The 113,912-nt window shown below is 62.5% G+C and carries 104 protein-coding genes, 2 tRNA genes and 1 pseudogene (2 of these 107 running past the window's edge); 65 read left to right on the top strand and 42 right to left on the bottom strand.

Translation table 11 applies throughout. From position 1 onward, the window contains the following. From hutI to NKH83_RS18010, 8 genes are all read left to right on the top strand, one after another. Positions 1-1,103, top strand: partial view of an imidazolonepropionase gene (gene hutI, locus NKH83_RS18045; protein WP_352479966.1) — the 3' portion only. It extends 133 nt beyond the left edge of the window; 1,103 of the gene's 1,236 nt are visible here — the last part of the coding sequence; its start codon lies beyond the left edge, outside the window; its stop codon occupies positions 1,101-1,103. Next, a complete protein-coding gene (gene hutH / locus NKH83_RS18040; RefSeq protein WP_352479967.1) occupies positions 1,100-2,635 on the top strand; it encodes a histidine ammonia-lyase in 1,536 nt (511 codons plus the stop codon). Before hutI ends, hutH begins: the two co-directional genes overlap by 4 nt. 421 nt (positions 2,636-3,056) lie before the next feature. Beyond that, on the top strand, positions 3,057-3,875 hold the full coding sequence (hutG, locus tag NKH83_RS18035; protein ID WP_352480594.1) for an N-formylglutamate deformylase: 819 nt from the start codon (positions 3,057-3,059) through the stop codon (positions 3,873-3,875). A 32-nt stretch (positions 3,876-3,907) separates the two neighbouring features. Further along, on the top strand, positions 3,908-5,578 hold the full coding sequence (gene hutU / locus NKH83_RS18030; protein ID WP_352480595.1) for a urocanate hydratase: 1,671 nt from the start codon (positions 3,908-3,910) through the stop codon (positions 5,576-5,578). A gap of 8 nt (positions 5,579-5,586) precedes the next feature. Continuing rightward, a complete protein-coding gene (locus NKH83_RS18025) occupies positions 5,587-6,174 on the top strand; it encodes a HutD/Ves family protein (protein WP_352480596.1) in 588 nt (195 codons plus the stop codon). Positions 6,175-6,441: 267 nt separating this feature from the next. After that, a complete protein-coding gene (locus tag NKH83_RS18020; protein WP_352480597.1) occupies positions 6,442-15,012 on the top strand; it encodes a glycoside hydrolase family 94 protein in 8,571 nt (2,856 codons plus the stop codon). A 364-nt stretch (positions 15,013-15,376) separates the two neighbouring features. Further along, complete coding sequence (locus NKH83_RS18015; RefSeq protein ID WP_254817502.1) at positions 15,377-17,146, top strand: glucan ABC transporter ATP-binding protein/ permease; 1,770 nt, start codon at positions 15,377-15,379, stop codon at positions 17,144-17,146. 260 nt (positions 17,147-17,406) lie between these two features. After that, the gene (locus NKH83_RS18010) at positions 17,407-18,162 is read left to right on the top strand and encodes a heme ABC transporter permease (protein ID WP_352480598.1); all 756 of its coding nucleotides are present in this window, start codon (positions 17,407-17,409) and stop codon (positions 18,160-18,162) included. A 13-nt stretch (positions 18,163-18,175) separates the two neighbouring features. Here NKH83_RS18010 and NKH83_RS18005 read toward each other — a convergent pair whose 3' ends face one another. Further along, positions 18,176-19,234, bottom strand: a complete 1,059-nt coding sequence (locus NKH83_RS18005) for a D-TA family PLP-dependent enzyme (protein ID WP_352806168.1) — start codon at positions 19,232-19,234, stop codon at positions 18,176-18,178. Positions 19,235-19,375: 141 nt separating this feature from the next. Between NKH83_RS18005 and NKH83_RS18000 the strand changes: the two genes are divergently transcribed. Further along, positions 19,376-20,062 (top strand): D-lyxose/D-mannose family sugar isomerase, encoded by a 687-nt coding sequence (locus NKH83_RS18000; protein WP_352480600.1) that lies wholly within the window; start codon positions 19,376-19,378, stop codon positions 20,060-20,062. A 410-nt stretch (positions 20,063-20,472) separates the two neighbouring features. Here the strand turns inward: NKH83_RS18000 and NKH83_RS17995 are convergent, their stop codons facing one another. From NKH83_RS17995 to NKH83_RS17970, 6 genes are read right to left on the bottom strand one after another with little or no spacing between them, the layout of a single operon-like run. Next, the gene (locus tag NKH83_RS17995) at positions 20,473-21,339 is read right to left on the bottom strand and encodes an RDD family protein (RefSeq protein WP_352480601.1); all 867 of its coding nucleotides are present in this window, start codon (positions 21,337-21,339) and stop codon (positions 20,473-20,475) included. Beyond that, positions 21,326-22,357, bottom strand: coding sequence for a stage II sporulation protein M (locus tag NKH83_RS17990; protein ID WP_352806164.1), 1,032 nt, complete (start codon positions 22,355-22,357; stop codon positions 21,326-21,328). The genes NKH83_RS17995 and NKH83_RS17990 overlap by 14 nt, the downstream gene beginning before the upstream one ends. After that, on the bottom strand, positions 22,354-23,661 hold the full coding sequence (locus NKH83_RS17985; RefSeq protein ID WP_352806161.1) for a DUF58 domain-containing protein: 1,308 nt from the start codon (positions 23,659-23,661) through the stop codon (positions 22,354-22,356). The genes NKH83_RS17990 and NKH83_RS17985 overlap by 4 nt, the downstream gene beginning before the upstream one ends. Then, on the bottom strand, positions 23,658-24,614 hold the full coding sequence (locus NKH83_RS17980) for an AAA family ATPase (RefSeq protein ID WP_352806158.1): 957 nt from the start codon (positions 24,612-24,614) through the stop codon (positions 23,658-23,660). Before NKH83_RS17980 ends, NKH83_RS17985 begins: the two co-directional genes overlap by 4 nt. Continuing rightward, positions 24,601-25,800 (bottom strand): DUF4350 domain-containing protein, encoded by a 1,200-nt coding sequence (locus NKH83_RS17975; RefSeq protein ID WP_352806155.1) that lies wholly within the window; start codon positions 25,798-25,800, stop codon positions 24,601-24,603. The genes NKH83_RS17980 and NKH83_RS17975 overlap by 14 nt, the downstream gene beginning before the upstream one ends. Further along, positions 25,797-26,423 carry a DUF4129 domain-containing protein gene (locus NKH83_RS17970; RefSeq protein WP_352458749.1) on the bottom strand — a complete coding sequence of 209 codons (627 nt, stop codon included), beginning with the start codon at positions 26,421-26,423 and terminating at the stop codon, positions 25,797-25,799. The genes NKH83_RS17975 and NKH83_RS17970 overlap by 4 nt, the downstream gene beginning before the upstream one ends. Positions 26,424-26,513: 90 nt before the next feature. Between NKH83_RS17970 and NKH83_RS17965 the strand changes: the two genes are divergently transcribed. After that, positions 26,514-27,356, top strand: a complete 843-nt coding sequence (locus NKH83_RS17965) for a hypothetical protein (protein ID WP_352806152.1) — start codon at positions 26,514-26,516, stop codon at positions 27,354-27,356. A 63-nt stretch (positions 27,357-27,419) separates the two neighbouring features. Here the strand turns inward: NKH83_RS17965 and NKH83_RS17960 are convergent, their stop codons facing one another. Next, complete coding sequence (locus NKH83_RS17960) at positions 27,420-28,166, bottom strand: N-formylglutamate amidohydrolase (RefSeq protein WP_352806150.1); 747 nt, start codon at positions 28,164-28,166, stop codon at positions 27,420-27,422. A 149-nt stretch (positions 28,167-28,315) separates the two neighbouring features. Here NKH83_RS17960 and NKH83_RS17955 point away from each other — a divergent pair, with 149 nt between their 5' ends. The 6 genes from NKH83_RS17955 to NKH83_RS17930 all read left to right on the top strand — a co-directional run bounded on the left by NKH83_RS17955 (position 28,316) and on the right by NKH83_RS17930 (position 34,181). Beyond that, positions 28,316-29,038 (top strand): LuxR family transcriptional regulator, encoded by a 723-nt coding sequence (locus tag NKH83_RS17955; protein WP_352806147.1) that lies wholly within the window; start codon positions 28,316-28,318, stop codon positions 29,036-29,038. 83 nt (positions 29,039-29,121) lie between these two features. Next, positions 29,122-29,778 (top strand): acyl-homoserine-lactone synthase, encoded by a 657-nt coding sequence (locus tag NKH83_RS17950; protein ID WP_352806144.1) that lies wholly within the window; start codon positions 29,122-29,124, stop codon positions 29,776-29,778. An 84-nt stretch (positions 29,779-29,862) separates the two neighbouring features. Next, the gene (locus NKH83_RS17945; protein ID WP_352806141.1) at positions 29,863-30,291 is read left to right on the top strand and encodes a hypothetical protein; all 429 of its coding nucleotides are present in this window, start codon (positions 29,863-29,865) and stop codon (positions 30,289-30,291) included. Between the two features lie 322 nt (positions 30,292-30,613). Continuing rightward, the gene (locus NKH83_RS17940) at positions 30,614-31,123 is read left to right on the top strand and encodes a hypothetical protein (RefSeq protein WP_352806138.1); all 510 of its coding nucleotides are present in this window, start codon (positions 30,614-30,616) and stop codon (positions 31,121-31,123) included. A gap of 329 nt (positions 31,124-31,452) precedes the next feature. Next, positions 31,453-32,811: a hypothetical protein gene (locus NKH83_RS17935; RefSeq protein ID WP_352806135.1), complete on the top strand. Its 1,359-nt coding sequence runs from the start codon at positions 31,453-31,455 to the stop codon at positions 32,809-32,811. A 938-nt stretch (positions 32,812-33,749) separates the two neighbouring features. After that, positions 33,750-34,181 carry a YybH family protein gene (locus NKH83_RS17930; RefSeq protein WP_352806133.1) on the top strand — a complete coding sequence of 144 codons (432 nt, stop codon included), beginning with the start codon at positions 33,750-33,752 and terminating at the stop codon, positions 34,179-34,181. 475 nt (positions 34,182-34,656) lie between these two features. Here the strand turns inward: NKH83_RS17930 and NKH83_RS17925 are convergent. Next, positions 34,657-34,730, bottom strand: a tRNA-Gln gene (locus tag NKH83_RS17925). A 111-nt stretch (positions 34,731-34,841) separates the two neighbouring features. Next, positions 34,842-35,774 (bottom strand): lysylphosphatidylglycerol synthase domain-containing protein, encoded by a 933-nt coding sequence (locus NKH83_RS17920; RefSeq protein ID WP_352806197.1) that lies wholly within the window; start codon positions 35,772-35,774, stop codon positions 34,842-34,844. Between the two features lie 327 nt (positions 35,775-36,101). Here NKH83_RS17920 and NKH83_RS17915 point away from each other — a divergent pair, with 327 nt between their 5' ends. Together NKH83_RS17915 and NKH83_RS17910 are read left to right on the top strand one after the other, a co-directional pair. Then, entirely contained in the window at positions 36,102-37,532 is a 1,431-nt protein-coding gene (locus NKH83_RS17915) for a Ppx/GppA phosphatase family protein (RefSeq protein WP_352806130.1), read from the top strand. A 58-nt stretch (positions 37,533-37,590) separates the two neighbouring features. Then, the gene (locus tag NKH83_RS17910) at positions 37,591-38,301 is read left to right on the top strand and encodes an RlmE family RNA methyltransferase (RefSeq protein WP_254817516.1); all 711 of its coding nucleotides are present in this window, start codon (positions 37,591-37,593) and stop codon (positions 38,299-38,301) included. A 216-nt stretch (positions 38,302-38,517) separates the two neighbouring features. On the opposite strand, the gene NKH83_RS17905 is transcribed toward NKH83_RS17910, so the two are convergent. After that, the gene (locus tag NKH83_RS17905) at positions 38,518-39,939 is read right to left on the bottom strand and encodes an MFS transporter (RefSeq protein WP_352806126.1); all 1,422 of its coding nucleotides are present in this window, start codon (positions 39,937-39,939) and stop codon (positions 38,518-38,520) included. Between the two features lie 292 nt (positions 39,940-40,231). Between NKH83_RS17905 and guaB the strand changes: the two genes are divergently transcribed. Next, entirely contained in the window at positions 40,232-41,734 is a 1,503-nt protein-coding gene (gene guaB / locus NKH83_RS17900; protein ID WP_352458563.1) for an IMP dehydrogenase, read from the top strand. 31 nt (positions 41,735-41,765) lie between these two features. Further along, positions 41,766-42,305, top strand: coding sequence for a hypothetical protein (locus NKH83_RS17895; protein WP_352477129.1), 540 nt, complete (start codon positions 41,766-41,768; stop codon positions 42,303-42,305). Between the two features lie 6 nt (positions 42,306-42,311). Here the strand turns inward: NKH83_RS17895 and rnd are convergent, their stop codons facing one another. Further along, complete coding sequence (rnd, locus tag NKH83_RS17890) at positions 42,312-43,463, bottom strand: ribonuclease D (RefSeq protein WP_352477130.1); 1,152 nt, start codon at positions 43,461-43,463, stop codon at positions 42,312-42,314. 73 nt (positions 43,464-43,536) lie between these two features. After that, positions 43,537-44,784: an MFS transporter gene (locus tag NKH83_RS17885; RefSeq protein ID WP_352477131.1), complete on the bottom strand. Its 1,248-nt coding sequence runs from the start codon at positions 44,782-44,784 to the stop codon at positions 43,537-43,539. Positions 44,785-45,039: 255 nt separating this feature from the next. On the opposite strand from NKH83_RS17885, the gene NKH83_RS17880 reads away from it, so the two are divergent. The 4 genes from NKH83_RS17880 to aspS all read left to right on the top strand — a co-directional run bounded on the left by NKH83_RS17880 (position 45,040) and on the right by aspS (position 50,098). Continuing rightward, a complete protein-coding gene (locus NKH83_RS17880) occupies positions 45,040-46,308 on the top strand; it encodes an ABC transporter substrate-binding protein (protein WP_352477132.1) in 1,269 nt (422 codons plus the stop codon). A 68-nt stretch (positions 46,309-46,376) separates the two neighbouring features. Beyond that, complete coding sequence (locus NKH83_RS17875; protein WP_254817726.1) at positions 46,377-47,249, top strand: carbohydrate ABC transporter permease; 873 nt, start codon at positions 46,377-46,379, stop codon at positions 47,247-47,249. 19 nt (positions 47,250-47,268) lie between these two features. Next, positions 47,269-48,093, top strand: coding sequence for a carbohydrate ABC transporter permease (locus NKH83_RS17870; protein ID WP_352477134.1), 825 nt, complete (start codon positions 47,269-47,271; stop codon positions 48,091-48,093). Positions 48,094-48,307: 214 nt separating this feature from the next. Next, positions 48,308-50,098 (top strand): aspartate--tRNA ligase, encoded by a 1,791-nt coding sequence (gene aspS / locus NKH83_RS17865; RefSeq protein ID WP_352477502.1) that lies wholly within the window; start codon positions 48,308-48,310, stop codon positions 50,096-50,098. A 76-nt stretch (positions 50,099-50,174) separates the two neighbouring features. Here aspS and NKH83_RS17860 read toward each other — a convergent pair whose 3' ends face one another. Beyond that, positions 50,175-51,368, bottom strand: a complete 1,194-nt coding sequence (locus NKH83_RS17860; protein ID WP_352477136.1) for an aq_1923 C-terminal domain — start codon at positions 51,366-51,368, stop codon at positions 50,175-50,177. 369 nt (positions 51,369-51,737) lie between these two features. Here NKH83_RS17860 and parC point away from each other — a divergent pair, with 369 nt between their 5' ends. Further along, positions 51,738-53,990, top strand: coding sequence for a DNA topoisomerase IV subunit A (gene parC, locus NKH83_RS17855; protein ID WP_352477137.1), 2,253 nt, complete (start codon positions 51,738-51,740; stop codon positions 53,988-53,990). Between the two features lie 251 nt (positions 53,991-54,241). Continuing rightward, entirely contained in the window at positions 54,242-55,462 is a 1,221-nt protein-coding gene (locus NKH83_RS17850; protein ID WP_254817528.1) for an AI-2E family transporter, read from the top strand. Here NKH83_RS17850 and NKH83_RS17845 read toward each other — a convergent pair. The 3 genes from NKH83_RS17845 to NKH83_RS17835 form a co-directional block, all read right to left on the bottom strand. Next, positions 55,450-56,346, bottom strand: a complete 897-nt coding sequence (locus NKH83_RS17845; protein ID WP_352806119.1) for a DMT family transporter — start codon at positions 56,344-56,346, stop codon at positions 55,450-55,452. The two genes, NKH83_RS17850 and NKH83_RS17845, sit on opposite strands and share 13 nt — an antisense overlap. 121 nt (positions 56,347-56,467) lie before the next feature. Continuing rightward, positions 56,468-57,232, bottom strand: coding sequence for an arginyltransferase (locus NKH83_RS17840; RefSeq protein ID WP_023717252.1), 765 nt, complete (start codon positions 57,230-57,232; stop codon positions 56,468-56,470). Between the two features lie 125 nt (positions 57,233-57,357). Further along, on the bottom strand, positions 57,358-57,828 hold the full coding sequence (locus NKH83_RS17835; protein WP_254817529.1) for an RDD family protein: 471 nt from the start codon (positions 57,826-57,828) through the stop codon (positions 57,358-57,360). A 211-nt stretch (positions 57,829-58,039) separates the two neighbouring features. Here NKH83_RS17835 and sthA point away from each other — a divergent pair, with 211 nt between their 5' ends. Continuing rightward, on the top strand, positions 58,040-59,428 hold the full coding sequence (sthA, locus tag NKH83_RS17830; protein WP_352477139.1) for a Si-specific NAD(P)(+) transhydrogenase: 1,389 nt from the start codon (positions 58,040-58,042) through the stop codon (positions 59,426-59,428). A 9-nt stretch (positions 59,429-59,437) separates the two neighbouring features. Here the strand turns inward: sthA and NKH83_RS17825 are convergent, their stop codons facing one another. Beyond that, positions 59,438-60,112 (bottom strand): alpha/beta hydrolase, encoded by a 675-nt coding sequence (locus NKH83_RS17825; RefSeq protein WP_352477140.1) that lies wholly within the window; start codon positions 60,110-60,112, stop codon positions 59,438-59,440. 217 nt (positions 60,113-60,329) lie between these two features. Here NKH83_RS17825 and NKH83_RS17820 point away from each other — a divergent pair, with 217 nt between their 5' ends. Then, on the top strand, positions 60,330-61,505 hold the full coding sequence (locus tag NKH83_RS17820) for an OpgC family protein (RefSeq protein WP_352477141.1): 1,176 nt from the start codon (positions 60,330-60,332) through the stop codon (positions 61,503-61,505). Between the two features lie 23 nt (positions 61,506-61,528). Here the strand turns inward: NKH83_RS17820 and NKH83_RS17815 are convergent, their stop codons facing one another. Further along, positions 61,529-62,611, bottom strand: a complete 1,083-nt coding sequence (locus tag NKH83_RS17815; protein ID WP_352477142.1) for a LacI family DNA-binding transcriptional regulator — start codon at positions 62,609-62,611, stop codon at positions 61,529-61,531. 163 nt (positions 62,612-62,774) lie between these two features. Here NKH83_RS17815 and NKH83_RS17810 point away from each other — a divergent pair, with 163 nt between their 5' ends. Next, on the top strand, positions 62,775-62,918 hold the full coding sequence (locus tag NKH83_RS17810; RefSeq protein ID WP_352477143.1) for a hypothetical protein: 144 nt from the start codon (positions 62,775-62,777) through the stop codon (positions 62,916-62,918). A gap of 62 nt (positions 62,919-62,980) precedes the next feature. After that, on the top strand, positions 62,981-63,124 hold the full coding sequence (locus tag NKH83_RS17805) for a hypothetical protein (RefSeq protein WP_352477145.1): 144 nt from the start codon (positions 62,981-62,983) through the stop codon (positions 63,122-63,124). Positions 63,125-63,193: 69 nt separating this feature from the next. Here the strand turns inward: NKH83_RS17805 and NKH83_RS17800 are convergent, their stop codons facing one another. After that, positions 63,194-63,565 carry a DUF423 domain-containing protein gene (locus NKH83_RS17800; RefSeq protein WP_352477146.1) on the bottom strand — a complete coding sequence of 124 codons (372 nt, stop codon included), beginning with the start codon at positions 63,563-63,565 and terminating at the stop codon, positions 63,194-63,196. A 53-nt stretch (positions 63,566-63,618) separates the two neighbouring features. Then, positions 63,619-64,878: a multidrug efflux MFS transporter gene (locus NKH83_RS17795; RefSeq protein WP_352477147.1), complete on the bottom strand. Its 1,260-nt coding sequence runs from the start codon at positions 64,876-64,878 to the stop codon at positions 63,619-63,621. 181 nt (positions 64,879-65,059) lie between these two features. On the opposite strand from NKH83_RS17795, the gene NKH83_RS17790 reads away from it, so the two are divergent. Both NKH83_RS17790 and NKH83_RS17785 read left to right on the top strand, forming a co-directional pair. Next, a complete protein-coding gene (locus NKH83_RS17790; RefSeq protein ID WP_352477149.1) occupies positions 65,060-65,722 on the top strand; it encodes a GntR family transcriptional regulator in 663 nt (220 codons plus the stop codon). 96 nt (positions 65,723-65,818) lie between these two features. Beyond that, entirely contained in the window at positions 65,819-66,076 is a 258-nt protein-coding gene (locus NKH83_RS17785; protein ID WP_023674477.1) for a DUF982 domain-containing protein, read from the top strand. A 51-nt stretch (positions 66,077-66,127) separates the two neighbouring features. Here NKH83_RS17785 and NKH83_RS17780 read toward each other — a convergent pair whose 3' ends face one another. Then, a complete protein-coding gene (locus NKH83_RS17780) occupies positions 66,128-66,286 on the bottom strand; it encodes a hypothetical protein (protein WP_352477150.1) in 159 nt (52 codons plus the stop codon). Between the two features lie 110 nt (positions 66,287-66,396). After that, positions 66,397-67,440: an aldo/keto reductase gene (locus tag NKH83_RS17775; protein WP_352477152.1), complete on the bottom strand. Its 1,044-nt coding sequence runs from the start codon at positions 67,438-67,440 to the stop codon at positions 66,397-66,399. Positions 67,441-67,720: 280 nt separating this feature from the next. Here NKH83_RS17775 and NKH83_RS17770 point away from each other — a divergent pair, with 280 nt between their 5' ends. Then, a complete protein-coding gene (locus NKH83_RS17770) occupies positions 67,721-68,194 on the top strand; it encodes a polyphosphate kinase 2 family protein (protein WP_352477153.1) in 474 nt (157 codons plus the stop codon). Positions 68,195-68,239: 45 nt separating this feature from the next. Here NKH83_RS17770 and NKH83_RS17765 read toward each other — a convergent pair whose 3' ends face one another. The 3 genes from NKH83_RS17765 to NKH83_RS17755 all read right to left on the bottom strand — a co-directional run bounded on the left by NKH83_RS17765 (position 68,240) and on the right by NKH83_RS17755 (position 71,346). Then, the gene (locus NKH83_RS17765; RefSeq protein ID WP_352477155.1) at positions 68,240-68,887 is read right to left on the bottom strand and encodes a dihydrofolate reductase family protein; all 648 of its coding nucleotides are present in this window, start codon (positions 68,885-68,887) and stop codon (positions 68,240-68,242) included. A gap of 515 nt (positions 68,888-69,402) precedes the next feature. Beyond that, positions 69,403-70,434: a porphobilinogen synthase gene (gene hemB, locus NKH83_RS17760; RefSeq protein WP_352477156.1), complete on the bottom strand. Its 1,032-nt coding sequence runs from the start codon at positions 70,432-70,434 to the stop codon at positions 69,403-69,405. An 87-nt stretch (positions 70,435-70,521) separates the two neighbouring features. Further along, positions 70,522-71,346, bottom strand: coding sequence for a DUF8605 domain-containing protein (locus NKH83_RS17755; RefSeq protein ID WP_352477157.1), 825 nt, complete (start codon positions 71,344-71,346; stop codon positions 70,522-70,524). A gap of 144 nt (positions 71,347-71,490) precedes the next feature. Here NKH83_RS17755 and NKH83_RS17750 point away from each other — a divergent pair, with 144 nt between their 5' ends. The 4 genes from NKH83_RS17750 to NKH83_RS17735 all read left to right on the top strand — a co-directional run bounded on the left by NKH83_RS17750 (position 71,491) and on the right by NKH83_RS17735 (position 75,277). After that, positions 71,491-72,534, top strand: coding sequence for an enoyl-CoA hydratase/isomerase family protein (locus tag NKH83_RS17750; RefSeq protein WP_352477158.1), 1,044 nt, complete (start codon positions 71,491-71,493; stop codon positions 72,532-72,534). Further along, entirely contained in the window at positions 72,531-72,953 is a 423-nt protein-coding gene (locus NKH83_RS17745) for a DUF6163 family protein (protein WP_254817546.1), read from the top strand. The genes NKH83_RS17750 and NKH83_RS17745 overlap by 4 nt, the downstream gene beginning before the upstream one ends. A gap of 202 nt (positions 72,954-73,155) precedes the next feature. Then, complete coding sequence (gene ldtR, locus NKH83_RS17740; protein WP_352477159.1) at positions 73,156-73,671, top strand: transcriptional regulator LdtR; 516 nt, start codon at positions 73,156-73,158, stop codon at positions 73,669-73,671. A gap of 352 nt (positions 73,672-74,023) precedes the next feature. Further along, entirely contained in the window at positions 74,024-75,277 is a 1,254-nt protein-coding gene (locus NKH83_RS17735; RefSeq protein WP_352477160.1) for a L,D-transpeptidase family protein, read from the top strand. Positions 75,278-75,287: 10 nt separating this feature from the next. On the opposite strand, the gene NKH83_RS17730 is transcribed toward NKH83_RS17735, so the two are convergent. Then, positions 75,288-75,572, bottom strand: coding sequence for a hypothetical protein (locus NKH83_RS17730; RefSeq protein ID WP_352477161.1), 285 nt, complete (start codon positions 75,570-75,572; stop codon positions 75,288-75,290). Between the two features lie 143 nt (positions 75,573-75,715). Between NKH83_RS17730 and glyA the strand changes: the two genes are divergently transcribed. From glyA to NKH83_RS17670, 12 genes are all read left to right on the top strand, one after another. Further along, the gene (glyA, locus tag NKH83_RS17725; protein ID WP_352806103.1) at positions 75,716-77,029 is read left to right on the top strand and encodes a serine hydroxymethyltransferase; all 1,314 of its coding nucleotides are present in this window, start codon (positions 75,716-75,718) and stop codon (positions 77,027-77,029) included. Positions 77,030-77,097: 68 nt separating this feature from the next. Continuing rightward, on the top strand, positions 77,098-77,676 hold the full coding sequence (locus NKH83_RS17720; RefSeq protein ID WP_352649969.1) for a hypothetical protein: 579 nt from the start codon (positions 77,098-77,100) through the stop codon (positions 77,674-77,676). Positions 77,677-77,829: 153 nt separating this feature from the next. Next, positions 77,830-78,339 carry a transcriptional regulator NrdR gene (gene nrdR, locus NKH83_RS17715; RefSeq protein ID WP_023674492.1) on the top strand — a complete coding sequence of 170 codons (510 nt, stop codon included), beginning with the start codon at positions 77,830-77,832 and terminating at the stop codon, positions 78,337-78,339. 2 nt (positions 78,340-78,341) lie between these two features. Continuing rightward, positions 78,342-79,472 carry a bifunctional diaminohydroxyphosphoribosylaminopyrimidine deaminase/5-amino-6-(5-phosphoribosylamino)uracil reductase RibD gene (ribD, locus tag NKH83_RS17710; protein WP_352806100.1) on the top strand — a complete coding sequence of 377 codons (1,131 nt, stop codon included), beginning with the start codon at positions 78,342-78,344 and terminating at the stop codon, positions 79,470-79,472. A gap of 30 nt (positions 79,473-79,502) precedes the next feature. Further along, positions 79,503-80,120, top strand: coding sequence for a riboflavin synthase (locus NKH83_RS17705; RefSeq protein WP_352806097.1), 618 nt, complete (start codon positions 79,503-79,505; stop codon positions 80,118-80,120). A gap of 130 nt (positions 80,121-80,250) precedes the next feature. Beyond that, a complete protein-coding gene (gene ribH / locus NKH83_RS17700; protein ID WP_352806095.1) occupies positions 80,251-80,745 on the top strand; it encodes a 6,7-dimethyl-8-ribityllumazine synthase in 495 nt (164 codons plus the stop codon). Further along, entirely contained in the window at positions 80,742-81,242 is a 501-nt protein-coding gene (nusB, locus tag NKH83_RS17695; protein WP_352806092.1) for a transcription antitermination factor NusB, read from the top strand. Before ribH ends, nusB begins: the two co-directional genes overlap by 4 nt. Then, the gene (locus NKH83_RS17690) at positions 81,239-82,456 is read left to right on the top strand and encodes an MFS transporter (protein WP_352477166.1); all 1,218 of its coding nucleotides are present in this window, start codon (positions 81,239-81,241) and stop codon (positions 82,454-82,456) included. The genes nusB and NKH83_RS17690 overlap by 4 nt, the downstream gene beginning before the upstream one ends. 159 nt (positions 82,457-82,615) lie before the next feature. After that, complete coding sequence (gene osmF, locus NKH83_RS17685; RefSeq protein WP_352477167.1) at positions 82,616-83,527, top strand: glycine betaine ABC transporter substrate-binding protein OsmF; 912 nt, start codon at positions 82,616-82,618, stop codon at positions 83,525-83,527. 42 nt (positions 83,528-83,569) lie between these two features. Then, positions 83,570-84,745 (top strand): ABC transporter permease, encoded by a 1,176-nt coding sequence (locus NKH83_RS17680; RefSeq protein ID WP_254817557.1) that lies wholly within the window; start codon positions 83,570-83,572, stop codon positions 84,743-84,745. After that, a complete protein-coding gene (locus NKH83_RS17675; RefSeq protein ID WP_352806087.1) occupies positions 84,742-85,680 on the top strand; it encodes an ABC transporter ATP-binding protein in 939 nt (312 codons plus the stop codon). The genes NKH83_RS17680 and NKH83_RS17675 overlap by 4 nt, the downstream gene beginning before the upstream one ends. Next, positions 85,677-86,441, top strand: coding sequence for an ABC transporter permease (locus NKH83_RS17670; RefSeq protein ID WP_352806084.1), 765 nt, complete (start codon positions 85,677-85,679; stop codon positions 86,439-86,441). The genes NKH83_RS17675 and NKH83_RS17670 overlap by 4 nt, the downstream gene beginning before the upstream one ends. A 26-nt stretch (positions 86,442-86,467) precedes the next feature. On the opposite strand, the gene NKH83_RS17665 is transcribed toward NKH83_RS17670, so the two are convergent. Further along, positions 86,468-86,701 carry a hypothetical protein gene (locus tag NKH83_RS17665; RefSeq protein ID WP_254817560.1) on the bottom strand — a complete coding sequence of 78 codons (234 nt, stop codon included), beginning with the start codon at positions 86,699-86,701 and terminating at the stop codon, positions 86,468-86,470. A 79-nt stretch (positions 86,702-86,780) separates the two neighbouring features. On the opposite strand from NKH83_RS17665, the gene NKH83_RS17660 reads away from it, so the two are divergent. Next, complete coding sequence (locus NKH83_RS17660) at positions 86,781-87,281, top strand: DUF2165 family protein (protein ID WP_352806081.1); 501 nt, start codon at positions 86,781-86,783, stop codon at positions 87,279-87,281. A 252-nt stretch (positions 87,282-87,533) separates the two neighbouring features. After that, positions 87,534-89,675, top strand: a complete 2,142-nt coding sequence (locus NKH83_RS17655; protein WP_352806078.1) for a sodium-translocating pyrophosphatase — start codon at positions 87,534-87,536, stop codon at positions 89,673-89,675. A 128-nt stretch (positions 89,676-89,803) separates the two neighbouring features. On the opposite strand, the gene NKH83_RS17650 is transcribed toward NKH83_RS17655, so the two are convergent. Next, positions 89,804-90,337 carry an outer membrane protein assembly factor BamE gene (locus NKH83_RS17650; protein WP_352477172.1) on the bottom strand — a complete coding sequence of 178 codons (534 nt, stop codon included), beginning with the start codon at positions 90,335-90,337 and terminating at the stop codon, positions 89,804-89,806. A gap of 114 nt (positions 90,338-90,451) precedes the next feature. Between NKH83_RS17650 and NKH83_RS17645 the strand changes: the two genes are divergently transcribed. The 7 genes from NKH83_RS17645 to NKH83_RS17615 all read left to right on the top strand — a co-directional run bounded on the left by NKH83_RS17645 (position 90,452) and on the right by NKH83_RS17615 (position 95,382). Next, entirely contained in the window at positions 90,452-90,991 is a 540-nt protein-coding gene (locus NKH83_RS17645) for a ubiquinol-cytochrome C chaperone family protein (RefSeq protein WP_352477173.1), read from the top strand. Between the two features lie 41 nt (positions 90,992-91,032). Continuing rightward, positions 91,033-91,581: a YceD family protein gene (locus NKH83_RS17640; protein WP_352806074.1), complete on the top strand. Its 549-nt coding sequence runs from the start codon at positions 91,033-91,035 to the stop codon at positions 91,579-91,581. 123 nt (positions 91,582-91,704) lie between these two features. Further along, entirely contained in the window at positions 91,705-92,775 is a 1,071-nt protein-coding gene (gene plsX / locus NKH83_RS17635) for a phosphate acyltransferase PlsX (RefSeq protein WP_352477175.1), read from the top strand. 9 nt (positions 92,776-92,784) lie between these two features. Next, on the top strand, positions 92,785-93,756 hold the full coding sequence (locus NKH83_RS17630) for a beta-ketoacyl-ACP synthase III (RefSeq protein WP_352477176.1): 972 nt from the start codon (positions 92,785-92,787) through the stop codon (positions 93,754-93,756). 104 nt (positions 93,757-93,860) lie between these two features. Next, entirely contained in the window at positions 93,861-94,184 is a 324-nt protein-coding gene (locus NKH83_RS17625) for an integration host factor subunit alpha (protein ID WP_023717292.1), read from the top strand. Positions 94,185-94,426: 242 nt separating this feature from the next. Next, entirely contained in the window at positions 94,427-94,969 is a 543-nt protein-coding gene (locus NKH83_RS17620) for a MerR family transcriptional regulator (RefSeq protein ID WP_023674511.1), read from the top strand. Positions 94,970-95,040: 71 nt separating this feature from the next. Continuing rightward, entirely contained in the window at positions 95,041-95,382 is a 342-nt protein-coding gene (locus NKH83_RS17615; RefSeq protein WP_352477177.1) for a hypothetical protein, read from the top strand. Positions 95,383-95,510: 128 nt separating this feature from the next. Here NKH83_RS17615 and NKH83_RS17610 read toward each other — a convergent pair whose 3' ends face one another. After that, positions 95,511-95,705, bottom strand: a complete 195-nt coding sequence (locus tag NKH83_RS17610; protein ID WP_352806069.1) for a hypothetical protein — start codon at positions 95,703-95,705, stop codon at positions 95,511-95,513. 317 nt (positions 95,706-96,022) lie between these two features. Here NKH83_RS17610 and NKH83_RS17605 point away from each other — a divergent pair, with 317 nt between their 5' ends. Together NKH83_RS17605 and NKH83_RS17600 are read left to right on the top strand one after the other, a co-directional pair. After that, positions 96,023-96,301 carry a helix-turn-helix domain-containing protein gene (locus tag NKH83_RS17605; protein ID WP_254817571.1) on the top strand — a complete coding sequence of 93 codons (279 nt, stop codon included), beginning with the start codon at positions 96,023-96,025 and terminating at the stop codon, positions 96,299-96,301. Between the two features lie 119 nt (positions 96,302-96,420). Continuing rightward, positions 96,421-96,880: pseudogene (locus NKH83_RS17600) on the top strand (YbaK/EbsC family protein). A gap of 38 nt (positions 96,881-96,918) precedes the next feature. On the opposite strand, the gene NKH83_RS17595 reads toward NKH83_RS17600, so the two are convergent. Together NKH83_RS17595 and NKH83_RS17590 are read right to left on the bottom strand one after the other, a co-directional pair. Continuing rightward, on the bottom strand, positions 96,919-97,110 hold the full coding sequence (locus NKH83_RS17595) for a hypothetical protein (RefSeq protein WP_352477180.1): 192 nt from the start codon (positions 97,108-97,110) through the stop codon (positions 96,919-96,921). Between the two features lie 121 nt (positions 97,111-97,231). Continuing rightward, positions 97,232-97,426 carry a hypothetical protein gene (locus tag NKH83_RS17590; RefSeq protein WP_254817574.1) on the bottom strand — a complete coding sequence of 65 codons (195 nt, stop codon included), beginning with the start codon at positions 97,424-97,426 and terminating at the stop codon, positions 97,232-97,234. 824 nt (positions 97,427-98,250) lie between these two features. Here NKH83_RS17590 and NKH83_RS17585 point away from each other — a divergent pair. Continuing rightward, positions 98,251-98,748: a hypothetical protein gene (locus tag NKH83_RS17585; RefSeq protein WP_352477182.1), complete on the top strand. Its 498-nt coding sequence runs from the start codon at positions 98,251-98,253 to the stop codon at positions 98,746-98,748. Between the two features lie 386 nt (positions 98,749-99,134). Here NKH83_RS17585 and NKH83_RS17580 read toward each other — a convergent pair. The 5 genes from NKH83_RS17580 to NKH83_RS17560 form a co-directional block, all read right to left on the bottom strand. Beyond that, positions 99,135-99,211: transfer RNA gene (locus NKH83_RS17580), tRNA-Pro, on the bottom strand. 36 nt (positions 99,212-99,247) lie between these two features. Next, entirely contained in the window at positions 99,248-100,537 is a 1,290-nt protein-coding gene (locus tag NKH83_RS17575; protein ID WP_352806062.1) for an O-antigen ligase family protein, read from the bottom strand. Next, positions 100,534-102,069, bottom strand: a complete 1,536-nt coding sequence (locus tag NKH83_RS17570) for an undecaprenyl-phosphate glucose phosphotransferase (RefSeq protein ID WP_352477292.1) — start codon at positions 102,067-102,069, stop codon at positions 100,534-100,536. The genes NKH83_RS17575 and NKH83_RS17570 overlap by 4 nt, the downstream gene beginning before the upstream one ends. Positions 102,070-102,184: 115 nt before the next feature. Then, positions 102,185-103,309, bottom strand: a complete 1,125-nt coding sequence (locus NKH83_RS17565) for a glycosyltransferase family 4 protein (protein WP_352650001.1) — start codon at positions 103,307-103,309, stop codon at positions 102,185-102,187. A gap of 12 nt (positions 103,310-103,321) precedes the next feature. After that, the gene (locus NKH83_RS17560) at positions 103,322-103,885 is read right to left on the bottom strand and encodes a polysaccharide biosynthesis/export family protein (RefSeq protein WP_254817578.1); all 564 of its coding nucleotides are present in this window, start codon (positions 103,883-103,885) and stop codon (positions 103,322-103,324) included. A 255-nt stretch (positions 103,886-104,140) separates the two neighbouring features. On the opposite strand from NKH83_RS17560, the gene NKH83_RS17555 reads away from it, so the two are divergent. Beyond that, on the top strand, positions 104,141-106,390 hold the full coding sequence (locus NKH83_RS17555; RefSeq protein WP_352806058.1) for a GumC family protein: 2,250 nt from the start codon (positions 104,141-104,143) through the stop codon (positions 106,388-106,390). Positions 106,391-106,411: 21 nt separating this feature from the next. Here NKH83_RS17555 and NKH83_RS17550 read toward each other — a convergent pair whose 3' ends face one another. Continuing rightward, the gene (locus NKH83_RS17550; protein WP_352650006.1) at positions 106,412-107,641 is read right to left on the bottom strand and encodes a GNAT family N-acetyltransferase; all 1,230 of its coding nucleotides are present in this window, start codon (positions 107,639-107,641) and stop codon (positions 106,412-106,414) included. 89 nt (positions 107,642-107,730) lie between these two features. Here NKH83_RS17550 and NKH83_RS17545 point away from each other — a divergent pair, with 89 nt between their 5' ends. After that, complete coding sequence (locus NKH83_RS17545; RefSeq protein ID WP_352806054.1) at positions 107,731-108,789, top strand: polysaccharide deacetylase family protein; 1,059 nt, start codon at positions 107,731-107,733, stop codon at positions 108,787-108,789. Here NKH83_RS17545 and NKH83_RS17540 read toward each other — a convergent pair. Next, positions 108,786-109,013 carry a DUF2842 domain-containing protein gene (locus NKH83_RS17540; RefSeq protein WP_352806051.1) on the bottom strand — a complete coding sequence of 76 codons (228 nt, stop codon included), beginning with the start codon at positions 109,011-109,013 and terminating at the stop codon, positions 108,786-108,788. The two genes, NKH83_RS17545 and NKH83_RS17540, sit on opposite strands and share 4 nt — an antisense overlap. A gap of 151 nt (positions 109,014-109,164) precedes the next feature. On the opposite strand from NKH83_RS17540, the gene NKH83_RS17535 reads away from it, so the two are divergent. Beyond that, a complete protein-coding gene (locus NKH83_RS17535) occupies positions 109,165-110,259 on the top strand; it encodes a COX15/CtaA family protein (RefSeq protein ID WP_352806048.1) in 1,095 nt (364 codons plus the stop codon). Here the strand turns inward: NKH83_RS17535 and NKH83_RS17530 are convergent. Genes NKH83_RS17530 through speB form a run of 3 tightly spaced genes read right to left on the bottom strand, consistent with a single transcriptional unit; the run spans position 110,249 to position 113,052 of the window. Continuing rightward, positions 110,249-111,088, bottom strand: coding sequence for an aminoglycoside phosphotransferase family protein (locus tag NKH83_RS17530; protein WP_352806045.1), 840 nt, complete (start codon positions 111,086-111,088; stop codon positions 110,249-110,251). The genes NKH83_RS17535 and NKH83_RS17530 overlap by 11 nt on opposite strands. Then, the gene (gene argC, locus NKH83_RS17525) at positions 111,089-112,015 is read right to left on the bottom strand and encodes an N-acetyl-gamma-glutamyl-phosphate reductase (protein ID WP_352806043.1); all 927 of its coding nucleotides are present in this window, start codon (positions 112,013-112,015) and stop codon (positions 111,089-111,091) included. Positions 112,016-112,044: 29 nt separating this feature from the next. Further along, on the bottom strand, positions 112,045-113,052 hold the full coding sequence (gene speB / locus NKH83_RS17520; RefSeq protein ID WP_352806040.1) for an agmatinase: 1,008 nt from the start codon (positions 113,050-113,052) through the stop codon (positions 112,045-112,047). 305 nt (positions 113,053-113,357) lie between these two features. Here speB and NKH83_RS17515 point away from each other — a divergent pair, with 305 nt between their 5' ends. Next, on the top strand, positions 113,358-113,912 hold the 5' portion of the coding sequence (locus NKH83_RS17515) for a glycerophosphodiester phosphodiesterase family protein (RefSeq protein WP_352806037.1). 504 nt of this gene lie beyond the right edge of the window; the window shows 555 of its 1,059 coding nt (coding positions 1-555); the start codon lies at positions 113,358-113,360; its stop codon lies beyond the right edge, outside the window.

Here is a 113,912-nt window from a genome sequence, read left to right as displayed (position 1 = left end):
TCGTTTATGCCGGGTCGGAAGCCGACATGCCGGCAGCACTCCGCGAGGGCGCCGAGGCGACCGACTGCGAAGGCCGCTGGATTACGCCCGGCCTGATCGACTGCCACACTCATCTGGTCCACGCCGGCAACCGTGCCAATGAATTCGAGATGCGGTTGGCCGGCGCCACCTATGAAGAGGTTGCCAAGGCCGGCGGCGGCATCGTTTCCTCGGTCAAGGCACTGCGCGCGGCCAGCGAGGACGAGCTGGTCGCCCAGTCGCTGCCGCGCCTCGATGCGCTGATCGCCGAAGGTGTCACCACCGTCGAGATCAAATCCGGCTACGGTCTCGACCTCGAAAACGAGAGGAAGTCGCTGCGCGCCGCGCGACGGCTGGGCGGTGAGCGGCCGGTGACGGTCAGGACCACTTTCCTCGGCGCCCATGCGCTGCCGCCCGAAGCAAAAGGCGACAAGGATGCCTTCATCGATCTTGTCGCCAACGAGATTTTGCCGGCCATCGCTGCCGAGGGCCTGGCCGATGCCGTCGACGGTTTTTGCGAAGGCATTGCATTTTGGCCGGAGCAGATCGCCCGCGTGTTCGATGCCGCGAAGGCGGCGGGCCTGCCGGTCAAGCTCCATGCGGACCAGCTGTCCAATCTGCACGGCGCGGAACTTGCTGCGCGCTATGGTGCGCTGTCGGCCGACCACCTCGAATACACCGACGAGGCCGGTGCGGCGGCGATGGCGAAGGCAGGATCCGTGGCGACCATCCTGCCCGGCGCCTACTATTTCATCCGCGAGACCAAGAAGCCGCCAATCGCCCTGTTTCGCCAGCATGGCGTCAGGATGGCCGTTGCCACCGATAACAATCCCGGCACGTCGCCGCTGACCTCGCTGCTGCTGACGATGAACATGGCGGCGACGTTGTTCGGCCTGACGGTCGATGAATGCCTTGCCGGCGTCACGCGCGAGGCTGCCCGCGCGCTCGGGCTGCTTGGACAGACCGGTACGCTGGAGGCCGGAAAATCCGCCGATCTGGCGATCTGGGACGTCGAACGCCCGGCCGAACTCGTCTACCGCATGGGCTTCAACCCGCTGCATGCCCGCATCTGGAGGGGACAATGACCGAACTCAAGCTAAGGCCAGGCAATGCCACGCTGACCGATTGGCGCGCCATCTATCGCGGCGCCGCACTGAGGCTCGACGATGCCTGCCGGCCGAAGATCAAGGCCAGCGCCGAGGCTGTCGCCAGGATCGTTGCCAAAGGCGAGCCGGTCTATGGCATCAACACCGGCTTCGGCAAGCTGGCCAGTGTTCGCATCCCCGCCGCCGACCTGGAAACGCTGCAGCGAAACATCGTATTGTCGCATGCCGCCGGCGTCGGCGAGCCGATGCCCGTCGCAATTTGCCGGCTGATGATGGCGCTGAAGCTGGCCAGCCTGGCACAGGGCGCCTCCGGCGTGCGGCCGCGGACCATCGAACTGCTCGAGGCGATGCTGGCCAACGACGTGATCCCCGTGGTGCCGGCGCAAGGCTCAGTTGGCGCTTCCGGCGACCTTGCGCCGCTGTCGCACATGACCGCGGTGATGATCGGTGTCGGCGAGTGCTTTACCCCGCATGGCCGCTTTCCCGCCAAGGTCGCCTTCGTTTCGCACGGCCTGGAGCCGGTGATACTGGGCGCCAAGGAAGGCCTGGCGCTGCTCAACGGCACCCAGTTCTCGACCGCGTATGCGCTTGCCGCTTTGTTCGAAGCGGAGGTGCTCTACCAGTCGGCACTGGTCGCCGGCGCGCTGTCGACCGATGCCGCCAAAGGCTCCGACGCTCCGTTCGATCCACGCATCCATCTGCTCCGGAAACATCGCGGCCAGATCGAGACGGCCGAGGCGTTGCGCAATTTGATGGCCGGCAGCGCCATCCGTGAATCGCACCGCGTCGGCGACGAGCGCGTGCAGGATCCGTATTGCCTGCGCTGCCAGCCGCAGGTGATGGGCGCTGCACTCGACGTGCTCCGCAAGGCTGCGGACACGCTCGCCACCGAGGCCAACGGCGTCACCGACAATCCGCTGATCTTTGCCGAGGACGACTCCGCGCTTTCGGGTGGCAATTTCCACGCCGAGCCGGTGGCCTTCGCCGCCGACATGATCGCGCTCGCCGTCTGCGAAATCGGCTCGCTGTCGGAGCGGCGCATCGCCATGCTGGTCGACCCGGCGCTGTCGGGCATGCCGGCCTTTCTCACGCCCAAGCCGGGTTTGAATTCCGGTTTCATGATCCCTCAGGTCACGGCCGCGGCACTGGTTTCTGAAAACAAGCAAAAAGCCTATCCGGCCAGCGTCGATTCGATCCCGACCTCGGCCAACCAGGAAGACCATGTCTCGATGGCGGCGCATGGGGCGCGCCGGCTCATCGGCATGGTCGAGAATGCGACGGCCGTCATCGGCATCGAATTGCTGGCCGCCGCACAGGGCTGCGATTTCCATGCGCCTCTGGCCTCGAGCGCGGCACTGGAGGCGGTGCGCCGGCTGGTCAGGGCAGAGGTGCCGCATCTCGACAACGACCGGCACTTCCACCCGGACATGGAGAAGGCCATCGCCATGGTACGCAGCGGCGCGGCGGTGGAAGCGGCAAGCGCGGTGAAACTGCCGGGGATTGCGTCATGAGACTGTTATCGCCGCGTTACGCCGCGATGGGTCGTGTTCCGTCGCGCCCCCCTCTGTCCTGCCGGACATCTCCCCCTCCAGGGGGGAGATTGGCAGCTTCGGGGACTGCGCCCTTTCTGCATCCTACGAGATTGGCGAAAGTAGAGATGATAGCCAATCTCCCCCCTGGAGGGGGAGATGTCCGGCAGGACAGAGGGGGGCGCTGTCCCGCCAACCTCAGCCCGGCAACACCGAAACTTTCAAAGTCAGAAACAAAAAACCCGCCTCAAGGGCGGGTCGTCGGGCTGAATCAGCACCATAGCCAAATTATTAGCATAGCTGCCGGCACAAAGCAAGAACAAAATACGTCGCAACCAGCAAAAAGCGAGATCGGTGTTCAAAGACGGTCGCAGAGTTGCGTTCTGTCACGCGGAGACTTCCGATGACCTCGCCCTCCTGGCTCACCGTCACCCAAGGCACGGCACCCTTGCTGGTTTCGATCCCGCATACCGGCATCGATCTCGCCGGCCTCGACAGCCGGCTAATCTCGCCCTGGCTCGGCCGCCGTGACGCCGACTGGTGGATCGACAAGCTTTATGACTTCGCAGAAGACCTCGGCGCGGCCGTTGTGCATACGGCGATTTCGCGCACCGTCATCGACGTCAACCGCGATCCGTCCGGCGCCTCGCTCTATCCCGGCCAGACGACGACTGGGCTCTGTCCGACCGAGACATTTGACGGCGATCCACTCTACCGCAAAGGTGAAGAGCCGGGACCGTCGGAGATCGACGAGCGCCGCGAGAAGTTCTTCGTGCCTTATCATGCCGCGCTGCAGGCCGAGATCGACAGGCTGCACGCTTTGCATGGGAAGATCGTCGTCTATGACTGCCATTCGATCCGTTCGGTGCTGCCGCGCCTATTCGAAGGCAAATTACCGGTCTTCAATCTCGGCACCAACGACGGCAAGAGCGCCGATCCGACGCTGCAGGAGAAAGTCAGGCAGATTCTGGGCGAAACCGGCGAGAGCTTCGTCGTCAATGGCCGCTTCAAGGGCGGCTGGATCACGCGCCATTTCGGCCAGCCGCAAAACGGCGTCCACGCGCTGCAGATGGAGCTGTCCAACCGCGGCTATCTGCGCGAGCCCGAAGGCAAGGGCATGCCCGGCAATTGGCCGGTGCCTTACGATGCCGAATTCGCGGCGCCAATCCGCGTCACGCTGAGAAAGATCCTGGAAACCGCGATCGCCTGGGCCGAGCGCTGACGCGCGGCGCGCTTCATTCGAAAGGGACAATCATGACCGATCCTCGCCACAACATCCGTGAAGTGCGCAGCCCGCGCGGCAGCGAGCTCAACGCCCGCACCTGGCTGACGGAAGCGCCGTTGCGCATGCTGATGAACAATCTCGATCCCGATGTTGCCGAGAACCCCAATGAACTGGTCGTTTATGGCGGCATCGGCCGGGCGGCGCGCACCTGGAACGATTTCGACCGCATCGTTGCCTCGCTGAAGACGCTTGGCGACGACGAGACGCTTTTGGTGCAATCCGGTAAGCCGGTCGGCGTGTTCCGCACCCATCCCGATGCACCGCGCGTGCTGATCGCCAATTCCAACCTGGTGCCGCACTGGGCGACATGGGAGAAATTCAACGAGCTCGATAGAAAGGGCCTGATGATGTACGGCCAGATGACGGCCGGCTCGTGGATCTACATCGGCACGCAAGGCATCGTGCAGGGCACCTATGAGACCTTCGTCGAGGCCGGCCGCCAGCACTATGGCGGCAATCTCAGGGGCAAGTGGATACTGACCGGCGGCCTTGGCGGCATGGGCGGTGCCCAGCCGCTCGCCGCGGTCATGGCCGGCGCCTGCTGCCTGGCCGTCGAATGCGATCCCGACCGCATCGATTTCCGGCTGCGCACCCGCTACGTCGACGAACGCGCCGACACGCTCGACGAGGCTCTGGAAAAGATCGAGCGCTGGACCAAAGCCGGTGAGGCGAAATCGGTCGGCCTCGTCGGCAACACCGCCGACATCCTGCCGGAACTGGTGCGGCGCGGCGTGCGCCCCGACATCGTCACCGACCAGACCTCGGCGCATGACCCGCTCAACGGCTATCTGCCCAAGGGCTGGTCGCTGGCCGAGTGGCGCGAGAAGCGCAGCAGCGACCCGAAGGCCGTCGAAAGAGCTGCCCGCGCGTCGATGCGCGAGCACGTCGAGGCGATGGTGGCGTTCTGGAACGCCGGCGTGCCGACGCTCGATTACGGCAACAACATCCGCCAGGTGGCGAAGGAGGAGGGCTTCGAGAATGCTTTTGCCTTCCCAGGTTTCGTGCCGGCCTATATCCGTCCGCTGTTTTGCCGCGGCATCGGCCCGTTCCGCTGGGCGGCACTTTCCGGCGACCCCGCGGATATCTACAAGACCGACGCCAAAGTGCGCGAACTCACGCCCGGCAACACCCATCTGCACAATTGGCTCGACATGGCGCGCGAGCGCATCGCCTTCCAGGGCCTGCCGGCGCGCATTTGCTGGGTTGGGCTCGGCGATCGCCATCGGCTCGGCCTCGCCTTCAACGAGATGGTCGCCAGGGGCGAACTGAAGGCACCGGTGGTCATCGGCCGCGATCACCTCGATTCCGGCTCGGTCGCCTCGCCGAACCGCGAGACGGAGGCAATGAAGGACGGCTCGGATGCCGTCTCCGACTGGCCGCTGCTCAACGCCCTGCTCAACACCGCGTCCGGCGCCACCTGGGTGTCGCTGCACCATGGCGGCGGCGTCGGCATGGGCTTTTCGCAGCATGCCGGCATGGTCATCGTCGCCGATGGCACGCGCGAGGCGGCGAAGCGCCTGGAGCGGGTTCTGTGGAACGACCCGGCGACCGGCGTCATGCGCCACGCCGATGCCGGCTATGACATCGCGATCGAGTGCGCCAGGGAGAACCAGCTCAACCTGCCCGGCATTTTGGACTGAGCCGCGCCTTGCGCATCCTTCGGGCAGCCGAATACCGGTCGATGCCGTGGAAGAACGGCGGCGGGGTCACGACGGAGATTGTCGTGTCGCCGCCAGGTGCCGGGCTCGACGATTTCGACTGGCGCGTCTCGATGGCCCGCGTCGAGGGCAGCGGCCCGTTCTCCGGCTTCGCCGGCGTCGACCGGACCTTGGCCTTGCTGGAAGGCGAGGGCATGGTCCTCGATATCGCCGGCCGGCCGCCGGTCGAAATCACCAAGGCTTCCGACCCGCTTGCCTTTCCGGCCGACGTGCCGACGCAAGCTACGCTGATCGCCGGCCCGATCATCGACCTCAACGTCATGACCCGCCGCGCCCGGGCGACCCACACGGTAAGGCGCCTGCTGATTTCGGCTCCGACGGAGATCCAGGCCGAGGCCGATGAAACACTTATTCTGTGCGTCGACGGCGAACTCAGCGTGGCCGGCGCGGCGCCCATGCAATTGGGGCCGCTCGATGCGCTGTTGCTCGGGGCGCAAGCGCCGGAACTGCGCCTGGATGCGGTCCGGCCGGCGATGCTGTTCGTGATCCGCATCGACCGCACTGCCGGCAACGATTAACGTCTGTTTCCAAACATGATCGTGACGCCGGCCAAATATCGCGTAAGCTGGTCGCTGCATCACGAAAAAGCCTGAATCTTCCGCCGATCAGAAGCCGAAACGATGCTCATAGTGCTCGCCTGGAAGTTGTCGAGAGACGGCATCTTGTCGTGGTGCGGAAACAAACTTTCGGCCAAGTGTTGCGATGCAACCAATTGCATTTGGACCGGTTTTAGGGACATTGCCGTGGCGGTGACGCCGCACTGCGTCCCCAACACGGAACCTTAGATGAATATCCAGACCAATCTCGCACAGATCGAAAAGACGAGCGCCAGCTTCCCGGCTGTCACCGACGAGCCGATACGCTCCCATTTCCTGCCGGAAGATCGGCTGCGCGCTTTGGGCGCAGCCCTTGCCAATGGCGATGCCAAGGACTTGTTCGGTCTGACGCCTTTCGATTTTCAGGCGCGCATTCGTGACAGCGCCAGGAAGATTCTCGATGTCTACCGTTCCACCAACGCTGCCCAGGCGAGGGGCGAAACGATCACGCCCGCGGCGCAGTGGCTGCTCGACAACAACTACCTAGTCGAGGAGACCATTTTTCAGGTCAAGCGCGACCTGCCGCGCCGCTTCTATCGCCAGTTGCCGACGCTGAAACTGTCGGATGGATCCAGCGTGCCGCGCGCACTGGCGGTCGCGTGGACCTATGTCGCGCATTCCGACAGTTCCGTCTCGTCGGCCATGTTCAAGGCGATCGTCGAAGGCTTCCAGTCCGTCGAGCCGCTGAAGATCGGCGAATTATGGGCGCTGCCGTCGCTGCTGCGCTTCGTCCTGATCGAGAACCTTCGCCGCATCGCGGTCCGCGTCAATCGCACGCGGGAACTGCGCCAGATCGCCAACGAGGTCGCCGACCGTGTGCTGGCGACGGACGACAGCGCCGACCGGCAGGCGATACTTTCCCACTACAGCGCCCATGCGCAGGACACCACCTTCGCCACCCAATTGCTCTACCGGCTGCGTGACGGCTCGCAAAATGCCGGCAGGGCGCTGGAATGGCTGGAGGGCGAGCTGGAAAGGACCGGCTCCGACGCCGAGGAGATCATCCTCAGCGAGCACCACACGCTGTCCAGCGGCAACGTGACCACCGGCAACATCATCCGCGGCCTGCGCCTGATCAACGACGTCGACTGGACGGTGTGGTTCGAGGGCGTCAGCCGCATCGACACCTTGCTGCGCGAACGCACCGATTTCGCCGCCCTCGATTTCTTTTCGCGCGACCAATACCGGACTGCGATCGAGGAGCTGGCGCGCCGTTCCGATCTCTCCGAATTTCGCGTTGCCGAAAGGGCGATCGAGCTCGCCGGCCATGCTGCCGATGCACCGGGCTCCGAAAGCGGTCCGATCGCTCACACCGACGTCGGCTTCTTTCTGGTCGGCCCGCGCCGGCAGGAGCTCGAGCGGTCGATCGGCTACCGGCCGACCATCGGCAAGACGCTGAACCGGACGTTCCGCAAGACCGGATGGCTGGGCATCGTCGTGCCGGTGTTTTTGCTGACGGTCCTGCTTCTGGTCGTTTCCGGCAATGCGCTTGCCAATCTCGGCCTATCGGTGCCGTCGATCGTCCTGATGCTGGCCCTGTTCGCGGTGCCGGCCAGCGAAGGCGCGCTCGCATTCTTCAATACCGTCGTCTCGCTGTTTTTGAAACCGACACGTCTCGTCGGCTATGATTTCAGGCACGGTGTGCCGCCCGAGGCGCGCACGCTGGTGGTGGTGCCGTCGCTGATCGGCTCGCGCGACGATGTCGAGGAGAACATCCGCAACATCGAGGTGCATCACCTCGCCAACACGGCAGGTGAGGTCTATTTCGCGCTGCTTTCCGACTGGCCGGACTCGAAGACCGAGATCGATACGGCGGATGTCGAAATCCTCGAATTCGCCCGCGCCGAAATCGCCAGGCTGAACGCCCGCTATCCCTCGGAAGGCGCGCCGCGCTTTTATCTGCTGCATCGGCGCCGGCTCTACAACGCATCGCAAGGCGTCTGGATGGGCTGGGAGCGCAAGCGCGGCAAGCTGCACGAATTGAACCTTCTGCTGCGCGGCGACAGCGACACCACCTTCTTGCCGTTGGAAGTGCCATTGCCGGAGAGCGTCGTCCACGTGATGACCCTGGACGCCGACACCCGCACCACCCGCGACGCCGTCGCTGCGCTGGCCGGCAAGCTTTGCCACCCGCTCAACCGTCCGCATTTCGATGTCGCACGGCGCGAGGTTACTGCAGGTTATTCCATCCTGCAGCCGCGCATCACCGCGTCGCTGACCAGCGGCGACGAGGCATCGTTCTTTCAGCGTGTCTTTTCCGCCAATCGCGGGCTCGATCCATACGTCTTTGCGGTGTCGGACCTCTACCAGGACATCTTCGGCGACGGTTCCTTCACGGGCAAGGGTCTTTACCACGTCGACGCCTTCGAGGCGGCGCTGAAGGGCCGCATCGAGGAAAACACTATCCTCAGCCATGATCTGCTCGAGGGCGCACTGGCGCGATCGGCTTTGGTCACCGACGTCGAACTGGTCGAGGACTATCCGACCCGCTATTCGGTCGATGCGTCGCGCCACCATCGCTGGGCACGCGGCGACTGGCAGCTTCTGGGCTTCATCCTTGGCCCGCGCTCAAACGTGCCGGCGCTGTCGCGCTGGAAGATGGTGGACAATCTGCGCCGCTCGGTGACGCCGATCTTCTGGGTGATGGCCGCGATCGCCGGCTGGACGCTGCTGCCCTTCACGCAGGCCGCGCAATGGCAGGCGCTGCTGATCCTCACGCTGTTCATGGCGCCCACTTTCGATATCGTCAACGCCATCCTGCCGAAGAGCGGCGATCAGACGCCACGCGGCCATTTCTCGGCGCTGGCACGCGATGTTGCCTTCGGTACCGCCCTGGTGGCGCTGAAGATTGTCCTGATGGCACACCTAGCCTGGATGATGGGCGACGCAATCATCCGCACGCTCTACCGCCTGTTCGTCAGCCGCCAGAACCTGCTCGAATGGCGCACCGCCTCGCAGGCACACAAGGGCAGCGACAACGATCTCGGCTCCTACTACAGCATCATGTACGGCGCCGTGATCATCGGCGTCGTCGGCCTCGCCGTCCCGGTGCTGGCCGATTCCACCGGCGCCTTCGTCGCCTTCTTCTTCGCCTTGTTCTGGATCGGCTCGCCCGCCATCGCCTGCTGGATCAGCCGTTCGGCCGAAACCGAGGACCGCCTGCGCATATCGGCCGCCGACATCCACGCGCTGCGCACCGTGGCGCGGCGTACATGGCACTATTTCGAGACCTTCGTGACGGCCGAGCATCATCATCTGCCGCCGGATAATTTCCAGGAAAGCCCGGCCCCCGTGGTGGCGCCCCGCACCTCGCCGACCAACATCGGCGTCTACCTGCTGTCGGTGATTTCGGCACGCGACTTCGGCTGGATCAGCCTCTCCGACGCCGTCAACCGCATCGACGCGACCATGTCGACCATCGAGAGCATGCCGCGCGATCGCGGTCATCTCTTCAACTGGTACGACACCACGACCCTGAAGCCGCTCTACCCGCTGTACATTTCGGCGGTCGACAGCGGCAATCTCGCCGGCCATCTGGTGGCCGTGGCCGCAGCCTGCGCCGAATGGGCCGAAGCGCCGTCGGTGCATGTGCAGGGCGACTTCGAAGGCATCCTCGATACTGTCACCATCCTCGACGAAAGCCTTGAGGAACTGCCCGACGACCGGCGTCAATTGCGGCCCTTGCGCCAGCGGCTCGCCGATCGTCTCGACGGCATGCGGCGGGCGGTAGAATTGATCAAGGCGCAGCCGGAGATGGCGTCGATCCGTACCATCAACCTGGCCGTCCTGGCCGGCGAGATACGCAAGCTCGCGACAGCCATCCACACCGAGGCCGCGTCGACCCAGAGCGACACCATCGCCGATTGGGCGGCCAGGCTCGAAGCCACCTGCGAGGCGCATGTGCACGACGCGCACAGCGACGAAAACGCCGTCGCGGCATTGCGGGCCAAGCTTCTGACGTTGCGCGAGCGCACGCGCCGTTTCGCCTTCGAGATGGATTTCTCGTTCCTGATGCGGCCCGAACGCAAGCTCCTGTCGATCGGTTACCGGGTCGAGGAGCATCAGCTCGACGAAAGCTGCTACGATCTTTTGGCCTCCGAGGCGCGGCTGACCAGCCTGTTCGCCATCGCCAAGGGCGATTTGCCGACCGAGCACTGGTTCCGGCTCGGCCGGCCGATCGTCGAGATCGGCTTCCAGGGCGCACTGATGTCCTGGTCCGGCTCGATGTTCGAATATCTGATGCCGCCCCTGGTGATGAAGGAACCGCAAGGCAGCATTCTCAACCAGACCAGCAAGCTCATCATCAAGCGCCAGATCCAGTATGGCCGTTCGAGGAACGTTCCCTGGGGGATTTCGGAAGCGGCCTACAACGCCCGCGACCGTGAACTGACCTATCAGTACACCAATTTCGGCGTGCCCGGACTCGGCCTGAAGCGCGGCCTTGGCCAAAATACGGTAATCGCGCCTTACGCGACCGTGCTGGCAGCGCAGTTCACGCCGCATGAATCCGTGCAGAACCTGGCCAGGCTGAGGCGGTTGGGCGCGCTGGGCCGGCACGGCTTTTACGACGCGGTGGATTTCACGCCGCAACGCGTCCCCGAGGGCACCGACCACGCCGTCGTGCTCAATTACATGGCCCACCACTCCGGCATGTCGATTGCCGCAGTTGCCGATGCGATCTTCGAAGGGCGCCTGCGCGATCGCTTCCACAGCGATCCGGTGATCGAGTCGGCCGAATTGCTGCTGCAGGAAAGGGCGCCGCGCGACATCCCGACTGCGACCGTCAGAACCGAGGCCGACGAGCGCTCGAAGGACGAGACCGAGCTGGAAAGCCCGGACACCCGCATCGTGCTCGATCCGCTGAGGGCGCTGCGCTCGACCAGTGTCATGTCCAATGGCCGCTACTCGGTCATGGTCACCGCCACCGGCTCCGGCTACAGCCGCTGGGGCGACCTTGCCGTCACGCGCTGGCAGCCGGATCCGACCGAGGACCGCCTTGGTTCCTATATTTTCCTGCGCGACGCCAGCAACGGCGACTGGTGGTCGGCCACCGCCGAGCCGAAGCGCGCCGCCGGCGAGCGGGCGCAGACGCTGTTTTCTGACGACAAGGCGAGCCTCGTCAAATCGGTTGGATCGCTGCGTTCAGAAGTCGAGTGCATCGTCATCTCGGAAGGCAATGGTGAGGGCCGACGGGTGACGCTCCACAATGATGGCCCCGCCGACCGGCATATCGAAGTAACCTCGTTTGCCGAACTGGTGCTGGGCTCCGAGCCCTCCGATAATGCCCATCCGGCTTTTTCGAAGATGTTCGTGGAAACCGAGATCGCGCCGAACAACGGCGCGATCTTCGCCACCAGGCGCAAGCGCGAAAAGGATGAACCCGACGTCACCATGGTGCACTTCGTCACCGACCCGTCTGGATCGGCGCGCGACGCCGAGGCGGAAACCGACAGGCGCGCCTTCATCGGCCGTGGCCGCACTATCACCGAGGCGGCTGCCTTTGATCCCGGCGCCAAGCTTGGCGGCCATTCCGGCTTCACCCTGGATCCGATCGCCTCGCTTCGCCGGCAGGTGCGCGTGCCGGCCAACAAGAAGATTTCGCTGACCTTCTGGACCGTCGTCGGTACCCATCGCGCCGAATTGGATGCCGCCATCGCCCGGCTCGACCATCCCGAAAGCTTCGCCCGCCAGGCGATGCTCGCCTGGACGCGCTCGCAGGTGCAGACCCGGCACCTTGGCCTCAGTCTGTCCGACGCCGCCAATGTGCAGAAGCTGGCGCGCTATCTGATCTATCCCGATCCGTTCCTGCGCCTTCCGGGCGAATCCATCGTCTCCGGGCTCGGCAGGCAGTCCAGCCTGTGGCCGACCAGCATATCCGGCGATTTTCCGATTTTCCTGGTCAGGATCGCCGATGTCGCCGATCTGGAGATCGTCGCCCAGGCGCTTCGCTTCCAGGAATACATGCGCGCCCGCGGCATGATGATCGATTTTGTCGTCGTCAACGAGCAGGCGTCATCCTACGTGCAGGACCTGCAGCGCGCGGTGGAGACGCTGTGCGAAAACAGCCGGTTGCGCGGCAAGGAACTCGGACCCCGCCAGCACATCTTCGCGGTGCGCCGCGATCTGATGGAGGAAACGACCTACAGGACCTTGCTCGCCGTCGCTCGGGTGGTGCTGCATACGCGCAACGGCACCATCTTCGACCAGATCGAGCGCGCCGAGGCCGCGGCACTGCAGGCGCGGGACGCCGCCCTCCAGCCGGCAGACCTTGCAGCGCTTCGCGAGCCGTCCTTGCCGGTGCCGACGTCGCAAGCATCTGCCGCCCACGCACTGATCGAGGGCCGCGTCGACGGCAGCGGGCTCGACCAATGGAACGGTTTCGGCGGCTTCGACGGCGACGGACGCCACTACGTCGTGCGTCTTGCCGGCCGGCGCACGACGCCGCAGCCGTGGATCAACGTCATCTCCAACCCATCGTTCGGATTCCACATTTCGGCTGAAGGTGCTGCCTTCACCTGGAGCCGCAATAGCCGCGACTATCAGTTGACGCCATGGTCGAACGATCCGGTCACCAACCGCCCGGGCGAGGGCATCTATATCTACGATCATGCCAGTGGCAGGGCGTTCTCGCCGATGGCTGCCGTGGTGCGTGACCCGACAATGACCTACGAAACCTGGCACGGGCAGGGTTTTTCGACGTTCCGCTCACAACGCGGGCCGCTGTCGATGGACCTGACCCATGTCGTCGATCCCGTCGATTCGGTGAAGATATCGCGGCTGCGCATCCAGAATTCGGGTTCGGTGCCGATGCGGCTGCGCGTCTACGCCTATGCGGAATGGGTTCTTGGCGGCCATCGCTCGCGCACCGCTGCAAGCATCGTTCCGTCGAGGGATGCCGCAACCGGCGCATTGCTGGCGCAAAATCCCTATGGACTCGATTTCGGCGAGCGAATCGCCTTTCTGGCCGCCGACGGTGCGGTGCATTCCGTCACCGCCGACCGCGGCGAATTCATCGGCAGGCAAGGCACGAGCGAGTTTCCGCATGCGGTGCTGAGCGGCGCCGACCTGTCGGGCCGCGTAGAGGCCGGCGACGATCCGTGCGCGGCCATTGCACGCGACATCGACATCGCTGCCGGTGGCGACGTCACGCTGCTCTGGCTGCTCGGCGACGCGGCCTCGCCCAACGAGGCCAGCGCGCTGGTGCAGACCCATCGCTCCAGGGATTTCGATCAGCGGCTGGCCGACAACGAGCGCACATGGCGCGGTTTTCTGGACACCATCCAGGTCGAGACGCCGGACAAGGCCCTCGACGCCATGGTCAATCACTGGCTGCCCTATCAGAGCCTGGCCTGCCGCATCCGTGCCCGCTCTGCGTTCTATCAGGCGAGCGGTGCCTTCGGCTTCCGCGATCAGTTGCAGGACACCCTGGCCTTGCTGGCGCATGACCCCAAGCTGGCGCGCGATCAGATCCTCAACGCGGCGCGGCGGCAATTTCCCGAAGGCGACGTGCAGCATTGGTGGCTGCCGCGCACCGAGGCCGGCGTCCGCACCATGATCTCTGACGACGTGGTCTGGCTGGCCCACGCTACCGCGCGCTACCTGCTGGTGACCGGTGACACCGCGATCCTGAAGGAGCAACTGCCCTTCATCGAAGGGCAGGCGCTGGGCGAAGGCGAGCACGATGCGTTCTTCATCCCGGAAATCTCGAAGAAGACAGCCTCGCTCTACGACCACTGCGCGCGGGCGCTCGATCTTGCTGTCAAGCGCAGCAGCCCGGCCGGGTTGCCGCTGATCCTCGGCGGCGACTGGAACGACGGCATGAACCGCGTCGGCGAGCACGGCAAGGGCGAGAGCGTATGGCTGGGCTGGTTCCTGCTGAAGACGCTGGGCGAATTTGCCGCTGTCGCCAAGGCGGAGCGCGATGCAAAGCGCGTGCAAGCCTGGACGAAGCACGCCGAGGTGCTGAAGCGGGCGCTGGAAAGCACTGCCTGGGATGGCGAGTGGTATCGGCGCGGCAGCTTCGACGACGGCACGCCGCTCGGCTCGCGCAAGTCGGACGAGTGCAAGATCGACTCGATCGCCCAGTCCTGGAGCGTGCTTTCGGGCGAGGGCGACCCGGCGCGGTCGACCACGGCAATGGGGCAGGCGATGAAAGCGCTCGTCGACGACGAGCTCAAGATCGTCAAACTGTTCACTCCGCCCTTCTCGAAGACGGAAAAGGACCCGGGCTACATCAAGAGCTATCCGCCGGGGGTCCGTGAAAACGGCGGCCAATACACGCACGCCGCGACATGGTTCGTTATTGCGCTCGCCGAGATGGGTCGCACCGACGATGCCTACCGCTGCCTTTCGATGCTAAATCCGGTCAACCATGCGCTCGATGAAGCCGCGGCAGAGCGCTACCGCGTGGAACCTTATGTCGTCGCGGCCGATGTTTATTCCGGGCAAGACAAGGGCGGCCGAGGCGGCTGGACCTGGTATACCGGGTCGGCGGGCTGGCTTTATCGCGCTGCGGTCGAGAGCATTCTCGGCATAGAGCGCCGCGGACAGCGCCTCCAGTTCACGCCGAGACTTCCCAGCCATTGGGACGGCTATTCGGCAACCCTGAAGATGCTGGGCGCCGAGATCAAGGTACGCGTCGTCCGCGACAAAAAGGCCCGGGCCATCTCACTTGAAGTGAATGGCACGAAGACCAAATCTTCGTCCTTCGAGCCAAAAGCCGGCGACAATGCCGAGGTGGTCGTTAGAATACCGACCTAGATTCAAGGACTTGGAGCGTCGCTCAGGGTTCCCCAGGGCACGCGCGGGCGCTCCAAGTGCCTCTACCGGTTATATTTGCGTTTGACCTTGCTGAATGCCTGCACACGACTTTAGACGTCGTGCCTTGGGTCTTGCTGATTAAAAATGTGGCAGTGCTTTCCAGTTGCCATGATTTTGCCGCAACGCTGACATTTCACCTTTTATCTCAAACTGTTAGACGATCACGGCAAATTTCGAAGCGTCGTCATCTTTTGTTCGCGGAATGGGAACGGAAGAGGTAGACGAGCATTGTTTTGCGACGCGTCAACCGATACGAGTCAAAAAATGACGCACTGCACCATAAATAATTGGCGGAGTAGCTGAAGTGTCACTTCTGCAAATCTACTGGCGAGCCCTTGGTTATCTCGCTGCCGACAGGAAACGCGTTGCGTTTATCTGCGGGGCGAATGTCGCGCTTGCCATTATCGCCATTCTCGAGCCGATTATGTTCGGCCGGGTGATCGATGCCATTTCGGACCGCGGCTCGGTATTCGCGACACTCGCAATGTGGGCCGGTCTCGGCGCGTTCAACATCATTGCCTTCGTGCTGGTGGCGCGCGGCGCCGACCGCTTTGCCCACCAGCGGCGCAGCGAGGTTCTCTGCCAGTCGTTCGAGCGCGTGATCACCATGCCGCTGGCCTGGCATCATCAGCGCGGCACCTCCAATTCTCTGCACACGCTCCTGCGCGCGGTAGAGACCCTGTTCAGCCTCTGGCTGGAATTCATGCGGCAGCATCTGTCCACCGCGGTTGCGTTGGTCCTGCTGGTGCCCACCGCGCTCAGCATGGATATCCGCATGTCGATGGTGCTGCTGGCGCTTGGCGCGCTCTATGTCGGCATCGGACGGCTGGTGATGCGGCGCACCAAGGAAGGCCAGGCGGCCGTGGAGCGGCACTACCACAAGGTGTTTGCGCATGTGACCGACTCGGTCAGCAACGTCGCCGTCCTGCAGAGCTACAACCGCATCGGCCATGAGACCGAGGCGCTGAAGCGCTACGTCAAGAACCTGCTCGACGCACAGAATCCGGTGCTCGACTGGTGGGCGATGGCCAACGCGCTGCACCGCCTGTCGTCGACGATTTCGATGATGGTGGTGCTCTTGATTGGCGCCTATCTGGTGACGCACGGCCAGTTGCGCATCGGCGACGTCATCGCCTTTACCGGCTTTGCCACGCTGCTGATTGCCCGGCTCGACCAGATGTCGGCGTTCGCCAACCAGATTTCCGAGGCGCGCGCCAAGCTCGAGGAATTCTATCATCTCGAGGACTCTGCATCCGACGCCGCCGAGCCCGATGGGCTGCGCGAGCTCGTCAACGTCACGGGGCACGTGCGTTTCGAGAATGTCTGCTTCGAGTTCGGCAACTCCGGGCAGGGCGTCGACGACGCGTCGTTCGAGGTCCAGGCCGGCCAGACCGTCGCCATCGTCGGCCCCACGGGCGCCGGCAAGACAACGCTCATCAACCTTCTGCAGCGCGTCTTTACCCCGTCCAGCGGCCGTATCCTGATCGACGGCATCGACACCCGCACGGTAACCCGCAAGTCGCTGCGCCATTCGATCGCCACCGTGTTCCAGGATGCCGGCCTGCTCAACCGCTCGATCGAGGACAACATCCGCGTCGGCCGTGCGGAGGCGACCTATGACGAGGTCCATGCCGCGGCCAATGCCGCCGCCGCGCAGGATTTCATCCTGTCGAAGAGCGAGGGCTACGACACGGTCGTCGGCGAACGCGGCGGACAGCTGTCCGGTGGCGAGCGCCAGCGCATCGCGATTGCCCGCGCCGTGCTGAAGGACGCGCCCATCCTGGTTCTCGACGAGGCGACCAGCGCGCTCGACGTCGAGACGGAAGACCGCGTCAAGGACGCCATCGACGAGTTGCGGCGCGGCCGCACCACCTTCATCATCGCCCACCGTCTGACCACCGTTCGCGACGCCGATCTGGTCGTGTTCATGGACAAGGGCCGGGTGGTCGAGATGGGCGGGTTCACCGAACTGTCGCTGCGCAACGGTCGCTTCGCCAGCCTGCTGCGCGCCGGCGGCCTGCTCAACGACGAGGAGGTTCGCCGCCTCAGCCGCCCGGTGAACGAAGCCGCCTGAGCAGCGCGGCTTGCCTTCTCCCCTTGCGGGAGAAGGTGGCCTCGCGAAGCGAGGTCGGATGAGGGGTGCTCCGGCTTGGCTCAAATCTTCATCCAAAATCCAGACTTCGGCGCACGGCGATCATTGGCGCCTCACTCCGTCCAGCACCCCTCGTCCGGCTCGACGCTACGCGCCGATCCGCCTTCTCACGCAAGGGGAGAAGAGAAGACGTACCGCCGCTGTGGTTGCCGCAACTCCGCCGGCGGTCTATGTAAGGCCGCATGAGCGACGCGACTTCACGCCCCTCCGGCTGGATGGATATTGCCAACCCGACGCGGTTCGTCGGGCTTGCCGACAAGGTCGTGCCGTGGCTGGCGAGCGTCGCCGCCGTCGTCCTCGCTGTCGGTCTCTATATGAGCTTCACGGCGCCTGAGGACTTCCAGCAGGGCATCACCGTTCGCATCATGTATATCCACGTGCCTTTCGCCTGGCTTGCCATGATGTGTTACACGCTGATGGCGGTCTCGGCACTGGGCACGCTGGTCTGGCGCCATCCGCTGGCCGACGTGGCGCTGAAATCGGCGGCACCCATCGGCGCCGTCTTCACCGCCCTTGCACTGATCACCGGTTCGATCTGGGGCAAGCCGATGTGGGGCACCTGGTGGGTGTGGGACGCGCGGCTGACCTCCGTCTTCATCCTGTTCCTGATGTATCTCGGCATCATCGCGCTGACCCGCGCGCTAGACGATGCCGGGCGCGCCGCCTGGGCAGCGGCCATCATAACCCTGGTAGGCTTCATCAACATCCCGATCATCAAATTTTCGGTCGACTGGTGGAACACGCTGCATCAGCCGGCGTCGGTGTTCCGGCTTGGTGGGCCGACGATAGATCCAAGCCTGTTGTGGCCCTTGCTGGTGATGGCACTCGGCTTCACCGTGCTTTTCTTCGCGCTGCACCTGACGGCGATGCGCACCGAGATCCGGCGCCGCCGGGTCATTTCGATGCGCCGCGTAGCCGCGAGGCAGGCCGAGCGTTAGCCAACCGACAGGTTCATTCCATCCGTCCTCGCGCCTTGACCGGGAGCGTCTCGATCACCATCTCGCCTTCGATCAGATGCACCTCGTCGAACAGGTTGGTGACGACGCAGCAATGGTCGGGCACGACGCGCACGCGCTCGCCGATGCGAAGCTCGGCGCCGCCTGACAGCGTGACGTTGCCGTGCTCTTCGCTGAGGCTGGTCACCCTTGCGCCTGAAATGCCCAGCAGCTCGCCGAAATCGGCGAGCCCCAGCGTATCGCTGGAGAGCGCCTTGCTGCCGGCGTCGAGGATGGCGCGTGTCGGCGTTGGGTGGCTGACCACCGTCGACAGCACCGTCAGTGCGCAATCGTCGAGGCTGCCGACGCCTTTGGCGACCTGGTAGCGGTCGAGATAGATGTAGGTGCCGGGCCGGTATTCGGTAACGACGCTATGCTCGCCGGAACGCCACATATCGGGTGTGCCGCCGCTGGAGATGCGCTCGCAAGCAAGGCCGGCTGCGGCAAGTGCTTGCTGCGCATCGGCGAGCCACGCCTCGGTTTCGGCGGCGCGGCCCGCCCCCGGGTAGGTCATCAGGCCGCCGAAGACGAGCCCCCGGACCTTGTCGATCTCGCTCGCCAGCGCGACTGCCTCGCCGGCCGACTGCACACCGCAGCGGCCCATGCCGGTGTCGCATTCGACCAGCACCGGCAGGCGGTGGCCGGGATCGGTAAAGGTGGCGGCAAGCCCCATCAGCGTGTCCATACTGTCCGTTGTCACCGACAGGGTTACGCGGCCGTGCAGCGCCTTGAGGCGTTCCAGCTTGGCCCGCCCGAGGATATTGTAGGGCAGAAAGATGTCGGTCAGTCCGGCATCGGCCATGATTTCGGCCTCGCCGATCTTCTGGCAGGTGATGCCGATGGCCCCGGCCGCGACCTGCTTTTTCGCCCAGTAGGGCAGCTTATGGGTCTTGATGTGCGGCCGGAGCTTCAGCCCGTGCCGGTCGGCATGGGCCTGCGCCCGCGCGATGTTGGCTTCCGCGCGGCGGGCATCGATCAGGATTGCCGGCGTATCGAGGTCGTCTATGCTGCGCATGGAATGTCACCTTTGGGAATTTGTCGGGACTTATGGCCCTGATCGTCGCCGATGTCATGAGGCCAGAATGCGGTTTACGTCGACACCGGATCGGTGTTCGGTTATGCGCTGTAGGCGCCGCCTGAAGAAGGGATCATGATCATGAAACGCTCCGCCATCAACGACATCATCCGCGACGCCGACGCCTTCATCCGTTCGTTCGGCTACATCATGCCGCCCTTCGCCTACTGGACCCCGGAAGAGATGAAGGCGCACCGGCAGGATTCGGCGGCCATCTTCTCGTCGCGGCTCGGCTGGGACATCACCGATTACGGCCAAGGCAAGTTCGACGAGCTCGGCCTATTCTTGTTCACTGTTCGCAACGGCCGCTACGAGGACATGAAGAAGGGCATGGGCATGCTCTATGCCGAAAAGATCATGATCTCGCGCAAGGATCAGCTGTCGCCGATGCACCGCCACAACATCAAGGCCGAGGACATCATCAATCGTGGTGGCGGCAAACTGGTGCTGGAGCTGTTCATGCATGATCGCGATGGCGGCATCGATCAGAAGGCCGAAGTATCGGTGCCTGTCGACGGAACCATGCACAGGCTGCCCGCGGGTGGGCTGCTGAAGCTCGACCCAGGCCAGAGCGTGACGCTGCTGCCGGGCGTCTGGCACGCCTTCTGGGCCGAGGGCAAGGACGTGCTGATCGGCGAGGTCTCTACCGTCAATGACGATCTCACCGACAACGTTTTTCGCGAGCCGATCGGCCGCTTCGCGGACATCGACGAGGACACAGCACCGCTGCACCTCTTGGTGTCCGATTACGAGAAGTGGGTGGGCTAGGGCAGGAGGTGGCGCTGGTCGGAAATGCCGAAACCGATAGCTAGGAGTCCCAATTCAGCTGCTGCAAAAATGTCCGAAAACCGATTGTGCTGTCACTGAATTCGCTCGTGCTATGCAGTGAACAAACGATATCCACCGTGGGCGGCGCTTCTATTCTCACTATTATTAAACGCACTCCGTCATCCAGGATCTCAACGCCCGTTTCTCGTTTCCAATTTCCGCCCACTTGCTGAAGTCTGGGGGGAGGAATCGTCGAATTGCTCTCGCATCGATTCGTCGTTTGGAAAGGGAGTGTCGGTGAGGCTGCTGAATTCTTCCCAGGACCCAGAGACCGCCGCCTGAATTGCGCGATCTATCCTGGATTCCTCAATCGCGCTAATTTTTGACCTGCATCTCGTCCCTCCTCCGGTCTAACGCTGATGCTTGTCGGCCCTGCGGTTGCCCAGCAGGAGCTTGCGTTCGAGATGCGCCCGCAACTCCCCATAATACGCCGTCAGGAATGCGCGTGCGTCATGGGCTTGTGGTGCCGCGCCGATCTTGCGTCCGATCGTTTCGGCCACCGTCCGCAGGGCGAAATAGTCGTCGCGGCGCAGCACCTCCTCCAGCTTGTGGAGTTCGGCAATCCCGTAGGCATCGAGCTGGGTGTGGCTGAACCGGAACGCGCCGGCCGCCGGATCCTGTCGTGCCGACAGGTCTTCAAGCAAGGCGCGCTTCGGCGCCTCGACCACCCAGGTCCCTGCCAACAGGTCGCCAATCCGCATGCGGTCTCGATTGAACAGCGGGAACAAGGCAAACAGCAGCGTCCACACTAGTCCGAAGATTGTCGTCAGTGCGTCTGCAAGGTCGGTCCCGCTGCGTCCGGCGATGATCGACAGCGGCAGGAACACCTCGATCTCGCGCATCAGGTTGCGGGCAATGACCTGGTCGATCGACAGGCCGTCGCCACTGCGCGACGCGACCCGGATGCCGACGATCCGCTTGCCGGGCGTAGACGCGCGCCGGCCTGCTTCGAAGGCGATGAAGTAGGCGTTGCGCAGAAAGAAGATCAGGATGATCCAGACGACGAAGAGCGGCTGAAATCCCTCGCTGCCAAGGCCTCCCACCCCGAACAGCGCGACGATCGTGATCACGATTGCAGCCACGGCGATGAACACGACGTCGAGAAGGAAGGCGGAGGCCCGCGTGCCGGCGTCGGCCAGCCTTATCCGGAGATCGACGCCTTCGGGCGTGATCAGCGGCCGTACGGCCGCGAAGACGGCGCGCCTACCGAGCGCCATGCCGCACCGCCCGGAACAGGTAGAAATAGCCGAGCCACAGCGCCAGCATGCCACCGCCAATGGCGTAGCGCGTGACGTCGCTGGTGATGGTCTGCCTGCCAATGCCCTCGAGCAGCCCGGCAAACAGCAGCATGACCGAGACCCCGACCATGGCGTTCGCGGCAATGCGTCCGGCACGAGCCGCTGCCGCCATGCGTGTCAATTCGCCGGGAAAGGCGATGCTGGTGCCGATGCGCATGCCGGCCGCGCCGGCCAAAGCGATCGCGAACAATTCGGTGGTGCCGTGGATGGCCAGCCAACCGCCGAGCTCCATGCCAAGTCCCTTGGACCAGTAGACTTGGAACAACGCCCCGATCATGCAGTCGTTGAACAGCATCAGCAGCACTGTCGGCACCGCGAAGGCGAAGCCAAGGGCGAAGGCCAGGATTGAGACCTGGACGTTGTGCGTGAACAGATAGGCGGCAAAGCCTGAGAGAAAGCCATTGTCGCCATCATAAAGCATGTTGCGCAGCAGTTCGGCCGACGTGTCGGGGCCGCGGCCTCCTGCCAGTCCGGGCGGGATGATCGCGTCGAACCAGCTCTTGTCGGATGCCACCAGCCAGGCGCCTGCACCAATGCCGATCACCATCAGCGCGACCGACGCCAATGTCTCGCGCCACAGGTCGCGAATGGCCTCGGGCCAGTCGTGCAGGAAGAAATCGGCCAGGCGCTGCCGCAGCCCGCGACGCGCGCCGTAGAGATAGAAATAACCGCGCAGCGACAGCGCTTCGAGATAGCCGACCAACGCATTGTCGAGCGAGGTTGCGCGCGCCACCGACAGGGAAGACAACGCGGATCTATAGAGCAGGGGCAGCGACAGCAGCTCCTCTTCGGAAAGCGTCCGCGGCGCACGCTTCTCGACACGCGCCAGCAGCGCCTCGAATGCCTTCCAGTCGGCCTCGCGCTCGCGGCGGAAGCTGGCCAGCGACTGGCGTACCGCGTCGCCACGTGCAGCATTGTCGACGACTGGCGCCGTCACAGCAAATCCTCCTGCTTGAACTGCAGATAGCGCTCGACCAGCGCGGGACCCAGCCGATTGTGCTCAGCTTCAATCACATGCGCCCCGAGCAGGCGCAGCCGGCCGATGACGACCTGCCTTTCGCGCAAAAGCCCTCCGGCGACGACCGCGCGGGCAACGTCCTCGCCGGAGCGTGGCGGCATATCGGCCAGGCCCTCCAGTTCGGTGTCCTTCATCAGCATGAACAGCACGAGATGCCGTTCGGTGAGCCGGCCCACGGTGCGCAGCATCAATTCCGCGCTGATCGGATCGACGAAATCGGTGAAGATGATGACGAGCGAGCGGCGGTCGAGCCGCGCCGCGAGCGTCGTCAGCGCCAGCGTGAAATTGGTCTCCTCGCTGGAATAGTCGATCTCCGCCGCTCGTTTCTGGATCATCGCAAAGTTGGCGGGGCCGCGCACCGCGCCGCTCGAAACGCGCGGCCTTGCATCGAAGCCGAACAGGCTGACCATATCGCCGCCCTTCAGCGCGATGAACGCCGACAGCAAGGCGGCCGTCACGGCCCGGTCCACCTTAGGCATACCGTCGACCGGCTCGCACATCAGGCGTCCGCTATCGATGGCCAGCACGATGTTGTTGTTCTCCTCGATGCGGAACTCGCGCGCCAACAGCTTGCCGTGGCGGGCGCTGCGCTTCCAGTCGATCATCCGCCGGCCCATGCCCGGCTGGTAATCCTTGAGCGCGTCGAACTCGCGGCCTTGACCGGCGCGGCGCTGCGCATGGCCTTCGGCAAGCGCCGCATGTTGCAGAAGCGTGATCGCTTCGCCGCGAGCGCTGCTGACGTCGGGCAGCACCGCAACCTTGCTTTCCACCGGCAGCACGACCTGGTTCCAGACCAGCCCAAACGGCCCGCGCCAGCGCACCCAGAGACGGTCGAAGCTGGCGACGCCGCGCCGCAGCGCCTGGAAGCGGAGGTTGAGCGACCCGCCTCTGGCGGTCGGCTGCAAGGCCCCGCCGCTGCCGCTCACCGGCGCCAGACGCGCATCGTGGCCGACGCGAGCCTCGGCGGCGCGCGGCCCCGAGTGACGAGCGGTGATTTGCACGCCGAATTCCCCACCGACACCGACCTGCTGCGGCGCATCGATGCTGGCATTCAGCGATGCCCGTCCGCGTCCCGCCGCGGCATCCACCGCCAGGAAGGCAAGCAGCAGGCAACTCCACAGCAATCCCAGATACCAGAAGGACGGCAATGCCAGCGCGACCAGGAAGGCCGGCACCGCGCCGGCAGCAGCTGCCCACACCGCTCGGCCGCTGGGATAGATCAACGTGGTGCTTCCGTCTGGTCGACCAGGTCGGAGACGATCTGCTCGACCAGGCGGCCGTCGATCTGGGCGGCAGGCGAAAGGATGACGCGATGGCGCAGTGCCGGCACCGCCAGCGCCTTGACGTCGTCGGGGATCACATAGGCGCGTCCGTCCAGCGCCGCCCGGGCACGCGCCGCCCGCGCCAGCATGGCGCCGGCGCGCGGGCTGGCTCCGACTTCCAGATCAGCATTTTCGCGCGTAGCCCGAACCAGCGCCGCTATGTAGCCGACGACATCGTCGACAAGGGTGACGGAGCCGACGACTTCAAGGGCCTCCTGCAGCGTCTCGCGGTCCGTCTGCGCCTTGATGCCGTATTGCGCGATGTCGTGCGAGGCGAAGCCGCCGCCGTGATGGACGATGATGGCCCGTTCTTCCTCGGGGCCGGGATAGCTGACGCGGTGCTTGAACAGAAAGCGGTCGAGCTGCGCCTCCGGCAGCGGATAGACGCCCTGGTGCTCGATCGGATTCTGGGTCGCGACGACCATGAAGTTGCGGCCGAGCGAATGCGTGGTGCCGTCGAACGTGACCGCATGTTCTTGCATCGCCTCGAGCAGTGCGGCCTGCGTCTTGGGCGGCGTGCGGTTGATTTCGTCGGCAAGCAGGAGATCGCAGAAGATCGGGCCGCGCGTCAGCGTGAACTGCCCGGTCTGGAAGTTGTAGATGTTCGACCCGACGATATCGCCGGGCATCAGGTCCGGCGTGAACTGGATCCGCCCGTAGGCGATCCCAAGCGCCTGGGCGAAGCAGCGCGCCGTCATGGTCTTGGCCGTGCCGGGAGGACCTTCGAGCAGGATATGCCCGCCCGCAAACAAGGCGGTCAGCATCAGGTCGACTGTATCGTGCTGCCCGGTAATCGCCTTGGCAACTTCTTCCCTGATCCGTGTCGCCAGGGCCTTCACATCATCGACGTTCACCGAGCCTCCTTGCCGTCCAGTCGTGCAGCCGTTCTGCTGCCTGTTGCATCTGCGCCAGGTTCTTCGCCTCGCCGGCGGCTTGCGAACGCGTCGTGAAGCCGCCAGCTTGTTCCTTATCGCGAGAGTCGAGCCAGCGGTCGAGCGCTTTGCCTTGCAGTCCGTGCGGTGCCCCGAGCAGCGCGCCGGCGCGCACCCGCATCAAGGCCGCATAGCGGCCTCCCAGCTCATCCAGCCGGCCGGCACGCCGCATGAGCATCGCCGTCGTATAGACCAACCCACCCGTGACGCAGGCGATACCGCGCAGGTGTAAAACCCGCCGGCCCCAACCGCCAAGGCCATGCAGGAACGCCAGCGCCGCCGCGATCAGGATCGTCAGTGTCAGCGCCAGGAACGGCGGCTCGACCAGAAGCTTGGCCAGATCATACTTCCGCCCCGCGCCGTGCAGCGTCAGATCGAACATCACCGGGCCGTCGTCGGGCTGGAGCAAGGCAATCAGCCCGAGCGCGGCTGCTGCCTTTTCGGGATCCTTGAGGGCGGCGTTGTTGATCAGGTCGGGGTCAGTCAGGATATAGAACGGCTTGTCGTCCAGTTCGGTAAGCACAGCCTTGTCATTGCCGGCTGCGATGAGAGGGTACTTGTCTGCCACCCACTGCAATTCTTCGGGTGCGGCAACCATGTTGCCTTCGATGTCGAGTTGCTTTGCCGTGCTCTGGCCGGCACCGATCTTCGCATCGGCGATGCGGCCAAGCCATTCGTTCACCACCGAACCGGGCAATCGCCCGAATTTCATGTTCCAGCCTTCATGCCCCTGCAGCGGCAGGATCTGCCATTTGGGCAGCACGAAGAGCGTGTTCTGGTCCTGGCGAAGATTGAGGATGCGGCCAAGCGCCTCCTGGTCGCTGTCGGGCGAGATGGTGACGATCAGCAGTATATCTCTGGCAAGATCATCTTCGGTCCGCGCCATCAAGGGCGCTTCACCGGTCAGCCGCAGCCATTCCACCAGACCGGCGTAGCCGACGCCGCTCTTCGACAGCGGCGTGGCGCCGCCATTGCCGGGTTGCCGGAAATCGGGAGCATAGGTGGACAGCAGGAAGAAACCGGCTGCCGCAAGCAGGCTGGCGAAAATCCCCCAAAACAGTGTCTTTCGATTGAACGGCTCCTGTGCCTCGACCGCCGGTGCGCTCACGTCCAGGCATCCCGGAAGGCGAAACGTTCATAGGCGCCGCGCGCTTGCCGCCAGCCTTCCGCGCCAACTGGCCGGCGCGCGAACAGCGCCGCCTCGACGATGCGGGCGATCTCGGTAAACGCATGGCGTGCCCTTCCCGGCAGGGAAGGGGCATTGGCGATGTCGCGCGCCGTGAGCGACGGGCGCAGGAAGTCCGGCAGCCGGCCGGCAATATCGGCGACGCTGCGCCGAAGCAAAAGGTGAACCGCCTCGTCATAGTCGCCGCGTGCGGCCAACGCATCGGCTTGCGACAACAGGATCTGCGCGGCGCCGGCGTCTGGGCGCCAGGCTTCTTCGTCTTCGACTTCGGGCCGCGCGCGCTGCCACGGCAGCCGCCAGGCGATGCCTTTCACCTCGAGGAAGACCAAAAGCAGGATGATTGCGACGCCCGATATCACCGCCCCCCAGAACAGATAGATCATGTAGGGGCCGAGCCACGACAAAAAATCCTGCAGCGGCTTCAGCCACTCGGGCGGCTTCGGCGGCACATAGGCCGGCAGGTCGAACTGGATCGACTCATCGGCGATCAACTGCTTGTGCAGATTGGTCAGCCGTTCGGCTTCCGCTGTGCCTGGCTGTGCCACCGCCACCCGCTCCCTGCAACCTGTGGTTCCCAGCCGACACTGACAATACAGCGGAACAATTGCAAGTGGGCTGGACGGCGACGGCTAATCTTGGCAGAATTACTTCCAGGGCGCCGTGATACTGTTACGGCGAAACACCGGGGGGAAATCATGGCTTCAACGACACTGGAACGGCCTGAGAAATTCGAGATCGGCAGGGTGTTCAACAACAGCTTCGCCGTAATCGGCCGCAACATCGGCTTGTGCGTTGGGCTCGCGCTGCTGTTTTCAGGCTTGCCGGCGATTATTCTTCGGCTGTGGAGCCAACCACAAATAGATGCGGTTCTGCAGGGCGACCCCGGCGCCGCGGCCGATCCGTCTATGATGTTTCAGAATTCATGGATTACGGTTATTACGGGATTGCTATCGTTCGTTTTCGCGCTGCTGCTACAATCGGCGCTGGTGCGGGCGACGATCGAGGACTTGAATGGCAAGCGGCCGACGTTTGGCGACTGCATTCAGATAGCCATCCGCAATTTGCTGCCGACCCTTGGTATTGGCCTGCTCGTCGGCCTGGGTGTAGGCCTGGCGTCGATAGCCTTGCTGGTTCCCGGCATCATCTTATGGCTCGGATGGTGCGTGGCGGTGCCGGTTCTGATCCAGGAGCGGCTTGGCGTGTTCGGTTCGATGTCGCGCAGCCGTGTCCTGACCAAGGGCAACCGCTGGCCGCTATTTGGCCTGTTCTTGATCCTGATGGTCATCGCGATGGTCATCCAGTGGGTGATGCTGGCAGTCATCGTCATGTTTGGCGGGATCATTGCAGATGTGGCGGCCGCCTTGGTGTCGACCGTACTGTCGATGGTGCTGTCGGTGGCCACTGCGGTCAGCTATGTCGAACTGCGTCAGGTCAAGGAAGGCACCAGCGTCGAAGAACTGTCGCAAATCTTCTCCTGAGGACGGTGGAGGCTTTTCACCGACGGCTCGGCTCTCGCGTTGCGCTCGAGCAGCCGAGCTTGGTCACAACGCCTTTGTCTGCTGCGCCGGCAACGCTGCGGCCAGGCGCTTCGCCCATTCCTCGATGCCGGTGGGGCTCGCCAGCAGGTCCTGCCTGATCTCGATGAGGACAGCCGGAATGCGGCGATCGTCGCCATGGACCGGTATGGCGTAGTCGCCGTCGCGCCTGATCACGTAGGGCTCGTTTGCCGCGGCGTTGAGCGCACCGCCGATGTTCAGGCCGGCAAGCACTGCCTGGCCGAACTCGATTGCCTGGTCGTAAAGCACGCCGGCGTGCCAGGGCCTGCCAACACCGAGGAAGACCGGGGTGAAGGAGTGGATCGTCGCGATCCGCGTCGCTCTGCCCTGCTTCGCCCGGTCGTCGAGATGGGCGGCCACGCGGTCATGAAACGGCGCGAACATGATTTCGGCACGCCGGCTTCGTTCCTCCGGATCGAGGCCGACATCGCCGGGGATGTCCTCCGATTGCACCGGGATGCTGCCGCTGGAACCAGGCGGCCGTCCTCGGTCAGGCTCTGGATGATGGTGTGGATCACCTTCGACGCCATTGGCCCGCGCCGCCGCCAGAAGGCGCTCCTGGTTGGGGATCGTCTGCGACGCCGTCTGCCGGTAGAAATAGTGATCGGGACCGCGCTCCGGATGCGCCGGATCGGCGCCGGGCTCGAGCCAGACCCGCTGCATGTCGACCAAGAGCAGCGCGGTTGCGCCGGCCCGGAACGGCTCGTTTTGTTTCGGCAGTGATGGCGTCATGCTTGGTCCTGTGTTGCTTATCACAATCCGGCTGATTTAGCTGATTTTGGTCCGCGCGTCCTGCGTGGCGGACACACTTATTGGGAGTATTCGAAGTCGCTAATTTGAGCTAAACTTTGTTTTCGGGCGTGGAGACGGGGGTCTCTGTCATGATCGATTCAGACGTGTTCGACTTTGTCGAACGCTGCAGGAACCATACAGCCACCGGGCCGCTGCTGAGCGACCTTCTTGATACCGTGAGGAATCTCGGCTTCGAACATCTTATCCTGAGCGGTGTGCCCCTCAGTGGCCAGAAACTTGCGCCGATGGTTGAACTGAATGGCTGGCCGGCGGGCTGGTTCGAACGCTATGTCGAGGCCGAGCATGCCGCGGTTGATGGTGTTTGCATCTACTCGGCAAAGACCCTGAAGCCGTTCCTTTGGTCCGAAGTCCCGGCAAAGTGGTCGGATACGGAAGGTTCACGACGCGTCGCCGGCGAGGCGACGGAGTTCGGCATCTGTAGCGGCTTCGCCGTGCCGATGCTCAGCATTCACCATTGGCAATCCGTGCTGTCGTTTGCGTCTTCCGCGAAGTCCTGCACCCTGTCGCCGCGCCATCAAGTGCAACTGGTGACCATGGCGGTCTATGCCGGCATGTCGATCCAGGCGTTGGCGAATGACGATGATGACGATGAAGGCGTGCTGACCGACCGCGAAAAAGAGGTGCTGCTCTGGGCCGCGGCCGGCAAGACCTCGTCGGAAACATCCCAAATCCTTGGTCTGAGCGAGCGCACCGTCAAATGGCACTCCACACGAGCCAGGGAAGCGTTTGGCGTCGCCACGACCACGCAGGCGGTCGTCGAGGCAGTGCGCCGGCGCCTGATCCACCCCTAAGCACGTCAACTGTCCTATCGGACAGGTGACGTACATTAGCGCGGCTGCAAATATCCCTGCGAGAACGATCGGGGGATCGCGCCATGATAACGGCCCACGTAGTCAACGCGCATAACAAGCATCTCTACGAAAACGAATTCGACGAATTTCTGCGCCGCCGGCACGATTTCTTCGTGCATCAAAAACGCTGGCGCCCTCCGAGCCCGGATGGTCGCGAACTGGATCAATTCGATACAGACGCGGCGACATACCTGCTGGGCATTGAAGACGATCGCGTAGTGACTTCGGCTCGATTGATCCCAACGAGCGAGCCGCACATGGTCTCGGAGGTTTTTTCTCACATGTGCGAAAAATCGGGCGTCCCAAGACGTCCTGATTGGGCCGAATGGACCCGCACATTCGTGGTTCCCGATAAGCGAACTGCCGGACTGAGGGGCACGCTGACGCAGCTGTGCTGCGCCGTGATGGAATACGCTCTAGACGAGGGCCTCAGCGCCGTCGGCGGCGTCCAGGAGACATATTTCATGCCGCACCACGGCGCACTCAAATGGCGCGCCGAGCCGATGGGCATGGCGAGGGAAGAAAACGGCGAGTGGTACATCGTCGCGTATATCGAAGTGAACGAGGCGGCGCTGGCGAGTGTACGGAAGATTCTGCGCACCGACAATTCTCTGCTGGTCAGGCGCGGAGCCCAGCCACCATTTCTCCGTTGGCCCGAGAAGCGCTTGGAGGTCGCCTGACGCCCGCCTGCCGGAGCTGCTCGGCCGGAGTAACGATTGTTGATGCAGTATCGGCGCAGCTAACACTTGATCGAGGAGGATGAGTTGATCCGATATGCGGTTGTAGCAACGATGTTCATGTTAGGCACTGGCTTTTCAGCGGATGCTGCAGTTTACGCGTGTAAATTCAATGATGGCGAGACAGAAGTTGGAAATTGCAAATTGGATTCCGCAGGTGTGAGTTCTTGCGACTATACTTATGCAGCGCAGACTCCCGCCTTGATCGCTACGTGCGAAGCGTGGAACTATGACGGTTCATATACCTCCATAAAATGCGCCTTCCATACTGCTGAGGCTCAAACAAAAGCGTTTCTTGCGCCGAGCAAGGCTGGTGTTCTAATTTTGGGGCCTGGCTTCATCGCCGCTGGCATTACGTTTGGCACTCCTGAAGCTCCTGACCCCCATGACATTTTGGTCTGGTTCAGCGAGGGGTCGGACGCAAAATCCTTCCAAGCATATTGCGAGAACACGTAGCGGAAGGGCGCCGGTCTCGGGAATCATTGTGTCGCAAACGCCGCGAAGCCGAGGGCGTTACGCGGCTTTAGAATTACCGAGGGAGAAGCCGGCAGAGCCTCGGACCTAGTCGAACGTCGCAGCCTTCTGCGGCGCTGGCACAGCGCCTCATTCATCGGCAACATAAGAGTGTCAACACCAAGAGAAGGGTTTCGCCGTTCCCCGCTAACAACAGCAGAATCACGTAATTGCATGGTGATTATATATATCAATAATATAAATAACTGTTGTGAACTACAAAAAATGAGAGTATATTCGTTATTGTTCAACGTGGGAGGATGAAATGGATAGAACTGGTAGAGACATAGCTGCGTACTCTGTCGCGATGTCGTTAATGTTGTTCGCATCGGTTGCGGTGGCTGCAGGAAAATTCACGAATACGGGCACACCAATCCCTCTAGAGAAGCTAATTGGTAAGAATGAATGGCTGAAGAAGCATGCAAAAGATGAGAGACAGTTCACGTATACGATAAGTGTCGACTGCGGTGATTACACTACGAAACGGATATATATCCTGCGAGGCGATCAAGGAAACTACATTGAGGATTTCTGCGGGAGTATTTTTAACGGCGCATTGACATACGTCAGCTCGGACCCGGTAGTGGTTCAGGGTGTGACAATTAACGGGCTGCGCTACAACTCGACTGATGAAGCCGGAGAGTGGAAATATTTCTTCGGGTCAGATGATCTAGGCGGTGGGCAATATTTCCTGACCTTCGATGGCGCGCACTATGTCCCAGGGGAAGATCCCGGGTTCGGTGGTGGAGAGGTTGCTGAACGTACTCAGCCATAGTTGCACTGAGCTGAGTTTGTGACGAGAAAGTCCTCGTCCCTTGACGTCAGACAGGTTCTGGTTATTGGGAGTGGTGGAGAGATTCTGTGGGTAAACGCGCGCGCGACGTACAAATTAGTGCACCACTAACCGAGGACTCACTCGTTCTTTCCGAGGAGGAGATAGAGGCGGCCATATCGTCGTTTTGTAAAATTACCGCTCTATCAGATAGGGCGCTTCGCATAATAAACTCACGAAGCGCTTTGGATTTACCTTTAGATTTACCTGCTGTCGAAAGTAGACGAGAAGAAATATTTAGATTAACAATCTATAGTGTCGATGAGCGGATAGTGTACACGCTGCTGTACGATCGGGTTGAGAACACCGTCACGGAAATATCTCGTACAGCCTTGCACCCGCTGCCGCTTAGTGAAGAGATCGAAATAGCCAAGAAAGTTCTGCTGGAGGATGCACAGGCCAAGGGAATTCGACTTCCGTCTCTCTTTCTACCGATTCCAGCCACGATGGAGCTGGATCCACTCAGTTCTAGTTCGCCGCGAACAGTTCTTATCGGGATCCGTGGCTTGTCTTGGGAGGACGCAAAGGTCGTTGGTGTCGATCCTTATGAACGGCGCATTTATCAAAACGCGATGATTGCGCCCAAAGGCTTTAGACATCGCTCAACCGGCTGCGGCGCGCCCACGCCCGCCAACCAGACACCTACAACAGGGAGATCGGGCACGCGCGTTCTCACCATTCGGCGGAACGGAGTGACAATCTGGCAGGCTCTCGTCGTTAGACCCGCTCAATCGTCGGCTACTAATGGATCAGGAATCGAACTTCGCAACGTCGAGTATCGGGGCGTCACCGTGCTCGATCGGGCTCATCTACCCATTCTAAACGTAAAGTACGACGGCGACGCGTGCGGACCCTACCGTGATTGGCAAAACTATGAAAGTCCATTCGAAGCGGTGGGAACTGACGTCTCGCCAGGATTTCGAGAGTGCACCTCAATGCCTCGCACCATTATGGAATCGGGCGACGATCAGGGATCTTTCGCTGGCGTCGCTATCTACGACGACGGAGCTGGCGTGCATTTGGTCAGCGAGCTGGAAGCTGGTTGGTATCGCTATATTACTCGTTGGTATCTCTCGGATTCTGGGACATTGTCAGCACGATTTGGTTTCGCTGCGGTTGGCAGCGCATGCGTCTGCAATCGCCATCATCATCATGCGTACTGGCGTTTCCAATTCAACATGGGCGGTGGGGGTACCAATTCGGTCTGGTCTGTGGAGAAGACTATAGCCGGAGAAACCTTGCAGCCAGTCAACTTCGAAACGCCATGGCTACGATCAACCATGCCTACACGTCGATTTCAGGTCGAATCGCCTGATAGGAATATCCGCTGCCGTCTGGAGCCCGGTCCAGGAGATATCAGCGCAACTGAGTTAGATGATTGGCCGTTTGGAAGAGGTGATGTATGGCTTCTCCGACACAAAAACGCAGAGCTCGACGACGGCATCGAAGCAGTTGGCCCGCCTTACGAAACAGGGGTGGGTAGTTTTGTCAACGGCGAGGCGCTGAGCGGTTATCCGCTGGCCCTCTGGTACGCTGGGCACTTTACCCATGATCTGTCAACGATGGCCGCCGCCGCGCATGACCATCTTGTTGGCGTCGATTTGAACTTCTCGGCGCCTAAATCCAGTTAGGCTGAGATAGCCCATAAGGGACTCAGAATAGCTTTTATGGGTGGCTGATCAGATTTGGAACGGAAGCATAGCCAACATTTGCGAGATAGGTGGCGCATTCTGAGAATGTGGTTGCCTATTGAATTGGCCGGTGGCCAAGGTTGACGCTTTGGCGCAGCTTTCGGCTCTTTCTCGATCGAGCCGACATTTGCCATGCCATCGCGTTGGCGCTTTTTGAATGAAGCGGCTTCCATTTGAGCGCCCATTCCCATGTCGTCAACATTAGGTGACCCATCTCGCCTCGGGTAGAGACATGCGGATCAAGGACTGTCACGAGGGCTCCTGGTAAGCTCGACAACTCCCTGGACTGCTGTCCAGAAAAATGGGCCAAGCTGTTAATTTCTTGCGGCATATGGCCAATTGGCTGGGAATTACGGAATTACGGTGACAGTGCACTATTTCTTTTCGCCGCCTGCCTCGTTTTCCGAATTTCACGGCTTTGCCGATTTGCCCGGCGATGCTCTTGGCCCACGGGTGCGTCGAAAACCGCGACATCGGCGACAATGCCCGGCGTTACGGCATAGAGAAGACACCCGAAGGGAATTACAGTAACAGTGCACTATTTTCGCCCCCCTACCTCGGTTTGCGGGTTTCACGGCTTTGCCGATTTGCCTGGCGATGCTCTCGGCCCCACGGGGTGTATCGAAAACCGCGGCACCGGCAACAGGGCAGTATTCGATGAGTCTTCGGACGTGAAAACACTTTGGCTCACCCGTAGGGTGCCGGGGGATGCGGCAGACCGGGAACGCCGGCAAGGTGCACCATGCGCCGGGGCGACATGGTAAAAGGTGCACTCACCGTAATTCTGATCTATACTCTGGACACCAGCCCGAACGCCTACGGCAAGGGCGGATCAAGCGCATGATAGTGTTCTCTTTTAGTCATGTGGCGATGCTAAGATGTTAGCCTCCGACCTGACGAAATTCATCGAGCAGGATCATCTGGCTCTGGATGCCTTCGTAAAGGGCGATCCTGAGCCCCTGAAAAACCTCTACTCGCGACGGGACGACGTCATTATTGCCAATCCCTTTGGCCCGCCGGCGAAGGGATGGAGAAAGGCCGCTGAGACGATGGAACGGGCCGCCACCAATTACCGGCACGGCCAGGCCATCGGCTTTGAGCGCATCTCGGAGTATGCGACAGCCGACTTGGGATACATCATCGAGGTCGAGCGGTTCCAGTCCAAGGTCGGTGGTGGCAACAAACTGGTGCCGATTGCGCTTCGAGTCACCACCATATTCCGGCGCGAGGAAGGCGCGTGGAGGATCGTCCTTCGTCATGCCGATCCGATAACCTCGGCACGCCCGCCGACGTCCATTCTCGGGGAGTAGAAGGGTTGCCGGAGAGGTTTTAGGAATTACGGTGACGGTGCACTAATTTCTTTTCGCCGCGTGCCTCGTTTTCCGAGTTCTCACGGCTTTTGCCGATTTGCCCGGCGATACTCTCGGCCCACGGGTGCATCGAAAACCGTAACATCGGCGACGCGGCAATGCTCGATGAGCAGTTCTTGCGGAACTTATAGTCTTCGGACGTGAAAACACTTTGGCTCGCCGGTACGGTGCTGGGGGGATGCGGCAGACCGGGAACGCCGGCAAGGTGCACCATGAGGCGGGGGCGATATGGTAAAAAGTGCACTGTCACGGTAATTCCGTCCGCTCAACTCTTGATGTGCACTACCTCGTGCGAGATCCGACGCTGGCGAAAAGCGCCAGCGCAAAGCTCGAGGGGAATAAAAATTCCCAACCAAGTGCCCAACTGACACTAGCGGGTCGGGTCTGAGCAGCCGGAAATGTGAGTGAAATCAACTGGCTGGGGAACCTGGATTCGAACCAGGACTAACGGAGTCAGAGTCCGTGGGTCTACCGTTAACCTATTCCCCAGCAGGCGCTTGTCGCGCAGGGTGGGCCGCCAGGCAGCCGCGCGGCCCTTGTAGCCGCCGCCGGAAAATAGTCAACCCTGTGTCGGCGTTCAATCGTCGTCTTCCGGCGCCCTCAATTCTCGCTGCGGCTGTATTGCGAGTGCTCGAAAAACAGCACCACGCCGAGCGCGATCAGCAGCGGGATGATCAGGTAGAACAGCCGGAACACCAGCAGCGCCGCCAGTACGCCGACCTGGTCCATATGTGACAAGCCCGCAAGGAACACCACCTCGAACACGCCGAGCCCGCCCGGCGCATGCGAGATCTGCGCGATCGAGAACGACACCAGGAAGACGCCGAGCACGACGAAATAGCCGGGATTGCCGACGGCGGGCAGGGCGAAGAAGATGATCGCCGCCGCCGCCAGCAGCTCGATCGGGCCGACCAGCAATTGCCGCGCCACGATCGGCAGCGCCGGGTAGTGCAGCTGAAAGCTGCCGATCCTCAGCGGCCTCAGATGCAGCCAGCTGCCGAAGACATAGGCCGCCACCACGAGCAGCATGGCAAGGCCGGCCGCCTGCGCCAGCCGGTGATGCGGCGTGCCGGAAAACCGGTCGATCACCTCAGGCTCGAGCAGCAGGACGATGCTTGAGACGAACAGTGTCGACAGCACGAAGGTGATCCAGCAGATCGCCACCAGAACGCCGACATCCTGCCCGGTCAGGCCCTTGGTGCCGTAGGCGCGGTAGCGGATCACCGCACCGGAAAACACTGAGCCGCCGATATTGTGCGACAGCGCGTAGGTGGTGAACGAGCAGAAGGTGACGAACAGCCACGACACTTTTTTGCCGATGTGCAGAAGCGCAATGTGGTCGTAGCCGGCGAGCGAGGCATAGGCGACAACCGAGCTCAGCGCCGCGAGCACCCAGCCGCGCGCCGGGATGGCGACGATGCCGTCCCAGACATCGTCGAGCGAGATGCCGCGCAATTCGTGCAGCAACAGCCACAGCGAGAACACCACCGCGGCGATCCCGATGACGGGCCAGAAATAGCGGCTCCAGTTCATTGCCTGATGATCATGCGTTGCAGCCCGTACCCGTTTTCCGGTTCGCAGCAGGAAAACCGCCCGCGGTCCCGAATGTTTCATTTCAGAAATGCCTCATTGAAGCCGGCTATTCAACCGGGAAGGCGCGCTGTGGCGCTGGCGTCTTTCCTTCTCCCACAACAGGGGAGAAGGGATCACCAACGTCGCCGCCCTTCATGCCGCCGGCAAAATTCGGCCCTTGCACTCTTGGTGATCCGGCCCGGCGCTGATAGTCTGGCCGCAACTTGAACATGTAAAAGCGCCTGCTGCGTCCGGTCTCCGGTTCGCGCGGCGCCGGAAGGAACGACAGTGGAAGACCACGAAGCCGGCGCTGGCGCGCCGGAAGTGGGCGTGTCCAGGGGTTCGTCGCCGCCATCCGGCGAGGCAAACCCAGCCGCCGGACGCTACGGCCGTCAGGTGCAGCCCCGGTCCGGCAATGGACAGGCTGGCGACACGTCCCACGATCACAAGGGTCAGAACGGCCCCCATCAGAACGGCAAACCCAAGAAGCGGCGCAAGCGGCGGCGCGGGCGCAAGGTTTTTGCACGCGACGAGGCTCGTCCGGTGATAACAGGCACTTCGGTGCCCGCCGCCGGCGGGGCCTCGGCCGCTCGCCAGCCCCAGCCGGCGGCTTCGATCGCGCCCCAGTCCTCGATCGCGCAATCGGCTTCAATCGCGCAATTGCCTCCAGCCTTGCCAAGGCCGGGGCAAGGTGCCCGCACGCCGCCACCGCTGCAGGAATTGCCGGTGTTTGCCGCGCTCGACCTCGGCACCAACAATTGCCGCCTGCTGGTCGCGGTGCCGACGCGCCATGGCCAGTTCCGCGTCATCGATGCCTTCTCGCGCATCGTCAGGCTGGGCGAGGGGCTCACCGCCAATGGCCGGCTTGGCGAGGCTGCAATGGACCGCGCGGTCGAGGCGCTGAAGATCTGCGGCGACAAATTGCGCAACCGCAAGGTCAGGAAGGCCCGGCTGATCGCCACCGAGGCCTGCCGCACCGCCGCCAACGGCGTCGAGTTCCTCGAACGCGTCGAGCGCGAGGCCGGCCTGAAGCTCGAAATCATCGACCGCCAGACCGAGGCGCGGCTGGCGGTGTCGGGCTGCGGCTCGCTGGTCGAGCGCGACACGCAAGGCGTCGTGCTGTTCGACATCGGCGGCGGCTCGTCCGAAATCGCGCTGATCGACCTTACCGGCCAGCGCTCGCCAAGGCTCGCCAACCATATCGTCTCGTGGACGTCGCTGCCGGTCGGCGTCGTCTCGCTGGCCGAGCGTTTTGGCGGCCGCACAGTGACGCGCGAGATCTTTGGCGCCATGGTCGACGATGTCGCAATGCGGCTGCGCGCCTTCGACGGGCGCGACCGGCTGAGCCACCTCCTGTCCAGCCCGAAATTCCATCTGCTCGGCACCTCGGGCACGGTGACGACGCTGGCCGGCGTCCACCTCGATCTCGAACGTTACGACCGCCGCCGCGTCGACGGGTTGTGGATGGATCGCGACAGCGTCGACCGCATGGTCGAAAAGCTGGTCGGCTGGGATTTCCAGCAGCGCGTCGCCAACCCTTGCATCGGCGCCGACCGCGCCGACCTGGTTCTGGCCGGCTGCGCCATATTGGAGGCGATCCGTGCCGTCTGGCCGTCCGAACGGCTGCGTGTCGCCGACCGCGGCCTGCGCGAGGGCATACTGAGCGAGTTGATGGCCGATGACGGCGTCTGGCGCAACAGCGGGCGGGGCAGAGCATGATCCCGAAAAGTGGCTGCCGGTTTTCGGACAAGATCATGCTCAAACAAGTAATCAAGCAATGACCAAAAAACCGGAAAGACCGAGCTCCGCCGGCATTCGCGTGCTGAAGACGAAGATCAAGAAGAAAAGCGGCTTGAAGGAATCGTCGCGCCGTTGGTTGCAGCGCCACATCAACGATCCCTATGTCCAGCGCTCGAAGGCCGACGGCTATCGCTCGCGCGCCGCCTACAAGCTGATCGAGATCGACGACAAGCACCATTTGCTCAAGCCCGGCATGAAGGTGATCGACCTTGGTGCGGCACCCGGCGGCTGGTGCCAGGTCGCCGCCGCACGTACCAAATCTACCGCGGAACACCCGAACGTCGTCGGCATCGATTACCTGGAGATGGACGCGGTGCCGGGCGCGCCGGTGCTGCTGATGGATTTCCTCGATCCGCAGGCGCCTGAGAAGCTGGCCGAGACGCTGGGCGGTCAGCCGGACATCGTGCTCTCCGACATGGCCGCACCCACCACCGGCCACAAGCGGACCGACCACATCCGCACCATGCATCTGTGCGAGGTGGCGGCCGATTTCGCGCTGTCGGTATTGAAGCCGGGCGGACATTTCCTTGCCAAGACGTTTCAGGGCGGCGCCGAGAACGAATTGCTGGCGAGACTCAAGCGGAATTTCCGCTCGGTCCATCACGTCAAGCCGCCGGCCTCACGCGACGAATCGGTGGAGCTCTATCTCTTGGCGAAAGATTTTAAAGGCGGAAACGGCACGGCGTGAAAATCGCTCTGTAGCGGTCCTTCGCGCCCCCCTCTGGCCTGCCGGCCATCTCCCCCACGAGGGGGGAGATTGGCAGCTTCGGCGCGCCGCCCAACCCCGCAACGCTGGAGATTGGCGAAAACCGACCTCACGTCCGATCTCCCCCCTCGTGGGGGAGATGGCCGGCAGGCCAGAGGGGGGCGCTGTCCCTCCGGCGTCCGTAAGCACGAGGAAAGGTCAAGTCCCCGGCGGGCTCACCGGCTCCAGTGTCTTCGGCGGTGTCAGCCGGCCATGTCCAGACACGGCATTGCCGGCGTCCGGCGCCAGCCGCATGAACGACAGCGAGGCCGCCGCCGACACCGCCGCCACGATGAAGAAGGCGGTGTGAAAGTCGGTCAGCGTCAACGGGCCGCCATGGATCGTGGTCGACACTTCCAGGATGCCGCCGGCCAGCGCCACACCGAGCGCGATCGCCAACTGCTGGAACACCGCCGTGATCGGCGTCGCCTTGCTGGTGTCGGCGGCCGAAATCTCGGCGTAGGCAAGCGCGTTGATGCCGGTAAAGAACATCGAGCGGATGAAGCCCCCGGCGAGCAGCATGGCGAGGATCAGCCCATAGGGCGTGTCGGGTGTGAACAGGCCGTTGACGGCGATGGACGCGGCAGCGATGAGCGAGCCTGAAATCAGCACACGGCGGAAGCCGGCGACCCTGAAGATCAGCGCGGTGACGAATTTCATGCCTATGGCGCCGATCGCCGAGACGAAGGTGATCATGCCGGACTGGAACGGCGTCAACCCGAAACCGATCTGGAACATCAGCGGCAAAAGAAACGGTACGGCACCAATGCCGATGCGGAACAGTCCGCCGCCGAGCACCGACGAGCGGAACACCCGATTGCGAAACAGCTCGAGCGCCAGCAGCGGATTCTTGGCGCGGCGCGCGTGCAGCAGATAGAGCACCGCCGACGCCAGACCGACGGCTACGGTGACAAAGCCGGCAGCGGGCGGCAGAGCCGGCAGGCTGACCACCGACAGGCCGAACACGATGCCCGATGCCGCCAACCCGCTCAGCACGAAACCGGTGAAATCGAGCGGCGGCGTCTGGGCGGCGTCGGTCTTTGGCAGGAAACGCGTGGCCAGCCAGATCCCGACCAGCCCGATCGGCACGTTGATCAGAAAAATCCAGTGCCAGGAAAAATAGGTCGTGATGAAGCCGCCTATCGGCGGGCCGACCAGCGGGCCGACCAGAGCCGGGACGGTCAGCCACGACATGGCGGCAACGAGTTCGCTTTTCGGCGTCGCGCGTACCAGCACCAGACGCCCAACCGGCGTCATCATGGCGCCGCCAATGCCTTGCAGGAAGCGTGAGACCACGAAAGCCGGCAGCGAATTGGAAATGGCGCACGCGACCGAACCGACGATGAACACGGCGATCGCGACACGGAAGACATTCTTGGCGCCGAAGCGGTCGGCCATCCAGCCGCTGATCGGAATGAAGATCGCCAGCGATACCAGATAGGCGGTCAGCGCCAGCTTGAGCGCGATCGGGCTGCTGTGGATGTCGATGGCGATCGCCGGCAACGATGTCGCAATGACGGTCGAATCCATGTTTTCCATGAAGAGAGCGACCGCCAGGATAAGCGGAATGGTGCGGTTCACGATGGATCCGGCCTTGAAATGTGCGTCGCGATTGCTTGCCGGCCTTGGGGCCAAACCGACAGGTAGGGCGGTTATCATGGCTTGGCCCGGATGTCGCATTAATTTGCTGTCACGTTTGTGCGACCGCAAGTCGTGCAGCACCTGCGGCAAATGCAGCTTTGCCACTACACAACCATCGGCTTTTCAACGGCGACGGGACGTGTTACGAGCCAGCGCCAATCCTGAAAGGGAAGAAGACGAGTCGGCGCTGTCCATCAGGGCGAGCGCCTTTCCTGCATTCCGAGGGCTGGCCATGGCAAAAATCATCGAGACGTCCACCGGCGCATTGGCGCTGACCTTTGACGACGTGCTGCTGCAGCCGGGTCATTCCGAGGTCATGCCCGGCGAGACCGACATCCGCACCCGCATCGCCGGCGACATCGACCTCAACGTGCCGATCCTGTCGGCCGCCATGGACACGGTTACCGAGGCGCGGCTAGCCATCGCCATGGCCCAGGCCGGCGGCATTGGCGTCATCCACCGCAATTTCTCGCCGGCCGAACAGGCCGAGCAGGTGCGGCAGGTGAAGAAGTTCGAGTCCGGCATGGTGGTCAACCCGGTCACCATCGGTCCGGAGGCGACGCTAGCCGATGCGCTGGGCCTGATGCGCACCTACAGCATCTCGGGCATTCCGGTGGTCGAGAACGGCGGCACCGGCGGCCACACGGTCGGCCGGCTCGTCGGCATCCTGACCAACCGCGACGTCCGCTTCGCGTCCGATCCGGCGCAAAAGGTCTATGAGCTGATGACCCGCGAGAACCTGATCACGGTCAAGGAGAACGTCGATCAGGACGAGGCCAAGCGGCTGCTCCATCAGCACCGCATCGAGAAGCTGGTTGTGGTCGATCGGGACGGCAATTGCGTCGGGCTGATCACGGTCAAGGACATCGAGAAGTCGCAGCTCAACCCGCACGCCACCAAGGATGCGCAGGGACGCTTGCGCGCCGCCGCCGCCACCAGTGTCGGCGATGACGGTTTCGAGCGGGCCGAGCGCCTCATCGACGCCGGCGTCGACCTTCTGGTGATCGACACCGCGCACGGTCATTCGCAGCGCGTTCTGGATGCCGTGACGCGGGCCAAGAAGCTGTCCAACTCGGTTCGCATCCTGGCCGGCAACGTCGCCACCGCGGAAGGCACCTTGGCGCTGATCGATGCCGGCGCCGACGCGGTCAAGGTCGGCATCGGACCAGGCTCCATCTGCACCACCCGCATCGTCGCCGGCGTCGGCGTGCCGCAGCTCTCGGCAATCATGTCGGCAGTCGAGACGGCGCAGAAATCGGGCGTTTCGGTTATTGCCGATGGCGGCATCAAATATTCGGGCGATCTCGCCAAGGCGCTGGCCGCCGGGGCCAGCGCGGCGATGATTGGCTCGCTGCTGGCCGGCACCGACGAGAGCCCCGGCGAGGTCTATCTGCATCAGGGCCGCTCCTTCAAAGCCTATCGCGGCATGGGTTCGGTCGGCGCGATGGCGCGCGGCTCCGCCGATCGTTACTTCCAGGCCGAGGTGCGCGACACGCTGAAACTGGTCCCGGAAGGCATCGAAGGGCAGGTGCCGTACAAAGGACCTGTGTCTGGCGTGCTGCACCAGCTTGCAGGCGGCCTGAAAGCCGCTATGGGTTATGTCGGTGGCCGCGACCTTGCCGATTTCCGCGAGCGCGCCACTTTTGTGCGGATATCCAATGCCGGACTTCGTGAAAGCCACGCCCATGACGTCACGATTACCCGCGAAAGCCCGAATTATCCTGGCGGAGCCTGACCGTCATGCGTCTTGGCGCAATCTGGCGGCAATGATCCTGCGGCTGTCGCGCCACGCGGCCGCACTCTGTGTCGCCACAGTGGCGGTTTTCATCATCATGACGGCGATGGAGTTCCTCTATTTTCGCCGATTGAGCGGCGGTCAGCCGTCGCTCGACATGCGCTATGCCGGTTTCACTCCGGATGAGGGCATGGCCTGGCTAACGGCTCTCGGCCGGCGCGGCAGCGAGATTATCCTCGTCTGGCATTACCTGACCTTCGACCTGCTGTTTCCGGCGCTGCTGTCGCTGACGATGGTCAGCCTGATCCTGGCCACGGGCCGGCGGCTGAAGAATTTCCATGCACTGCCTGCGCAAACGCAGGCGACATTCGCAGCTGTGCTGGTGCTGCCCTACACGCTTGCCGACTATGCCCAGAACATCGCCGTGGCTCGTCTTTTGTCCGATTTTCTGTCGGCCAATCCGGATTCGCTATCCTTCGCCTCGGCGCTGATCGTCACCAAATTCGCCCTGCTGGGGATACCAGTGACCGTCATTGCGGCTTTTCATCTTGCCGGTCAGAGACAGCGCTGATCGAGACTATACCTCGAACACCGCGATCTTGCGCTTGTCGAACCTGATGGCGAGTTCGCCGCGCACCAGCTTGAGCGCGGCCTCGCCGAAAACGGCACGCCGCCAGCCTTGCAATGCCGGCACGTCGGCTTCCTCGCCCTCGGCAGCGATGCGGTCGATGTCGTCACTGGAGGCGAGTACCTTCGAGGCGACGCCTTCCCTTTCGGCAACGATCCGCAGCAGCACCTTCAGCAACTCCGCCGCGGCGCTCGACCCCTCCGGCGGCTGGAAGCTCTTCGGCAGCTTCGGCATCTCTTCCCTGGGCAGGGCAAGGGCAGCGTTGACTGCGCCAAGCAATGCCGTCGCCGTCGAAGAGCGTTCCCAGCCCTTCGGCGTGGTACGCAGCTTGCTCAGCGCCGCAGCGTCGCGCGGCGCCTGTTGCGCCACTTCGTAGATCGCATCGTCCTTGAGCACCCGGCCGCGTGGCACGTCGCGCTCGCGCGCTTCGCGTTCGCGCCAGGCCGCCACCGCCTGCACGATCGCCAGTTCCTGCGGCTTGCGCAGCCGCATTTTGAGCCGCTTCCAGGCATCCTCGGGATGCGGATCGTAGGTCTCGCGCGAGGTCAGCACGTCCATCTCCTCGTTCAGCCAGTGGGCGCGGTTTTCCCGCACCAGCTCGGCGCTGAGATGCTTGTAGACCTCGATCAGGTGGGTGACGTCGGCGAGCGCGTAGTCGAGCTGCTTTTCTGACAGCGGACGGTGGCGCCAGTCGGTGAAGCGCGAGGACTTGTCGAGCCGCGCGCCGGTGATGCGCTGCACCAGCTGGTCGTAGGAAACGCTGTCGCCGAAGCCGCAGACCATTGCCGCGACCTGGGTGTCGAACACCGGATGCGGCACAAGATCGCCGAGATGCACAATGATTTCGATGTCCTGCCGCGCCGCATGGAAGACTTTGACGATCGCCTCGTTGGCCATCAGCCTGAAGAACGGTTTCAGGTCGATGTCGGGCGACAGCGGATCAATCAGCGCCGTCACCCCGGGCGCTGCCATCTGGATCAGGCACAGGATCGGCCAGAAGGTCGTTTCGCGAATGAATTCGGTATCGACGGTGACGAATTCCGCCTTTTCGAAAGCGGCAATAACGGTCTCGAGTTCTTTCTGAGTGGTGATGACGTGCATCAAATCGCTTTTGGCAAGGGATAGGGTCTCTTTCAATTTCAGCCGCGCGCGCTTTCGTCAAGCGCAAGCACCTCTATCCAGGTTTTGCGGGTTCATCGGGATCGCCATTCCGCTTCGCCAACCGGGCAAAAACCGTCGAAGTGCGCAACAGCGCCGTAAAACGGCTGCGATGGGTGGCCGGCACGGCGGAGCGCGCCTGCATCCGGTAAAGGATGACGGCCACGAAGATCGCATAGACGGTGGCGCTGAACACGAACAGCGCGCTCGGCCCGAAAAATTGCATCACCGTCGAGGCTGCGAACGGCCCGCCGATGGCGCCGAACGAGTAAAACAGCATCAAGGCAGCGTTGATCAGCACGAACTCGCCCTTGTCGGCGCGGTCGTTGGAATGCGCCGCCGACAGCGAATAGAGCGGCATGGCGAAGCAGCCGAAGATGAAGACGAGCAGGAAGTTGAGGAACGGGCTGCCGCCTGCCACGAATGCCAGGGCCAGTGCCGCCACCATCGCACAGCACGTCGTCATCAGCAGCACCGAGCGCCGGTCCCAGCGGTCGGAGAGGTAGCCGAGCGGGTATTGGATGATGGCGCCGCCGAAAATGCCGACGCTGACGAAGGTGACGACGTCGGCGACCGACATGCCGATCTGCTCGGCATAGACCGGCGACAGGGTGCGGAAGGCGCTGTTGGTGACGCCGACGGCGATACAGCCGAAGCAGCCGAGCGGCGAGATCCGCCAGACGCGCGCCAAATCGAGCTTGACCTCTTCCGGCGGCGTCGGATTGGAGCGGTCGCCGAGCGAAACCGGCACCAGCGAAACGGTGATCATGATCGACATGATGGCGAAGATGGCAAAGCCGCCGGCGCCAAAGATCGGGATCAGGAACTGGGCGCCCGTCACCGAGCCGATGTCGACCATCCGGTAGATGGCAAGCACCCGCGCCCGGTCGGTGTTGGTGACGCCGGAATTCAGCCAGGCTTCCATGATGGTGAACAGGCCGGCGAAGCAGAACCCGCCGGCAAAGCGCACGGCGCACCACATCACCGGATCGATGACCAGCACCAGAAGCAGCGTCCCCGCCGAGGCGATCGCCGCCAGTGCCGAAAAGGCGCGCACATGGCCGACCGACTTCATGATGCGCGTCACGGCAAGGCAGCCGAGCAGGAAGCCGGCGAAATAGAACGTGCCCATCAGGCCGATCGAGGAAGCGGGAAAACCTTCCTGCGCACCACGCAGCGCAATCAAGGTGCTCTGCAGGCCGTTGCCGCCGAGCAGGATGCCGGCGGCGATCAGGAGCGGGATCAGCGGGCGGATGGAAGACATGAAGGAAAGCCTGTCGTTGATCCCTTCTTGAACCATCGCCTTCGCCAATACCAGCGACAATTCCCGGCGGCGTTGGGGCCAGCCGGGGGCTGCCGCGTGGCGCCGGACCCTCCGTGTTGGAACCAAGGCGTATCTTTGTAGTTCAGTGCTGGTGGGCGAATAAGCGTCTTGTGAGTTGCCGGTGTGCGGAGGCGGTCGGGCATCGACGTCCGTTTTTGTTGCCCGGCCTGAAGCTCCAAAGAGAGGTCCGCCGTCATGAAATTTCATCCCGCATTTGCGGCATTTGCCATGGCCGCAGTTCTGGCGGCCGGGCCGGCGCGGGCTGTCGACCTCGTCATGGTATCCGGCGATACCGGCAACGGCCAGAGAATCCTTCGCGAGATCCTCGATCAATACGAGAAGAAGACCGGCAATAAGGTTAGCGTCGTTCCGCTGCCTCCCTCGGCGACGGACCAGTTTGGCCAATACCGGCTCTGGCTTGCCGCCGGAAGCAGCAACGTCGACGTCTATCAAACGGACATCATCTGGGCCCCCCAGCTTGCAAGGCAGTTCATCGACCTGACCGAAGCGACCAAGGATGTCGTTGGCGCCCATTTCCCATCGATCATCAAATCGCAGACCGTGGACCGCAAGCTGGTCGCCTTGCCGATATTCACCGACGCTCCGGCGCTCTACTACCGCAAGGATCTCCTCGACAAATACGGCGCCAGGGTCCCGGCCAGCTGGGCCGAGCTTGCCGACACCGCCAAGCTTGTCATGGACAAGGAGCGCGACGCCGGCAGCAAGGACATGTGGGGCTTCGTTTTCCAGGGCAACGCCTATGAGGGGCTGACCTGCGATGCACTCGAATGGGTGAAGTCGAACGGCGGCGGCCAGATTATCGAGCCGGATGGCACGATCTCCATCAACAATCCGCAAGCAGTTGCGGCGCTGGAAATGGCGAGGAGCTGGGTGGGAACCATCTCGCCGCCCGGCGTTCTGGCCTATCAGGAAGAAGAGTCGCGCGGAGTCTGGCAGACAGGCAACGCCGTCTTCATGCGCAACTGGCCCTATGCCTACGCGCTTGGCAACAGCGAAAGCTCCCCCATCAAAGGCAAGTTCGAGGTGACAACGCTGCCGCCGGGGTCGGGCGAGGGCGCCCGCCCGGCAGCAACGCTTGGCGGCTGGAATCTCGCGGTTTCCAAATATTCGAAGAACCCGGATGCAGCGATCGGGCTGGTCAAATGGATCGCCTCGCCTCAGATGCAGAAGTACCGCGCCTTGAAGGGGGCATATCTGCCGACCATCCAGGCACTCTATGACGATGCCGACATCGCCAGCGCCCAGCCGGTGATTCCGCGCTGGAAGGAAGTCGTCCTCAACGCGGTGCCGCGTCCCTCGGCCCAAGCCAAGAGCAGGTACAATGAGGCATCGAGCGAGTTCTGGACCGCCGTCCACAACACCATTTCCGGCGAGGGCACGGCCGCCGACAACCTTGCCGATCTGGAGTTCTCCTTGACCAGGCTCAAAGGCACCGCCTGGTGACCCCGCCGCGCTCAGGCTCGCTGCTGGCGCGTCAGCGTGCGCGCTCGGCATGGCTGCTGCTTGCCCCGATGCTCATCGTGCTCGCCGCCGTTGCCGGCTGGCCGTTGATGCGCACGATCTATTTCGGCTTCACCGATGCCTCGCTCGCCGACCTCGAAGCCCGCCGCTGGGTTGGCTTCGCCAACTATTTCTCCGTCGTGCAAATGCCGAGCGGCCGCGTCATCTACGACGGGCTGCTCGCCGATCCGGTCTGGTGGCGCGCTGTCTGGAACACCGTGCGCTTCGCGGTGATTTCGGTGACCTGCGAGACGGTGCTCGGCATGATCGTCGCGCTGGTGCTCAACGCCAGGTTTCGCGGCCGCGGCATCGTGCGCGCCGCGATTCTAATCCCTTGGGCCATCCCGACGATCGTCTCGGCGAAAATGTGGCAGTGGATGCTCAACGACCAGTTCGGCATCATCAACGACGTCCTGCTCAAGCTCGGCCTGATCAGCACAAAAATCGCCTGGACCGCAAGCGCCGACACGGCGATGGTCGCCGTCCTCGTTGTCGATATCTGGAAAGCGACCCCGTTCATGGCGCTTCTCATTCTCGCCGGCCTCCAGATGCTTCCACAAGAAATCTACGAGGTCGCCAAGCTCGACGGCGTCGGCGCGTGGAGAGTTTTCTGGAAGATCACCTTGCCGCTCATCCGACCGGCGTTGATGGTGGCCATGATCTTTCGCGGTCTCGATGCCCTGCGCATCTTCGATCTGATCTACGTGCTTACGCCAAACAACATACACACCAAGTCGATGTCGGTGTTTGCCCGCGAGAGCCTGTTTGAGTTCGACAAATTCGCTTCCGGTTCCGCCGCCTCGACGTTGCTCTTCCTTATCCTCGCCCTACTGACCATGCTCGTCCTTTGGCTCGGCCGGATAAGACTGGACAAGGACTATTGATCATGGGGGAGCACTGACCATGTGGATCGTCAAGCGCACGGCTTTCTACCTCCTCGTCGCCGTTATCATCGTCGTCGCGGTGTTCCCGTTTTACTACGCCATCATCACCAGCCTGAAATCGGGGACGGCGCTCTTCCAGGTCGACTATTGGCCGACGACGATTACCTTCAGCAACTACCGGACCGTATTCACCGAGGGGACCTTCTTGCGCAATCTCGTGAACTCGCTGTTCATCTCGAGCGCGGTTGTCTTCATTTCGCTGTTCCTCGGCGTCACCGCCGCCTATGCACTGGCGCGCATCCGCTTCAGAGGCCGTTCGGCACTGCTCCTCATCATCCTGTCCGTCTCGATGTTTCCGCAATTGGCGGTGCTTGCCGGGCTTTTCGAGCTAATCCGCATCTTCGGCCTCTACAATTCGCCGTTCGCGCTGATCTTGTCCTACATGATCTTCACCTTGCCGTTCACCGTCTGGGTGCTCACCGCCTTCGTTCGCGACCTGCCGATCGAACTGGAGGAAGCGGCGATCCTCGATGGCGCCACGCCCTGGATCATCATCAGCCGCGTCTTCCTGCCGCTGATGTGGCCGGCGCTGGCGACCACCGGGCTTCTCGCCTTCATCGGTGCTTGGAACGAGTTCCTGTTCGCCCTGACGTTTACCTCCAGCAACGAGCAGCGAACCGTGCCGGTGGCGATAGCGCTGCTCTCCGGCAGCTCGCAGTTCGAGATCCCGTGGGGCAACATCATGGCCGCATCGGTGATCGTCACCGTGCCGCTTGTCGTCCTCGTTCTCATCTTCCAGCGCAAGATCGTCTCCGGCCTCACGGCGGGCGGGGTGAAGGGATGAGTGCATAGTTGAACTGCCGGCACAGAGCAGCGAACTCAGATTGACGCCTCTGGCATAAATTGATGCCGGTGGGATAGGCGCGGGAAGAACGCGAACTCGACCCAGCCGCCGCTTGCCTTGACAAATGCACCCTCTCATGTGCTTTTCGCGCAAATTTTCAGGCTGGGCCATCATGCCTTGGCCGCAACCCAACATCCGGACCTTAAGAATGACAATGCATCGTTACCGCAGCCATACCTGTGCCCAATTGAGGAAGGCCGACGTCGGCTCGACCGTTCGCCTGTCGGGTTGGGTACATCGCGTGCGCGACCATGGCGGCCTGCTGTTCATCGATTTGCGCGACCATTACGGTCTGACCCAGATCGTCGCCGATCCGGATTCGCCTGCCTTCAAGATCGCCGAGACCTTGCGTGGCGAATGGGTCGTCCGCGTCGACGGCGAGGTCAAGGCGCGCCTCGCCGACACCGTGAACCCCAATTTGCCGACCGGCGAGATCGAGATTTTCGCGCGCGAGATCGAAGTGCTGTCGGCGGCCAGGGAATTGCCGCTGCCGGTGTTCGGCGAGCCGGACTATCCGGAGGACATCCGCCTCAAATACCGCTTCCTCGACCTGCGCCGCGACACGCTGCACAAGAACATCGTGGCGCGGACGAAAATCATCGCCGAGATGCGCAAGCTGATGGGCGAGGTCGGCTTCACCGAATTCTCGACGCCAATCCTGACCGCCTCATCGCCGGAAGGCGCGCGCGACTTCCTTGTGCCGTCGCGTATCCACCCCGGCACTTTCTATGCGCTGCCGCAGGCACCGCAGCAGTACAAACAGCTGATCATGGTGTCCGGCTTCGACCGCTACTTCCAGATTGCGCCGTGCTTCCGTGACGAGGACCCGCGCGCCGACCGTCTGCCGGGTGAATTCTACCAGCTCGACGTGGAGATGAGCTTCGTCGAGCAGGAGGATGTGTTTACCACCATGGAGCCGGTGATGCGGGGGGTGTTCGAGACCTTTGCCGCCGGCAAGCCGGTGACGGACAAGTTTCCGCGCATCGCCTATGATGTCGCCATGCGCAAATACGGCACCGACAAGCCGGACCTGCGCAACCCGATCGAGATGCAGGCCGTCTCGGATCATTTTCGCGAATCCGGCTTCAAGGTATTCGCCAACATCCTTGCCAACGATCCGAAGGCCGAGGTCTGGGCCATTCCGGCCAAGACCGGCGGGTCTCGCGCCTTTTGCGACCGCATGAACTCATGGGCGCAGGGCGAGGGCCAGCCCGGCCTCGGCTACATCTTCTGGCGCAAGGAGGGCGAGAAGCTCGAAGGGGCCGGGCCGCTGGCCAAGAACATCGGCGAGGAGCGCACCGAGGCGATCCGCCTGCAACTCGGCCTTGCCGATGGCGATGCCGCCTTCTTCGTCGCCGGCGATCCGAAGAAGTTCGTCTCCTTCGCGGGTGCGGCGCGCAGCCGCGCCGGCGAGGAGCTCAATCTTGTCGACCGTGATCGCTTCGAACTGTGCTGGATCGTCGACTTCCCGTTCTTCGAATGGAACGAGGAGGAGAAGAAGATCGACTTCGCGCACAATCCGTTCTCGATGCCGCAAGGTGGCATCGATGCGCTTAACGGCGAGGATCTGCTCGGAATCAAGGCGTTCCAGTACGACATGGTCTGCAATGGTTTCGAGATCGCCTCAGGCGGCATCCGCAACCATCTGCCCGAAACCATGGTCAAGGCGTTCGAGACGGTCGGGCTGGACCGCGAGACGGTCGAGGAGCGCTTCGGTGGCCTCTACCGCGCCTTCCAGTATGGCGCGCCGCCGCATGGCGGCATGGCGGCCGGCATCGACCGCGTCGTCATGCTTCTCGTCGGCGCCAGGAACCTGCGTGAAGTGACCATGTTCCCGATGAACCAGCAGGCCTACGACCTGTTGATGAACGCGCCGTCGGAGGCCAGCCCGCAGCAGCTTCGCGAATTGTCGCTGCGCGTCGTGGCGACGAAGAAAGAGGTTTAGGAAACGCTCCGAACCGATGCTGTTGATTCATAAAAAAGCCCGGCATCGCTGCCGGGCTTTTTGCTTTGGATCTCGGTCAGTCTTCGTTTGCCGTAACCGTCACGCCGAGCGTTTTCGGCAGGTCGAGCGGGTTGGACATGGCGCCCGCCATGATCAGCGCGAACGGCACCGCCGCCGGCGGCTCGGCCGAGACCTCGATGCTTTGCGGATCGTCGAGGAATTTGTTGACCGCGGCCGAAACCTGCGCCGTCAGTTCCGGATTGTTGAGCTGCGCCATGCCGAAGGGCACGATCGCCTTGGCCTGGTTGGCAATGTCCTTGCCGGACATGCCTTGCTGCTTGCCGGCATAATCGAGCACCTTTTTGGTCAGCGAATCATCATCGAAGCGGATCGAGGCGCTGTTGAACGAAAGCTGCTGCAGCAGCCCGAGCATGGCCATGCCTTGCGCCGAATTGTCGGCGCCTTCGGGCTGCGCCGCCATCTTCTTCTGCATCTCCTGCAGTGATTTGATGACGTCCAGCGTGTAGCCGCCGAGATCGAAGGTCATGCCGAGCGTGCCGGCATTGTCGACCGATATTTCGTATTTCGACAAGTCCATCCTGCCGTCGGTAGGCTGCCAGGTGCCTTCCATCTCAAGATTGCCCGATATGTTCTGGTAGCCGAGCGCGTTGATGACTTCCTTGGACTTCGGATCTTCGACCAGTGTCAGGTCGGCAGTGAATTTTTCCGTGGTGCCGGAAAACGCCAAGGCCTTGCCGTCGGCCGGCGGCGTGATTGCGATGGCAAGCCCGTCCATCGAGAAAGCGGTCTTGTCGGCCACCTTGACGGTCATGTTGTCGAGCTCGGCCGATTTGTAAATCATCAGCGAGCCCAGCGGGCCGCTTGCGCCTTCGGCCGGAACCGTCATGTCGTGGATGACGAAGGGGCTGAGATTGAGCGTGACGCCATCCTCGCTATGTTCGAACGGCGACGTCGACACGGTCGCGATTTGATAGCCACCATTGGCTTCGGTCACCCCTTCGAGCTTGACGTCGCCGATCTTGAGCGCCTCCTTTTCGGCCGCCGGTTTGACCGCCACGCCTTGCAGAACCATGCTGGAGGTGTCGCCGGTTACTCCGGTCCAGGAGAGGTCGACACCCTGGGCGGCGAGGGCAGCCTTCAGCCGGTCGGCGACCGCGGTATCCTGCGCGAATGCCGCATTCAGCGGCAGCGTCAGCAAAAAGGTCGAAAAAGCCAGTCTTTTAATAAGTGTCGAGTGCCTGATCGTCATCGAGAGCTCCCCTGAGAGTGTCCTGAAATTCTTTTCAAATCGTCGCGTCGTCACCATTCGGCGACGAACTGGACCGGAAAAAGGCGGGCCTCGGCACAATGATCGAAAATCGCGGCTAAAGGCAAACCCGATCCATCAGGCTTGCGATAGAAGCAGGATGTAACGGGTTGATGTTGGCCGGCGTCGCGACGCTCCCAATTCCCGTTGCATAATGGATGTCGCGCAAAGTGTGCAGCGGTATTGCGATGACGACATGCATCAAAACAAGGACCTAAAGCGTCGCATGAGGCCGGTCGAACGCGACGTGGTTTAGGAGGAGGCATACCGGTGCCTCTTGCCGCGAATCACCCGCTCGGCTAGTGCCACCCCATGGGAAAAAGGCTTTTGCCGCCCGAGAGTGGCGGCGGCGACAATATCGAGCCGGTCGATCTGAAGAAGGCGCTGGAAGAGCGCTATCTCGCCTACGCGCTGTCGACCATCATGCACCGGGCGCTGCCGGACGTGCGCGACGGATTGAAGCCGGTGCATCGTCGCATCATGCATGCCATGCGCTTGTTGCGGCTCAACCCCGACCAGGGTTTTGCCAAATGCGCCCGCATCGTCGGCGAGGTGATGGGCAAATTCCATCCGCATGGCGACCAGTCGATCTACGACGCGTTGGTGCGGTTGGCGCAGGATTTTTCGATGCGCTACCCGCTGGTCGACGGGCAGGGTAATTTTGGCAATATCGACGGCGATAACGCCGCCGCCATGCGCTACACCGAAGCGCGCATGACCGAAGTGTCGACGCTGCTTTTGGAAGGCATCACCGAGGACGCGGTCGATTTCCGCCCGACCTACAACGAGGAAGACGAGGAGCCGGCGGTGCTGCCCGGCGCCTTCCCGAACCTGCTCGCCAACGGCTCGTCCGGCATTGCCGTTGGCATGGCGACCTCGATCCCGCCACACAATGCGGCCGAGCTTTGCGACGCCGCGCTTCACCTGATCGATCATCCGGATGCGCCCGTCACCAAGCTGATGGACTTCGTCCAGGGGCCGGATTTCCCGACCGGCGGCATCATCGTCGACAGCCGAGCCTCGATCCTCGAAGCCTACGAAACGGGTCGCGGCGGCTTTCGCGTCAGGGCGAAATGGAGCCAGGAGGATCAGGGCAGGGGCACCTGGAACATTGTCGTCACCGAAATCCCCTATGGCGTCCAGAAGGCTAGGCTGATCGAGAAGATCGCCGAGCTCTTGATGGCACGCAAGCTGCCGCCGCTCGAGGATATCCGCGACGAGAGCGCCGAGGACATCCGCGTCGTGCTGGTACCGAAGAGCCGCTCGGTCGATCCCGGCATCATGATGGAATCGCTGTTCAAGCTGACCGAGTTCGAAAGCCGCTTTCCGCTCAATATGAACGTGTTGTCGCGCGGCAAGGTGCCGAACGTGCTGTCGCTGAAAGGTGTGCTCAAGGAATGGCTGGAGCACCGCCGCGACGTCTTGATCCGCCGCTCCAAGCACCGCCTCGGCGAGATCGAGCGGCGGCTGGAGATCCTCGCCGGCTATTTGATTGCCTACCTCAACATCGACGAGGTGATCAGGATCATCCGCGAGGAGGACGAGCCCAAGCAGGTGATGATGGCTCGCTGGTCACTCACCGACACCCAGGCTGAAGCCATCCTCAACATGCGGCTGAGGGCGCTGCGCAAGCTCGAGGAATTCGAAATCCGCGAGGAATTCAATGGCCTGACCGGCGAGAAGAAGCAGATCGAGGCACTGCTTGCGTCCGACGCCAAGCAGTGGGCGACGATCAAGTGGGAAGTCGCCAATGTTCGCCAGAAATACGGGCCCGAGACCGACATCGGCAAGCGCCGCACCGAGTTCGCCGACGCACCCGAGCATGACCTGACCGATATCGCCCACGCCATGATCGAGCGCGAGCCGGTCACTGTGGTCGTTTCGGAAAAGGGCTGGCTGAGGGCCATGAAAGGTCATCTGACCGACCATTCGGCCCTGACCTTCAAGGAAGGCGACAGCCTCAAGCTCGCCTTCCACGCCCAGACCACCGACAAGGTGCTGGTCTTCACCACCGGCGGCAAGTTCTACACGATCGGCGCCGACCGGCTGCCCGGCGGGCGCGGCCATGGTGAGCCGATCCGCATCATCGTCGACATGGACAACGACCAGGATATCGTCACCGCCTTCGTCCATGATCCCAAGCGCAAGCTGCTGCTGGTGTCGCATGACGGCAACGGTTTCATCGTGCCGGAAGAAGAAGTCGTCGCCAACACCCGCAAGGGCAAGCAGGTGATGAACGTCAAGGCGCCAGACGAAGCCCAGCGCTGCGTGAGCGTCGCGGGCGACCATCTCGCCATTGTCGGCGAGAACCGCAAGATGCTGGTGTTCCCGCTGGCCGAGATCCCGGAGATGGGGCGCGGCAAGGGCGTGCGCCTGCAGAAATACAAGGATGGCGGCGTCCTCGACCTCAAGACCTTCACGCTCGCAAGCGGCCTGTCCTGGCAGGATTCGGCAGACCGCACCTTCATCAAATCGCGTGACGAGCTTGCCGAATGGGTCGGCGCCCGCGCCTCGGCCGGCCGCATGGTGCCGAAGGGGTTCCCGCGCACGGGGAAATTTGGGTAGGCGCGCTTCTTCCTTCTCCCCTTGTGGGAGAAGATGGCCTCGCGAAGCGAGGTCGGATGAGGGGTGTTCCAGAAAACACCGACGCCTCACTTCGCTGGAACACCCCTCAACCGTCTCGGCGCTGCGCGCCAATCCACCTTCTCCCACAGGGGGAGAAGGAAGAGGCGCCACCCAAACATTTGGAATGTCGTCACGATTGCTGCACTATATCAGTGCATAAGCGACGCTATGGGCCAGGGAGAATTGGGCGCTTGAAGGAAGTCAGGATCCAGAAGCCGGAGCGGCAGCAGCGCCTGTTTGGCCTGTCGACGCCGCTCAGGGCCGCTGTCATTCCGCCGCTGTCGGCGGCGCGCTGGCTCCTGGTGCTGATCGTTGCCGCTGGCGTTTACTTCTTCCACGGCTTCCTGTTTCCGGTCCTTGCCGCCCTGGTGATCGCCTTCGCCAGCTGGCCACTCTATCGACGGCTGCTCGCCGGCGTCGGCGGCAACCGCACCATCGCGGCGACGCTTGCGATCTTGTTCATCCTGACCTTCCTGGTGGTGCCGATCGCGCTTGCCGGCACCTACGCCATCAATGAGGTGCGCGAATGGGTCAACTGGTCGATCGAGACCAACCGCTACGGTGCGCCGACGCCGCACTGGATCGCCACCATGCCCGTGGTGGGCGAATGGCTCAATGAACAATGGACGGTCAACGTTGGCCACCCTGGCGGTATCGGCGAACTGATCCAGCTGATCAGCGGCGCCAATATCGGCAGCATCTACCGCGGCGTGCTTGCCGCGGGCGGCAGCGCCTTCGGCCTTTTGCTGACGCTGCTGTTCATGATGATCGCGCTGTTCTTCGCCTATCGCGACGGCGAGCATTTCGCCGGACAGGTCGATCGCCTCGGCGAACGCATCCTGCCGGCCAGATGGGAACGGATCTCACGCGTGGTGCCGGCGACGATCTCCTCGACGGTGACCGGCATGACTGTTATCGCCATCGGCGAAGGGCTGGTGCTGGGCATCGCTTACTGGTTGGCCGGCGTGCCGTCGCCGGTGACGCTCGGCGCGCTGACCGGCATCATGGCGCTGATCCCCGGCGGCGCGCCCCTGTCCTTCACGCTGGTCTCGATCTATCTCGCTGCCAGCGGCTCGCCGATGGCGGGGCTGGCGCTGTTCATCTGGGGCGCGGTCGAACTCTTCATCGTCGACAAGACATTGCGCCCGAAGCTGGTCGGCGGGCCGATAAAGCTGCCGTTCCTGCCAACCTTTTTCGGCCTGATCGGCGGCGTCAAGACGATGGGTTTTCTCGGCCTGTTCATAGGCCCGGTGCTGATGGCCCTGCTGGTCGCAATCTGGCGCGAATGGCTGCGCGAAGTGGAACTGACCGATGAACTCGCTGCCGCCGAACCGGCGGAGCACGATGACGCGCCGCCGCAGATCGAAATTGTCGCCGAGCGCGCCGCCGCGAAAAAGAATCAGGCCGGGTGACTGACGGCGAACGTGGCGCGGCGTTTGCGCCCCTCGTGCAACTGCCAGAGCGAATGGCCGATCAAAGTCATGATTAGGATCGCGCCGCCGATCAGGCTGTTGCGCGACGGCGCTTCGGCGAAGATCATCCACACCCAGACCGGTGCCAGCACGGTTTCAAGCAGGTAGAACATCGCCACCTCCGGCCCGGAGATGTATTTCGGGCCGTTGGCGAGGCAGAAGAACGAGATCGGCATGATGACGGCACCGTTGAAAACGATCCACCATGGCGCGTTGACGTGAAAACCCACCTTGGAAACCATCAGGGCGGCGACGGCCAGCGGCAGGACCACTCCGATCAGCGCCGTGAAACCCATATCCTTGCCGCTTGCGCGCGAGATAGTAATGGCCGCTGCGATCATGAAAGCCGAGCATAGCGCCATCAGGTCGCCGAAGAGATGTCCGGTTCCAACGGAATCGCCGACAATGATCGTCACGCCGACGATCATCAGTGCCAGCGCTGCAAGCGTCAGGGGCCGTGGCCTCTCCTTCAGGAACAGCCATGACAAAAGGGCCGCGAACATGGTTGTGAAGGCCAGGATGAAAACGAGGTTGGCGGTCGAGGTGTTGTAGACGCCGGTGATGAAGGCGATCGAGCCGAGCCCGTAGAGGGCGGCAACGATGAGCCCTGACCAGCCCGGGATAAGCTGCGGCGCCTTTGCGCTCAGCGAGCGCCAGACGGCCCAGATGATGAGCGTGGCGACCAAGGTCGTACCGGTGCGCAACAGCAGGATCGTCCATGCCTCGCCATCGGCGAGCCGGATCAGCGGAATGTCGACCGTCAGCGTCAGCCCGCCGATGGCGGTGATCAGAAGGCCTCTCTGGTGGTCGTTGTGGGAAGACATGCGGCAATTCTCGCGTAGGCTTGGAGGCGCAAAATTGACCCGGCCGGTTTTCCAGCCGATCGGCCGGAAGCCCAGCGGCATCCTCCTCGAAACAATTAAGAGTGAATACCGAAAGCGAAGATCAGCGCGAAACCGCTTCGTGATTGTAGCGTTCCCAACCTTTCGGGCCGAGATGCTCCTGCGGCTGGAAGCGCATCTTATAATTCATCTTGCGCGAGCCGTTGACCCAGTAACCCAGGTAGACATGGGGCAGGCCCATCGCCCTGGCGCGGGCGATGTGGTCGAGGATCATGAAGGTGCCGAGCGAGCGGTCCTCGAAGTCCGGGTTGAAGTAGGAATAGACCATCGACAGGCCATCGGCCATCTTGTCGGTGAGCGCTACGGCGATCAGCTCGCCCTGGCCCTTGCCGGTGATGAAGCTGTCGGGTCCGCGGCGACGGTATTCGATGACCTTGGTGTCGACATGGGTATCCTCGACCATCATGGCGTAGTCGAGCACGGTCATGTCGGACATGCCGCCACGGCGGTGGCGGGCGTCGAGATAGCTGCGGAACAGCGAATATTGCTCGGTGGAGGGCTCGGCGTCGTGCATGGCGCCGACCAGATCCGAATTATGCTGTATGACGCGTTTCATGTTTCGGCTGGCGGTGAATTCCTGCGCCAGGATGCGCACCGACACACAGGCGCGGCAGGTCTCGCAAGCCGGCCTGTAAGCGATGTTCTGCGACCGCCTGAATCCACCCTGCGTCAACAGATCGTTCATCTCCGGGGCCTTGTCGCCGACCAGGTGTGTGAACACCTTGCGCTCGAACTGGCCCTCGAGATAGGGACATGGCGAGGGCGCGGTCAGAAAGAACTGCGGCGACTGGGTCGGGTGCTGCGTCATCGAGCCTTGGAAACACTCCTGCGAATCGCTCTACCTTTGGCGCGGACGCCGAAAAATTCAACAGGATTGTGAAAGCCTGGTTGATTGGACGTCTTCACATTTGTGCGCAAAGGCTGCGCCCGCGCTCAGCGGCCGCTGCGGCTGACGACGGTGCCGAGCAGCAGGTCGTGCAGCGTGCGCTTGCGATCGGAAAACAGGCTCACCAGCAGGACTAGCGGCGAAAGGATGACATTGCCCGCCCAAAACAGCACCGAATGCACGACGGCGGTCAGCCCGTCGATGGGGCCGCCGTCGAGTCGGTCGAGCCGGATGCCCATTATCTTCATGCCGGTGGTGGCCTGGTCTTTACTGCCGAGCGTGTTCCAGATGTAGAGGATGGCGACGGCCGGCACGAGAATGGAAAACAGCATCCAGCCAAGGCCGAGCGTCAACAGCCCGAACAGGAACACCAGGATCGCGAATGGAATGGTGAGCAGCGCCACGATGAAATAATCGATGACGAAGGCGAGAATGCGCCGCGTGCGCACGCCCTCATAGGCGCTGATATCTTCGAGCCTGTTGGTGATGATTTCGCCGTCGAGAACGCGAGCGTTCATGTCATTTCCTCGTAATCGAACCCGGGTTAATGCACGGGGCCGCTTGTTGATGAAATGGTGAAGGTTCGCGGCGGAATCAAGATCGAGCCGTCCACCATGTAGATGGTGACGGAGCACTTGGCGCCGTCTGTGACTTGTTGAATTTGTGGCGCGGATAGCGTTAGCTTGCTGCGGCGCAACAAAAAGCGCCAAGCCGAGGGGACGGGGCGACATGGACTATGACATGCTGGTCATCGGCAGCGGCCCATCCGGGCGCCGCGCCGCGGTGCAGTCGGCCAAGCTCGGCAAGTCGGTGCTGGTGGTCGACAGAGGCCGGCGCCTCGGCGGCGTGTCGGTGCATACCGGCACCATCCCGTCGAAGACGTTGCGCGAGACGGTGCTCAACCTCTCAGGCTGGCGCGAGCGCGGCTTTTACGGTCGCGGCTACCGGGTCAAGCAGGACATTTCGGTCGGCGATCTGGTCGAGCGCCTGCATAAGACGCTCGACCATGAGGTCGAGGTACTGCAGCACCAGTTCATGCGCAACACGGTCAAGAGCGCACGTGCCGCGGCAAAATTCCTCGGCCCCAACAAAGTCAGCCTGACCACCGACACCGGCGACTACAGCGAGGTTGGCTTCGCCCATGCGCTGATCGCGGTCGGCACCCGGCCGCACCGGCCGCGCGACGTGCCGTTCGACAAGACACGGATCTTCGACAGCGACGAGATGCTGGAGCTCGACCGCCTGCCACGCACGCTGACGGTGATCGGCGCCGGCGTCATCGGCGTCGAATATGCAACGATCTTTTCGGCGCTCGACGTGCCGGTGACGCTGGTCGAGCCGCGCAATACCATGTTGGATTTCGTCGACCGCGAGATCGTCGACGACTTCATCCATCAGATGCGCGACCGCGGCATGACCATCCGATTGGGCAGTGCCGTCAAGGAGATCGCCTCGAAACCCGACTATGCTGAGGTGAAGCTGACCGACGGCCGCACCATACGTTCCGAGATGGTGCTTTATGCTGCAGGGCGTACCGGCAATGTCGGCAGCCTGGGCTTGGAAGCGGTCGGCATTGAGGCCGATCCCAGGGGCCGCATCAAGGTCGATCCGCAGACGTTCCAGACAAGCGCGCCCAACATCTATGCCGCCGGCGACGTCATTGGTTTTCCGAGCCTGGCCTCGACTTCGATGGAGCAGGGCAGGGTGGCCGCCTGCCATGCCTTCGGCGTGCCCTTGCCGCCGCCGCCCGAAACCTTTCCCTACGGCATCTACGCCGTGCCGGAAATCTCCACCGTCGGCCAATCCGAGGAGCAGGTGCGCGAGAGTGGTGCCGCCTACGAGGTCGGCGTGGCGCGGTTTCGCGAGACATCGCGCGGCCACATCATGGGCGTCAACACCGGCTTTCTGAAGCTTCTGTTCTCGATCGAAACACGCCGTCTGCTCGGCGCCCATATTGTCGGCGAGGGCGCGACCGAGCTCATCCACATTGGCCAGGCGGTGATCAATCTCGGCGGCACCGTCGACTTCTTCGTCAACAACACCTTCAATTATCCGACGCTGGCCGAAGCCTACAAGATCGCCGGGCTAGACGCCTGGAACCGCATGGGGCGAGGGTAGCTTCTCGGCTCATCGATCTGACGTTGCAACGGCGGCTGCAGGATCCGCCAGCCATTGCCTGACTATCGCGGCGTCCGGATTGCCGATTTCATGGCCGGAGGCGACGGTGTGGGCCTCGACTTTGGCGCCATGCCGGCTGAGCAGTCCGACCAGCGCGAGTGCGAAGGGCCGGTAAGTCAGGTCGTCGGCGCCGGATAAGATTACCACCCGTGCGTTGCTGAGATCCGCCGGCGGCACCTCGTCCAGAACCGGCATCGGGCGCAGCAAAGCCGCTTGGACGATGAGCCGCGGATGAAGCAGCATCACGCTTGAAACCAGGTTGGCGCCGTTGGAGTAGCCGATAAAGGAGGCTCGGACGAGATCGAGGTCGTGGCGTTTCGCGGCCTTGGGGATGAAGTCAGCGAAAGCGTCCGCCTCTTTGCGGATGCTGTCCTGCTCGAATCGTATCGGCGAAATCCGCCTGAACCACCGGAAACCGTCTTCCTGGGCGATGCGGCCACGCACCGCCACCAAGGTAGCGTGCGGCGAGACTTGGCGCCCCAGCGGCACCAGAGTCGTCTCGTCGACACCCGATCCATGCAGCAGAAAGAGGCACTCTCCGGTTGGTGCTGCGGGCCTGTAAACGCGGTAAAAAAATGGCAGGTCGCGCCGCAAAAAGTCATCTTCCGGAGGTTTTTCGGACATAGTTGCATCCTTTTGTTTTCACGATGTTTTCATTCATTTGCCGGCTTCAAAACGGAATATTTTCAAGCTCCGCGAAAGTTGATTGAACCGGGCGCATTTCAGTCCGTTTCTTTGCCGATATAATCCCCGCGGGAGGGATTCGAAGCAGTGTGCGCCGGGTGGTCGCCCAGGTGGTTGCATACCGCGCATGAACAACCAGCTTTAAGGCCTTTTATCGATGACCATGCCAGTTTCGCCGGAACGCGATACGCGTATTGACGTGTTCCGGGCACTCGCCCTCCTGACCATATTCATCGACCACGTGCCGGGCACAGTTTTCGAAACCCTGACCTACAAGAATTTCGGGTTTTCGGATGCGGCCGAGGCCTTCGTGCTGATCTCCGGCATGTCCGTCGCTCTTGCCTACGGCACCAAATTCCAGCCGGGAAACCGGCTGGTCGCAACGCTGAAGATGTGGCGCCGCGCCGGCGTGCTCTATGTCACCCACATCGTCACGACGATGGTGGTCATGGCCATCTTCTGCGCAGCGGCGGTGTTTGCGAAACGGCCGGACCTTCTGACGCTGATCAACATCGAGCCGCTCGTCAGGAACCCGCCGCAAGTCCTGGTCGGTATCGTCACGCTCGGCCATCAGCTCGGTTACAACAACATACTGCCGGTCTATGCGGTGCTGCTGTTGATGGCGCCGGCCTTCCTGCTGTTCATCAGCTACAGGCCACTGGCCGCGCTTGCCGTGTCCGCAGCCCTTTGGCTGGTTGCCGGAATCTACCAGATCGCGCCGCCGAACTACCCGGAGCCCGGGTTCTGGTTCCTCAATCCGCTGTCATGGCAATTGCTGTTCAATATCGGCATGGCCAGCGTGTTGCATGTGCGGCGCGGCGGCACCATCCCGGTCAATCGGTGGCTGGTCGGCGCGGCGGCCGCCTATGTGCTGACGGCGCTCGTCTGGGTGCATAGCCCGCTGTGGGGGCATGTGTCATGGCTCGACCTGCCGGTGGTGCTGACCGGTTTCGACAAGACGTTCCTGTCGTTGCCGCGGCTGCTGCACATCCTGGCGATGAGCTATCTGGTCGTCGCCTTGCCTTTCGTCTCGAACCTGTTCCGCACCGGCCGCGACAATCCGCTCGCCATATTGGGCAAACGCTCGCTGCCGGTTTTCATTGCCGGCACGGTGATTGCCATGGCGGCGCAGGTGATGAAGCTGATCAACCCGGGCGGCATTGCCTATGACAGTCTGCTGCTCGCCGCCGGCATCGCCATGCAGTTCGCGCTCGCCTTTTATCTGGAGTGGCTGTCCGCAATCGGCTGGTCCGGCAAGGGCAAGCCGGTCCGCAACGAGGCGTTGCCTGTTCGTCCATCCTTTGGCATCGGTCCCATGGCGGCAAATAGATAAGATTTGGTGCCGATCTGCCCCAGTCAGCCTGTACTTAGCGGCGGTCCGGACGATTCCCTGACAACAAGTTCGACGTCGAGCGTTTCTCGCCGCACCGTGCCGTCGAAGTCGAGGATTCTTCGCGCTGCCCGGCGGCCTATCTCGGCGATCGGCTGGGCGATGGTGGTGAGCGGAGGCTCGCAAGTTGCGGCTTCAGGCACGCCGTCGAAGCCGACGACGGAAACATCGCGGGGAACCGCGATGCCCCGTGCGTTGAGCCATTCCAATGCCACCATTGCGATCCGGTCCGACATCGCCAGGATGGCGGTCGGCGGTTCCGCCGAGGCGAAGATGGTTTCAAGGCCAGCCCTTGTGCTCGCCTTATCGTTTTCGGTCTCGTAGACCAGCACCTTGTCGGTGTCGACACCAAACCGAGAAAGCTCTTCGAAATAGCCGAGGAGGCGATCACGGGTTCCGGTATAGGACGCCGTCCGGACCTGCTCGGGCGAGACAAGACCGGTGCTGTCGTCGGCGAAGGCCAGCGACAACACGGCGAAGCGGCGATGTCCAAGTTCCGCCAGATGGCGCGCCGCGAGCCGGCCGCCGGCAACATTGTCGATACTGATCGCGGAGACCGTATCGTCCTGCGAGCCGAGCTCGAGCGCGACGAAGGGGAGCTTTCGTTCGCGCGTCAGCTCAACGAGACGCGGACCGCCCTCGATGCAGAACAGGATGAAGCCGTCCACGAGGGCGCTCTGGATATTCCAGGCAAGTTTTTCCTCGTTGCCAGCCGACACGAGGGCTATCCCCGCGCCGGTGGCGTCGCAGGCTTCCGAGATGCCGGCCATCATCACGCGGGCAAACGGGTCGTCGAAGAAGTAAGACAGCGGCTCGGTTGTGGCGACGCCGATCGCATTGACCTTGCCGGCGCGCAGCAGGCGGCCCTTGGGATCCGGGCCGGCGTAGCCCAGGGCGTCGGCCGCCGCCTTGACCCGCTCGCGGACTTCCTCGCGCACGATTTCGGGACGGCTGAAGACATTGGACGCAGTGCCGTGCGATACGCCCGCGGCTTTGGCGATGTCCGCCAGCCGGATGGGTCTCCTGCCGCCTTCGGTGAGTGATGCCATTGTTTGTCTCCACGACTCCTGTCCAACAGTATCGCCGATTACCTAACATCTTCCTTGGATCGATTCAAATTTTTGCTTGACATTTATGGTGTGACGCGTATTCTTGAATCGATCCAAGAGCGGTTTTTATCCGCAGATTGGATCGATACAAGAGGAGAGCGCCATGCACCCCGTCAATTATCTGTTCGAGGACATTTACCGGAACGACTGGAGCATCCGCTCGGGCGCAGATGCCCGTAAGGGGCGCGACAGGACCGGTCCGTGGATTCGCGACCTGCGTTTCCTCGTAGGACGCAAGCGGAGCTGATCGGCGGCCTATTTTTGTCCCCGCGGATTGGATCGATTCAAAAAGCTAGAGGAGATTAAGCCATGCATCCGATCAAGCATCTGTTCGAAGACATCTATCGCAATTATTGGGGCATCTCGCCGGCCACCGAACGGCTGGAGCGACGGCGTATAGTCAAGACGCCCAAGCGCGACGGCCAAGTCCGGCCCGAACGTCCGCAAGACTGAGCTGGCAAGACGGAGCCGTGGATCGAGCGCGGCTGGCGAAAAGAGCAGCGGCCGCCATTGGTTGCCGCATCAATGGCGGCGCGGGCGTACCAGCGCCGAGGCGGCCATCACGAGCCAGCCGCCGATGAGCAACGTGCCGCCGATCGGCGCCGACATCGGGAACAGCCGCGAGCCAAGGAAGTCGCGGGCCAAAAGATCTCCCGAGAAAAGCAGAAGCCCGACGAGAAGGATGAGGCTTCCGGTTCGCAGGATTCTATTGCCACCGAGCAGCCCGACGGTAAGGAAGACCGGCGCATGCATGAGCAGGAAGGATGCGGCCGTACCGACGAAAGCGCCGCCGAGATGTGCCGCCGCCGCCGAAAGAGCCACGCCGGTTCCGCCGCATAGGCCGCCGGCAAAAATCAGAATGCGACTGCCCGCCGTCTGTTCAGCCATGCTCATTTCCACGCCTCCGCGATTCCTGGCGACCGCCTGAGATAGTGCGGCGAACCGTGTCAGGATTTGCCGGCTTCCGCCAGCATGGCGCGTTCGCGGCGCGACTGGACCAGCCAGTTATAGGCCGCTCCGCCCGCCATCAGCACCGATGTGCCGAGAAACACCGAGCGCATACCGAAATGGCCGCCGACGAAGCCGCCGAGCAACGGTCCGGCGACCTGCCCGACATATTGCGCCGAGATCGACAAGCCCAGCACATTGCCGCCGACGCCATCCGGCACATTGTGGCGGATGACGCTGGTGATGCAGGGCACGAGACCGCCAAGCGCCAGGCCCATCAAGAAACGCAGGCCGACGAGTTGCCAGCCCTGCGTAACGAAGGCCTGCGGGATCAGGAGCAGCGCCGAGACGGCGAGTGCGGCAACGATTACGTTCCAATGGCCGATACGGTCGGCGAGCTTGCCGAGCCGCGACGCCGACACGATGGCGCCGAGCGCCGCCGCGGACATGACGATGCCGGAGATCAGCGTGACCTGGCTCTGATCTTCGATGAGCTGTTGGACATAGACGGTGATGATCGGCTCGATCGACATGGTGGCAAAACTCAAGAGCATGCCGGTCGCCAGCATGGCGACGACGGGGCGCTTGTCGGGAATCTGCGACCAGCCGCCTCTCGCTTTTTCTTGTGACGCCGCCTTGACGGCAACCGGGCGAGGGGCCTCCTTGATCAGCAAGGTGGTTGCCAGAAACGCCAGGAAAATGACGCCGCCTGCGAGCAGGAAGGTGGCGCGGATTCCAATCAGCGGCGGCAGCGCGCCGCCGAGCAGCGGACCGACCAGAGCACCGGCGGTTATGCCGGCCGACAGCACGCCCAGCGCCCAGCCGGAGCGATCCTTCGGCGTCTGCATGGCAACCAGGATGGTCGAGCCCGAAGAATAGCCGCCGGCAAAGCCGATCAGCAGGCGCAGGAGCACCATTTGCCAGACGGTCTGCACCATGCCGGTCACCGACATGCACAGCGCCATGCCGAAACTGGCACGCACCAGCATCAGTTTGCGGCCGTAGCGGTCGCCTAGCCGCCCCCACAGCGGTGCGACCAGCGCGGCAGCAAGGAAGGTTGCGCCGTAGGCAATGCCCGACCACTGGGCGATCGCCGCGTGACCCTCTGCGCCCAACTGCTCGACGTAAAGCGGCAGGAAGGGCAACAGCAGCGTCATCGCTACAAGCGTGCTGAACGAGCCGGCAAAACACACGGCGAGATTGCGACGCCAGTGGACGTTGTGCGTGCCCTGCGTGGCGAGGGTGGCGTCTTGCGGCATGTCCTGTCCTGTCCGGCCGGCTTGGATGAAAACTTGTTGTGGATCCCATTTTGGTATACCAGATTGGTATCCGTCATGGACGCAAGGCTGGTCGCTGTCAATGCGGCCGCTGCAAAGTGATCGGCAACAAATGGCCGGTGAACAGAGAGCCAATGAAACGGCTCCGACAAACGGAACGCCAATGTCGCAGATGCAAAACGTCGAAAAGCAGCTTCGCGAGATGATCCTCGGGCTCGAGATCGGTCCGGGCGAGCGGCTGACGGAGCGCTGGGTCGAAAGCCGTTTCGGAGCCTCGCGCACGCCGGTCAGGGCGGCATTGCTGCGGCTCGAGACCGAAGGCCTGATCTGCCGCGACGGCCGCGGCTGGACGGTCTCGCCTATCAACCTCGCCGAACTCGAGCAGATCGCCGTCTATCGCGAGGCGGTCGAGGTCGCGGCACTCAGGCTGACTTGTGCCTTGCAGGATAGGAGTGCCGTCGAAATCATCGAGGCGATGCTCGATTCTTGCGACGACAAGACGCCGCGCGAGGAATGGCATCGCGTCGGCATGGATTTTCATATCGAGTTGGCGCGATTGTCCGGCAACGAGTTCCTGTTCAGAGCGGTTCGCGACTCGATGACACGCCTGTCGCGCGCCCGCTGGCTCGAGGTTCGCGACGAGGCAGCACTTGGCCGTGCCTGGGCCGAACACCATGCCATTCTGTCGGCGGTGCGGGCCGGCGATGCCGATAGCGCCGCCCGCCTGCTTTCAGCCCACATCAGTGGCAGCCGCGACCGGCTGGTGGCCTCGCTGCGCAACGACCGGCGCGGCCTGCGCGCCAGGGGATTTGCCGTCGTCGCTTGAGTGAGGATCGGCTGCCATTGATCACGAAAAGGGCAGATGAGCGAAGAATGCTACTTTCGGTCTCGCTTCGCAAATGCCGATGGCGTAAGAGCGGCGATGGAAAACAACCGATTTGACACACCCGTGACCGTCAAGGGTGCGGCGGGAAGCAATCAGCTCTTGCGTACGGCCCGCGAGGCTTCCGACTACCTCCTCAACAATTGGCCCGGCAAGCGCAGTCCCAAGCACCGCGAAGCGCTGCAGGCCTGTCATGATGCGCTGGCCGGCGACAAGCCGGCCATGAACGCAAGACGGGCCTTCATTGCCGCCGCTCGTGAAGTGAACGTCTTCGTCAGCGACAAGGCGCCCGCCTGAGGCATAGCGGGATTTGACCGAGGCCCGGACCGCCTGACAGGCCCGGCGTCATCACTTGGTCGTTTCGGTTTTGGTTTGGGACTCGCTCTCGCCCTCGGGCTTCGATCGCTCCTTGGCTGCGACCTTGGCAGCCTGCTTTTCCGCCTTCTTGGCAGCCTTCTGCCGGTCGCGTTCCTTGCGCTCCTGACCGTAGTTCGGTGCTCGTGCCATATCGTTTCCTTTCGTTGTGCTTGGCCTTTGCCTAGGAGCATTGGACCGCAAACACAACACCGCAAGCACGATCGGCTCCATATCTCGGCGCAGTCCTGAGAGCCCGGCTTTCAGGCGCCATCGCGGTCGAGGACGAGATCGGCCGGACCGAACCGGTCCTTTGCGGTGAACTGCTGGTGCCAGTAGGGGTAGAGCACGGGCGGCCTGCTGACCGCGTCGAGCCGTGTGCGCTCCTCATCGCCAAGCACCAGGCTTGCAGCGGCGATATTGTCTTTGAAATGCGCTTCGGTTCGTCCGCCGATCACCAACGAGCTGACGGCGGGCCGGCCGAGTAGCCAGGCAAGCGCCACTTGCGCCGCCGACACACCGTGGTTGTTGCCGATGTCGATCAGCGCGTCGACGATCCGCCACAGCCGGTCCTCGTCGCGGATCGGCGGTTCCGACCAGCCGCTGAGCTGGCGGGCGGTCGGCTGGTCACGGTGGTATTTGCCGGACAGCAACCCGCCGGCAAGCGGGCTCCAGACCAGCACGCCGAGCCCTTGGTCGACCGAGATCGGCAACAATTCATACTCGGCCTCGCGCGCTTCCAACGTGTAATGGATCTGCTGGGTGACGAAGCGCGGCTGGTGATGACGGTCACTGATCCCCAGCCCCTTCATCACTTGCCAGCCGGAATAATTGGAGCAGCCGACATAACGGACCTTGCCCTGCGTGACCAGAGTGTCGAGCGCGGCGATGGTTTCCTCAAGCGGTGTCAGGCCATCCCACTCGTGCAGGAAATAGATGTCGATGACATCGGTCCTGAGGCGCTTCAGGCTCCTCTCGCATTCGCGGATCAGATGGTAGCGCGACAAGCCTTCATCGTTGGGGCCTTTGCCGATCCGCATGCGCGCCTTGGAGGCGATCAGCACGTCGCCCTTGCGCTTGCCTCCGAGCGCCTCGCCGATGATCTCTTCCGACACGCCGTTCGAATAGACGTTGGCGGTGTCGATGACATTGACGCCGGCATCGATGCAAAGGTCGATCATCCGGCGCGCCTCGTCGAGGTCGGTCTTGCCGACCGCCGAAAACGCGCCGCCGCCGCCGAACGTCATGGTGCCCATGGTCAGCGTCGAAACCTTCAGCCCGGAACGGCCGAGAGTGCGGTATTCCATGTCGTATCCTCACGATTTATCGGGAAAGGGCGTTGCAAACGACAGCCCTCAATGAACCGGGCATTTGTAGGATAATTCGTTCCGCTTGTCGCCAGTTCCGCAGGGCAAGCTCGATCACATCTTTCCGATTGAACGCACAGCCAGCGCAGCAGTGGCTGCAATAAAAACCGTCATTGCCGGCCTATACTAACATCGGTTCAGCGCTTCGATTTCCGGCCGCCGGGCCGGGCGGCGGAGCGCCTGACAGCGGCCGGCAAGGACTGTAAGCGGAGCAGCGCAAATGACCGAGATAAAACAGAATTCCCCGGCCAGGGACTGGCTGGAAGCGGAACTCGCCGACACGCTCGACGAAGATTATGAGCTGGAAATCTCGGAGCCGGCGCTGTCGATGGAGATCGCCAAGATCTACAAGAATGCGCATCCGCCATCGATCGACCGCCTGCAGTATTTTCGCGATCTCATCACGCTGCAATCCGAATTGATCAAGCTGCAATCCTGGGTCGCCTATCACAAGAAGAAGCTCGTCGTGGTCTTCGAGGGCCGCGACTCGGCGGGCAAGGGTGGCGCCCCGTGGTTCATCGTCGAGGGCAACGACAAGAAACGGGCACGGCTGAACTGCATCGACCAACTCCTCAAGCAGATACCTTATGAGGAGGTGCCGCACGAAGAGATCATACTGCCGGAGCGCGTCTTCAATCCCGAATACGAGCACCAGGTACTGCCGCGCGAACTGTATGTGCCGGAGAAGTACTGACTAAAGCGGCGAGGAGGGCGCTGCTCTGTGGCGCCCTGCGACAAGCTAGGTACGCTCGATGATGACGTGCGTGGCTTTCGGCGTCGCGACCTGCTCGCTGCAGCGATAGCCGAGCTTGGGCATGTCGATGCCGGCAAAAAGGTTCTCGCCGGCGCCCAGCAGGACCGGTGAGATCGCCAGATGCAATTCGTCGATGAGCTTTTCCTGGAGATATTGCCGGATCGTTGCGACGCCGCCGCCGAGCCTTATGTCCTTGCCGTCAGCTGCTGCTTTCGCCTTTTGCAGCGCTGAATGGATGCCATCGGTCACGAAATAGAAGGTCGTGCCGCCCTCCATGACAATCGGATCACGCGGATGATGCGTGAGCACGAAGACCGGCACATGGTAGGGCGGGTTGTCACCCCACCAGCCTTTCCAGCTGTCATCCGGCCATTCGCCGCGGATTGGCCCAAACATGTTGCGGCCGAGGATCCATGCGCCGACGTTTTCGAAGCTGCGTGCGGCGAACGCCTCGTCAGTGTCCGTGGTCCCGCCATCCTTGCCGAGGACCATCTTGCGGAAAGTGCGGGTGCCGAACATCCATCCGTGCAGGGCTTCCCCGCCAACACCCAGCGGGTTCTTCAGGTCTTGGTCGGGACCGGCGCCGAAGCCGTCGATCGACAGGGTGAAAGCGCTGACGCGAAGTTTGGACATGAGAGCCTCCTCGATAACCAATTGTGACATGCAAGCAGTTATCGGGTTAGCTTAACTGATTGCATTTTGCAAGCGGTGTTTTTGGATCGCCGGCTAGCGATGAACGGCTGGGCCACAACCGCCAATCTCCCAACGCTGGCGATTGGCCATAATCAACCATCCCGTCGTCATCCTGGGGCGAAGCAAGGAGCGAAGCGACGCGGCGCAGACCCTAGGATCCATGCCGTGACATCGGCCGAAGAATACAGCGGCCCAGAACGACGAACCACGCGAATGGAGATCAAGAAGACCAATCTGGAATGGTCCGAACTTTTTCGGAGAACCGGATGGGTGCGTTCGTTTTCGATCCGCCGGAGCACTGCCGCCAGGTCACGGCATGGATCCTAGGGTCTCCGCGACGGAGCTTCGCTCCTGCTCCGCCCCAGGATGACGAGGGGGAAGGAGGATTCGGCCAATCCCGAAGGTTTACCACAGGCCCCATCCCATGCACCAAAGTCCCAAAACGATGCGATCACCTATCCCTTTAGCATCGCCGCTACTTCGGGCGCAAAGTAGGTGAGAATCCCGTCGCAGCCGGCGCGCTTGAACGCGAGCAGCGATTCCAGCATCGCCTTGTCGCCGTCGATCCAGCCATTGGCGGCGGCGGCCTTGATCATCGAATATTCGCCCGAGACCTGATAGGCGAAGGTCGGCATCTGCAATTCGTCCTTCAGCCGGCGGATGATGTCGAGATAGGGCAGGCCGGGCTTGACCATCAGCATGTCGGCGCCTTCGGCTAGATCCTGCTCGGCCTCGCGCACCGCTTCGTCGGAATTGGCGTGGTCGATATAATAGGTTTTCTTGTCGCCCTTGAGCAGGCCGGCGGTGCCGACCGCCTCGCGATAGGGGCCGTAAAAAGCGGATGCGAACTTGGTCGCATAGGACATGATCGCTACATCCTGAAACCCATTGGCGTCGAGCGCATCGCGGATGGCACCGATCCGGCCGTCCATCATGTCCGAGGGGGCAATGATGTCGGCCCCTGCCGCCGCCTGGATGACGGCCGCCGCCGTCACCTGCTCCACCGTTTCATCATTGACGATAATGCCCTCACGCAAGATGCCGTCATGGCCATGCGAGGTGAACGGGTCCAGCGCCGCGTCGGTGATGATGCCGATCTCCGGCACCGCCCGCTTAATGGCGCGGGTGGCGCGATTGATGATGTTTTCCGGATCGAGGATGTGGGAACCGGTCTGATCGCGCAGGCCGAGCTCCACATTGGGGAAAGTGGCGATCGCAGGAATGCCAAGCTTGGCCGCGCGCTCAGCCTCCTTGACGGCGAGGTCGAGCGACAGGCGGAACACGCCGGGCATGGCGGCGATCGGTTCGCGCACTTGTCTGCCGTCGACGACGAAGATCGGCCAGATCAGATCGTCGACCGAGAGCCGGTTCTCCTGGACAAGGCGGCGCGACCAATCGGCCTTGCGCATGCGCCGCAGCCGCCGGCTGCCGGTGATCTCGTCGACGCTGCGCGCGCCGGCAGGCTTTGCAGGTGTGAATTTGTTCATCGCCAAAACTCCGGACCGGGCGGCTTTTACCACGAGCCTTCGCTGCTGACCAATGCGACACGATTGTGCCAGCGGTCCTGTCGGGCGTTATTCTGGTTGACCATTGCCCGACAGAATCTGCGCAGCACCCCGCATGGCGACGCGGAATGCCTCGTCGAAGCTGACACCGCGCACTTGCCATTTATAAGCCTTGCCGTTCATGGCAAGCCGCCAATCGGCGATCCAGCCAAACTCCTTGTCGCTCCAGATCAGGCTGCCGGCGAGCGCCTGATCGGCACCGGCCTTTCGGGCAAGCTGGTCCAGCGTCGCCATATCGGCATGGCGCAGGGCCCGGTCGTCAAGCTTCGAGGCCGACAGCAGCGACGCTTCGGGAAACACAATCCGCATGACCAGCGGACCGGTGGCATTAACGAAGGATTCGCGCATCGCCGCCCCGCGCTGGTCGTCGGCAGTCAGCGCGAACTGCCTTGTGCCTTGCTCCGCCGCCAGAAAAATCGCCAGGCGTGGCCGCTCGGCAAGCCATGGCTTGCTGCCAAGCGCGGCAAGCACCGGATCGATGGCGTCGGGCTTGTACAGGCAGGTGAGATCATGCGGCCGGTCGTGAGTGCCTTGTTCGTCATGGACCGGAATGCCTTCAAGGCGGTCGTGGTAGCGGAATTCGGCAACGAAGCTGCCGGCCTTGTCGCGCAGCGCCGCCGTCTCAGGTTTTTTCGCCAGCCGCTGATCACCGGAGACACGGACCAGCACCGCATCCAAACATGTCTTGAAACCGATCTGGCGATTGACCTCGCCCTGGCCGGTGACGATGGTCTGCGATTGGTAGAGACTATCCACGGTTTCGGCCGATACGGGAGGAGTGTTCGCAGCGATCAGGCCGACCACCACAACAGCAAGGCGTGGCAACCAAGGCATGGTCCAACCTTCCGGTTCAAAGCGCCAGCATTAGCACCGGCTGCGGCCACGGGCCAGCAGGCGGGATTGGCGCTGCCATTGACGTGGCTATGCGCCACGCATTAGCACTTCACTCCCGGCGGGCGCGGGAGGGATTCTCTGGCGATGGATTTTGGCGGAGGCGACGAGATTCGCTTCGAAAGGTTGGGCAGGGCCGGCGTCGTCACGCTGACGCGGCCGCAGGCGCTCAATGCCGTAACCCACCGCATGGTCAAGGCGCTGGACAAGGCGCTGCGCAGTTGGGAACGCGACGATGGTGTCGACGTCGTCGTCGTCAAGGCCGAGGGCAGGGCATTTTCGGCGGGCGGCGACATCCTCCACATCTACGAAGCCGGCCGGGCTGGAAAACCGCCGGTCGAGTTCTTCGCCGACGAGTACCGGCTGAACGCCCGCATCGCCCGTTTCAAGAAACCCTATGTCGCCCTGATCGACGGCATCGTCATGGGCGGCGGCGTCGGCATCTCCTTCCATGGCTCGCAGCGGGTGCTGACCGAGAACGCGCAGTTTGCCATGCCAGAGGTCGGGATCGGCTTTTTCCCGGATGTCGGCGCCAGCCATCTGTTGCCGGATCTCGGCGGCAGCTTCGGCATGTATCTGGCGCTGACCGGCAACCGCATCCGCTATGGCGATGCGTTGTGGTCGGGCCTCGCCACCCATACGATCAAGGCGGAGGACCAGGCCGGCTTTCTCGACCGGCTGGCGGCAAGCGGCGACCCGGAATCGGTGCTGCGCGGCTGCTTCGTCCCGGCCAAACGCGAGACAGACAGGCCGACGCTGGACGCCATCGCCCGGCATTTCGCGCAGCCGTCACTGGCCGATATGGTCGCCAGCCTGGAGCGGGCAGCCATCGCCGACGAGTTCGCGGCAAAGACGCTGGCCACCATCCGCACACGTTCACCGACCAGCCTGCATGTCGCGTGGCGCCAGATCAGCGCCGGGCAGACGTTGTCGATGGAGGAGTGCATGAAAATGGAGTTCCGTATCCTCAACCGCATGCTTGCCGGGCACGACTTCTATGAAGGCATCCGCGCCGCCATCATCGATAAAGGCTCGACGCCGCAATGGCGGCCGGCAGGCATCGATGACGTCAGCGCCGCCGACGTCGATGCCTATTTCGCACCGCTCGGCGAACGGGAACTGAAGCTGTGAGCGAGGCCGCCTCGAGACGCGTGGTGCTGCAGCCCTCGACGATCGAGGTCATCTTCGCCTGGTTCCAGCGCGTTATCGCCGGCTATTGTCTGCTGTTCGGCATCTTGTACTGGATCCGGCTGATCGGCGTTTACCCCGGCCAGTTGTGGCGGTTCGATCTGATGCCGGTGCACTGGCAGGTGGCGGCGGTGGTGCTGGCGGTGTTTTTTCCATTCGCTGCTGCCGGCCTGTGGATGCTGGCGTCCTGGGGGCCGGTGATCTGGTTCATCTGCGCGGTGACCGAGTGCGTCATGTATGCTGGCTTCCCCGACTTGTTCGGCCGCCGGCCGCTGATCGTCGCCTCGCACCTTGCGGTGGCGCTGCTCTACATAGTGTTCCGCGTGGTGATCTGGATCCAGAAGCGGCAAGCCCGGCGATAGCAATTCCGGCCAGGATCGTTGGCTAAATCTTTAGGTTAATTATCCTTGCTCGGGTGACCGTCCGTTAAGCCTCTTTCGAAACCCCTTACCGGTAAGCTCTTGTTAGCCTTGGCGTTTAAGTCGAATTTTATGAGTATTCGATAGTGTCGCGATCAAGGTGAAGAACAAAAAATCACCGGGCGACAAACGAGAGGCAAAGACAATGATCAATTCGCGTCCGGCGGCGAAGACCGCCAACGTATCCGATGACCGCCGCGAGGCGATCCGTTCGCTGTACATGGAGTCGCTGCAGCTGGTCGAGCGGCTGCATCGCCGTCTGCTTGATGTGATCAAGGACGAATTCGACCGCAACGCCCGCTCCGACATTAACGCCATCCAGGCGCTGCTCCTGTTCAACATCGGCAACTCGGAGCTGACCGCCGGCGAACTGCGCTCGCGCGGCTATTATCTCGGCTCGAATGTCTCCTACAATCTGAAGAAGTTGGTCGATCTCGGCTTCATCAACCACCAGCGCTCGCGCATCGACCGTCGTTCAGTGCGGGTCTCGCTGACGCCGAAGGGCAATGAGGTGGCGGAAGTCGTCGCCGGCCTTTACGAACGCCATGTCGGCTCGATCGAGCAGGTCGGCGGCATCAACACGGAAGAGTTCAAGCAGATGAACCGCGCCCTGCAGCGGCTGGATCGGTTCTGGAACGATACCATCGCCTATCGGATGTAATCGCACCCGCCGCAGCAAGATCTGAAGCTGGACCACGGAAGCGCTGCCGCGGAGCAGACCAAAGACCGGTGCCGAAAAGCACCGGTCTTGCCGTTTCGTCAGGCCGGCCGATCCAAATTCGAGCAACAGCCACGTTGCCGCCATATTCGAATGGAACCGAAGATGCGGGTGATGCTGGGCCAAAGCCGTGCATTTGTCCTGTGCTCAAGTCTCTTCCATGGGTTTTTACACCCATGTGTTTTTACACCGAAGTGATGCGGGCCATGGTTGGCTAATTGTTAAGAAGCCAACTCTAGAGTGCGGGCGAGACCGCCCGGTGGGTTGAATTGTAGCAAGAATGTCTGGACCATCCATGAGAACCAGCCGCCGTTTCTTTCTTTCAGGAGCCTCCGCGCTCGCAGCCGCAATGGTCGCCGGCCGCGCCAGTGCACAGGATGTGATCGGGGATATCCTGAAATCCTCGGCGCGTGGCAATTGGGACGACCAATTCGATGCGCGTGCCAGCGAAGGCGGCAAGGTTGCCTCGACGCTGCCGATCTTCAGCCTGCAGACGGTGTCCTTCACCGAGCAGGCGATCATGCAGTATCAGAATATCGTCGCGCAAGGCGGCTGGGAGCAGGTTCCAGACACCAAGAAGCTGCAGCTTGGCGTCGAGGATCCCGATGTGGTGCCGCTGCGCAGGCGCTTGATGATATCGGGCGATCTGGCGCAGAGCGCCGGGCTCTCGGAAGCGTTCGATTCTTACGTCGACTCGGCGCTCAAGCGCTTCCAGTTGCGTCACGGCTTGCCGGCCGACGGAACCACCGGCAAATATACTTTCGCGGCAATGAACGTGTCGGCGCCGGTTCGGCTTGGTCAGCTGCAGACCAATCTGCAACGGCTGCGTGAGCGGGCCGGCACGCTTGGCAACCGCTATGTGCTGGTCGACATCCCGGCGGCGCAGATCGAGGCTGTCGAGAACGACCGCGTTGTGCTGCGCCACACCGCAATCGTCGGCAAGATCGATCGCCAGACGCCGATCGTCAATTCCAAGATCAACGAAATCATCGTCAATCCGTACTGGAACGCGCCGGTCTCGATCGTGCGCAAGGACATCATTCCGCTGATGCGGAAGGACCCCAACTATCTCAAGGATAGCCATATCCGCCTGTTCGCGCCGGACGGCAGCGAGGTCGACCCAATGACGGTCGACTGGTCGACCGACGATGCCGAAAAATATCGCTTCCGCCAGGATCCCGGTTCCGGCAACGCGATGGCCTCGGTCAAGATCAATTTCCCCAGCCCGGACGGCGTCTACATGCACGACACGCCGCAGCAGAGCCTGTTCGGCAAGCTGATGCGCTTCGATTCCTCTGGCTGCGTGCGCGTTCAGAACGTGCGCGACCTCGTCACCTGGATTCTGCGCGACACACCGGGCTGGGATCGCCAGCATTTCGAGGCGGCGATCAAGACCGGGGAGAACATGCCGGTGCAGGTTACCAATCCGGTGCCGGTTTATTTTCTCTACGTCTCGGCCTGGTCGACAGGGCCGGGCGTGGTCCAGTTCCGTGACGACATTTACGGCCTCGACGGAGCCAACGAGCTGCAGATCACATCCGCGCTCTAAACAGCTGAGTTCATTTGCAAAAGGCCGCCGGAAGGGCGGCCTTTTTCGTTGCCGGGTCTTTCGCGACAAGCTTCGCTGGGCCGATCGCCGGACGGCTGCCCTTCCTGTGGATCTGGATCGGCGACATCGCGACGCGCGTCTCGGCGCGATTACACAAGCGCAAGGCCGAGCCGTTCGGACTGCGCGTCCGGATCGCCGGCTCTGTTGCCGGCGTGCGCGGCGCCATCACGCCGGCCAGATCAACGACCATACGACGCAGGCGCTGTTCACCGAGATCACGCTCACCGAAGCCCACCGGCCCTTCAGCAGGGCAAGGAAATAGAGGCCGCCGGTCTCTCTGGCGCAATCCGGCCAGCAAATTTCGCGCAGCAAACGTGGCGGGCCGAAAGCAACTGTGTTAATGGCGCGACAGACCCGGAACCTTGAGGATTTCAGCCCATGGCAACAGCAGCGGCAGTGTCGAACAAATTCGAATCCTTCTTCGAAACCACGCTTGCCGATGCCGACCCCGAGATTTTCGGCGCCATCCGCAACGAACTCGGCCGCCAGCGCCACGAGATCGAGCTGATTGCCTCGGAAAATATCGTCTCGCGTGCCGTGCTCGAGGCACAGGGGTCGATCATGACCAACAAATATGCCGAGGGCTATCCGGGCAAGCGCTACTATGGCGGCTGCCAGTTTGTCGATGTCGCCGAGGAACTGGCCATCGAACGTGCGAAAAAGCTGTTCGGCTGCAACTTCGCCAACGTCCAGCCGAATTCCGGCAGCCAGATGAACCAGGCGGTGTTCCTGGCGCTGCTGCAGCCCGGCGACACCTTCATGGGTCTCGACCTCAATTCCGGCGGGCACCTGACGCATGGCTCGCCGGTCAATATGAGCGGCAAATGGTTCAAGGTCGTCTCCTATGGCGTGCGGCGGGACGATCATCTGCTCGATATGGACGCGATCGAGAAGACCGCCCATGAGACCAGGCCGAAGCTGATCCTGGCCGGCGGCACAGCCTATTCACGTGTCTGGGACTGGAAGCGTTTTCGCGAGATCGCCGATTCGGTCGGCGCCTATCTGATGGTCGATATGGCTCATATCGCCGGACTGATCGCCGGTGGCATGCATCCGTCGCCGCTGCCGCATGCCCATGTGGTCACCACCACGACGCACAAGTCGCTGCGCGGCCCGCGTGGCGGCATGATCCTGTGCAATGACGAGGACATTGCCAAGAAGATGAATTCGGCCGTCTTCCCCGGCCTGCAGGGCGGACCGCTGATGCATGTCATCGCCGCCAAGGCCGTGGCCCTGGGAGAGGCGCTGAAGCCAAGCTTCAAGGTCTATGCAGAGAGCGTTGTCGCCAATGCCAAGGCGCTAGCCTCCAGCCTGCAGGAAACCGGGCTCGACATCGTCTCCGGCGGCACTGACAACCATCTGATGTTGGTCGACCTGCGCCCCAAGAACGCCACCGGGAAGCGCGCCGAGGCTGCCCTTGGCCGCGCCAACATCACCTGCAACAAGAACGGCATCCCCTTCGACCCGGAAAAGCCTTTCGTCACCTCGGGCGTTCGGCTTGGCACGCCGGCTGGCACCACGCGCGGCTTCGGCCAGGCTGAGTTCCGCGAGATCGGCAAGCTGATCGCCGAGGTGCTGGATGGACTGAAAGTCGCCAATTCCGACGATGGCAATGCGGCCGTCGAGGCAGTTGTGAAGACCAAGGTGGCGGCATTGACGGATCGTTTTCCGCTTTACCCGTACCTTGGTTGACCACGCCGAGTGTCCTCCATGTGTGCGACAATCCCGGTGCGACAGCAAGGCACTTGCGAAGAAGCTCAATGATGCAAACTTTCCGTTTCGCCGGCTTTGGCGCCTTGCTGGCATCGGCCATTTTGCAGCTGTCCGACCTCGCCTTGGCGCAGACCGAGCCGACGCCGGCAGCGCCCAAGACAGAGACCTTCGGCAGGTGGTCCACCACGATGGACGAGGTCAACACCGGTGAGGATGTGCGCAAGACCTGCGCCGCCTCGACCGTCTTTTTCGACGCTAACGGGACCAGCGGCACCCTTACGCTGGCCATCTCGAATGGCGACGTACTGCCACCGGCAGGCTATCCGAGCCTCATCATCGCCGTGAGAAACAGTGACTTGCCCAAAGGTGACAACGTCCCGGCGGTGTTTCGCGACGTTAACGACAAGATCAAGGCTGGTTTTCATCCTATCGCCGACGGACAGTGGATGATGGACAACAAGCCCGAGACCACGCTTGCCATATTGCGTGCCATGCGCCGTACGAGCGCCCTCGATGTCAGCTTCGCCGACAAGCCGGTCGCGACCATATCGATGGACGGCTTCACCAAAGCCTATCGCTATCTCGGCACGTCCTGCGGCTTCCCGACCGGCGACGTCGCTCCCTGATTGGCGTATTGCCGTCCAACTGATTGCCACTCTCGCAATTTTCCTCGTCCCTCTCTATCTCTGAGGCGCGATCGGTCATCGGCCATACTTTGCCATCGTGGCAAAAACCTCTAAGCCTTTCGCTCCACGAGAATCGCGAACCGAAGGCCCTCCATGCGCTGTCCCTACTGTCAGTCCGAAGATACGCAGGTGAAGGATTCACGCCCCGCCGAAGACGGCGCGGCGATCCGCAGGCGGCGCGTCTGCCCCGATTGCGGCGGCCGTTTTACCACGTTCGAGCGGGTACAGCTGCGCGACCTTGTCGTCGTGAAGAAGTCTGGACGCAAGGTGCCGTTCGACCGCGACAAGCTGCTGCGCTCGGTCGAGATCGCGGTACGCAAGCGCAATGTCGATCCCGAGCGCATCGACCGGGCCGTGACCGGCATCGTGCGCCAGCTCGAAAGCTCGGGCGAGACCGAAGTGGCTTCTGGCGAAGTCGGCCGGCTGGTCATGGAGGCGCTTAAGTCGCTCGATGATGTCGCCTATGTGCGCTTTGCCTCCGTCTACCGCAATTTCCGCGAGGCCAAGGATTTCCACGACGTATTGGGCGAACTCAAAGGCGACGAGCTCAAAACCGACGAGCCCAGGGGCGAAGAGCTGAAGAGCGAAGAGGACGCCAGCTGAGCATGGCAGGGTCCGAACGCAGCACGGCTGAGCAAGAGCTCCTCGATCGCCGCTATATGGCGGCAGCCCTCAGGCTGTCGCGCAAGAATGCCGGCCGGACCTCGACCAATCCTTCCGTCGGCACGCTTATCGTACGGGATGACGGCAACGGGCCGATGATCGTCGGCAGCGGCGTCACCGCCGTCGGCGGCCGGCCGCATGCCGAGACCGAGGCTTTGGCAGAGGCCGGCGAACTGGCGCGCGGCGCCACCGCCTATGTAACGCTGGAGCCCTGCGCCCATCACGGCCGCACGCCGCCTTGCGCCAATGCGCTGGTCAGTGCCGGCGTGGCGCGTGTGGTCGGCGCTGCCAGCGATCCGGACCCGCGTGTTTCCGGCAAGGGCTATGCAATCTTGCGTGCCGCTGGGGTCGAGGTGGTGGAAAAAGTGCTGGCGGCCGATGCCGCGGAGCAGATGGCCGGCTATTTGATTCGATCTCTGAAAAAACGCCCGGAAGTGATCCTGAAGCTTGCGCTTTCAAGCGACAACAAGATCGGCGTGAGAGGCGAGGGACAGGTCTCCATCACCGGCGATATCGCCCGGCGCGAAGTCTATCTGATGCGCGCCGAAGCCGATGGCATATTGATCGGCATCGGCACGGCACTGGAGGACGATCCGGCGCTGACGGTTAGGCTTCCGGGACTGGAGAGCCGTTCGCCGGCGCGCATCGTGCTCGACCGTCAGATCAGGCTACCCGAGACTTCGAAACTGGTCGCCGGCGTCGACCGTGTGCCGCTCTATATCGCTGCCTGCGCCGAGGCCGATCCGCACCGGCGCGCCGCGCTTGAACGCGCCGGCGTTCGCTTTATCGGCACTGAGACGTATGAAGGCGATATTGCGCTGCCGGAACTGCTCGAGGATCTGGCGGCGCTCGGCATGGCCAGTCTCCTGGTCGAGGGCGGGGCGAGGGTGGCCAAGGCGTTCCTCGACGAACAACTGGTCGATCGTATCGTGCTGTTTCAGGGGCCGGACGCGATCGGCGAGGGCGGCATTGTATCGCCAATCGATGCCAACAATATCCCGCCGGGATTTCGCAAATTGCGCAACATGCGTTTCGGCGAAGACACATATGCGGAATGGATAAGAGACATCTAGGACCGAACTGATGTTCACGGGGCCAAACTAATGTTCACCGGAATCGTCACCGATGTCGGCACCGTCGCTGCCGTGAAGCCGCTCAGGGAAGGCGTCGGTTTGCGTATCGACACCGCCTACGATCCGCAGACCATTGCCATCGGCGCCTCGATTTCCTGTGGCGGCGTCTGCCTGACGGTAACGGGACTGCCGGAAGACGGCGCCAACGCACGGTGGTTCGAGGTCGAGGCCTGGGAAGAAGCACTCAGGCTGACGACCGCTATGGCCTGGAAATCCGGCACGAGGATCAATCTGGAGCGGGCGCTGAAGATCGGCGACGAACTCGGTGGCCACATTGTATCAGGCCATGTCGACGGCATGGCCGAGATCGTGGCCCGCCAGGAAGAGGGTGACGCCGTGCGCTTTACCCTGGAAGCACCGCGCGAGCTTGCCAAATTCATCGCCCCCAAGGGTTCCGTCGCACTCGACGGCACTTCACTCACCGTCAACAACGTCGAAGGCACCCGTTTCGACGTGCTGTTGATCCACCATTCGCTGACCGTCACCACCTGGGGCGAACGCCAGGTCGGCGACTGGGTCAATCTCGAGATCGACACCATGGCCCGCTACGCCGCGCGGCTGATGGAGGCGGCGAAGGAGGGGCTTTGAGGCGGTCGTCCATAAAGCCCATTCCCTGATGCGACCGCCACTGGGTTGGCCTTGAAAGTTCCTTCGGCAATCTTCCGCTTGCGATCAAACCGGCTTCGGCCTAAGTCACCGGCGATCCCCGGAGACATCTATGGCAGGCACATCCCAACACGGCAAAGCGTTCATCCGTCCGAAGAAGAAGGCACACCTTCTTGTCATCGAGGCGCGCTTTCACGACGACCTTGCCGACGCGCTGCTCGAAGGCGCGACCAGCGCGCTCGACGAAGCGGGCGCGACATACGATGTCGTCACCGTTCCTGGCTCGCTCGAAATCCCCGCCGTGATTTCCTTCGCGCTCGACGGTGCCTCCGAAGGCGGGACGAACTATGACGGTTTCGTCGCCCTCGGCACAGTCATCCGCGGCGACACCTATCATTTCGAGATCGTCGCCAATGAATCCAGCCGTGCCCTGATGGACCTGTCCGTGCAGGATTCGGTCTGTATCGGCAACGGCATCCTGACCACCGAAAACGACCAACAGGCATGGACACGGGCCAGGCGTTCGGAAGGCGACAAGGGCGGCTTTGCGGCGCGTGCGGCGCTGACCATGATCGCTCTAAAGGAACAGCTGGGAGAGCGAACGTGAGCGAACCCGCTTCGCCCGGCCAGCCTGCGGTTCGCCATGCCAACAAGCGCGGTGCAGCCCGTCTGGCCGCTGTACAGGCGCTCTACCAGATGGACGTCGCCGGCAGCGGCGTGTTTGAGATCACCGCCGAATACGAGACGTTCAGGCTCGGCAAGGAAGTCGACGGCGCGCTCTATCGCGAAGCCGATGCGCAATGGTTTCGCGCCATTCTTGCAGGCGTCGTCGAGCACCAGAAGACCATCGATCCGATCATCCGACAGGCACTGACCGAGGACTGGCCTCTGTCGAGGCTCGATTCCACATTGCGCGCCATATTGCGCGCCGGCGTCTACGAGCTCATGCAGCGCGAGGACGTGCCGGTGGCGGTCATCGTCTCCGAATATGTCGACATCGCCAAGGCATTTTACGAGGAAGACGAGCCGAAACTGGTCAATGCCGTGCTTGATCGCGTGTCGCGCCGGGTGCGTGGCGAGGGCCGCGGCAAGGACGCCTCATGACTGCCGTCGTCGCCGTTGAGGCGGGCAAGGAAGCGCGTCGCACCGCCTTCATCCTCGCAGCCTCGCAGGCGATCATCGGCTCGGCCGCCCCCATCGCCATTTCCATGGGCGGATTGGCCGGGCAGTATCTGCTCGACGCTGACAAGTCGCTGGCAACCGCGCCGATCACCGGCTTCAATGTCGGCGTGGCACTCGGTTCCCTGCCGGCCGCGGCGATCATCCGCCGGCTCGGCCAGCGCGACGGCTTCATGACCGGAACGGCGGTGACAGCGCTTGGCGGCCTGATCGCCACGCTGGCGCTGTTTCATCCCAGCTTCTGGCTGTTCGCTTTCGGCTTGGCCGTGATCGGGATCGGGGGCGCCTTCGTCCAGCAATTCCGCTTTGCCGCCGCCGACAATGCCCCGCCTGAATTCAAGGCGCGTGCCATCTCCTTCGTGCTGGCCGGCGGCATCGTCACCGCCATACTCGGGCCGCAGATCGTCATCTTCACCGGCGATCTGTTCTCGCCGGTGAAGTTTGCCGGCTCGTTTGCGTCCATCCTGGTCCTGGCGGCGGTCGGCGCCGCCATTCTCTCTTTGTTGCGTATCCCAGCCAAGGCAACCAAGAAGGTGGAAATTTCCGACAGCGACGCCAGGCCGCTCTCAGAAATCGTCACCAGGCCACGCTTCGTCGCGGCGTTGTTTTGCGCCATCGGCAGCTACGCACTGATGAGCTTCGTGATGACCGGCGCGCCGCTGGCCATGGTCGGCTGCGGCCTTTCGACCGACGACGCCACGCTCGGCATTTCCTGGCACGTCATGGCGATGTTCGCGCCGAGCTTCTTCACGGGGTCGCTGATCCATCGTTTTGGCGCGGAACGGATCGTGGCTATCGGCCTGGTACTGCTCATTGGCTGCGGCATAGTCGCGCTGTCGGGGTTGGCACTGTGGCAGTTCTGGACGACGCTGATCCTGCTCGGCCTTGGCTGGAATTTCAGCTTCATCGGTGCCACTGCCATGGTGGCCGACAGCTACCAGTCATCCGAAAAAGGCAAGGTCCAGGGGTTCCACGATTTCGTCCTGTTCGGCTCCGTCGCCTTCGCCTCGCTGATGTCGGGCGCAGTCTACAATGCCTGGGGCTGGGAGATGCTGAACTGGATGATTTTCCCGGTCGTCGCGCTGTGCTTCGTGGCACTGGGCGTGTTGAAGATGACGGGCTTGCGGGCGGCCAACTGACGTCACGCTGTCGGGACGTCGCGGCAGCGGATTCACTCACATCCGAACAAAATTATTGCGCCCATCCCCTCTCTTATGAAACCGTGTACCCCGACGGGGCATCGAAGCCATGCTCATATGCGGCAGCCGTATTCCGGTTCACAGCAAGGGATTTGTGAGATGTTTTCAATCAAGGTTCTGGCCGGCGCTGTACTAGCGCTCGGAATCACGTTTGCCTCGGCGAGTGCCCAGGTGGTGGTGTCGTCGAAGATCGACACCGAGGGCGGCGTGCTCGGCAATATCATCCAACTGGTGCTGAACGCCAATAATATCCAGACCACCGACCGGATCCAGCTCGGCGGCACGCCCGTGGTCCGCAAGGCGATTACAGCCGGCGAGATCGACATCTATCCGGAATACACCGGCAACGCCGCCTTCTTCTTCGAGAAGGCCGACGATCCGGTGTGGAAAGACGCCGCCAAGGCCTACGAGACTGCCAAGAAGCTCGACTACGACGCCAACAAGATCGTCTGGCTGTCACCGTCACCGGCCAACAACACCTGGGCGATCGCCCTGCGCAAGGAGGTCGCCGATACCAATAAGCTCGTCACCCTTTCCGACTTCGGCAAATATGTCTCGGGCGGCGGCAAGGTGGTGCTGGCGGCCTCCGCCGAGTTCGTCAATTCGGCGGCCGCGCTGCCCGCTTTCCAGAAGACCTATGGCTTCACGCTGAAGCCGGACCAGTTGATCACGCTGTCGGGCGGCGATACGGCGGCGACCATTGCCGCTGCGGCCAACCAGACCAACGGCGCCAACGCCGCCATGGTCTACGGCACCGACGGCGGCATCGCGCCCTCCGGCCTCGTCGTGCTTGAAGACGACAAGGGTGTGCAGCCGGTCTACCAGCCAGCGCCGATCATCCGGGAGGCGGTGCTGAAGGAGCATCCCGAAATCGAGACGCTGCTGAAGCCGGTCTTCGCCAAGCTCGATCTCGTTACGCTGCAGGAGTTGAATGGCCGCGTGCAGGTTGGCGGCGAGCCAGTCAAGGGCGTCGCTGAGGACTTTTTGAAAAAGAACGGCTTCCTGAAGTAAGGCGATTTCCGGCGCTCCGCTTCAGGTGCGCCGGATCGGCCGATGGGGGAGGGCGTGCGCATCCGGTTCGACAAGCTTGGCGTGGTCATCGCGGCGATATCGGCCTATGCGGCTTTCGCGGCGCCATTCGCCACCTTCCGCGCCAATCGCATCGTACCCGGCGAGGCGCGCTCGATCCTCGAATCTTTGCCCGCGGCGGTCGGTCCGCTATTGATGGCGATTGTTGTCGCAGCGGCGCTCATTGCGCTGCTGAAAACGCCGCTTGCTCTGCGCCTCGCCGCCAGTGTGGTTGCACTTGCGGCGCTGGCGCTGCTGATTGGCGTTGCCGGCAGCTTCCTGACGCCCGCCGGCAACACCTTCGCCCGTATCTCGCCGGCTTCGGGATTCTGGCTGCTTATCTTCGCCTTCACCCTTCTGCTCGCCGACGTGCTTACAAGGCTGAACCTGTCGCCGCAGGCACGGGTCGGCGTGCTTGTTGTCGCCGCAGCGGCAATCGGCCTGCTGCTCGTCTCGGGAAGCTGGAACAGCCTGTCGATCCTCAAGGAATATTTCAATCGCTCCGATAGTTTTTGGGCGGAAGGCTCCAAGCACGTGACGTTGGCGCTGGGTTCGCTGGCGGCTGCGGTGATTATCGGCCTGCCGCTCGGCATCCTCTGCCATCGCGTCGAGAAATTGCGGGCCGGCGTGCTCAACGTGCTGAACATCATCCAGACCATTCCTTCGATCGCGCTGTTCGGCCTCTTGATCGCGCCGCTCGGCTGGGTCGCTTCGCATGTGCCGGGTGCTGCCGCGCTCGGCATTCGCGGCATCGGCACAGCGCCGGCTTTCGTCGCCCTGTTCCTCTATTCGCTGCTGCCGGTGGTGGCTAATACCGTGGTCGGCCTTGCCGGTGTGCCGCGTGCCGCCAACGACGCAGCGCGCGGCATGGGCATGACCGACCGCCAGCGGCTGTTCGGTGTCGAGTTTCCGCTCGCCTTCCCGGTGATCCTCACCGGCATCCGCATCGTGCTGGTGCAGAATATCGGCCTCGCCACGATTGCCGCGTTGATCGGCGGCGGCGGCTTTGGCGTGTTCGTGTTCCAGGGCGTCGGTCAGACGGCGATGGACCTGGTGCTGCTCGGCGCCGTGCCGACGGTGGCGCTGGCCTTCGCCGCCGCGATCATCCTCGATGCAGTGATCGAAATGAGCGCCAGCAAGCGCAGGGTTGAAACGGCATGATCGAGATCGAAGGCATCACCAAGCGCTACGGCGAGACGACAGTCGTCAACGACGTGTCGATGGTAATCGAGCCGCGCAGCATCGCCGTCATCGTCGGCACCTCCGGCTCCGGCAAGACGACGCTGCTTCGCATGATCAACCGGCTGGTCGAGCCGACATCGGGCGTGATCAAGCTCGACGGCGTCAACAACCGCTCGGTGCCGGATTATGAGCTGCGCCGCAGCATAGGCTATGCCATCCAGGGCCACGGCCTGTTTCCGCATCGCACGGTGGCGCAGAACATCGCCACTGTGCCGGTATTGCTCGGCTGGGACGCCAACCGCATCAAGGCCCGCGTCGACGAGCTGATGACGCTATACCAGCTCGACCCGCAAGACTACGGGCCACGCTATCCGCACGAGCTTTCCGGCGGCCAGCAGCAGCGCGTCGGCGTCGCTCGGGCGCTTGCCGCGGAACCCAACGTGCTGTTGATGGATGAGCCGTTCGGGGCGCTCGATCCGATTATCCGCAACAAGGCGCAGGAGGATCTGCTGGCAATCCAGAAGCGCTTCGGCACCACCATCATCCTGGTCACCCATGACATGGAAGAGGCCGTTCACATGGGCGACAAGATCGCCGTGATGGACGGCGGCAAAGTGGTGCAATATGCCGAGCCGGCCGAAATACTGGCGAGACCGGCCAGCGCGTTTGTCGAAACCCTGGTAGGTGCCAGCGAAAAACCGTTCCGGCTGTTGTCGCTTGGCCGGGTCCGCGACGCGGTGGAAAACGGCACCGCCGAAGGCGAGGCGATCCCCGGTGACGCCAGCCAGCGCGACGCGCTCGCCGAACTCCTGTGGTCGGGCCGCCCTGCGCTGCCGGTGACAGATACCGACGGCAAGCCGCTTGGCCGCGTCACGGTGGACGGACTAGTTAAGCGCGCGGCGAGACCGGCATGAGAGAGGCTGGCTTAAAGGCTTGGCTTCCATCACTGCTCAGGCTTGCTCTGGTGGTGCTGCTTATCGCCTTCGTCACCAATCCCGGCTGGTTCGAACCGCTGCTGAAGCCGCTGACAGAGAACAACGCGCCGGTAATCTACAATCAGGGCAGCCTGTTGACGCTGACGCTGCTGCATCTGCGGACCGTGCTGATAGCGACGGTTGCCGCGACGATCGTTGCGGTCGCGCTCGCCATTCTGGTCACCAGGCCGGCCGGCGCCGAATTCCTGCCGCTGTCGCGCAGCCTGGTCAATATAGGCCAGACCTTTCCACCGGTAGCGGTGCTGGCGCTTGCCGTGCCGGCGGTCGGCTTCGGCGAAAAGCCGACGCTGATTGCGCTGTTTCTCTATGGCCTGCTGCCGATCTTCGAGAACGCGCTGACTGGCCTGACGACGCTGCCGGCCAACGTCGTCGAGGCGGCGCGTGGCGCCGGCATGACTGGCTGGCAAAGGCTGGTCAAGGTCGAGCTGCCGCTCAGCGCGCCGATCATTCTCGGCGGTATCCGGCTGTCGGTGGTGATCAGCCTTGCCACCGCGACCATCGGCTCGACAGTCGCGGCGAGGACATTGGGCGAGGTGATCATCGCCGGCCTGCTGTCGAACAACCTCGCCTTCATCCTGCAGGGCGGCCTGATCGTCGCCGCCCTTGCCGTACTGATCTACGACGGGCTGTCGGCGATCGAGCGCTACACAGCGCGGCGCATGGGACGCGAGGCGGAGTAAGCCTCTCCGAGCGAGCTTCGTTCCTTTCAGCGGCCGATCGAACGCGCGGGATGATCAAGCGTCAGTTCGAGCGCCATACCCGTCCCGCTGGCGATCCAGCGGCGGCGGATGACGGCGAAATCGTGCTGTGTACCGGCTCCAACCACAGAGACCAAGTCGCCCACAGCGCAATCACTATCAAGATCGAGGGCTTCGACAGTCTCGGCAATGTCTTGCTTGCCGGCATAATGTCTCGCAATGGCTGTGAGCACGATGATCACTGGGCCACCCGTTGCGCGATCTTCGGGACTCGGCGATTGATGAGTGCGATGCCCCGATCTTTCAGCAGGAGTTCTTGCCATGACCGCGCGTTTCTCCAAGATCGTCATGTGTTTGTGTCTGGCGGCTTTCGCCTTCCTCGTCGCCTTTGGCAACATCACCGATTACGGCTCAAACTTCGCCTTTGTCCAGCATGTGCTGAGCATGGACACAACCTTTCCCGGCAACGCACTGATGTACCGCTCGATCACCAACCCGGCCTTGTGGGCGGCAGGCTACTGGCTGATCATCCTTGGCGAGGCGCTGACCTGCCTGCTCTACCTGATCGCCGCCTGGCAACTCTGGCAGGCGCGCAACGCCAGCGGACAGGCATTCAACGATGCCAAGAAGTTCGCCATCATTGCCGCCACGATGGGCTTCCTCGTTTGGTATTTCGGCTTCATGGTCGTTGGCGGCGAGTGGTTTGCCATGTGGCAGTCTTCGACATGGAATGGTCAGGAGGCGGCGTTCAAATTCTACATGACCATGCTGGTGGTGCTGGTCTTCGTCGTCCAGCCGGACGGCGACCCGCGCAAAGCTTGACGGCCGTTCGCCGATTTCAATCGATCTAACCGGATGGCGGTGTCGACAGGCGCACTGCCGTCCAGCCTTTTGGGCGAAACCCGGGATCTTTTGGGCGAAAGCCGGACAAGAACCGAACAATATCTTGACGTTCCGAGCCCTGTTTCGCATAAGCCGCTGCGAAGGGACGGATTCCGGTTGCGGAAATTCGTCCCCTGTCTCAACGGCCCGGGGAGGGGTTCTTTTGGGCCACCAATCGAGGAAAATTCGGCAATGACCATAATTTCAGCTGTCATCGCCTGCGGTCTGCTTTCAGTCCTTTACGCCATCTGGGCGACACGTTCGGTTCTCGCGGCCGATCAGGGCAATGCACGCATGCAGGAAATTTCCGCGGCCATCCGCGAAGGCGCGCAGGCTTATCTGGCGCGCCAGTACACCACCATCGCCATCGTCGGTGTCGTGGTCCTGCTGCTCGCCTGGTGGCTGCTTTCGATTACCGCCGCCATCGGCTTCCTGATAGGCGCCGTTCTGTCGGGTGCCGCTGGCTTCATCGGCATGCACGTCTCGGTGCGGGCCAATGTGCGCACCGCGCAGGCGGCTTCCAACAGCCTCGCTGCCGGCCTCGAGATCGCCTTCAAGTCGGGCGCCATCACTGGCATGCTGGTTGCTGGCCTGGCCCTTCTCGGCGTCTCCATCTACTATCTGATCCTGACCCAGTTCATGGGTCTGCAGCCAAACGATCGCGTCGTCATCGACTCGCTTGTTTCGCTCGGCTTCGGCGCCTCGCTTATATCGATCTTCGCCCGTCTCGGCGGCGGCATCTTCACTAAAGGCGCCGACGTCGGCGGGGATCTCGTCGGCAAGGTTGAAGCCGGCATTCCCGAAGACGATCCACGCAATCCGGCCACCATTGCCGACAATGTCGGCGACAATGTCGGCGATTGCGCCGGCATGGCGGCCGACCTGTTCGAGACCTATGCAGTGACCGTGGTCGCCACCATGGTCCTGGCCGCCATCTTCTTCGGTGGCACCGCCGTTCTCGGCGCGGCCATGCTCTATCCGCTGGCCATCTGCGGTGCCTGCATCCTCACCTCGATCGTCGGCACCTTCTTCGTCAAGCTTGGTTCCAGCGGCTCGATCATGGGCGCGCTCTACAAGGGCCTGATCGTCACCGGGCTGCTGTCGATTGTCGGCCTTGCCGTAGCCACTTCGGCATGTATCGGCTGGGGGGAGATCGGCACCGTCGCCGGCATGGCTATTACCGGCACGAACCTGTTCGTCTGCGGTCTCGTCGGCCTTGCGGTGACCGGCCTCATCGTGGTGATCACCGAATATTATACCGGCACCAACAAGCGTCCGGTGAACTCCATCGCCCAGGCCTCGGTCACCGGTCACGGCACCAACGTCATCCAGGGCCTCGCGGTCTCGCTGGAAGCGACAGCGTTGCCGGCGATCGTCATCATCGGCGGCATCATCTCGACATACCAGCTTGCCGGCCTCTACGGTACGGCGATCGCGGTGACGACGATGCTCGGCCTCGCCGGCATGATCGTCGCGCTCGATGCCTTCGGCCCGGTTACCGACAATGCCGGCGGCATTGCCGAAATGGCCGGCCTGCCCAAGGAAGTGCGCCAGTCAACCGACGCGCTTGACGCTGTCGGCAACACCACCAAGGCGGTAACCAAGGGCTACGCCATCGGCTCGGCCGGCCTCGGCGCGCTGGTGCTGTTCGCGGCCTATTCTAACGACCTGAAGTTCTTTGCCGCCAATGGCGACAAATACCCGTACTTCCAGGGCATGGGCGACGTCTCCTTCGACCTTTCCAATCCTTACGTCGTCGCCGGCCTGATCTTCGGCGGCCTGATCCCGTATCTGTTCGGCGGCATCGCCATGACCGCCGTCGGCCGCGCCGCGGGCGCTATCGTCCAGGAGGTGCGCAAGCAGTTCCGCGAGGATCCGGGAATCATGGCCGGCACCTCGAAGCCGAACTATGCGCGCGCCGTCGACCTTCTGACCAAGGCAGCGATCCGGGAGATGATCGTTCCGTCATTGTTGCCGGTGCTGGCGCCGCTGGTCGTCTATTTCGGCGTCCTCCTGATCTCCGGTTCGAAGGCATCCGCCTTTGCCGCCCTCGGTGCCTCGCTGCTCGGTGTCATCGTCAACGGCCTTTTCGTTGCCATTTCGATGACCTCCGGCGGTGGTGCCTGGGACAACGCCAAGAAGTCGTTCGAAGATGGTTTTGTCGACAAGGACGGCGTCAAGCATATGAAGGGCTCCGAAGCGCACAAGGCTTCGGTGACCGGCGATACGGTCGGCGACCCCTACAAGGATACTGCCGGCCCGGCGGTCAACCCGGCGATCAAGATCACCAACATCGTCGCGCTGCTGTTGCTGGCCGTTCTCGCGCACGGCTAAGCTCGGTCGCTACGACCTTAAGACAAAAACCCGCGGGATCGCTCCCGCGGGTTTTTCATTGCCTGAGATGTGCCGCTTCCGGGGAGGGAAGTAAAAGGAAAGAAGGAGCCGACCTCCGCCGGAATGGATCAGGTGCCGCCGAGCGTGCTGCCGCCGCCGCCGCCGGGAATACCGGGCGCCAGCTTGCTGGCGCCATTTATGATCTGGCTGAGGAAGTTCTGGTCCTTGCCGCCGGTCGGCGTGGTGCGCGAGATGAAGTCGAACACTTTGCCGTCCTTCAACCCGTAATTGGCTATCTGCGTGACGCGCCCGTCATCGCCGAAATAGACTGCCAGTACATGCTGGTCGACCAGCCGCGGCTTGTCGAAGGCGACGTAGCGCTTGCGCGTCTGCGAAATGTAATAAAAGGCCTCGTTGTCGAAGGTCGCTTTCGTCGAGGGAGTGCCGAGCGCCAGCAGCACCTGTTCGCGGCTTGAGCCGACCGGCACCAGGTCGATCGCCTGCTGGTCGATGACGTAGCCTTGCGTCAGCGTCTCGCTCGGATTGAGATCGCCGATCATCTTGGATGAATTGCAGGCGGAAAGCGCCGCAGCGATCACCAGTAGCGAAACCGCACCGGCGGGCCTGGGCAGGAAAGTCGACTTGAATTTCAGCGCGCGCAACTACAACTCCATAAGCTGGCCGCAACTTGCGCTGGGCCGCAAAACCGGTAAACCAGCTTGCTTGCCGATGCAACAAGGCCACTTCAACAAACGGTCCCGGGAGACCACCCTCAAATGTTCCAGCGCCTCTTTGGCCGCGAACGACATGCCAACCGCGCCATCACCGAGGCGCTTTACGCACAAATCGTGGCGGCGGCGCGGCAAACGGTGTTTTATTCCGCCTGGAACGTGCCGGACACGCCGCTCGGCCGCTTCGAGATGCTGTCGTTGCACATGTTCCTGTTCCAGCACCGGTTGCGCGGCGAGGGTGGTGCGGCGGCAGAGGTTGCGCAGGTGCTGATCGACGAGTTCTTCATGGATGTCGAACATTCGTTGCGGGAATTGGGCATTGGCGACGTCGGCGTGCCGAAGCGCATGCGGAAACTGGCGAAGATGTTCTACGGCCGCACCGCCGCCTATGACGATGCACTGCAACGAAATGACCATGATGCACTTACCGGCGCCCTTGCCCGCAATGTCAGGCCCGATGCCGGCGCCTGGCCGCAAGCGTCGCAACTGGCACTCTATGCCGCCGATGCATCCAGGCAACTCACGGAACAGCCGACCGAATCGATCGTTTCCGGCACGGTGGTATTTCCCGTGGCCAACGCTTGAGCGGCGGCAGGCCGAATGAAGATGGCGAAGTGGAGGCGAACATGAAACGTCCTGATATCCACAGCCCAGTGTCATTCCGGGCAAATGTCGCTCGGCTGCCGCAAAAGGGGCTGCCGGTGGTGATCGATGCCGACGCCGGGCAGCGCGCCCTGCTGGCCGCCGAGCACGAACTGCTTTCGGTAGAAAACTATCGCGCCGAACTCCTGGTCGAGCCCTGGAAGCGCAACGGGGTGAAAGTCAGCGGCTATGTCGAGGCCGATGTAACGCAGGCCTGCATCGTCACCCTCGACCCGGTCAAGGCGCATATCGACGAGCCGGTCGAAGCGCTGTTCCTGCCGGAGCAATCCAAGCTCGGCCGGCAAGGTTTCGACGGCGGCGGTGAGATCCTACTCGACGCCGAAGGGCCGGACAGCCCGGAGACCTTTTCCGGCGACGCCATCGACGTCGGAGCGCTTGCCGAACAGTTCTTTGGCTTGGCGATCGATCCCTATCCGCGCAAGCCCGGTGTGTCGCTGGAGGCCGCCGGCGATGCCGAGCCTGTGGAGAATGAGTTCCAGCAAAAGCTCAGATCACTGTTGGGAAAATCCTGATAGCTGATCCAATTTGAGAAAAGTTGGTTGTGCGGCAGCCCAAAACCGTTATTTTCGCCGAACCTTCGCGAGCCCCGTACCTTGGCAAGCCCGCTGGCCAAGCAACCGTGAGATGAACACCGCGTGATCAGGATTTCCATCGATGCCATGGGCGGCGATCACGGGCCAAGCGTGGTCATCCCGGCGCTCATGACTGTCGCCACCCGCCGTCCGGACATACGCTTCGTCATTTATGGGCGCGAAGAAGTGGTACGGCCCGAACTCGCCAAATTCCCCAAGCTGGCGGACGTGAGCGAGTTCATCCACTGCGAGATCGCAGTCCGGATGGACGACAAGCCGAGCCAGGCGCTGCGCCATGGTCGCTGGAAATCATCGATGTGGAAGGCCGTCGAGGCGGTCAAGGCAGGCACTGCCGACGCCTGCATCTCAGCCGGCAATACCGGCGCGCTGATGGCAATGTCCAGGTTCTGCCTTCGCACCATGGCGACCATCGATCGCCCGGCAATCGCGGCGCTCTGGCCGACATTGCGCGGCGAAAGCGTGGTGCTGGACGTCGGCGCCACTATCGGCGCAGATGCGCATCAACTGGTTGATTTTGCCATTCTGGGCACCGGCATGGCGCGCTCGGTTTTCGGCATTGAACGGCCTAGCGTCGGCCTGCTCAATGTCGGCGTCGAGGAGATCAAGGGTCAGGAGGAGGTCAAGGAGGCGGGCCGCATGCTTCGCGAGGCCAACATGGCCTCGATGAACTACCATGGCTTTGTCGAGGGTGACGATATCGGCAAGGGCAGTGTCGACGTCGTCGTTACCGAAGGATTTGCCGGCAACATCGCGCTGAAGACGGCGGAAGGCACGGTCAGGCAGATCGCCGGGTATCTGCGCGCGGCGATGAACCGCACGCTGATGGCCAGGATCGGCTATATCTTCGCGAAGACCGCCTTCAATCGCCTGCGCGAGAAGATGGATGTCGGCCGCTCCAATGGCGGCGTCTTCCTCGGGTTGAACGGCATCGTGGTGAAAAGCCATGGCGGGGCTGATTCGGATGGCTTTGCGGCGGCGATCGAGCTTGGCTACGACATGGTACGCAACAATCTGCTTGACCGCATCGAAGCCGATCTCGACCTGTTCCATGCCCGCAATCCGAATGCCCAGACAATCCGGAAATCCGACGTCGTCATCGACGCAAAGGAATAGGAAAGAGCATTGATCAGATCAGTCGTGCGCGGCACGGGCGCCGCGCTGCCCCGCCGCATTATGAAGAATGCCGATTTCGAAGGCATGGTCGAGACGTCGGACGAGTGGATCGTCCAGCGCACCGGTATTCGCCAGCGCCACATCGCGGCCGATGACGAGACGACGGCCTCGCTGGGCGAGGCGGCGGCGCGCGCAGCCCTCGACAGCGCCGGCCTGATGGCGGACGACATCGACCTGATCGTGCTGGCGACCTCGACGCCCAACAACACCTTTCCCGCGACCGCGGTCGAGATCCAGAACCGCCTCGGCATGCACCACGGTTTTGCCTTCGACCTGCAGGCGGTTTGCTCCGGCTTCGTCTATGCAGTGACGACCGCCGACCTCTATATCCGCGGCGGCTTGGCCAGACGGGTGCTGGTGATCGGCTCGGAAACATTTTCGCGCATTCTCGACTGGAACGACCGCTCGACCTGCGTTTTGTTCGGCGACGGCGCCGGCGCGATGGTGCTGGAAGCAGGCACGGGAGCAGGCGGCATCGCCGACCGAGGCGTTCTGGCGGCCAGCCTGCGCTCCGACGGCATCCACAAGGACAAGCTTTTTGTCGACGGTGGGCCGTCGACCACCGGGACGGTCGGGCACCTCAGGATGGAAGGCCGCGAAGTGTTCAAGCATGCGGTCGGCATGATCACCGACGTTATCGAGGCGACGTTCGCACAGGCCGGCATCAGCGCCGCCGATCTCGACTGGTTCGTGCCGCATCAAGCCAATAAACGAATTATTGACGCTTCGGCCAAAAAGCTCGGGATAGAGGAGCGGAAGGTGGTCGTGACCGTCGATCTGCACGGTAATACCTCCGCTGCTTCGGTGCCGCTGGCACTGTCCGCGGCCGTCGCCGACGGTCGCATCAAAAAGGGTGACCTGGTACTGCTTGAGGCGATGGGCGGCGGCTTCACCTGGGGCGCCGTCCTGCTCCGCTGGTAAGTGCCGAACTATCGGGTTCGGGTCCTTGACCTTGACGGATCAATTACTTAGGTTCTGCCGTTGCTTGTATCGATTTATGTTTTTGAGCTGATGGGACGGTTCGTATGGGGGGAAAGACACTTACGCGCGCCGACCTCGCCGAAGCCGTTTACCGCAAGGTTGGGCTGTCGCGTACTGAATCGGCCGAGCTTGTCGAGGCGGTGCTGAATGAGATCTGCGAGGCGATCGTTCGCGGCGAGACGGTGAAGCTGTCGTCCTTCGCGACCTTCCACGTGCGCTCCAAAAACGAGCGCATCGGGCGCAATCCCAAGACCGGTGAGGAAGTACCGATCCTGCCGCGCCGGGTGATGACCTTCAAGTCGTCGAATGTGCTGAAGAACCGTATCCTGCGCTCCCATCAAAACAGCAAAGCCAAGGGCAGCAAGTAGACGCCCGATCCACTTTGCCGAGAATCATGCTCCAGGCTTCGGTTGAAAAACGAGCCCTGCTTTTGCGCCGGGCTTGAATATTGTTTCATAAACCGCTGAAATAAGATGCGATTCGGTAGGCCGGATCGTATTTGGGTGTGATCCGCTCCGGCGGGACGGAAAGCTGCTCTCTTTGTCAAGCGTGACGTCGCCCGAACCCGGTTCCCGCCTTCGCGATCATGCTCTAGCGTGAGGATTCGCCCATGGACAAGAGCCCTGATGCTTTCCGCACCATCAGCGAGGTCGCGGAGGATCTGGATTTGCCGCAGCACGTGCTGCGCTTCTGGGAGACGCGTTTCAACCAGATCAAGCCGATGAAGCGCGGCGGCGGCCGCCGCTACTACCGCCCGCAGGACGTCGAACTGATCAAGGGTATCCGCCATATGCTCTACGATCAGGGCTATACGATCAAGGGGGTGCAGAAGCTGTTGCGCGAGAACGGCAACCAGTTTCTGATCGCCGTCGGCAGTGGCGACATGGCGGCGGTCGAGGCGATCTCGCAGCGCCGACAGGCCGACACGGTACCGCTGACGCAAGCGGCGCAGCCGCGCGGCCCGGACGACGAAATGCTGGTCGGCCAGCCGAGGGTGAAACCCAGCCGTCGTTTTTTCGGCATAGGCAAGACCGACGAGGAAGGTCCGGTTCCGCCGGACACGTCAAAACTTTCCCGTGACAATCGCGCATTGCTACAGGAGGCGCTGTTCGACCTCCTGGAATGCAAGCGCCTGCTCGATCAGGTTCGCTAGAGCCCGCCGGGCTGACCGGAACGGTCTTCAGGGTCATGCGTTAGGCTTCCTTCTGCAGAAGGAAGCACGTCATGGCATCGCTTTCGAGCATCTCCGACACCGATCTGAACAAGCAGGTCGCGGCCCTGACCAGGGAACTGGCCACCTTGAAGAAAGCCGTGTTAAAGCGGGGCGGCGCTTTTTACGAAGACGGGCGCGATACCGCGTCGGATTATTATTCGGATATCACTGAGCGCCTCGGCGACGCCTTGCCGGCAATCAGAAGGCAAGGCCGGGCGATCGAGAAGACCGCCCGAGATCATCCGGCGACGGCGGCCGCTGTTGGGCTGGTTCTGGTCGGGCTCGTCGCCAGTCTGTTCCTCGGCGGCCGGCAGCAACAAGCACCGCGGGCGCGTTCAAGATCGGCACGTTGAGATAAGCAAATGGCGGCGGTCAGCGGACCGCCGCCATTTTTTCGCCGACACGGCAAACCCGGTAATGGAGCCGCCCTTGATCCCAGGACCAGAACGGCTGCTTGCGGGTTGTTCGCCCAAGGGTGTTTTCAGTACTTCTTCGCCACAACCTTCTTGTGATGGTCGCGATAGTGGTGGTGGACGCGGTGATGGTAGTGATGGCGGTGATGCTTCTTGACGGTGGCGTGCATCGTCGTTGCATTCGCGCTGCTTGCGCCGATGATCGGCATCGAGAGGGCAAGTGCGATTGCAAGTCCAAGGGCGGAGAGAAGAGGCTTGTTCATGACATCGTTTCCTTTTTGCGCAGGCGGAATTTAAGCGTCACCGATTCAGGTCGGTGACCCGATCGGTGCGGTTGGGACTATCGCCTTGGAGTTTTTCGGCAGTTTTTCCGGCCTGTAGAATTTTGTTTCCGAACTGTGTCTGCCGACGATCCGGCCGGATGTCGGCGCACCGGCATCCGCCATTGATTCCGGCGTCGGTTCACGATGCCGTGACGCTATCTTTGATGCTTGGCAAATCACCGGCGAGCGGGCATTCTCCGGATCGTCTCAGGCAACAACATGATTTGATCTAACTCTTTCATCCCACGGAGTTGCCAATGCCCCAAATAGCAAAACGCGAACCTTACTCCGACCTGGCGGCGAGCGCGGTTACGCCTGAACGCAGTGCCGTCCGCACTGCCCGGGAAGCCCGTGGATACAGCATCGAAGAGCTGTCCCTGGCGTGCGGGCTGGCAGCCTATGAGATTGCCGACATCGAAAGCGGCAAGGATGCCGATCCTTCGAAACGTCGGCGTATTGCCTCCGCGCTTCAACTTCCGGAAAGCGCTCTGTTTGACGAAGCCGTGTTGCCTGCCAAAAGGCGATCCGTGTCGTAGCGACGTGTCATGCTTTTATTCCACGAGCTCGCCATGGGTCGCCCTGGCGGGCCTCGTTTTTTCACCCGCGTAGTGGACTTGCCGGCCGCCACGGCGACGCCAGACGGAAATTGCCGGAGATGAGCCTCGAATCCGTTCGCGCCTTTTTCGCCGCACACGCGCCCGACATCGACGTTATCGTCACGGAAGCCAGCTCGGCGACAGTGCCTCTGGCCGCCGAAGCGCATGGCGTAGCGCCGGCGCAGATCGCCAAGACGATCTGCTTGCGCGTCGGCGACCAGACGATGCTGATCGTGGCCAGCGGGATCTCCAGGCTGGACAATCGCAAATTCAAGGACCGGGTTGGGTGGCAAGGCGCGAATGCTGGATGCCGAACAGGTGCTTGCCGCGACCGGTCATCCCGTCGGCGGGGTGTGCCCGTTCGGCCTACCGGCGCCGCTCCCGGTCTACTGCGACATCTCGCTGCGCGCCTTTGACGAGGTCGTCCCGGCGGCAGGCGCGACGAATGCCGCCGTACGGCTCAGCCCGCAACGCCTGGCCGAACTCGTCGACGCCGAGTGGGTGGATGTGTGCCAGTAGCCGTTTATCCGGGTCGTGGGATCCGCTGAGCGTTACCGCTACTCGGTCTTCTGTGGCTCTTCTTTCTTGATCGTCTGAGCGTCCGTGACAGTCGACATATCGGCCTTCTCGACGCTCGCTGTCGTCTGCGTGTCGACCGATGCCTGGACCTTTGAATGCGCGGGGCAATCCGCAGAGGCAACTGATATGGACATGGTCAGTGCCGCGGCTATTGCGAGGAATGTCTTCATGATCATTCTCCTCGTTCGTTCGATGGGCAAAGTTAGCCCGTCTGGCACCAACGGCCAAATCACATTTGTTCACACGCTGGCCCAGTAATTCAAATGGCTGCGCGGATAGCCGCTTGCCGTATCAAAGCCCACTGGCTCCGGCCGGAGGATTTTTGGCGTTAAAGATCTCGCCGCTCAGAGCCAGTCTCAGGTCTTCGGCGCTGAGCTGACCACTTTCGAACAAATCCATCACCCTGCGGCCGAGCACTTCTCTGCCTGGATCGCCGTCAGCGAGGCCTAGTTCACGGCATCGGGCATCAAGTGCCTTGGTCAACATGGTCAGCTCGGCAGGACAGGCAACCCCTTGAAGCGACATTGCATCTCTCCCCTAAGGGCGAAAGCGCGTGGCATCTTCGTAGCGTCCGCTCGCCCTTACAACTGCGGACGACGGCAATTCAAATAAAGCCAACCTTTTTCGAACTCAACATTCAAACGTACCAAAACGCCGCGCGCTCCAATGCCAGGATCCTGCTACAATACGGCATGGCCGTCCGAATAGCGGTTATCCTCGCGCTTCTCTTCGCCTTCGCCTACGGTTTCGCAAAACTCGCGGAACATTATGGCAGAGTTGGCCACAGGCCCTCTCCGTGTGAAGAATTGCCCTATCCTGATTGTCCTGATCAAAAAGCTCTTCCCCGGGAAGAAACTGAGCTTTGAGCGCGCCTGTTCAGGCCAGGCCAGCCATCGGGATTGAATTAGTTCTTTCCAACCGACGGTTGGTGGACGCATTGCAGCTGATGGGCCTAGGGTTCACTACGATCCGCGCGCACCGGGCATGCCCAAACCCCCGAGTCACCCCTGCCTGATGCAAGGCGCCTGATCGAGTCCCGCCGTTCTGGCATGTGCGGCGGGACCTTTTCTTATTGAAGCTGGAATACGGCTCACGATAAAGGTTGGCGTACGCAGCAAACGTCGCCTAGCCACTGTCGCGCGGTTTCTCGGGAAAGATGATCGGTAGCTGATGACGGGTGAGCGCCGCGACCTGAGCACAGTAGCGAGAACCGTCCTTATCGTTGCTGAGCCCGTCCCGGCTGAATGCAGCGCCCTTCTATCGACTCGGACAACTACCTGTGCTTGTATTCTCTCGCCTTCGGGAGGGGCATGGAAATGGGCAGGGGGAGAATGGTCGCGGCTTTGGCCGCTGCGCTGGCGATCGCCGGCTGTCAGACATCCGCAAACTCGCATTGGGAACAGATCGGCTACGGTCCGACCTACGAGTATGCAAATGCACAATGCTCGATCATGTCCTCATCAACCCAGCAAGGCATGGTTGCTTGGGGAACGCCCAGCTATGTGGCGGGCGCCCAACTCGGCAACGCCTTGGGTAATGCGATCCGCCAGGCGGAGTTCATGAAGAACTGCATGGTCATGCAGGGATGGAAGCAGGTTCCGAACGCTAAGGTGGCGGCGGCGAAGATCACGCCTGCAACTGCGGCCACCACCAACTACAATAGGCCAAGGTCAAATCCCGCAATGTCTGCAATCATGCTGGACTGGGGATCTGCAAACAACCGCTGCTTGGCTGGCGATACCACCTCGTGCAGTCGGCGAACAATACTGGAAAAGGAACTCGCCAAGATGGGCGTGTCGCCAACATAGGCAGCCTCAGAGGACGCTGCTTCTTGATGTCCAGCTATCCGAATACCGCTTCACAATTCGCGTCGTAATACCCGCCGCCGTCACGCTGGTCAGTTGCGCGAAGCCGCCGACGGAAGGATCTGCACGCTGAGCATCGACGAGGCACGATATCTCGGCCAATGGATCGGGGCTCCAGCTGCCGCTCGCATATCCACTTCAACCGGGAGAGTTCGCCCGGTAGATCATCGAAGGTGGCCGCCTTGTGCAGAGCATTAGCATCATCAGCCCCGGAACCACCTGTAGCGACCATGGCGTCGAGATGAGGTATTGGGATGACCTTCGGCACGGTCCCAAAGGCCAGACCGGCACGAAGTTGGACTTTGGGGGTAAGTCCTTGTTTTTATTGATGGTCGGAGTGGCCGGATTCGAACCGACGACCCCTTGACCCCCAGTCAAGTGCGCTACCGGGCTGCGCTACACTCCGGACCGGTCGCGATGTATCGTGATAGACCGGCTCCGGTCAACCGAATTCGGTTGCTGTCCTGCCTGAAGCAACGGCAACGGGCATTGCCGGTCGCTGCGCCGCCCGCAGCTGCCACTGGTGGCGGTATTCGAGCGCGATGGCACCCCAGATCAAGCCAAGCAGCAGGTAGACATGGCGCCAGTGGTCGATGTCGATGAAGGTGCCGAGCCCGATATTGCCGATGAAGGCGACGTAGGCGCATAGAAGATAAGGCTGCCACGGCCGGTCGCGCAGCAGAATGCGGAAGCCGGCGGCGATCGTCCAGCACGTCAGCGTCAGGAACGACACGAAGCCGAGCCAGCCGTAATCCATCAGCATCTTCAGCCAGATGTCGTGCGTGTCCTCGCCGAACATCTTGCCGAAGACGAGCGGGCCGATGCCGAACGGATGCTCCAGTGCCATCTGAAAGCCGATCGTGTAGCGGGCGAAGCGGCCGAGGCGGGCGGTGTCGTAGCTTTGTTCAAGCTGTGCGCGGTTCGAGAACATCTCGGCGACGCCCGGCAGTTGCAGGATGACGATCATTGCGATGACCAGCAGTCCGACGGCGGCGATGGTCATGACGACCACGCGCAGCCGGAACTTGCCGCTGGCGCTCTGCAGGAACAAGGCACCGGTTAGCAGGATCGCCGAAACGGCGAACATGCCCCAGGCGCCGCGCGAAAAGGAAAAGAAGATGCCGGCGGTGATGATCAGCAGCGGCACAGCCAATAGAGGCATGCGCGCGACCGAGCCGGTAAGCAGCAGATAGAGCAGGTAGATGCCCGGCAGCACCAGGAAAGGCCCGAACACGTTCGGGTCCTGGAAGGCGCCGGCGGCGCGGTCGTATTTGGTGAAGATCTCGGCTCCCGGAAAGGCATGGAAATAGCCGGCTATGCCGACCAGCGAAGTCAGCACCGCCGACACCACATAAGCGACGAAGATCACCCGATAGAGACTGGGCCGGACCGCCGTTACCGAAGCGAAGAAAACCGCGGTTAAGGCCAGGAACAGCGAGACGGCGAGATAGAGCGGCGTGCCGGCGAGGTCCGACATCTGCGTCATCGAGATCATGCCGCCGACGTTCATGATCAACAGCAGCACCAGAAGCGGCACCCCCGCGCGCTGTATGCGCATTCCGAACAAGGGCCACACCACGATCAGCCCGATCATATAGACGTCGTACGGCGCGGGCTCGGCAATGACGAAGCCGGACAGGAAGACGCCGAGGAAAACCGCCCCTGACGCAATCAGTGCGATCAGCTTGGCGTTGACCGCCGCCGCCGGCAATTCATAGGCCGTCGCGCTCAATATGCGTTTTCCGTGTTGAGCAGGCGGATCGGCGTCAGGAACAGGATTTTGAGGTCGAACAGGAGCGACCAGTTCTCGATGTAATAGAGGTCGTATTCCGTCCGCATGCGAATCTTCTCGTTGGTGTCCATCTCGCCGCGCCAGCCATTGATCTGCGCCCAGCCGGTTACACCGGGCTTGACCTTGTGACGGGCGAAATAGCCGTCGACCACCTCATTGTAGAGGAGGTTGTGCGACTGCGCGGCAATGGCGTGCGGGCGCGGACCGACCAGCGACAGCGACCCGAACAGCGAATTGAAGAACTGTGGCAATTCGTCGATCGAGGTCTTGCGGATGAAGCGGCCGACGCGGGTGACGCGTGGATCGTTCTTTGTCACGGTCTGCTTCGCCGTCGGGTCCGCCTTGTCGGTGTACATCGACCGGAACTTATAGACCTCGATGATCTCGTTGTTGAAGCCGTGGCGCTTCTGGTGAAAAAGCACCGGCCCCTTGCTGTCGAGTTTGATCGCGATCGCGGTCGCCAGCATCACCGGCGAGAACACGATGATGCCGATGATCGAAAAGACGATGTCGAAGGCGCGCTTGGCGACCGAATCCCAGTCGTTGATCGGCTTGTCGAAGATATCAAGCATCGGCACCGAGCCGATGTAGGAATAGGCGCGGGGCCTGAACTGCAGCGCGTTCGAATGCGCCGACAGCCGGATGTCGACCGGCAGCACCCACAGCTTCTTCAATAACTGCAGCACGCGCGATTCGGCGGTCAGCGGCAGTGATACGATCAGCATGTCGATGCGCGCGATGCGGGCAAATTCGATGAGTTCGGAAATTGTGCCGAGCTTGGGATAACCGGCGACAACCGGCGGCGACCGCTTGTCGCCGCGGTCGTCGAAGATGCCGCAGATGCGGATGTCGTTGTAGGGCTGCCTTTCGACCGAGCGGATCAGTACCTCCGCCGCCTTGCCGCCACCGACGATGACGGCGCGGCGCTCCATCCGCCCATCGCGCGCCCAGCGCCGGATCAGCTTCGACATCACCAGGCGGAGACCCAGGATCAGCACGAAGCCAACAACAAACCACGTGCCGAAGAGCAGGCGCGAATAGTCTTCCGACATTTTCATGGTGAAGGCGGTGAGCGCCATCAAGGCGAACGTTCCGGCCCAGACCAGCAGGAGCCGGCCGAAATTGGCGATCGGCCGCATTAGCGCGACGATCTGGTAGCAGTCGGTGACGTCGAGCAGAACGACCGCGAGGAACGAGGTGGCGGCGATCGTCAGGGAGTATTGCCAGGCAAGATAGTTGAAAAAGCCGACGTAGTAGAAATAGACGGCAAGACCTGACACCAACAGCAGCGCGAATTCCACCATGCGCAGGACGCCGCTCACCATGATCGGCGACATCGTATCGCGCCGGTATTGCGAGGCGACCTGGCGGGCGACGTCGTTCATGCCGCCGGCCGTGTTGTTCTCGGCAGGGGCGTTGAATTTGCGCACCGCGTCTAGCGAAAAACGGCGCGCGGGGTCGATTTCGTTCATGGGGCGTCCGCAGGTTTCCCTCAGGTGAATAGCAAAAGAGAGCTAAGAAACCCTTGAAACAACAGATGGCTTTGGAGACGCTTTCACCAGGAGTAGCCCGGTGGAACCCGTTGCCCTATTTTTTTTGCGCGGCGAAATAAGCCTTTTCGATTTCAGCGGCCATTACATCGGCGCCGAATCGTGCCTTGAGGTCGGCGATGCCGGGCATCAGGCCCTTGTAGGCGTCGAGATCGGCCAATGCGGCGCTTATCTTGTCGCCAAGTTCGCGCGGGTCGGGCCGGATCAGGGCAGGCGAGCTGGTGTCGAAGATTTCCGGTATGCCGCCGACCGACGTCGCGATGATCGGCTTGCCGGCGGCGAGCGCTTCCAGAACAATATAGGGCATGGCTTCCGCGCGCGAGGGAACGACGACCAGCTTGGCCAGCGTGAAGGCTAGCCTGGCCGGCATCGGCGCCAGGAAGCCGACGTCCAGGCCGCGCTGACTCACTTGGGCGCGATAGCGCGGCAGGTCGTCGCCGTCGCCGACCATCAGCGCCTTCAATGGGTGGCCGAGCCGTGTTGCGGCAAGCCCCAGCGCATCGATGAAGATGTCCGGGCCTTTGAGGTCTCGCATCATGCCGATGTAGAGGAGGTCAACCGCATTGTGCTCGGTCCGCACCGGCTCGAACTCGGCGGCGCGCAGGCCGTTGTGGACGAGAGCGTTCGGAATAGGCGGCTCGCCGACCTTCCTGCGATAAGTCCGTCGCTCATAATCGGAAACGAACAGCAGGCAATCGGTGAAGCGAGCCATGAAGCGCTCGAGCGCGAAGAACAGCTTCCCCATGGCAGTGGTCTCGTCATAGTGAAGCGAGCCGCCATGCGGCGAATAAAGGCGGGCCACGCGAGACCTGGATACCCGCAACAATGAGCCGAACAGACGGGCATAGGCGCCACCTTTGGCGCCATGCCCGTGCAGCACGTCCGGCCGCAATTCTTTTATGATCCTATAGGTGCGCCGGGCCGAGGCGAGATCGCCTGGCCCGACATGCCGCTGCATCGGCGTGCGGTGAATGCCGAGCGCCAGGCTGCCCTTCATCTGTTCGAACAGCCGTTCCTCGAAATCGCCGCCCGTCGTCGAATCGCAGACGATGCCGACGGCATGGCCGGCGGCGACCTGAGCCTCGGTCAGGTCGCGCACATGCCGGAAGATGCCTCCGACCGGTGAGCGAAAGCAGTGGACGATCCTGAGTGTGTCCGCCACTTGGTCAGCACATCAAAACAGGCGTTCGCGAACATAGACTGTATCGCCGGGCAGTAGCGGGTCGGAGGTCACCACGCGTCCGGTTATCACCTTGCCGTTGATGTCGCGGGTAATGTCGACGCTTTCCTGGTTGGCGCGTGGCGTGAACCCGCCGGCGATGGCGACGGCCTTCTGCACGGTCAGGCCCGGAACATAGGAGTACTGGCCCGCCGCACCCACTTCACCCATGACGAAGATCGGTCGGTAGCGATCGATTTCGACAGAAACGTCAGGATCCCGCAAATAGCCCTGGCGCAGTTTCTCGGCGATCTCGCCCTCGAGCTGCTGGGCGGTGTGGCCGCGCGCCGGCACGTTGCCGACGAGCGGCAGCGAGAGATAGCCGGATTGGTCGACACTGTAGGTGTTGGTCAATCCTTCCTGCTCGAACACTGTGACGCGGACGCGGTCGCCGGCGCCGAGGCGATAGGGCTGGTCGAGAACTTCATGGAATGCGGCCGGCGTCGGCCGGTAGCTGGAGCAGCCCGAAAGCATCGATACGGCAAGCAGCGCGCGGAAAAGGGGAGCAGTGCTTTTCATGAGCGGACACGTACCTTTGAATAGCCGGCGACTCTGCGGCAAACCTTAACGATCGAGCTCGGTTATCATCCTGTTAGGGTTAATGGCCGGTAAAGGCGCACGGCCGATACGGGCCGGATCGACAAATGCAGATCGTTTTCAGCCTCTTGTTTGCGGCTTGTTAGTAGAGCCTAACAGGTTCTTACCGCGATATTAACGGCTGAGTTACCATAGTTGTTTACGGTGCATGCTGACTCAGTACCGGAGCAGGGATGCATGTCCGTTCAATCCGCGGCCGCAGATGTCGACATCGATCTCAGGCAGCTTTTCGCCAGCCTGGCGCGAAACTGGTTGCGCATCCTTGTCGTCGCGCTGGTTGTAACCGGCCTGGCCTTTGCGCTCGCCTGGCTTGCAACGCCCGAATACAAGGCGGCAGCCAAGCTGGAGATCGGGCCTCGAGAATCGGAGTTCACGCGGCCAGCCGGGGCCAACGGCAACGAGCGGTCGATTCCCGACGAAGAGGCTGTGGCCACCGAGGTCCAGATCATCTCGTCCCCCGACATCCTCAAACAGGTAGCGGCGAAGCTCAACCTGGCGAAATTGCCCGAATTCGACGAGGCGCTGAAGATGTCGGCGCTGAGCCGCACCCTTGTCCTCGTTGGCTTGAAAAGCGATCCCTTCGAGATCCCGCTGGAAGAGCGCGTGCTGGACGCAATGCATGAGAAGCTCAACGTCTATGGCGTCGAAAAAACCCGTGCGATAGCAATCGAGTTCTCGTCGGAGGATCCACAGCTTGCCGCCGCGATCCCGAACGCGATTGCAAAGGCCTATATCGCCTCCAAGGGCAACGCCGAGCTCGAATCGAATTCCGCCGCCACCGACTTTCTGGCGCCGGAAATCGCGGATCTGCAGAATCGGGTGAAGGAGGCGGAAGCCAAGGTTGCCGCATTCCGTGCCCAGTCCGATCTTTTGATGGGCGGCAACAACTCGGTGCTTGCCACCCAGCAGCTGTCCGAATTGTCGAGCGAACTGTCACGCGTGCGCGCCAACCGCGCTTCAGCGGAAGCGACCGCCGACAGCGTGCGCAGGGCATTGCGTAGTGGCGGCTCACTGGATGCCGTTCCGGAGGTGTTGTCGTCCGAACTGATCCAGCGTCTGCGCGAGCGCCAAGTCGAACTCAAGAACAACATCGCCGACCTTTCCACCACCTTGCTCGACAACCATCCGCGCATCCGGGCGCTGAGGTCGCAACTCGCCGATCTCGACCGCCAGATCCGTAACGAAGCAGAAAAGATCATGAAGGGTCTGATGGCGCAGGCCGAGACGGCGAAGGCGCGGGAGGCTCAACTCGTGGCCGACGTCAACACGCTGAAGGCGGCGTCCGCCCGCGCCGGCGAAGAGCAGGTGGAACTCGATGCGCTGCAGCGCGATGCCGCGACCAAGCGCCAGCAACTCGATCTCTACTCGTCCAGCTATCTCCAGGCGGCCGCACGCAAGGATCGCAACTACCTGCCTGTCGACGCTCGCCTATTTTCGGAGGCCCGGGCGCCGACCGAACCCTATTTCCCCAAAATTGGTCCGATTGTCGGCGCGGCCTTTGTCGGCTCGTTGCTCATCATGGCGATCGTCACGTTGCTGCAGGAACTGTTTTCCGGCCGCGCCATGCGTCCGGCCGCCGGTGCCCATTTCGAACACATCGAGCAGGTTGCGATGCCGGCTGTCCAGGCCGACCGCGCATTGGCCGAGCCCGACCCGCCGGTTGCCCAGTCCCAACCGGCAGTCGCCGAGATCGATGAGACCGACGACGACAGTATCATTGAAACCAAAGTGGAGCCGGAACCCGTCGCGGTGGCGGAAGCGGCTGCCGAGAAAATCGAACCGGAGTACTCTGAAATGGCTGCTGGAGACATTGAACCGGCACGTTCTATCCTCGGCGAGATCGACATCGACAAGGCCGCGGAAAAACTGATCGCCACCGGTGCAGCCCGGGCCATATTCGTGTCACCGGAAGGCGACGAGGCGGCTGCCTCGGCGGTGCTGGTGGCGCGCGCAGTCTCCGACGCTGGGCTACGCGTGCTGCTGCTTGATCTCACCGCTTCGGGTGCTGCCTCGCGGCCGATGCTGGACAGCGGGCTGTTTCCGGGCATCACCGATCTGCTCGCCTCGCAAGCGCAGTTCAGCGATGTGATCCACCCCGATCTCTATTCGGATTGCCACGTGATTCCCGTCGGCACAGCCGATCCGGTCCGTGCCATGCGCGCCGCCGACCGGCTGCCGATCATCATGCAGTCGCTAACCACGGCCTATGATCTGGTTGTGGTCGAATGCGGGCCGGCCGACGCGCAAGGCATCAGCCGCCTGGTGGGCGAGGGCACCGAGGTGCTGCTCTCCATGCTGGAGCCGGACGACCAGGTGACGCAAGCCGCAGTCGCGCTCATCGAGAGCGGTTATCCCGACCTAACGCTGGTCACGCCAATCGGCCATGTGGCGCCGGGGCCAATGCCGGGACGGCGCTCGGCGGCCTGAGGCATTTTTCTCAAATCGAAATCAGCTGTCGTCTTCGCCTGCGGCCGGTGCTGTCTGGCCCACGGCCTTGCGGCGCAGCAGCTTGGTCAGCTTCCAGACCATTGGGCTGTGCTTGATGAATGCTTTCAGGCTTGCGCCGTGCCTGAGCGCAAGCGCCAGCGCGCGACCTTTCAGCGTCAGCGGAACCAGCGCCTCGAAATGTTGCGTTTCGACATCGCACCACAATCGCTTGTAGGGTTCGTCACCGACCGAGAAATCATAGATTTCAAAACCCGCCTCGCAGGCTTCCTGGATGTTCTCGAAGAACAGGAAGTCGCCGGGGCTGGTGTGTGCGAGCTCGTCCTCGGCGATCGCCCCGAATTCGCAGATCAGCCGCTTGCCCGAGCGGCTCGATCCGGTGACCGCACGAAGCTTGCCGGCGACTTCCAGCCCATGCAGCACGAAGGACGGATCTTCCTCTTGGAGCGCGTCGGTAAACAGCGAGCGAAAAAAAGCACGCACCTCCGCTTCACCGAAAACATTGGCGATGCCCATCTTGCGGAAGCGGAATTCCTTCATCTCGAAAAAGGCGTCGAGCAGCCTGTTCACCTCGTCCGCAGTCCTCGCCTCGATGCGGCAATGGCTGCCGACGGCCCCGAATTTGCGCGCCTGCGAGCGATGCTTCTTGCGCCTGCGCTTGCCGCTCACGCGGGTGAGCAATGCATCAAACCCTCCTACAAGACCGGCGGCCAGAGACAGATTGGGGCTTGAAAAATGCGGCAGGGCGGAGAGCGGGTTGGCAACGCCGTCGAGATCGGGCAGCAGCCGCTCTAGCGCGACAAGATCGATATCACGCCGCACCTTGGCAATCGCAGCCAGCATAGCGCGGATCGCCGCGTTATCGGCATTCGCCAGCCATTGCGGGTCGGCGGCGGCAAAATTGCCGTTGGCATGACGGCCGCCCATGAACCGGGCGACGCGGAACGCCCCACTGCGAGTGACCTCCAGCGCCAACGAGAAAACCGGCCTGTTGTCGGCGCGCAGCGTCGCAACGACAACGTCGGCGCCCGTATGTGCGGCCCAGTTCAGGATCCAGCCTGCGCTCTGCGCCGGGGCAAAAAGCGCCGAACGGCAGAATTCGGCGTACGCCGCCAGCGCCGCACTATCGGCAACCGAGATCGATAAGCCGGCTTTGCCGGCCGGCAAGGTATACGGCGACGCCTCGCTGCTTGCCAGCCGATTGCCGTCAAATGACGCGGTGGCGTCAACCATACCTCAATCCTTAGGGCGTATTCGTCGCGATTGGGGGTCCGCGCAGGCGCATTCCATGCTTGATGAGCTTAGGCGCAAAAGGTGAATGAATGATCGACGGGGGCGAGGCAATTCGCAAACTGGCGCTCAATCTCGCCCGCTATTCCGGTCTCGCGCCGCTGGCCAAGCCGTTTATCGGCGGCCTTGGCGTCATCCTGATGCTGCATCGGGTCACCGCGACGCCGGAAAAGCCGAATGGCGTCAACCGACACTTGAACATCGCGCCTGGGTTCCTCGATATCGTGATCGCCGACATGAAGGCGAACGGCTATAGGTTCGTCACGCTGGACGAGGCGATCGAGCGCATCAAGGCCGGCGACAAGGACGGCCAGTTCGCGACGATCACCGCCGACGACGCCTATCGAGACAACATGACCGAGGCGCTGCCGGTGCTGGAGAAGCACGGCGCGCCGATCACCATCTACGTCGCACCGGGACTGATCGACGGCGCTGCCGATCTGTGGTGGGACGTGGTTGAGGATATCGTCAATGCGCGCGATCGCCTGACGCTGGCGACGCCGGACGGCCCGGTGACGATCGACTGCTCGAATCGGGGAAAAAAGGTCCAGGCCAATGCGCGCCTGCACGCCTATCTGACGCTGAAGGTGCACGAGCAGGACCAGCGTGCGGTGTTGCGCGATCTGGCGCGCTCGAACGGCATCGAGTTGGGCGGTCCGCGCCCGAGCACGCTGATGAACTGGGACGAGATCCGCACCATGGCCGGACACCCGCTGGTGACGATCGGCGCGCATAGCGTCAATCATTGCAATCTGAAGCGGCTTTCCGAGAGCGACGCGCGGCATGAGATCGGCGACGTCAAGCGCATATTGCAGGCCAAACTCGGCGAGGAGCCCCGCCATTTCGCCTATCCCTACGGTAATGCCAGCGCAGTCGGCCGCCGCGAAGTGGGCCTTGTCCGCGATGCCGGCTATGCGTCGGCGGTGACGACCCGCCACGGCGTACTGCGCGCCGAGCATGCCGGGTTCCTGCATGCCCTGCCGCGCATTTCAGTCAACGGCCGCTATCAGAGCATCGCCCACATCCGAACCATGTTGTCGGGCGTGACGACGCCGCTGGCTAATGCCGGCAAGACGGTGGTGACGATTTAACTGTTGCCTCGGCCCTTCGGCCGCGGCTCAAGGATCAGCCATTTGATGATGCCCATCGCCGGCAGCACCCACAAAAGCCCGCTCAGCAGGAAGAAGATGAAGTGCGCCAGCGGCCCGGACTGCGACAGTTGGGCGACCGCGACGATCGAGGCGACCAGCGCATAGACGACGACCAGCGCTACCAGCAGGAAGCTTCCGATCAGCTTTTTCAGGCGAATGGGCATGGCGCGATCTCGTTGACCGCTATCGCTTAGGCCGAACGGCGAATGCGCGCAACCCGCCAGAAACGGCGCGACGGCGTGCCGCGTCGCCCGGCCTTGCAAGCCGGGTTGCGATGGTTCACCAATCCGCGACTTCAACTGCCGGGACAAACCCATGGCTGCTGCCATATCCGACGACGCGCCTTTCGCCGCCCGCGATCGAGACCTTCGCAATCGTGCACTGGTGCGCGGTTGGCTCTATGTCGTGCTGCTCGTGCTGTTTGCGCTGGTGGTGGTCGGCGGCGCTACGAGGCTCACCGATTCCGGCCTGTCGATCACCGAATGGCAGCCGATTCACGGGGTCATCCCGCCGCTAAACGATTCCGAGTGGCAGGAGGAGTTCCTGCGCTACCAGCAGATCCCGCAATATGCCGAACTCAACAAGGGCATGAGCATCGAGGCGTTCAAGTCGATCTTCTGGTGGGAATGGGTGCACCGCATCCTGGCGCGTAGTGTCGGCGTGGTCTTCGCCGTGCCGCTGCTGTTCTTCTGGGTGACGCGCCGCATCGAGCGGGGCCTCGGCACGAAATTGTCGGGCATCCTCCTGCTCGGCGGGCTGCAGGGCGCGATAGGCTGGTGGATGGTGGCGTCCGGGTTGGTTGACCGGGTTTCGGTCAGCCAATACCGGCTGGCGACGCATCTGACGCTGGCGGCGCTGATCTTCACGGCGACCATGGTTGTCGCGCGCGGGCTGGCGCCGCACTCGGAGCCTGCCGCCGATCGCTCGACGCAACGTCTGGCCGGCTTCCTGGTGCTGCTGGCGCTGGTCCAGATCTATCTCGGCGGGCTGGTCGCGGGGCTTGACGCCGGCTTGAGCTACAACACCTGGCCGCTGATGGACGGCAAGCTGGTCCCCGGCGACCTGCTGCTGCTCGAGCCGGCATGGCGCAATTTCTTTGAAAATCCGAAGACGGTGCAGTTCGTCCACCGGATCGGCGCCTACACGATCTTCGCGGTCGCGCTCTGGCACATGATTGCGACACGCCGACGTCTTCCCGGCACGACGCATGCCCGACGCGCGACGCTGCTGTTCCTGATTGTCGTGGTGCAGGCATCGATCGGCATCGGCACCCTATTGATGCAGGTGCCGCTGCACATGGCCCTGACGCATCAGGCATTCGCGCTGGTTCTGCTGGGCTTCGCCGCCGCGCATTGGCGCGGTACCAAGGGCGCTTACCCGCTGCCCCACGAGATCGCTCTCAGAGACTGAGCCGCACCCGCCGGATTGCCGCGGCAATCGCCAGCTCGCGGTTTTCGTCGACCGCATTGCGATCTTCATGGTGCCATGCAGCCGACAGGCAGCCATAGGCAACGGCGTGGTCCAGTACGGCAGGCCCCGTCTGGCCGAGCGTAGCGCCAAAGACTTGCGCCATATGGGCGATCCGCCTCGGATCGAGGCAAAGATCATCTCGGTCGAGTGGGTTGTAGAACATGTTGGCGGCGTCGAAACCCGGGTCGCCGAGGACGCCCTTCGGATCGATCGCCAGCCAGCCGCGTGGACCGTGCATGATGTTGTCGTGATGCAGGTCGCCATGCAGCGGCCGTACATCGTGCGGATTGGACAACAGCCGTTCCGCGATTTCGGCAGCTTCGACATACAGGCTCTTTTCGCCGGCGGCGCGATCGGCCTTCGCCTTTTTGAACAGGCTGGAAAACCGTCTCCGCAACGGCTGAAGGTCCGGCGGGGCAGCGTGCTTCGACGGCGAGACCAGTCTTGCCATCACCTCGGCCGCGATGGCAGTGGCGGCATTGTCGTCCTGATCCGCAATGATCTGTGACAGCGAGATTTCGCCGGCGTATTCGAGCAGCATGCGGTGGCCGTCGCGGCCGAGCAGCCGCACCGCGCCTTCGCCGCGTCGCCAGGCGAGGAAATGCTCGCCACGCAACTCGTCCTCCACATCGTCGAAAGGCTTTAGATCCTTGACGATTGCCGGTGAGCCGCCCTCGCGAACAACTTTCCAGATGCGGCTACCGAACGTTTCGGCAATGAGCTCCGGCGCGCCGACCTTCCAGCGCTTTGGAAATCTCGGCGCATCCATTCAAAGGCCGAGCATCAGATCCATGTTCTGCACAGCGGCGCCCGAGGCGCCCTTGCCGAGATTGTCGTAGACGGCAATCAGCAGCGCCTGCGCCCTGTTATCATTGGCAAAGACATAGAGCTTCATCCGGTTGGTGCCGTTGTAGATCTCCGGATCGATGTCGGGCATGCGTTCCTGATGCAGATACGGCGCCACCTCGACCACGCCGCCATCGATGGAAGCGAAATGATCGGCGATTGCCGCATGAAGCTCCGCGCCGGTCGGCACATGGTCGAGGCCGCCGAGTTGCAGCGGCACCACGGTGATCATGCCTTGCGCGAAATTGCCGACTGCCGGCTGCATGATCGGATCGTGCGAAAGCTTGGCATAGGTCCTGAGCTCAGGCACGTGCTTGTGCTGCAGCGTCAGCCCATAGGGCAGGAATTCCGGCGCATCCTCGCCCTTGGCGACATAATCCTCGATCATCGGCCGGCCGCCGCCGGAATAGCCGGAAATGCCGTTGACGGTGACCGGAAAATCGGCCGGCAACAGCGCCGCCGCAACCAGCGGCCGCAGTGTCGCGATCGGTCCTTGCGGCCAGCAGCCCGGATTGGCGACGCGCTTCGCCGAAGCGATCTTCTTCGCCTGTTCCTTGTCCATTTCGGCAAAACCATATTCCCAGCCCTCGGCGACGCGATGCGCCGTCGAGGCGTCGATCACCTTGGTGGTGTCATTGGCGATCAGCGAAACGCTTTCCTTAGCGGCCGCGTCCGGTAGGCAGAGGATCGCGACATCGGCGGCATTGAGGAACTCGGCGCGCGCTGCCGTTTCCTTGCGGCGTTCGGTCGGGATGGAGATGATTTCCAGGTCGCTGCGCTCGGCAAGCAGCGCCCTTATCTGCAAACCGGTGGTGCCGTGCTCGCCGTCGATGAAGATTTTCGGTTTCATTGCCTGCCAAAATTCCTGTTATCTCAAAGCTATATGCCGCTTGCCTGATTCAATCCGGCAACGCTGTGATTGCCCTGGTTCATGTCCTCGAGCCGGGCCTTTCGTTCCGCCAGCAGCCCGAGATAGTGCATGGCCACCATCGAGCCGGCAATTGCCGTTATATCGGCGTGATCATAGGCTGGCGCAACCTCGACGACGTCGGCGCCGACGATATCGACCTGGTTGATCTGGCGCAGTACCGACAGGATCTTTGCCGAAGACGGGCCTCCCGCGACCGGCGTTCCCGTGCCGGGCGCAAAAGCTGGATCCAGACAATCGATGTCGAAAGTGACGTAGGTCTTCTTGCCGCCCGTACGGTCGACGATGGCATAGGCGATGTCGGACGCCCGCATTTCCTCCACTTCATGGCCATATAGGATCTTGATGCCGAACGTGTCGGGCGCATGGGTGCGGATGCCGATCTGGATCGAGCGGTCGGGATCGATGATGCCCTCCTTGACCGCACGGCCAACGAAGGAGCCGTGATCGATGCGCTTGCCGTCGTCGGGCCAGGTGTCCTGATGTGCGTCGAACTGCACCAGAGCCAACGGGCCGTGGATGGCGGCATGCGCCTTGAGCAGCGGCCAGGTGACGAAATGGTCGCCGCCGAGTGAAAGCAGAAAGGCGCCGGATTTCAAGATCTTCGCCGCTTCGCGCTCGATCGTGGCAGGCGCCTTCTGGTGATTGCCGCTGTCGAGCAGGCAATCGCCAAAGTCGATCACAGCAAGCTGTTCGAACAGGTCGCGCGAAAACGGATATTGCGGATCGTTGTCGAGGATGGCCGAGGCGCGGCGAATCGCCTGCGGTCCGAAACGAGCGCCCGGCCGATTGGTGACCGCCGCATCGAAGGGAATGCCCCACACCACTACATCGGCGCCCTTCACGTCCTTCGAATATTTGCGCCGCATGAACGACAGCGCGCCGGCATAGGTCGGCTCAAACGACGCGCCTGTCCTGGAGCGGGTGGTGAAGGCGTGATCGATGGTCCTTGGCGGCATGAAGCGATCTCCTGTGCGTCGACGCGCAACCTTATTGGACATAATTCTCAGAATTGCGACCCCTGCGGAGGATCACGGCCATTCGATCCGGTCACAAATCCTTGCTCGCCAGGCGAACCCCGCATGGCCGGCCCGGAGATTGCCTGGTAAATAACCGAAAGTAGCCGCCAACGGCTGCTTCGGCCGGCATTGATCTGATTTTCCTGCGTTTGCGAAGCCGGCTTCGTTCACCTGCCTGTCACGGGCATCGCTTAACCGGGGTGCGATCCCGGTACGGAGCGATTCTCGTGCGAACGACTTGTCTCATGCGAACGATTTGGCTGAGCCTTCTGCTTTCCGCGGCGCTGGTGGTCTCCCTTTGCCAGGCATCGGCAGGCGAAACGCGCGCCAGGCAGATTCTCGACCGCTTCGAGCACGCCAACCAATGGCGCGACCATGTGATGGTGGCCGCGCACCGCGCCGGCGGCATGCAGGCCGGCAAGACGCTCTATCCCGAAAACTCGATCGCCGCCGTCGAGGCGTCGATCGCAATGGGCGCCGAAATCGTCGAGGTCGACATCAGGCGCTCGAAGGACGGAGAATTCGTCGTCATGCATGACAGCTGGCTTGACCGCACCACGACCTGCAAGGGCGAGGTGGTCAACCGCACATTGGCCGAACTCAAGACCTGCCGATTGGTGATCGAAGGCACCGGCGCCATTACGGGCGAGACGGTCTCGACGTTGCGCGAGATGCTGGTGGCGACCAGGGACAGGATTCTCGTCAACCTCGACAACAAGCTCGACACCGGAAGCCTCGCCGGCATGGTCGCCGTCGCCCGCGATCTCGGCATGGCCGAACAGGTGATCGTCAAAGAGAAC

Source organism: Mesorhizobium sp. M0909 (assembly GCF_040319515.1).
Classification (GTDB): domain Bacteria; phylum Pseudomonadota; class Alphaproteobacteria; order Rhizobiales; family Rhizobiaceae; genus Mesorhizobium.
This window is presented reverse-complemented; position numbering and strand designations above follow the sequence as displayed.

What these genes read in the sequence shown, in the direction of transcription:
- hutH (WP_352479967.1), top strand. Translation starts at nt 1,100, where the DNA reads ATGACCGAACTCAAGCTAAGGCCAGGCAATGCCACGCTGACCGATTGG.
- hutG (WP_352480594.1), top strand. Translation starts at nt 3,057, where the DNA reads ATGACCTCGCCCTCCTGGCTCACCGTCACCCAAGGCACGGCACCCTTG.
- hutU (WP_352480595.1), top strand. Translation starts at nt 3,908, where the DNA reads ATGACCGATCCTCGCCACAACATCCGTGAAGTGCGCAGCCCGCGCGGC.
- NKH83_RS18020 (WP_352480597.1), top strand. Translation starts at nt 6,442, where the DNA reads ATGAATATCCAGACCAATCTCGCACAGATCGAAAAGACGAGCGCCAGC.
- NKH83_RS18010 (WP_352480598.1), top strand. Translation starts at nt 17,407, where the DNA reads ATGAGCGACGCGACTTCACGCCCCTCCGGCTGGATGGATATTGCCAAC.
- NKH83_RS18005 (WP_352806168.1), bottom strand. Translation starts at nt 19,234, where the DNA reads ATGCGCAGCATAGACGACCTCGATACGCCGGCAATCCTGATCGATGCC.
- NKH83_RS18000 (WP_352480600.1), top strand. Translation starts at nt 19,376, where the DNA reads ATGAAACGCTCCGCCATCAACGACATCATCCGCGACGCCGACGCCTTC.
- NKH83_RS17995 (WP_352480601.1), bottom strand. Translation starts at nt 21,339, where the DNA reads ATGGCGCTCGGTAGGCGCGCCGTCTTCGCGGCCGTACGGCCGCTGATC.
- NKH83_RS17960 (WP_352806150.1), bottom strand. Translation starts at nt 28,166, where the DNA reads ATGACGCCATCACTGCCGAAACAAAACGAGCCGTTCCGGGCCGGCGCA.
- NKH83_RS17955 (WP_352806147.1), top strand. Translation starts at nt 28,316, where the DNA reads ATGATCGATTCAGACGTGTTCGACTTTGTCGAACGCTGCAGGAACCAT.
- NKH83_RS17950 (WP_352806144.1), top strand. Translation starts at nt 29,122, where the DNA reads ATGATAACGGCCCACGTAGTCAACGCGCATAACAAGCATCTCTACGAA.
- NKH83_RS17940 (WP_352806138.1), top strand. Translation starts at nt 30,614, where the DNA reads ATGGATAGAACTGGTAGAGACATAGCTGCGTACTCTGTCGCGATGTCG.
- NKH83_RS17930 (WP_352806133.1), top strand. Translation starts at nt 33,750, where the DNA reads ATGTTAGCCTCCGACCTGACGAAATTCATCGAGCAGGATCATCTGGCT.
- NKH83_RS17920 (WP_352806197.1), bottom strand. Translation starts at nt 35,774, where the DNA reads ATGAACTGGAGCCGCTATTTCTGGCCCGTCATCGGGATCGCCGCGGTG.
- NKH83_RS17910 (WP_254817516.1), top strand. Translation starts at nt 37,591, where the DNA reads ATGACCAAAAAACCGGAAAGACCGAGCTCCGCCGGCATTCGCGTGCTG.
- guaB (WP_352458563.1), top strand. Translation starts at nt 40,232, where the DNA reads ATGGCAAAAATCATCGAGACGTCCACCGGCGCATTGGCGCTGACCTTT.
- NKH83_RS17895 (WP_352477129.1), top strand. Translation starts at nt 41,766, where the DNA reads ATGATCCTGCGGCTGTCGCGCCACGCGGCCGCACTCTGTGTCGCCACA.
- rnd (WP_352477130.1), bottom strand. Translation starts at nt 43,463, where the DNA reads ATGCACGTCATCACCACTCAGAAAGAACTCGAGACCGTTATTGCCGCT.
- NKH83_RS17885 (WP_352477131.1), bottom strand. Translation starts at nt 44,784, where the DNA reads ATGTCTTCCATCCGCCCGCTGATCCCGCTCCTGATCGCCGCCGGCATC.
- NKH83_RS17880 (WP_352477132.1), top strand. Translation starts at nt 45,040, where the DNA reads ATGAAATTTCATCCCGCATTTGCGGCATTTGCCATGGCCGCAGTTCTG.
- NKH83_RS17875 (WP_254817726.1), top strand. Translation starts at nt 46,377, where the DNA reads ATGCTCATCGTGCTCGCCGCCGTTGCCGGCTGGCCGTTGATGCGCACG.
- NKH83_RS17870 (WP_352477134.1), top strand. Translation starts at nt 47,269, where the DNA reads ATGTGGATCGTCAAGCGCACGGCTTTCTACCTCCTCGTCGCCGTTATC.
- aspS (WP_352477502.1), top strand. Translation starts at nt 48,308, where the DNA reads ATGCATCGTTACCGCAGCCATACCTGTGCCCAATTGAGGAAGGCCGAC.
- NKH83_RS17860 (WP_352477136.1), bottom strand. Translation starts at nt 51,368, where the DNA reads ATGACGATCAGGCACTCGACACTTATTAAAAGACTGGCTTTTTCGACC.
- parC (WP_352477137.1), top strand. Translation starts at nt 51,738, where the DNA reads ATGGGAAAAAGGCTTTTGCCGCCCGAGAGTGGCGGCGGCGACAATATC.
- NKH83_RS17845 (WP_352806119.1), bottom strand. Translation starts at nt 56,346, where the DNA reads ATGTCTTCCCACAACGACCACCAGAGAGGCCTTCTGATCACCGCCATC.
- NKH83_RS17840 (WP_023717252.1), bottom strand. Translation starts at nt 57,232, where the DNA reads ATGACGCAGCACCCGACCCAGTCGCCGCAGTTCTTTCTGACCGCGCCC.
- NKH83_RS17835 (WP_254817529.1), bottom strand. Translation starts at nt 57,828, where the DNA reads ATGAACGCTCGCGTTCTCGACGGCGAAATCATCACCAACAGGCTCGAA.
- sthA (WP_352477139.1), top strand. Translation starts at nt 58,040, where the DNA reads ATGGACTATGACATGCTGGTCATCGGCAGCGGCCCATCCGGGCGCCGC.
- NKH83_RS17825 (WP_352477140.1), bottom strand. Translation starts at nt 60,112, where the DNA reads ATGTCCGAAAAACCTCCGGAAGATGACTTTTTGCGGCGCGACCTGCCA.
- NKH83_RS17820 (WP_352477141.1), top strand. Translation starts at nt 60,330, where the DNA reads ATGACCATGCCAGTTTCGCCGGAACGCGATACGCGTATTGACGTGTTC.
- NKH83_RS17815 (WP_352477142.1), bottom strand. Translation starts at nt 62,611, where the DNA reads ATGGCATCACTCACCGAAGGCGGCAGGAGACCCATCCGGCTGGCGGAC.
- NKH83_RS17810 (WP_352477143.1), top strand. Translation starts at nt 62,775, where the DNA reads ATGCACCCCGTCAATTATCTGTTCGAGGACATTTACCGGAACGACTGG.
- NKH83_RS17805 (WP_352477145.1), top strand. Translation starts at nt 62,981, where the DNA reads ATGCATCCGATCAAGCATCTGTTCGAAGACATCTATCGCAATTATTGG.
- NKH83_RS17800 (WP_352477146.1), bottom strand. Translation starts at nt 63,565, where the DNA reads ATGAGCATGGCTGAACAGACGGCGGGCAGTCGCATTCTGATTTTTGCC.
- NKH83_RS17795 (WP_352477147.1), bottom strand. Translation starts at nt 64,878, where the DNA reads ATGCCGCAAGACGCCACCCTCGCCACGCAGGGCACGCACAACGTCCAC.
- NKH83_RS17790 (WP_352477149.1), top strand. Translation starts at nt 65,060, where the DNA reads ATGTCGCAGATGCAAAACGTCGAAAAGCAGCTTCGCGAGATGATCCTC.
- NKH83_RS17785 (WP_023674477.1), top strand. Translation starts at nt 65,819, where the DNA reads ATGGAAAACAACCGATTTGACACACCCGTGACCGTCAAGGGTGCGGCG.
- NKH83_RS17780 (WP_352477150.1), bottom strand. Translation starts at nt 66,286, where the DNA reads ATGGCACGAGCACCGAACTACGGTCAGGAGCGCAAGGAACGCGACCGG.
- NKH83_RS17775 (WP_352477152.1), bottom strand. Translation starts at nt 67,440, where the DNA reads ATGGAATACCGCACTCTCGGCCGTTCCGGGCTGAAGGTTTCGACGCTG.
- NKH83_RS17770 (WP_352477153.1), top strand. Translation starts at nt 67,721, where the DNA reads ATGACCGAGATAAAACAGAATTCCCCGGCCAGGGACTGGCTGGAAGCG.
- NKH83_RS17765 (WP_352477155.1), bottom strand. Translation starts at nt 68,887, where the DNA reads ATGTCCAAACTTCGCGTCAGCGCTTTCACCCTGTCGATCGACGGCTTC.
- hemB (WP_352477156.1), bottom strand. Translation starts at nt 70,434, where the DNA reads ATGAACAAATTCACACCTGCAAAGCCTGCCGGCGCGCGCAGCGTCGAC.
- NKH83_RS17755 (WP_352477157.1), bottom strand. Translation starts at nt 71,346, where the DNA reads ATGCCTTGGTTGCCACGCCTTGCTGTTGTGGTGGTCGGCCTGATCGCT.
- NKH83_RS17750 (WP_352477158.1), top strand. Translation starts at nt 71,491, where the DNA reads ATGGATTTTGGCGGAGGCGACGAGATTCGCTTCGAAAGGTTGGGCAGG.
- ldtR (WP_352477159.1), top strand. Translation starts at nt 73,156, where the DNA reads ATGATCAATTCGCGTCCGGCGGCGAAGACCGCCAACGTATCCGATGAC.
- NKH83_RS17735 (WP_352477160.1), top strand. Translation starts at nt 74,024, where the DNA reads ATGAGAACCAGCCGCCGTTTCTTTCTTTCAGGAGCCTCCGCGCTCGCA.
- glyA (WP_352806103.1), top strand. Translation starts at nt 75,716, where the DNA reads ATGGCAACAGCAGCGGCAGTGTCGAACAAATTCGAATCCTTCTTCGAA.
- NKH83_RS17720 (WP_352649969.1), top strand. Translation starts at nt 77,098, where the DNA reads ATGATGCAAACTTTCCGTTTCGCCGGCTTTGGCGCCTTGCTGGCATCG.
- nrdR (WP_023674492.1), top strand. Translation starts at nt 77,830, where the DNA reads ATGCGCTGTCCCTACTGTCAGTCCGAAGATACGCAGGTGAAGGATTCA.
- ribD (WP_352806100.1), top strand. Translation starts at nt 78,342, where the DNA reads ATGGCAGGGTCCGAACGCAGCACGGCTGAGCAAGAGCTCCTCGATCGC.
- NKH83_RS17705 (WP_352806097.1), top strand. Translation starts at nt 79,503, where the DNA reads ATGTTCACCGGAATCGTCACCGATGTCGGCACCGTCGCTGCCGTGAAG.
- ribH (WP_352806095.1), top strand. Translation starts at nt 80,251, where the DNA reads ATGGCAGGCACATCCCAACACGGCAAAGCGTTCATCCGTCCGAAGAAG.
- NKH83_RS17690 (WP_352477166.1), top strand. Translation starts at nt 81,239, where the DNA reads ATGACTGCCGTCGTCGCCGTTGAGGCGGGCAAGGAAGCGCGTCGCACC.
- osmF (WP_352477167.1), top strand. Translation starts at nt 82,616, where the DNA reads ATGTTTTCAATCAAGGTTCTGGCCGGCGCTGTACTAGCGCTCGGAATC.
- NKH83_RS17680 (WP_254817557.1), top strand. Translation starts at nt 83,570, where the DNA reads ATGGGGGAGGGCGTGCGCATCCGGTTCGACAAGCTTGGCGTGGTCATC.
- NKH83_RS17675 (WP_352806087.1), top strand. Translation starts at nt 84,742, where the DNA reads ATGATCGAGATCGAAGGCATCACCAAGCGCTACGGCGAGACGACAGTC.
- NKH83_RS17670 (WP_352806084.1), top strand. Translation starts at nt 85,677, where the DNA reads ATGAGAGAGGCTGGCTTAAAGGCTTGGCTTCCATCACTGCTCAGGCTT.
- NKH83_RS17660 (WP_352806081.1), top strand. Translation starts at nt 86,781, where the DNA reads ATGACCGCGCGTTTCTCCAAGATCGTCATGTGTTTGTGTCTGGCGGCT.
- NKH83_RS17655 (WP_352806078.1), top strand. Translation starts at nt 87,534, where the DNA reads ATGACCATAATTTCAGCTGTCATCGCCTGCGGTCTGCTTTCAGTCCTT.
- NKH83_RS17645 (WP_352477173.1), top strand. Translation starts at nt 90,452, where the DNA reads ATGTTCCAGCGCCTCTTTGGCCGCGAACGACATGCCAACCGCGCCATC.
- NKH83_RS17640 (WP_352806074.1), top strand. Translation starts at nt 91,033, where the DNA reads ATGAAACGTCCTGATATCCACAGCCCAGTGTCATTCCGGGCAAATGTC.
- NKH83_RS17625 (WP_023717292.1), top strand. Translation starts at nt 93,861, where the DNA reads ATGGGGGGAAAGACACTTACGCGCGCCGACCTCGCCGAAGCCGTTTAC.
- NKH83_RS17620 (WP_023674511.1), top strand. Translation starts at nt 94,427, where the DNA reads ATGGACAAGAGCCCTGATGCTTTCCGCACCATCAGCGAGGTCGCGGAG.
- NKH83_RS17615 (WP_352477177.1), top strand. Translation starts at nt 95,041, where the DNA reads ATGGCATCGCTTTCGAGCATCTCCGACACCGATCTGAACAAGCAGGTC.
- NKH83_RS17610 (WP_352806069.1), bottom strand. Translation starts at nt 95,705, where the DNA reads ATGAACAAGCCTCTTCTCTCCGCCCTTGGACTTGCAATCGCACTTGCC.
- NKH83_RS17605 (WP_254817571.1), top strand. Translation starts at nt 96,023, where the DNA reads ATGCCCCAAATAGCAAAACGCGAACCTTACTCCGACCTGGCGGCGAGC.
- NKH83_RS17595 (WP_352477180.1), bottom strand. Translation starts at nt 97,110, where the DNA reads ATGAAGACATTCCTCGCAATAGCCGCGGCACTGACCATGTCCATATCA.
- NKH83_RS17590 (WP_254817574.1), bottom strand. Translation starts at nt 97,426, where the DNA reads ATGTTGACCAAGGCACTTGATGCCCGATGCCGTGAACTAGGCCTCGCT.
- NKH83_RS17585 (WP_352477182.1), top strand. Translation starts at nt 98,251, where the DNA reads ATGGAAATGGGCAGGGGGAGAATGGTCGCGGCTTTGGCCGCTGCGCTG.
- NKH83_RS17570 (WP_352477292.1), bottom strand. Translation starts at nt 102,069, where the DNA reads ATGAACGAAATCGACCCCGCGCGCCGTTTTTCGCTAGACGCGGTGCGC.
- NKH83_RS17560 (WP_254817578.1), bottom strand. Translation starts at nt 103,885, where the DNA reads ATGAAAAGCACTGCTCCCCTTTTCCGCGCGCTGCTTGCCGTATCGATG.
- NKH83_RS17555 (WP_352806058.1), top strand. Translation starts at nt 104,141, where the DNA reads ATGTCCGTTCAATCCGCGGCCGCAGATGTCGACATCGATCTCAGGCAG.
- NKH83_RS17550 (WP_352650006.1), bottom strand. Translation starts at nt 107,641, where the DNA reads ATGGTTGACGCCACCGCGTCATTTGACGGCAATCGGCTGGCAAGCAGC.
- NKH83_RS17545 (WP_352806054.1), top strand. Translation starts at nt 107,731, where the DNA reads ATGATCGACGGGGGCGAGGCAATTCGCAAACTGGCGCTCAATCTCGCC.
- NKH83_RS17540 (WP_352806051.1), bottom strand. Translation starts at nt 109,013, where the DNA reads ATGCCCATTCGCCTGAAAAAGCTGATCGGAAGCTTCCTGCTGGTAGCG.
- NKH83_RS17535 (WP_352806048.1), top strand. Translation starts at nt 109,165, where the DNA reads ATGGCTGCTGCCATATCCGACGACGCGCCTTTCGCCGCCCGCGATCGA.
- NKH83_RS17530 (WP_352806045.1), bottom strand. Translation starts at nt 111,088, where the DNA reads ATGGATGCGCCGAGATTTCCAAAGCGCTGGAAGGTCGGCGCGCCGGAG.
- argC (WP_352806043.1), bottom strand. Translation starts at nt 112,015, where the DNA reads ATGAAACCGAAAATCTTCATCGACGGCGAGCACGGCACCACCGGTTTG.
- speB (WP_352806040.1), bottom strand. Translation starts at nt 113,052, where the DNA reads ATGCCGCCAAGGACCATCGATCACGCCTTCACCACCCGCTCCAGGACA.